Consider the following 98,801-nt stretch of genomic DNA (forward strand, 5'->3'; position numbering starts at 1 on the left):
TCTTTGTTTAACTCGGTACCATAAATCGCCACACCAGCTGCCTGCAGCTGCTTTAAAAATGGCGGGATCGCTCCTTCTACGATCGGCAGATGATAGTTGCTCCCTTGCATGCTGCGCAAGACTTTGGTGCTGTAGAGATCGGCTGTTCCTTCGCCGAGAAAAACCCCGCTGAATCCAGCGGCATCCGCTGTTCGAATCATGGTGCCAACGTTTCCAGGATCTTGCACATTATCTAAAATCAGCCAATTGCCCGTTAGTGTCTGTAAGTCTTGTTCTTGCTTTTCCACCACGGCAAAAATCCCTTGTGGTGTTGGCAAATCAGAAAGCATCTCTGCGATCTCCTCTGTGATCAAATAGCTTTCTTCCTGATAATCATCGAGTTGCCCGTTGGCTTCACTTAACCCTCGCGGGGTCACCAACAATGCTTTGATGGGTACTTGTGCATGCAATGCTTCTTGCACCAAATGCCAGCCATCGATCAAATAGGTATTGGTTTGTGTCCGATGTTTTTTTTGTGTTAGTTTTTTGATTTCCTTGATAAAGGTATTTTTTTTCGATTGAATTTCTTTCATCTTGTCACCTCGATTCATTATAGCATGAGTCAATCGATCTAACTTGTTCTTTTACTGAAAAAACGCTATCATATAAAGCAGAGGAGGGATTGTCCATGAAGAAACTACGAATCCATGTGCAAGGACGTGTCCAAGGCGTCGGCTTTCGTTATACCACAAAAATGCTTGCCGATCAGTTGGGCGTCACCGGATCTGTAAAAAACGAAGCGGATGGTTCTGTTTCGATTGAAGCAATTGGCGATGACAATGCCATCGATGCCTTTGTTGCTGGGGTTAAGGATTCTCCTTCACCCGCTGGGAAAGTAAATCAGATCGACATCCAACCAGACGATGCTATCAAAGAGCGTAGGAGTTTTGATGTAGTGTACTATTAACAATTGAATGTTTTCTAAGTCGAAAGATTGATTTTTCAATGAATTTCTCTTTGTACATTGAAATAGTCGGTCTTTTTTAGTATAGTTATTTTTGTCTAAATTTATTGTGAAGAGGAAGAATAGAATGTCTAAAATGAATAAATGGCTGCTTTCATCAGGATTATTTGGCCTGTTATTAGCATTATCAGGCTGTGTCAGTACCAATGCTGATGGTACGCCGAAAGAAACAGGAATGATTTATCGCTTTTTGGTGAAACCATTAGGGGATATGATCACGATGCTCGTAGAAAACTTCAACTGGTCTTACGGCTGGGCGATCATCGCGGTAACGATCGTTGTCCGTGTCATTATCTTACCATTAGGGATCCATCAGTCTCGAAAAACGATGGTTCAAAGTGAAAAAATGCAGTTTCTGAAACCTCAAGTGGATATTGCGCAAGCCAATTTGAAAAAAGCAACCACTCGGGAAGAACAAATGCAAGCGCAAGCGGAGATGCAAAAAATTTACTCTGAAAACAACGTCAGTATGTTTGGCGGTATCGGATGTCTCCCTTTGCTGATTCAGATGCCGATCTTCTCTGCTCTTTATTTCACCGCTCGTTACACACAAGGAATCCAAAACTCTGAATTCTTTGGCGTATCATTAGGCGACCCAAGTATCCTCTTTGTGGCGATTGCTGGTCTTTCCTACTTGGCACAAGGATATATCTCAACCATCGGGATTCCTGAAGAACAGAAAAAAACGATGAAAACCATGTTGATCGTTTCTCCATTGATGATCGTTTTCATGTCCATGAGTGCACCAGCTGGTGTGACACTTTACTGGGTAGTTGGTGGGGTCTTCAGTTGTATCCAAACGTTTATCACGAATGTCATCATGAAACCAAAAATTCGTGCCCAAGTCGAAGCGGAAATGAAAGCAAATCCGCCTAAAACGGTAGTTACGCCTCGTAAAGACGTAACGCCTGAAAAAACAGAAGCTGTCAAAAAAGCGTTGAACACGACAAAGCCTAACGGAAAAGGTCGTAACGCTGGCAAGCAGCAACGGAAGTAATTCTTGACCAAATCGCTCATTGAGCGGTTTGGTTTTTTGTTGTTTTCAAATGGGAATCAGTTGCTTCTTCTATTGCCTTTCGCTATAGTAAATGAGAGGTGAGCGCATGTTTCAAGCATATATCAATATTTTTGTCATTTTCAGTCTCATGTTTATCGGTTATTGGTTGTCTTACAAACAATGGTTTTCTAATCGAACCGCCGATACGTTTTCAAAACTGGTGTTAAATGTCTCATTACCCGCCAATATGTTTTTGACGATCATTAAAAACTTTACGAAAGACGAGTTTCTCTCATTAGTTTCCGGGATGATCATCCCTTTGCTTTCCATGATGATCACTTACTTCGCCGGTTATTTATGGCGCCGTTTCGCGCAAGTTGAAACCAAACACCAAGGGGCATTTTCCGCCATGTTTACCTTTTCCAATACGATCTTCATCGGCTTACCGATCAATTTAGCTATTTTTGGTGAAAAAGCCGTTCCCTATGTATTGTTGTACTACATCGTAAATACGACATTATTTTGGACCATCGGTATTTTTGAGTTAGCAAAAGATAACCCCGATTTCGGCGAAGCCCGCATTTCCTTTCATCCATTGGTCATGCTAAAAAAGATTTTTTCGCCAGCCTTGATTGGTTTCATTATCGGCTTGATCTGGATGCTGTTCACATTACCACTGCCCTCCTTTGTTGATGGGCTTGGAAGCTACCTAGCAGATTTAACGACGCCTCTATCAATGTTTATTATCGGGATCATCGTGTACTTTGGCGGGCTCAAGAACTTGCGAATGACCAAAGACATTGCTGGTGTCTTGTTTGGTCGCTTCATTCTTTCGCCCCTCGTTGTATGGCTATTAAGCAGAATCATCCCTGTTCCTGAATTGATGCTTTCTGTGTTTATTATTCAAGCCTCTATGCCCGTCCAAAACTCTGTCCCGATCCTTGTACGAAACTACCAAGGGGATGAAGAATTTGCAACTTCATGTCTAGGCTATTCCGTCTTACTGTACATGGTGTATCTGCCTGTTTTGCTTTTTTTCTTTTTTTAGCTAGTTAACGAACTTTGTCGAAAAATACTCGTTACCAAAGGCATTCGCTTCTTTCGGTAACGAGTATTTTTCTGATTTTCGCCAGATTGTGGCTGCTTGGGTCGATTTAACAAACAAGACAAAAAAGCCCATCATGCAGAAACTAGCTATACTAGATGCTGCAATGATGGGCTTATTTTTTTAAGTGAACAGCCGTTGGCTTACAACATATCGAACAACGACAACTGATTTTCATCTGGTAGATCTTTTAGAACACCGTTATCCGTCATGTATTCAATCAATGTCTTAGAAACTTTCCCGCGATTGGCGAGGTCTTCTTTCGATAAGAAGGGACCATCTTTTCGTGCTTCCACGATTTGTTTCGCTACGTTCAGCCCTAAACTCGGTACTGCTCGGAACGGTGCGATCAATTTTTTCCCGTCGATCACGAAGTTTTCCGCATCCGATTTATACAGATCGATCATCCCAAATTCATAACCGCGCTCTAACATTTCATTGGCTAACTCCAGAACCGTCAACAGATTCTTTTCTTTCGTTGACGCATCCAATCCTTTGTCAGTGATTTCTTGCATCCGTTCTTTTACGGCGTCTTTTCCTTTTGACATGGCAATCAAATCAAAATCGTCTGCTCGGACAGAGAAATAAGCACAGTAATAGAGAATTGGGAAGTACACTTTAAAGTAAGCCACCCGCAACGCCATCAAAACATACGCCGCCGCATGGGCTTTCGGGAACATGTACTTGATCTTCGAACAAGAATCGATATACCATTCAGGGACATTGTTCTCCCGCATCGCTTGCAAGTAATTGTCCCGCAAGTCATCAGGAATCTTGTTCCATTGTCCTTTACGGACCGTCTCCATGATTTTAAAGGCCATCCCGTCATCTAAGCCAGCATGGATCAAATACACCATGATATCATCCCGACAGCCGATTACTTCCGCTAGGCTGGCATCTCCGCGACGGATCAATTCTTCCGCATTGCCCAACCATACATCGGTACCATGGGAAAGACCAGAGATCTGCAGGAGTTCAGCAAAGGTCGATGGATGGGTTTGATCCAACATCCCCCGCACAAAGCGTGTACCAAATTCTGGGATGCCTAATGTACCTGTTTTTGAGTAGATCTGCTCTTCAGTCACACCTAGCACATCCGTACCACCAAAAATACGCATCACTTCCGGATCATCCGTGGGGATCGTTTTAGGATCGATTCCTGATAAATCCTGTAGCATCCGAATCACCGTCGGATCATCGTGTCCCAGGATATCCAGCTTCAAGATATTGTCATGAATCGAATGGAAATCAAAGTGGGTCGTTTTCCACTCTGCATTTTGATCATCCGCTGGGTATTGGATTGGGGTGAAATCATAGACATCCATATAGTCTGGAATAACGATGATCCCCCCCGGATGCTGACCAGTCGTCCGTTTGACGCCAGTGGCGCCTTTTGCCAGGCGATCGACTTCGGCTGCTCGATAATGAAGATTATGATCGCGCTCAAAGCCTTTTACGAAACCAAAGGCTGTTTTATCGGCTACGGTACCGATCGTTCCTGCACGATAGACGTATTCTTCACCGAAGAGTACTTTCGTATAGTTATGGGCTTCTGGCTGATATTCCCCTGAGAAGTTCAAATCGATATCGGGTACTTTGTCGCCATGGAAGCCAAGAAACGTTTCAAAAGGAATATCATGGCCATCTTTGTTCAGACGAGTGCCGCATTTTGGACACTTTTTCTCTGGCATATCATAACCAGAACCATACGAGCCGTCTTCATAAAACTCAGAATACTGGCAATCGGGACAATAATAATGAGGAGCTAATGGATTGACCTCAGTGATCCCCGTCATGGTTGCCACGAAACTAGAACCAACTGATCCCCGTGAGCCTACTAGATAGCCGTCTTCATTGCTTTTATGAACCAGTTTTTGTGAGATCAAATAGATCACGGAAAAGCCGTTCCCAATGATCGAATCAAGCTCTTTTTTCAAACGTTTTTCTACGATCTCTGGCAATGGATCGCCGTATAACTCTTTGGCACGGTTGTAACTTAAGTCGGTGATCTCTTGTTCAGATCCGGGAATCTTTGGTGTATACAGATCATCTTTTACCGGAATGACTTTTTCACAGAGATCAGCGATTTTATTCGGGTTCGTCACTACAATTTCTTTCGCTACTTCTGGACCTAAAAACTGAAAAGCGGTCAGCATCTCATCGGTTGTTCGGAAGTGTACATCCGGTAAACTATGTCGATTCAAGGGATTGGCGCCCCCCATCGAATTGATCAAGACCTTACGATAAATGGCATCTTCTTCGTTCAGGTAGTGGGCATTCCCAGTAGCCACAACGATTTTCCCTAACTCTTCCCCCATCTTTACCAGATTCCGAATGATGTCTTCTAGGTCTTTTTCGCTTTTCACGAGCTCCGTTTCCAGAAGATGGGCATAAACTGCTTTGGGCATGACTTCGATATAGTCATAAAACTTGGCAAGTTCCCGCGCTGCATCGACCCCTTTTTGCATCATTGCGACAAAGACTTCTCCTTTATCACAAGCGGTTCCGACTAACAATCCTTCCCGCAATTTCACCAATTCTGAACGTGGGATTCGTGGGACTTTATCATGGAAGTACTTCACATTCGACATCGAGATCAGCTTGAATAAATTTTTCAATCCTGCCTGTGTTCGAGCTAAGATCGTGGCATGGAAGGGTCGAGCTGCTTTGTAGGAGTTCTCGCCCCCCACGTGTCGGTTCAAATCTTCGTGAAGTAGCATGTCATGTTTTTCCATCGCTTCTTTGACAAAGATCCACGCTAAATGACCGGTTGCCTCGGCATCGTAGATCGCTCGGTGATGTTGCTCCAAACTAACGCCGAATTTTTTGGAAAGGACACCTAAACCGAATCGCTTAAACTCTGGATACAAATAACGAGCGAGTTCCAATGTATCAATGACGGGATTTTCCGCTTCTGGAATACCGTATTTTCGATAACTGGTATTTAAGAAGCCCATATCAAATGACGCATTGTGGGCAACTAAAATGGCTCCTTCAGAAAACTCACGGAACAAACGTAAGACTTCTTCTTCTGATTTTGATCCGCGAACCATTTCATCGGTGATTCCCGTCAGTTCTACGGTCGTTCGTGATAACGGATGACCTGGATCGATAAATTCATCAAAGGATGCCTCCACGTTGCCTTTATGCATCCGCACAGCAGCCAACTCAATGATGGTGTCGTATACTGCAGACAACCCAGTGGTCTCCACGTCAAACACGATATAAGTAGCATCGGTCAATGGAACAGGCTGAGGATTGTAGGCAACCGCTACGCCGTCATCCACGATATTGGCTTCCACACCGTAAAGAATTTTAACACCAGCCTTTTCTCCTGCATGATGGGCATCAGGGAACCCTTGTGCGCCACCATGATCGGTGATCGCAATCGCCTTATGGCCCCATTTGCCTGCTTGAGCGACAAAATCCGCCACGTTGTTGGTGGCATCCATCGTACTCATATTGGAATGCAGGTGGAGTTCGACCCGTTTCTCGCCTTCAGGTGCATAGTCTTTGCGGGCTTCGTGTTTGACTTCCAGCAAATCTTGCGCATTCATAACGAGATCTCGCATGAAGGTATCTTCTTGGACGCTACCGCGTACTTTGACCCAACTACCTTTGGCGATGGCATCAAAGACTTGTTCATCTTTTTCATTGTTGGAGAATTTTTTCACACTAAACGATGACGTATAGTCGGTGATTTTTAAGATCAAAATCTTCCGTTTTGAGCGCAGTTCGCGGACTTCTTTATCAAAGACATAGCCTTGGATCGTGACCCGACGTTCTTCCTCAATGATATTGATCATCGGTGTCACAGGTTCGTCTGCGGGAATATTACGTCCAAGCGCGATCGGTCCGTCAAATTCGACTGTTTTGACTTCTTTTTTGCGTTGCTCGTGCGCCATTAAGTTCTCAGCAGCTTGTTGTTGGAACGCTGCTGTTTGCTCTTCCTTGCGTGCTTCAAGTTCTTTTAAGGCCGCCTCCGCTTGCTCTTGATCTAGCTGCGGCAAGATCCGAAATTTTTGAAAGCCGAAGGTACTATAATTTTCCTCAATGATCGGCAAGTACTGCTGCTGCAAAATCGTGATGACCGCATCATTGTTGACTGGCAAAATCACTTTGTTCTCTTGCAGCACAGGCATTTGGTTTTTGATCACTTGATGAACCAATGGCCGATCACAATTTTGATTGGCTAACGCCAATGGCCAATATTCTTGAATGAATTGCTCATCAAAGGAACCATCTTGAGCTTCAATGATGATACGAACTTCCGCAATCTCTTTAAACGCCAATTCAATATGTTGTTTAAAGGACTGATACACCATCACCGGTACTAAACGTTCAAATTGGAAATAAAACGTCCACGCTTTTGATTGTCGATGCACGGTCACTTGTTTGATTTGGGCAGTCTGCATCAACGGATGCTGCCGAAGATTTGGGGCAGCTGCAATTTGGTCTAATAATATCTCAAAGGTCTCTCTTTCTTTTGACAATTGAAGATCCTCCTTTTCTCAGTACTCACTAGTATACCTCTTTTTGCCCTCATTTTCATTAAAAAATCGAGAAAGGATTTCCTCTCTCGATCTACTATTCATTCTTGTTCGTTCCTGTTTATTCCTGATTGGCTAACAAAATCGTCAGGGTCGAAGCGACTTCTTCTTTTCTCACTTCAACGGTCGCACCAGTATGCTTGATTTTGATCTCTACGATGCCTTCTACGGCTTTTTTACCGATAGTCAAGCGAATCGGACAGCCAATCAAATCGGCATCTGCAAATTTGACCCCTGCACGTTCATTGCGGTCATCTACCAGCACTTGATAGCCTACTTGGTTCATCATTTCTTCTACTTCTTCACTTAAGGCATTTTGATAGCTATCTTCAATCGACGTTTGAATGATATGCACATCAAATGGGGCAATTTCTTGGGGCCAATCGATCCCAAACTCATTGCCGTATTGTTCGACGATCGTTGAAAGCAGCCGAGAAACCCCCAGCCCATAACAGCCCATGATGATTGGTTGCTCATCGCCGTTTTCATCGACAACCGTCGCTTCTTGCGCCTCACTGTACTTGGTTCCTAACTTGAAGATATGCCCAACTTCGATTCCTCGCGTAAAGGTTAAGGTTCCTTTTCCATCTGGGGAAGGATCACCTTCTTGAACCAAGCGAAAATCGGCAAAGGCTAATGGTTGAAAATCACGCCCCACATTCGCATTGAGATAATAGCTTTGTTTTTCTGCCGCTGGAACGATCAGATTCGCCATATCTTGGACATGCTGATCGGCGTACAACTGGATCGAATCAGCAAGCGCAATGGGACTACGCAGCTGCGTCTCACTCGTCAGATAAGACTCCGCTTCCTCAACAGTCAGCACCTTCACTTGATCAGCAGCTAAATAATGCTTGACCTTTGTTTCATTGAGGCTGTGATCGCCTCGTAATAACACCATAATGACTTGCTCGTCAACGAGTAATAAAGAAACTTGAACGATTTTTTGCAAGTCTGTTTCGTATGCCTGCGCCAGCGCCTCTAACGTTAAAGGCTCATCCTGTACGACTTTTTGTAATTCTAAATAGGTCTCGTGAGATTTTTTGGCGATGTATTGACTGGTTGCTAATTTCCAATTGGCGACATAATCGCTTTCGGTCGAGTAGCAGATCAGCTCTTCGCCGATCCCCGACAATGCCAAAAATTCTTTCGAATCTCTGCCACCCATCAAGCCATTATCCCCAACCACTGCCCGATACTCGATCCCACAGCGTTTCAATATTGCATGATAAGCCATTTCGTAACGATTATAGGTTTGATCTAAGCTGGCTTCATCGGCATGAAAGGAATAGCCATCTTGCATGATAAATTCGCGGCTGCGGATCAATCCAAAGCGCGGCCGCTGTTCGTCCCGATATTTCGTTTGGATCTGATACAAGCTCAATGGCAGCCGTTTATAAGACGTGATCTCGTTTTTGATCAATGTCGTAAACGGCTCTTCATGAGTAGGTCCTAAAACGATCTCTCGTTCGTTTCGATCGGTTAATCGATACAAGGATTCACCATACAATGAGGCACGTCCTGACTCCTTCCATGGCTCATACGGAAGCAAAGAAGGCATCGCCATCTCTACGGCATCGATTTGTGCCAATTCTTCACGGATGACCCGCTTGATCTTTTCTAACACCCTTTGTGCTAGCGGCAAGTAAACATAAATGCCTGCCGCCACTTGTCGAATATACCCTGCCCTAACTAACAGTTGATGACTTAACGTCTCCGCATCGCTGGGGGTTTCCCGCAATGTCGGAATCAAACATTTTGACTGTTTCATTTTTTTCTCCTTTGCTACAAAAAATCATGTTCACCCGATCAACAATTGATTTGCTTGTGCGTCTTATTTTTAAAAGAAGAAACGTTGAATATCATTCCAGGTAACGAGAACCATCAGCAGCATCAAAAACCCAAACCCAATCAGAGTAATGATGCCTTCTTTTTCTTGGCTGATTGGCTTGCCTCGCAAACCTTCTAAAATATTTAAAACCAGCTTACCGCCATCCAATCCAGGAATCGGTAATAAATTAAAGATCCCCAAGTTGATAGAAATCATCGCCATCATCGCGATCACCGTTGTGACACCTTGCGATGCGGCTTGAGAAGACAGTTGGAAAATCGCAACCGGTCCACCCAATTTATTGATATCTGGTTGGGCAATCAAGTTGCCGACTGCTCTAAAAATCACCAGTGAATTGTCAATGGTCGTTTGCAAGCCACCCAGTAAGATATCTCCGATCCCAGTTTTTAAGGAAGCGGTGATCCCTAAGAAACCAATCGTGGTCTCCCCTGATTCTTGACTCGCAGGAGTTGCCGTCAAATCAAGTGTTTCTGATCCTCGTTTGACTGCTAGAGCAATCTGAGTATCTGGGTACTTTTGGATCTCAGTCGTTAATTCTGACCAGTTGGAAACATCGACACCTTCGACAGCTAAGATTTCATCGCCATTTTGCAGCCCTGCTTCAGCTGCCGGTGTTCCTGCTTCGATTCCTGTCACGATGGTTGCATCTTGATTCGCAACACCACCTTGTGCAAACACCAACCCAGTGAATAAGACCAAGGATAAAATAAAGTTGTTCATCGGTCCAGCAAAATTCGTCAACATTCGCTGCCAAAGCTTTGCGGACTGGAATTGAACGTCTTTAGGTGCGATCCGAACTTCAACGCCATCTTCATGAATGATCGTTGCATCATGATCCACAGCGTACGTAACCGCTTCTTGTTCATTGCCATTGATGAACCCTGTGATCGTCAACTTCTCCTCCAAGTCAAAGTCGGTCACTTCCATAGGGATCGCTTGCGGCAATTGGATCTTTTTGCTCGTATTGATTTTGATAACTTTGCCAGTTGCATCTTGAACCAAGGAGACTGGCATACCTGGTGTTAATTCTGTTTCATCTTCACCCCAGCCCGCCATTTGGACATACCCGCCTAATGGCAGCATCCGAATCGTGTAGGTCGTCCCATCTTTCGCTTGATGCGCGAACAATTTAGGCCCCATACCGATGGCAAACTCTCTTACTAAAATACCTGCCCGTTTTGCAAAGAAGTAGTGTCCAAACTCGTGAATCACTACCACTACGGAAAAGATAATGATAAATACAAGTATCGTTTTCATGCTCGTTCCTCTCTTTCACAGCATCCCTCTCATTCAGGGCAGCCTTTCCTTATTTTATCACACCGATTCCCGTTGAGGAACTCACATTCCCGTTGTAACAAGAATTTAAAAAAAGAAGCGCAAGCCAAGCCTGCACTTCTAAATAATTTCTAAAAAACACCGAATAAATACATGATTGGAAACACAAACAGCATGCTATCGAAGCGATCCAAGATCCCGCCATGTCCTGGCAAAAGATTGCCTGAATCCTTCACGCCATAATGACGTTTGATTGCCGATTCCACTAAATCCCCGAATTGACCAGCGATCGAAAAGAGGACAGTCAATAAGATCATGATGGCACTACCATGTCCAAAATAATCTTTCCCTGGAAATGCTAGCAGATACAGACCGGCTACGACCACCGCAGCAGCAATCCCGCCTAGGGCCCCTTCGATCGTTTTATTAGGGGAAATCTCTGGCCATAATTTTCGTTGTCCGTAACGCCGTCCCACCATGTAAGCCCCAATATCCGTTGCCCACACGATAAACAGACCGAAAACTAAAACGACTAAGCCATCCGTTGCTGAACGTGCCGTCAAGAAACGTTCAAACCCGACACCCGTATATAAGCTGACGATCACTGGAAAACCAGCTTCATCGATAGTATACGTATTTTTAGAAATAACCGCGATCCCTAGTAATAAAAGGACGATTACATAATACAGGGCACTTTTATCTGTGCCCTCTGGCAAAAAGAAAAACCAGCGTTCTTGAGGTAAAACTAAAATCACCGCACCGATGATTGAAAGAATTCCTTCAAAACTGAAAACAGCTAGTCCTTTCATCCGAAATAATTCATAAACACCAATCCCTGCCATCGCTGCTGCCAGCAATTCGACGGCAATGCCGCCAACGTAAATAATTGGCAGGAAAAAGGCTAATGCGACGACCGCAGTGATTACACGTTGTCTCACTCTTCTTCCTCCTTCGTTTTCAAACCGCCAAAACGCCGGTTTCGTTGTTGAAAGCTCCCGATCGCATCTTCTAGTAAAGCAGCATCGAAATCAGGCCAGAGCGCTTTCGTAAAGAATAATTCGCTGTAAGCAATCTGCCATAACAAGAAGTTGCTGATACGTTCTTCGCCACTCGTGCGAATCACCAATTCAGGATCACGTAACGCGTTTGGCAAAAAACCAGTCATCAAATGTGTCGCCAGCATGTCTTCCGTGAGCTTGGGCAGGGCTTCCTCCGAAGCTGCAAGCTCTTCATAAAGAGCTTGGACAGCAGTCAAAATTTCTGCGCGGCTGCCGTAATTTAAAGCAAAATTCAAGATCATCCCGGTATTATCTTTGGTTTGATCAATCGCTCGCTTGACCGCTTCTTGTGTATGCGCGGGTAAAGATTCCGTGAACCCCATCACTTTGACTTGAACATTTTCTTTGATCAGCTCAGGAACAAACGTGTCGAAAAAGTCGACGGGCAGTTGCATCAAAAAGTCCACTTCTTCGTTTGGCCGTTTCCAATTCTCTGTTGAAAACGCATAAAGAGTCAATACTTTCACACCAAGGTGTGAAGCATGTTTCGTGATCTTTTTTACCGTCTCCATGCCTTCTTTGTGACCAGCTACTCTTGGCAAGCGCCGGTTTTGCGCCCATCTGCCATTGCCATCCATAATGATCGCGATGTGTTGGGGAATCGGCAGTGATGGATCAAATTCATGTTCAGCCGCTTCTTTGATATATTTGTCTTTTTGTGGAAAAAAACGCAGCATCGTATTCGCTCCTCTTCCAATTCTTGAAATTCATCTTTTACATTATAACAATAATCAGATTTCTTGCCTATGAAAACCAAGAAAAGATTTCCATATTAAGAAAAAACAAAAAAACAGTCGTGATATTCAAGTACATAAGGCACTTTCGACCATAAAAAAAGAGCCGCTGAAGCGACTCTTCGTCATTCCTTTTAAACCTCAAGTAGCTCTTGCTCTTTTTCAGCTGCGATCGCATCGATTTCTTTGATGCTGTTATCTGTAGCAGTTTGCACTTCTTTTTCAGATTCACGCAAATCATCTTCTGTAATATCGCCAGCTTTTTCTTGTTTCTTGTAAGCTTCCATCGCATCACGGCGAATGTTACGGACCGCGATTTTCGCATTTTCAGCTTCTTTTTTCACGTCTTTGGCTAATTCTTTACGACGTTCTTCCGTTAATTGAGGAATCACCAAACGAATGACGGTTCCGTCATTGGCAGGCGTGATACCAATATCACTTTGCATGATAGCTTTTTCTACTTCTTGGATCATTGTTTTGTCAAAAGGTGTGATCATCAAAATTCTTGCTTCTGGAATCGTAATTGAAGCCATTTGGTTCAAGGGTGTTGGTACACCATAGTAAGTAACCATTACGCGGTCTAAGATGCTCGCGTTCGCGCGGCCAGCACGGATTTGTCCTAATTCCCGCTGCAAGTTTTCTGCTGCTTTTTTCATTTTGTCTTTTGCTTCTGTTAAAATTTTGTCAGCCATGTTATTTCCCCCTTACTGTCGTTCCAATATGTTCACCTAAAATGGCGCGGCGAATGTTTCCATGCTCATTCAAGTTGAATACGACTAATGGAATATCGTTGTCCATACTTAATGAACTTGCGGTTGAATCCATTACTTGCAATCCTTTAGAAATGACTTCTAAATGGGTCAATTCTTCAAATTTCACAGCACTTTGGTCCGTTTTAGGATCTGCTGAGTAGACGCCATCAACATTGTTTTTCGCCATCAAAATGACATCAGCGTTGATTTCAGCTGCCCGTAAGGCTGCGGTCGTATCAGTTGAGAAATAAGGGTTTCCGGTTCCGCCTGCAAAAATGACGACCCGCCCTTTTTCTAAGTGACGTTCTGCTCTGCGACGAATATAAGGCTCTGCGATTTGACGCATTTCGATCGAAGTTTGGACACGCGTTGGTACACCAGCATTTTCTAGCGTGTCTTGTAATGCTAAAGCATTCATCACAGTCGCTAACATGCCCATGTAATCAGCTTGTGCTCTTTCCATTCCCATTTGCGCGCCGATTTGTCCACGCCAAATGTTTCCGCCGCCGACCACGATCGCCATCTGTACGCCTAATTCGTGGACTTCCTTGATCTCTTTAACGATCTCTTGGATCGTCGGTGGTTTGATCCCAAAGCCTTCGTCACCCGCTAATGCTTCACCACTTAATTTTAATACAACACGTTGATATTTTGGTTTGCCCATCATGATTCCTCCGTACATTCTCCAATACTATTGTAGCATATTGGTGCTCTTTCGTTGAAAATTATCTACACTATTTCTTCAAAAACCGTTTTTGCTTAAAAAAAGGGAGCGCACTTCCATGCGTTCCCATCTGTTCGAGGAACAGAATTATTTTTTCACTTGGCTCATTACTTCTTCAACGAAGTTGTCTTCGCGTTTTTCGATACCTTCGCCGACTTCAAAGCGGACAAAAGATTTCACAGTTGCGCCTTTTGATGCAACGTATTTTTCAACCGTCATATCTGGGTCTTTAACGAATGGTTGGTCAACCAAAGCGATTTCTGCTTTAAATTTCTTCAAGCGTCCTTCAACCATTTTTTCAACGATGTTCGCTGGTTTGCCTTCGTTCAATGCTTGTTCTGTCAAGACTTGTTTTTCATGATCCAATTCTTCTTGAGAGATTTGTGCTTCGTTCACGTAGCGAGGGTTGATCGCTGCAACGTGCATTGCAACATCTTTCGCAACTGATTCGTCAGTTGTTCCTTCAAGAACAGTCAATACAGCAATACGTCCGCCCATGTGTAGGTAACCGCCGAATGCAGCATTGTCATCTTTTTCAACAACTTCAAAACGACGGAAGCTGATTTTTTCTCCGATTACTTGTGTTGCTTCGATCAACGCAGCATCCATTGTGCCTTTAGAAGTTTCTAATTTTAAAGCAGCATCCATATCAGCTGGTTTGTTTGCTGCGATTACTTCAGCGATTTCTTTTACTAAGTCTTGGAACATTTCGTTTTTAGAAACGAAGTCAGTTTCTGAGTTCACTTCAACGATTGCTGCTGTGTTGCCGTTGATCGCTACAGATGCTAAACCTTCAGCAGCAATACGGTCGTTTTTCTTCGCAGCTTTTGCCATACCTTTTTCACGTAATAAGTCTACGGCTTTTTCGATGTCGCCTTCTACTTCAACTAATGCACGTTTTGCGTCCATCATTCCTACACCAGTCATATCGCGTAATTCTTTTACTAATTTAGCTGTTACTTCTGCCATTTTTTGTTTCCTCCTAAATGTTTTTAAACAAGATTGCTTGTCTTTAAAAAAAGCTGTTTCAAAGGAGAGTGAGGCTTGGCGCCTAGCCTTTGAAACAGCTCCATCATTTATTATTCAGCTGATGCGTTGTCGCCTTCGACAACATCAACGATTTCTTCGATTGAAGTTGCGTTTTCTGTTGATTCAGCAGCAAAATCTTCTTCTGCTACTTGGTCTTCGCCTTGGTTACCTTCGATGAAAGCATCTGCCATTTTCGCAGTGATCAATTTAACGGCACGAATAGCGTCATCATTTGATGGGATAACAACATCGATTTCGTCTGGATCACAGTTTGTATCGACCATAGCTACGATCGGGATATTTAATTTGCGTGCTTCTTGGATCGCGATACGTTCTTTACGTGGGTCAACAACGTACATTACATCTGGAATTCTTGGCATATCAGCGATACCGCCTAAGAATTTTTCAAGACGTTCGCGCTCTTTGTTCAAGCCAACGACTTCTTTTTTAGGAAGAACAGCAAATGTGCCATCTTCTTCCATTTTGTTGATTTGTTTCAAACGAGCAACACGTTTTTGGATTGTTTCCCAGTTTGTCAAAGTTCCACCTAACCAACGATGGTTAACATAGTATTGACCTGAACGGATTGCTTCTTCTTTGATTGCTTCTTGTGCTTGTTTTTTAGTACCTACGAACAATGCAACGCCGCCTTCTTCAGCAACATTTTTCATGTAGTCGTAAGCTGCGTCTACTAATTTCACTGTTTTTTGCAAATCAATGATGTAGATGCCATTTCTTTCTGTGAAGATATATTTCTTCATTTTTGGGTTCCAGCGACGAGTTTGGTGACCAAAGTGTACGCCGGCTTCTAGTAATTGTTTCATTGAGATTACTGCCATGTTGTGTTTCCTCCAATTTGGTTTTTTTGTTTTCCTCTCTTGCTCTTTTACTCCTTGAAGAACTGAATCGATCAGCACCGCTTCGCAGATGGAACAAGATGTGGGATTGACGTGAAAAACTCACGCCTTAAACAGTATACAGTAGCTAAAAAAGAAATGCAACTGATTCAAATGAAAAAACTACGATACGTGCTCCAGCTTTTTTTTAACGTTCTAATTCTTTTCTTATTATATCTAGGTTTTTTCGGCTTTATCTGCTATGATAAGGCTGACTTAATCAATCATGCTTAAAGGAGTTTACCTATGCGAAAAGCTGATCGCCATTTACTTATTAGACAAATTATTACTGAACATACTGTACGCACGCAAGAAGAATTATTGCAGCAATTGGAAGCCCAAGGCGTCTCCGCCACGCAAGCGACCATCTCTCGCGATATTCGTGATTTGAAAATCGTGAAAGTGCCCGATGAAACAGGTCAGACGAAGTTTGTCATTTTTCAAGGAATGCAATCGTCAGAAGATGAAAAAGAAGAAGAGCAGCGTTTGATACAGATGATCGAAGACGTTGTCACTAAAGTAGATCGTGTGCAATTTATGACGTTGATCCATACCGTTGCGGACAATGCGCCTTTGCTTTCGGCTGCGATCGATGAAGTGACTATGCCAGAAAAAGTGTGCTCGTTGGCGGGCTTTGATACAGTAGCGGTGATTTCCCGCAGCGACGAAGATGCCGAAACTTTTTATCAATTTATCAGAAACCACGCGGTCTTATAAAACACCGGACAAATGTGACCTATCTGTATTTTTACTACAAAAAAGCTGTGCCCTTATCAAAACAAGGAGCACAGCTTTTTTTGTTACATTTTGTCGGGTGCGTGTAAACCAAGCAACCGTAAATCTTCTTTTAATAAGGTCGTTACTGCATAAACTAGAGCCAGACGTGCGTCTTTTTCCGCATCTTCAGCCAAGATTTTCACATTAGCGTAATACTTATTAAAGGCCTGTGCCAATTTGATGGCATGTTTGGCAATGACGGATGGTTCATATTTTTCCGCCGCTTGCATGACCGTTTCTGGATAGCGTTGAATCAATTTGATGACTTCCCAGCTCTCAGTATCTGCCAATGACAGACTGCTGACAGCAGCAGGATCAAAGTCGGCTTTTTCAAGAATGCTCATGGCACGGGCATGAGAATATTGCACATAGGGTCCGGTCTCTCCTTCAAAACGGACAACTTCTTCTAGCGTAAAGTCGAAATTATTCAAACGGTCATTTTTCAAGTCGTGGAAAACGACTGCCCCGACACCGACTTGTTTTGCAACTTCTTCTTTGTTTTCAAGGGTTGGGTTCTTTTCAGTGATTTGTTCTTTCGCTGAATCGATCGCTTCATTCAATACTTCTTCTAAAAGAACGATCTTCCCTTTTCTCGTAGATAATTTTTTCCCATCTTTGGTGATCAACCCAAATGGTACGTGGGTCATATCATCTGCCCACTCAAAGCCCATTTCCTTCAAAACAGCTTTTAACTGCTTGAAGTGATAACTTTGCTCATTTCCTACCACGTACAATGATTTAGCAAAATTGTAGGTCCGTTTGCGGTACAGCGCTGCAGCCATGTCCCGGGTGATGTAAAGAGTCGCACCATCGGATTTGCGGATCAAGGCTGGATTTAAGTCATACGCAGCCAAATCAACGATCTCTGCCCCTTGGTCTTCTTTCAGCAAGTGTTTTTCCTCTAATAATTCCACGACTTCTGTCATTTTATCATTATAGAAAGCTTCGCCATTCAATGAATCAAAGGAAACTTCCAACATATCATAGATTTTATTGAATTCTTTTAATGATTCATCACGGAACCATTGCCACAAATCCATTGCTTCTTGGTCACCATCTTCTAGTTTCTTGAACCAAGCTCTCGCATCATCTTCTAATTGTTTATCTGTCTCGGCAGCTTCATGAAAATCAACATACAAACGTAGCAGTTCGTTGATTGGTTCCGCTTTGACCGCTTCTTCTGACCCCCATTTTTTATAGGCAACGATCAATTTCCCAAATTGTGTGCCCCAGTCGCCTAAATGGTTGATGCGAATTGGCTGGTAACCGATTTTTTCTAAAATAAAGCCGATCGAGTTACCGATCACAGTGGAACGCAAATGCCCCATTGAGATGGGTTTGGCAATATTTGGTGAAGACATATCGATGGGTACTGCTTGCTGATTGCCGATGGTTTGATCGCCAAAATGATTTTTTTCTTTGAGAACCATCTCTAAGACATGGGCAGAGATTGCTTTTTTATCCATAAAGAAGTTTAAATATGGACCGACCACTTCAATTTTTTCAAAAGACGCTTGATCGATTTTTTCTGCTAAGTCTGCGGCAATTTGCTGCGGCGCTTTCCGATAGACTTTTGCTAGCGAGAAGGCTGGGAATGCCACATCCCCATGGTCGGCTGACTTTGGATTTTCCAGTAATTGCTGAACTTGTTCGATCGATAGATCTTCTTTTACTACTTGATGGATGGCTTGTGCGACGATTTCTTTGTTATTCATAGTATCCCTCCTATAATGACTGAGCCCATGTTTTGATGAAAAGTTGTTTGAAGCAAGCAAACAGCTGTATGTTTTTAACGCAAGAAATGATTGATAAAAACAAAAAAAGCCTCTAGCGCATAGCATGCACTAGAGACGAGATTTCCCGCGGTACCACTCTGATTGTCCTTTTCGGACCTACTTTTTTCTGATAACGGCAGAATTCCGTTTGCTTGGCAAATTCTCACAAGTGCGTTTCACAATCTGATCAATTCGGCTTCCACCACCCCGAACTCGCTAACTGATACTCGAATCGCTACTTCTCTTGTTTCATCAAATCAAGGCTATTTACTTCCCAGAAAGTATAGCAAAGAAATGTTTGTTTGGCTAGCGAGATTTTGGCATTTTCAAAAAAAATTATTTTATACTTTAGGAATAAATAGATCTCCAGCAGTCACTGCCATGATCGCTTTGATTGAGTGCAAACGATTTTCGGCTTGATCAAATTGACGGGCATACTTACTGCGAAAGACCTCATCAGTGACTTCCATCTCAGAAATTCCATACGCCTGCGCTGCTTTTTTGCCATACGTGGTCTGATCATCATGAAATGCTGGCAAACAATGCATAAAAATCACTTGATCGTTTTGTGTTTTTTTCATCAACGATTGGTTGACTTGATACGGCAGCAGCTGTTCAATCCGCTCTTGGAATTTTTCTTCTTCACCCATTGATACCCAAACATCGGTATATACGACATCAGCGCCTAGAACACCTTGATCCACATCATCAGTCACCAAAATCTTTGCGCCTGATTGCTTGGCATAGGCTTGTGCCTGTGCGATGATGGTTGCTTCTGGCTGTAAGGCTTTCGGAGTGACGACATGAATATTGACCCCTAAAATCGCACTGGTCACTAACAAAGAATTGGCGACATTGTTGCGCCCATCCCCACAGTATGCGATGGTCAAGCCAGTCAGCTCACCGAAGTTTTCTTGAATGGTTAAAAAGTCAGCGATCATTTGCGTTGGATGCCATTCATCCGTTAAGCCATTCCAAACAGGTACGCCTGAATAGTTGGCCAGATCTTCGACAACCTGCTGACTAAAGCCGCGAAACTCGATCCCGTCAAACATGCGGCCGAATACTTTGGCGGTATCTTCAACGGATTCTTTAGACCCCAACTGAATATCATTGGCCCCTAAAAATTCCGGATGTGCCCCCAGATCCACCGCTGCAACCGTAAAGGCTGCTCGCGTCCGTGTCGAATTCTTTTCAAACAAAAGTGCAATGTTTTTGCCATCTAAATAACGATGTGGTTGATTGTTGGCCTTCATCCCTTTCAAGTGCTGGGAAAAATCAATCAAATATTGTAGTTCTTCTTTTGTAAAATCCTTTTCTGCTAAAAAACTGCGTCCTTTAAAAACCGATGTCATTGCATACCCGCCCTTCGATTAACTAATAATTATACATTATAATATCAAATAATGAAATAAAATACAACGAAATCTTCTGTTTGCTCATATAGAAACCCAAAAAAAACACCTAAGAACGGATCTTAGGTGCAATCATCTTAAGAAATCGTATGGGCAAAGCTGACACTTGGATCAGCATTCAATGAAAGATCTGCTAAGCGCTGCTTTTTCAACGCAACATGGGCATAGGCACCAATCATGGCCGCATTATCTCCGCAAAGACGCAACGGTGGAATCAACAATTCCACTTCCGGCAATTCCTGCATCGCTTTTTGTAAAGCGTCACGCAAGCCTTGATTCGCCGCGACTCCCCCAGCAACGATCAGCTGGTTTACAGGATAAGCTTGGCACGCCCGCAACGTTTTGTGAACCAATACTTCGACAACGCTGGCTTGGAAACTAGCTGCTAGATTTTCTACTGACAAAGCTTCCTCTCTTTGCTGTGCATTATGCACAAAATTGATAAAGGAACTCTTTAAGCCGCTGAAACTAAAATCAAAATTATCTTCTTGTATCATTGCTCGAGGAAAGTGATACGTATCACTGCCTTGATGCGCAAGGCGATCAATTTCTTTCCCACTAGGATAAGGCAACCCCAGAACACGACCGACTTTGTCATAGGCTTCACCAGCGGCATCATCTCTCGTTTCACCGATGATCTCAAAAGAGCCATCTTCTGCCATATACACCAATTCGGTGTGGCCACCGCTGACCAATAATGCCATTAAAGGAAAAACCAATGGCTTCACTAGGCGAGCTGCATAAATATGTCCTGCCATGTGATTGACCGGAATCAACGGTAAGCTGTGGGCCCACGCAAAGGCTTTTGCTGCAGAAAGCCCAATCAACAGTGCCCCAACCAACCCTGGACCATAGGTAACAGCAACAGCTGACAACTCTTCAGGTTGGGTGTCGGCCTGTGTCAATGCTTCCTCGATGCATAAAGTAATCTGTTCGACATGGTGACGACTAGCGACTTCTGGTACGACACCGCCGAAGCGTTGGTGGCTCTTGATCTGCGAAGCAACAATGTTACTTAAAATGGTGTCGCCGTTTTTAATCACTGCCACACTGGTTTCATCACAACTGCTTTCAATGGCTAAAATCAATTCATTCATTTGATTTTTGTCCGCCTACTTTCTTTTCCATAATCAACGCATCCTCTTCTGGATGACTGTAATATTTTTTTCTACGACCGATGACTGTATAGCCCATACGTAAATAAAGAGCTTGTGCTTGCAAATTCGACACACGCACTTCAAGATAGATGCGCCGACCATCGGTTTGTTCCACGAGCGATTCCATTTGTTTCAACAATTCTTTCGCCAAACCACGACCTTGATACGCTGGTAAAACCGCTACATTAAACAGCTCTGCTTCATCCAGCACTTGCTGAAAACAGAGAAACCCAATCAGCTCTTGGTTGGTTTTTCCATAACGGAACAAATAGCGACTGTTGCTGTTTTGCAAATCTTGTTGAAATTGCTGCACATTCCAAGGTGAGCCAAATGGATAGCTCTGATCTGCCAATGACCAGAGCATTTGCGGTGTCGGGATCGTTTGCTCTACTTGTTCGTTAGTCATTTAAAAATTTCACCATATCCAATGCGTCTTCATTGCCTTCGGTGTAGTACGCCGTTTTGATCGCCTGTGAAACAAACCCGAGGGTCCGATACAAGCGTTGCGCATCACGATTGCCCAGGCGCACTTCTAATGTCAAACGGTCGCATTTGTTTTTCCTTGCATAACGTTCGATTTCTCCTAGCAAGAAAGAACCGATCCCTTTTCCTTGATAATCAGGAATGATCGCGATATTGGTGATATGGGCATCAGCGCCTAAAATCCGCACCCCGATAAACCCAATCATCCGCTCATTATGCAAGATGCCCAAATAAAGATGTTTGACCCGTGAATAAAGCTCTGACAAAAAGGCGCTCTTGGTCCAAGGCAGTTCCCCAGCATACACGAGACGCTCCACCTGCAGCAGCTCTTTAATGTCATCTCCGACTAATTCACGAACAACGTACGTTTCCCCTCGTATCTCTTTTTTACGCTCTGGGTATTGAATCTGACGGAAAAGAGCCAGCTTTCCCGTCATCGTTTTAAATTTTTTCAACATAGGCATCCACTCCCGGTTCATGCGAGGCTAACCATTTTTCTTCGGCTTCAACTAATTTTAAATAGTCTGGTACAAAATCATGGATCGAAGCGACCGGAGCTTCTTCTTTCGCAATAGCAGCTAAAACAACGCCATTCGGGTAATTCCATAACGACACTTGATTGATATGGGCTGTCGGCAGTTCCGCCTCGATCATGTCTTTAAATTTGATGGTATCGGCGCCGACAAATAGCACTTCTTGACCATCGACTGCTTTTAGCTGGGCCAATAACTCAGACAGTGAGATATGCTGGTCTTTGATCCTTGTTTGTAAGGTCCCATTATGCCATTGGTAGGCACCTGTGTAGACATTTTGACGGCGAGCGTCAAACAACGGGACGATCACTTGAGATACGCCCACGCAATTGGCAGCGACTGCTTTCAAACTGGAAACACCAATCAGCGGGATGTTCAATGTTTGCGCCAGCGTTTTTGCTGTTGTGACGCCGATTCGCAAACCCGTATACGAACCAGGACCTTTCGCAACAACGATTTGTTCCAGCTCTTTAGGTGCCATCCCCACCGCTTGCATCAATCCATCAATGGCAGGCATCAATGCTGTGCTGTGGTTTTTGATCGCCATCGTCTGGCTTTGTCCCAACACTTCTTGACCATCGACCACCGCAACCGCCAGTGTCTGGTTTGAGGTATCAATCGCTAATGTTTTCATCTATCTTCTCCCCATTCAAAAAACTCTCTCATATTCTACCATATTCTAATCAAATGCCCAACCAAGTCTCCCAAAAGATGCCTGCGTTTAGAAAAAAAGCAATAGGACAACAATACCCGAACCTTTGAAAAAAGCAAGCACGGCTGCAGCTGCAAACCGACGAGGCTGTTTAAAGGTTCGGGTAAGACGATAGTCATTTTTTTGTTATTCTATTAAAACTCAGTTGACGTGTGTAACGACATCCTTCGGTGATTCAACTGGTTGCTAGGAGGATTGGCGCGTGATCAGTTCCGTTGCGATTGTAACTTTGCGAGGAACGGGGGCTGCATTCGTAATGATATCCAGCAAGGTCGTCACTGCCAGCTCCCCCAGCCATTCCGTATGAACTTTGATGGTTGACAGAGTGGGAAAGACGTACTTTGCAACACTGACATCGTTGAAGCCGATAATTGCGATCTCCTCAGGAATCTTGATGTTTTTTTCTTGCAAAGCACGCATAGCGCCAATCGCTAAGGCATCACTGGAAGCAAATAAAGCACTTGGCAACTCTTTGTTTTGCTGCAAATACTCTTTCATCGCCTCATAACCGCCCTCTACTGTAAACGGTGCGCTGAGGTGATATTGCGGGTGGTGCAGCTTCAACCGACGGAGCCGTTCCTCAAAAATTCGGCGCCGAGGGTCTTCGATTTCTTGGTGATGATCCTTGGTAAACTCAACGCCTGATAACAAGCCGATCCTTTGGTGGCCTTTTGCAATAAAGTCATCGATCACTAAATCCACCGCTTGTTGAAAGTCCACCACCAGAGAATTGACGCCCTGAGCCAATGCGTCAAAATCGACCATCAACAAATTGGCTTGGCTTTTTTTCAATTGTCGAATCTGGTGATCATCAAATTTCCCTAGTGCAATCGTTCCATCGACTGCGGTATCAGTCAATCCTTCGTAGGGTTCTTTCAGCAAACGAATCCCTAATTCTTCGGTTTTGTTTTCAATCCCGATACGGATCGCTAAATAGTAAAGATCTGCTAATTCTTCCTCGGTATCAAACCATTGGATCAAGCGCATACTACTGGTTTCTGGCTGACTCTTTTTTTTATGTTTTGTGTAATTGAGTGCTTCTGCGGCTTTAAAAATTTTCTCTTTGGTTTCAGAACTGACCGATAATTCTGAATCGTAATTCAGCACCCGTGATACAGTGGCTGGCGAGACGCCAGCCTGTTGTGCAATATCTTTAATCGTTGCCATCTTCCAGCCTCCTTTTTTTGCGGGGAACTTTTTTATAAAGTAGCTATAAAGCGAGCAAAGGCCGCTTGCCCTGTCTGGTCTCGCTTGAAGACGCCTGCATGCGTCAATACTTGTGTAAAGACTTCCCCTAATGCATTACGTAAAATCTGCGACACGTTATCGGCATTGCATTCTGGGTGCTGGGCTTTGATCGCATCTGCCCAAGGAATATGGTATGCCGCGATCTGATTGGGCTGATCCAATAGATAAGCAGTCACTTCTTCAAGTTCCGGAGCTAAACGCGGCGGGAGAACTGCCAAGCCCATGACTTCAATCAATCCGATATTTTCTTTTTTGATATGCTGCACTTCTTGATGCGGATGAAAAATGCCGTCAGGATGTTCTTTGGAAACATTATTATCCCGCAAGACTAAGTCCATTTCAAACAGCTCTCCTTGCTTGCGTGCGATCGGTGTCACCGTATGATGAGGCGTTCCATCTTCTGAAAAGGCATTGATCGAAACACTTGGATCTGAGTACTGTTGCCATTGGGCTAACACATATTGGCAAGCAGCGGCTAATTTTTGTTTGTTTTTCGCTTGTAGTCGTATCACCGACATTGGCCACTTCACGATCCCCGCAGCGACATCAGGAAAACCAGTTAAAGAAAAGCGTTGCTCGATCGGCGCTTTTGCCATGGCAAACGTGTGCCGTCCTCCTTGATAATGGTCATGAGACAAGATCGAACCCCCAACGATCGGCAGATCGGCATTGGACCCGACAAAATAATGCGGCATCACTTCAATGATCTGCAACAAGCGAGCGAAGGTTTGCAAATTGATTTTCATAGGACGATGGTCTAAAGAGAGAAAAATCGAATGCTCATTGTAGTAGGCATAGGGCGAATATTGAAAGCCCCATGCTTCATTATCCAAATTCATACGGATGATCCGATGGTTGGTCCGTGCTGGATAATTGACTCGTCCTTGGTAGCCTTCATTTTCCAAACACAACATACATTTCGGATAATCTACAGAAGCAGCAGCTCCTTCTTTCGCTATTTGCTTGGGATCTTTTTCAGGTTTTGATAAATTGATCGTGATCTCGATCTCCCCATATTCGGTATCAACTGGGAACACGATATTCTTTGCGATGGCCCGAGTCTTGATGTAATCATTTTGACGGCACAGCTCAAAGAAATAATCCGTCGCTTCTTTAGGATCATTGGCATAATGCTGCGCAAAAAAAGCATTGACTACTGAAGGCGGTGGCGTCAAAAAGTCCATCAACTGTGCTTCAAAGATTTCTCTTTCTGCGTGAGAATCGCCAATTTGCTGATTGCTCAAAGCGCATGCCACCAGCTCGTCCATCAAATCAATGGAGGAACGAGCAACAGAACGAATTTCGCTGGGCTCAAAAACAGCTTCCCCGATCATGGCTAGTACCCGGTTTTGCAAATAAATACGATCCATTTCCATCCAGCCGCCAGCCTTGATTGCTAAAGTGACGAAATCGCTGATTGTTTGGCTGATCGTCATTGGTTATTCCTCCTGCCCTTGATACCCATTTGGATGGCTGACATGCCAATTCCAAGCAGTCTCGATGATTGCTTCGACGTCGGTATAGACTGGTTTCCAGCCTAAAACCTTTCGTGCTTTTTCACTCGATGCCACTAAGGTACTTGGATCACCGGCACGGCGAGGCGCCACTCTGGCTGGGATCTCTTTTTTCGTTACATTGCGAGCAGCTTCCACCATTTCTTTCACAGAGTACCCATGATTGCTGCCTAGATTGAAGACATTGCTCTCATTGCCTTTTTGTAAATATTCTAATGCCAACAGGTGAGCAGCGATCAGATCTTCAACATGGACATAATCGCGGACACAAGTACCATCTGGAGTATCGTAATCCTCCCCAAAAATCGCTACCTCTTTGCGTTGTCCTAAAGCAGCTTGCAAGATGATCGGTACTAAGTGTGTTTCTGGATCATGGTCTTCACCGATCGAAGCATCCGACTTCGCGCCAGCCACATTGAAATAACGCAATGCGACATACTTCATTCCATAAGCTTCATCGCACCAACGCATCATTTTTTCCATGATCAACTTGCTTTCGCCATATGGATTTTTAGGATTTGTTGGGGTTTCTTCCGTGATTGGACTATGGTCAGGTTCCCCATAAGTTGCTGCTGTAGAGGAAAAGACGATATGTTTCACTTGATGTTCCTTCATCACTTCTAAGAGGACCTGCATCCCATACACATTATTGTTGAAATACTTCAATGGTTTTTCCACAGATTCTCCCACCAAAGAGCTGGCAGCAAAGTGAATCACGCCATCGATCGTTTCTTTTTCAAATACCGATTGTAAAAATGCTTTGTCGCGAATATCTCCTTCATAAAAGGTTGCTGCTGGATGGATCGCTTGGCGATGTCCTGTCAGCAAATTGTCAACGGCAACCACTTGTTTTCCTTGTTCGATCAATTGATCGACTGCATGAGAACCGATATAGCCGGCTCCTCCTAATACTAAAATCGCCATATTTTCAGCCTTCTTTCTTCATTCCTTCATCGTTTCTTATTCTACAGTTTTCGTGCACCATCATCAATACTTGCTTGATAAATGTCGGTTGCGTAGCCGATTTCTGCTAAATAGGCTGCTTTGACTGACGCTTCGAAATCAGCCCATTCACTTGCTTTGACCAATGCGATCCCGCAACCGCCAAAGCCCGCACCCGTCATCCGCGCACCTAGAACAGCAGGGTGCGCTTGAGCGGCTGCGACTAGTGTATCTAGTTCATGCCCTGTCACTTCATAATCATCTCGCAATGAAGCATGGGAGGCATTTAATAACTGGCCGAATTCTTCAAGATCACCAGCAGTCAAAGCAGCTTTTGCTTTCAATGTCCGTTGGTTTTCCGTCACCGCATGTTTCGCCCGTTTGATCAAGCGTGGATCATCGATCAATGCTGTATTTGCAAAAAAGGTTGCTTCGTCTAATGCGCCCAATGAATCAATGGCTAATGATTTTTGCAAACGAGCCAATGCTTCTTCACATTCTGCACGTCGTTCATTGTATTTAGAATCAGCCAATTCGCGTCGCTTATTGGTATTCATGATCGCTACGACATAATCGCCAAATGCCGCTGGTACGACTTCATAATTTAACGTGTTCGTATCTAAAAGCAGTGCATGGTCTTTTTGACCCATTCCGATCGCAAATTGATCCATGATCCCTGAGTTAACGCCAATAAACTCATTTTCGACTTTTTTGCCAATTTTAACTAAGTCCAAGGTCGTCAGGGTTAAATCAAAGAGATCTTTTAGACAAACCCCCGTCAGCAATTCAATCGATGCCGAAGAAGAAAGACCTGCGCCATTCGGAATGTTGCCATAAAAAGCGATGTCAAAGCCTCGATCGATCACTTGCCCCGCTTCTTTTAGGAAACGAACGACTCCTTTCGGATAGTTTGTCCAATCATCTTCTTTTCGGTAATCCAGCTCATCTAACGAAAAGGAGATCACGCCTTTTTCTGGAAAGTTCTCTGAATAGAGTTGGATCAACTGGTCTTCACGTTTTCGCGCTACTGCATACGTCCCTAATGTGATCGCCGCCGGGAAAACATAACCGCCATTGTAATCCGTGTGTTCACCGATCAAGTTGATTCTCCCTGGTGCAAAATACATGCCTGTGCCTTCTGTTCCAAATTTATCAATAAATATCTGTTGCAATTGCTCCATTTCTCTCACTCCCACTTTCTTTTTAGTAAACTTATTGTAAAATATTTACTAAATTATTTCAAGCGTTTTCAATCCCAAAAGTGATTTTTTTTGATATTTTTTCCGTTTTCATTCATAATGAACCTATAACTAAAGGCGAGGTGTTTAATGATGAAACGATTTCTTTCAGGATTTTTAGTAGGAACAGTCGCAACGGTTGCTGCAGCTGCAAGTGTTGTTATGACGGTCAAGAAACAAGTGATTGATCCAATTGATGAACAACAAGCGGATCATGATGAAAAACGGAAACGTGCGATGCGTAAAAGCGTTGCCCGTTAATCATTTGCTACAAAAGAGCCGTCAGCCTTCAATAGGCTGGCGGCTCTTTTAGGTAATCATTCTTCCTTCTCCAGTAAGTCCTGCAAAATCACGGCTTGATTTTGTTCTTCATTTTTCGCTCCGTATAGTAAGGTAACGGTCTCTTGTTCAGCAACCAACGCGTTTAACTGTGCCAAGGCATCTTTAGCGGGCGCTTTCTCTAATTCTTGTAGATAGCGGTCTTTAAACGCATCAAAACGTTCAGGATCATGCCCAAACCATTTGCGCAATTCAGTACTTGGTGCGACTGCTTTGAGCCATAGATCGATCTGAGCTGTTTCCTTTTTCATCCCTCTAGGCCAGATGCGATCCACCAATACCCGATAGCCATCTGTCGTTTCCGCCGCTTCATAAATTCTTTTTCGCTTGATCAACGCACACTCTCCTTATTGATAGACCTAAGTTCAAATAAAGGCAAAAGCCCACAATGTAAATTGAACAATGACTTACTTGAAACACTCCGTTTGGTGTTTCGTCACTCATTCAAATTTGCTTGTGTTCTTTTGCCTTGAGTTCTCTGTTTTATAAACTATTTTTCTTTTTCGTCTTGCCGCTCCAGCCTTCATATCCTTCTTTTAGGATATAGACATTGGTAAAGCCTTCTTTACGTAATTTATTCGCTGCGCGAATACTCAACGATTTACGCGTGTCATATAAGTAGATCGGTTGATCTTTACGAAATGCGCTGAAGGAATTGGTTAAAACAGTAAAGGGAATATTACGCGCCCCTAAAATATGTCCACTGTCAAACTCATTTTTTTCCCGAACATCGATCACTTGGGCTTTCTTCATTCCTGCTTTGAATTCATCTTCTGAGATGATCGTTGCTGAACGGCGTCCCATGATTTGAAAATACGCCCAGTTCAAAGCGATTGCTAAGATGATTAATCCCAAAACCAAGTTTAGCCACATAATTGGTGTCATTTCTTCTATTCCTCTCTATTGTAACAATCATTCTTTTTTTGATTTATGCTGCTTGAATGTATCATTGCCTAGCAGCTTGGCATCTAAGCTTTTGCTGCAAATTGCAAAGCTAATGATGCTGCCCCGATCACACCGGCATCATTCCCAAGTTCTGCCAATTTGATTTCGGTACTTTCCGTTACCTGTGGGAAGGTAAACTGAGCAAAGTAGGCAGCAACCCGTTCACGTAAAAATTCACCGGCTGCTGATACGCCTCCACCTAAAACGATACTTGATGGATTTAATGTGTTTCCTAAATTTCCGCATGCCAACCCAAGGTAGAAGCACACTTTATCAACGACCATCAAGCCAAATGGATCGTTTGCTTGAGCCGCTTCAAAAATATCTTTACTTGAAACATCTTCCCCATTGTCCAGCTGCTGTTTCAATGCCGAATCGCCAGCATATTCTTCTGCCAACTGTCGAGCAACTCGCACAACACCCGTCGCACTAGAAACCGTTTCTAAACAACCACGTTTGCCGCAAGTACATTCAAACCCTTCAGGATCAACAGTGATATGACCGATTTCTCCAGCACAACCCGCAACCCCATGAAGCAATTGCCCTTCCATGATGATACCACCGCCAACACCTGTACCTAGTGTGATAAAGATGACATCAGGATTGTTATCCCCTGCCCCTTTCCAGCGCTCACCTAAAGCTGCTACATTGGCATCGTTATCGATGGCAAAGGGGATTTTTGTGCCTTTTTCAATCAGTTCTTTGACTGGCTGAAGTGTTTTCCAGTTCAGATTGTAGGCACCGATGACGGTTCCTTTGTCACGATCGACACTTCCTGGTGTCCCCATACCAATACCGATAAATGCTTCTGGCTGTAAGCCATATAATTCTAGGCGATGATTGATCGATGCCACGATTTCTGGCACAATATGTGAGCCTTCATCAAGAATATTGGTGTCAATACTCCATTTTTGCTGAATCTCGCCTTCGCTCGTTAAAATAGCGAATTTCACCGTTGTTCCGCCTAAATCAATTCCGATGATTTTTTTGTCCATCACTTGTTTTCCTCCCGGCTTTCTTCAATTCGATGCTCCCGCGTAAGAATTCGCCGGGCAGTCAGATATACATCCCGATCTATCAAGCGACTGTCATAAAAGTTTTTCAGCTCGATTTGCATCAGTTCTATATCGTAGATCCGCTTGCCGACATATACGTAAACACCAAATTGTTTCAGTAATTGTTGTACGTCATATAACGTTTCCATTTAACCACTTCCTGCTTATTATACAAGTAATTAATATTTTTTAAAACCATATATCACAAAAATAGCCAATAAGAAAACAAAGAGTACGCCAGAGAGGATTCTGGTGTGTATCGAATATTTTCCATAGTTCTTTGGCAATGCCAAAAGATTCCCTAACAATAACCCGCCGAGGATCCCCCCAATGTGTCCCCACATATCGATCGTTTGATCAAACACCCCAAAAACCAGATTCAATCCAACGAATAGGGCAAATTGCCGTACCATTGCTTGGATGCGGTAATCATTTCTAAAATGCCAACCTAAAATCAAAAATGCCCCGAAAAGTCCGAATAAAGAAGTACTCGCGCCTGCTGATTGAACCCCTATTTGGTTGAAGGCAAAACTCATGGTATTGCCCATGATGCCGCTTAGCAAATACAAGGCAAAAAAACGGCTATGACCATAGATGGCTTCTACTTGCTGCCCCATATAATACAGAATCACAGAATTGATCGCAAAATGAGCCAAACCGAAATGTAGAAAGATCGGGGTAACGAAACGCCAATATTCATTTAAATAAACGACAAACGGACCAAACATCACCCCGCCTGATTGAATAGAGGGACTAAAATAACCTAAGATAAACACAATTGTTTGGATAGCTAAAAACAGATACGTGAAGACCGGCTGATTCAGCCATCTTTTCATTTGAGAATTCATTGACGTGCTCCTTTACGTGCGAATAAGAGAATCCGTATAGATTTTATCGATTGGGATGTCGAATACATCTGGTGTCCATTGATCGTTGAATTGCTCTCCGAAGACCAAAGAAACGGTCTTGCCATCGAAAGCTGACAAGAAACGATCATAATAGCCACCGCCAAAGCCGATGCGATAGCCGTTTTTAGAAAACGCCAAACCGGGAACAATCAGCAAATCCAAGTGATGGGCTTCTTGCTCACTGATCGGCTCTTCAACTCCAAATGCCGACGCTTCATAACGTGTTGTCGGCTCCACATGATAAAACTGCAATTTTTTCTGTTGTGCTTTCGGCACTGCGATTCGTTTGTTTTGTTCAAATCCTTTAGCAAAAATAGCCGCTGTATCAAATTCAAATGGCAACGAACGGATCACACCTACTGACTCAGCTGTTTGCCAAATCTGAGAAGAAAACAGCAACTGCAAAATCAGCGTTTCTTTCTGCTGCTTTTGTTTGATTGGCATTTGTTTTAATGTTTGGATCATGTGCTCTCTAATGACTGGTTTTTCCATTGGATCACTCCTCTCAGAAATAGTACCAAAAACTGTGTCCAAATAGCAAACTAGAATCGCAGATTTCTTGACAAGATCATGACTAGTTGCTCATCCTTCTTTACGTCGGATCAGCAAAAAGACAAAGTACGGTGCCCCCACGATAGAAATGATGATACCAGCTGGGATCTCGCCGCTTGTCAATAGCAAACGACCGATCGTATCACTGACTAAGACTAGCAGACTGCCAATCATTCCCGCTAAGAAAAAGGCACTGCGAGATTCTCTGCCGATGAGTCCCTTAGCGATATGAGGCGCCAATAAGCCCACAAAGGCTAAGTTACCAGTATAGCCAACCGTACTGGCAGCTAAACCAACCGCGATCACTAAAAACCACGTCCGCAAACGGGTCAAAGAAACCCCTAAGCTAATTGCCTGCTCCTCGCCAAAGCCAAGTAAGTTAAGCCTTGGTACGGTCCAGAAAGCTGCGGCAGACAATACGATGACCCAAGGAAGCAGACTGGTGATTTGCTGCCAAGAAGTTCCCCAAATCGAACCAGAAAGCCACGCTGTTACAAAGCGATAGCGGTCTTTTGATAATTCCACCGTAAAGAGTAAGGTAGCCGCCGCCAGCCCTGCATTGACGGCGATTCCCGCCAGCAGTACTCGCTCCATCGATAACAATTGGCGGTGCTTATAGGCAATCAAATAGACCAGTACAGCAGCTAATAAACCACCGATGATCCCAACGACAGGTAAAAGCTGCGATCCTTGGGTATAAAAACCTAAGTAGATCATCACAAAGAGCCCTGCCCCATTGTTGATTCCTACGATACTTGCATCAGCCAACTCATTTCTCGTCACTCCTTGCAAGACAAACCCAGAAAAACCAAAGGCACCACCAGCGATCAGCGCTAGACAAGCCCGTGGTAGTCGAAACTCAGTAAAAGTCAGTACTTGGCTCGAAGATGCCGTTCCTTGAAAGATTTCCCCTAATGCCTGAAAGGATAAAATTGTTTTTCCCACCATGACACTTCCTAAAAAAGCGACCATCAGCAGTAGGAAAAAAACAGAGAGTGTTTTTTTCATCAGCCTTCCCTCCGTATCTTGATCAATAGAAAAGGCACACCAATCAATGCCATCAGTATCCCAAAGGGTGTCTCAAAGGGCGGATTGATCAGGCGGCCAGCCAGATCAGCGGCCATCACCAGTGTTCCCCCTCCAAGAATCGTCAAAGGTAAAATCAGTTGATAGTTTTTGCCCACCATTCCCCGCACGACATGAGGAACTATTAAGCCGACAAAACTGACCGGTCCAACAAGCGAAACCGCCATTCCCGCCAAAACTACGACTAACAGTAAGGCAGATGCCCGAATCAGATGCGGGTGCTTGCCTAATGAAATGACGGTGTCATCTCCTAGCGCTAACAGATTCAACGCTTTTCCTAGACGTAGCACAAAAACGATGGCAATCAGATAGATGGGGCCCACAAAACGCAGTTGCTGCCAAGTCACATTTGCGGCACCACCGATAAACCAAAAGGCTAACTCTTGATTTAAATCAAATTGCAGTGACAGGGTCTGACTGATGGCTGAGAAAAAAGAACTTAGTGCCACACCAGCCAAAATCAAACCTGTAGGTGACATACCCAATTTGGCATAGCGAGTCAATAAAAAAAGCAGCGCAGTTGCCGCAAAGGCACCAAAAAACGAAAATAGCGCCGCTTGACTCGGTTGAATACTAGGAAATAGGATAAATGCGATCGCTAATCCCATCGCAGCCCCACTGTTGACACCTAAAAGACCGCCATCTGCCAGAGCGTTTTTCGTAATTCCCTGCATGATAGCTCCCGTAACAGCAAAACAACTTCCTACTAGAAAAGCAGCCAACACACGGGGCAATCGGATATTGCGCAAGACTTGATGCAGCTGATTCTCATAGTCAAAAGCAAAAATAGCATCCCAGATCGTTTCAAAGGAAAGGTCGGCCGCTCCTTGGGTGATCGCCAAAAAGAAACAGATAATAAAGCAGCCGCTAAAAAGCAGCAGCAACCAAGAAAACTTTTTCATGCTTGGGCTCCTAACTCATAGGTCAAGACCAATGGCTTTGTGCTATTAGGAAAGGTTCCTAACATGGCGTCGATCTCAAACAAACGCTGCAGCCACTCTTTGGTCAGCACTGTTTCTGGTGTACCAGAGACCAACAGTTCTCCACCTTTTAATGCATAAATATAATCAGAAAAACGTGAGGCATGATTCAGGTCATGAATCGACATAATGATCGTTTTTCCGTAGGTTTTATTGATTTGCTGTAATAAGAGCAAAATTTCTAATTGATGCGCTGGATCTAAAAAGGTCGTTGGTTCATCTAAAATCACGATATCCGTATCTTGCGCAAGTGCCATGGCGATCCAAACGCGCTGTTTTTGTCCCCCTGACAGCGTGCTGATCGTTTCATCTGCTAGTGCTGTCAAACCCGTTGCCTGCAAGGACCAGTCGATCGCCGCAAGATCTTGTTCCGATAAACTATTTAGTCCTTTTTGATAGGGAAAACGACCATAAGAAACAATTTCGCGAATCGTCAAGCCAATCGATGAATCGCTAACTTGTGAGAGCAGCGCAATCTTTTTCGCTACTTCTTTGGTTTTGATGTTTTGCAGATTTTGTGCATCTAAGAGGACCTCACCAGACAATGGCTGTAAAATTCGGGCAAGTGCCTTTAAAAACGTCGATTTCCCACTGCCGTTCGGACCAATCAAGCCGATGATTTTCCCTTCTGGCATCTCAATTGTTAGATTTTGCACAATTTTTTGTTTTTGATAGCCGACACTCAAGTCAACTGTTCGTAATTTCGCCATATTCGTCCCCAAAATAAATGATTGATAATGCTTATCAATTATGAATGTAATCCTACTATTCGTCAATAGTTCTAAAAAAAGGAAATAAAAAAATAAGATTGACAAAGGCGCGTTTCTTCGTGATAATAGCTATCAGCAAATGAGAACTATTCTCAATTAAAATAATAAGTGCTCAACATGTAACAAAGGAGGAAGTGTTTCTATGAAACAATGGTCAAAAAGAAGTACTTGGCTTACCCTGCTAGCTGCCTGCTCCCTTACCCTACTGGGTGCTTGCAGCACGAATAATGACTCAACGGATAGCAGTGGATCAGCCACTACTTCTTCAGAAATAGCAACAACCTTTACCGATGCGATGGGAAATGAAGTCACTGTTCCCGAAAACCCACAGCGGGTGATTGGTAGTTATTTGGAAGATTATTTGGTCGCTTTAGGGGTAACACCGGTTGCTCAATGGACCGTCGGCAATGACAGTGATCAAGCATACTTGCAAGACAAACTGGCGGAGGTTCCAAGGATCAACTACGATCTGCCCTTTGAAGATGTCTTGAGCTTTGAGCCAGACCTGCTGCTGATGGATAGCAATTCCATGGTGGAAGGCGACAAATATGATCAATACAGTAAAATCGCGCCGACCTATGTGGTCACAAATGGCGAGGACGTGACTTGGCGGGAACGTCTGACAGATATTGCAAAGGTGTTACACAAAGAAGAGCAAGCTGCCCAAGTAGAAGCTGATTATGATGACTTAGTCGCTGCTACCAAGGAAACGTACGCTGATCAAATCCAAGGCAAGTCGATCGCTGTTTTATGGGTGGTCAATAACTCTGTCTTCATGGTTTCAGAAACAAAATCAAGCGGTCAACTGCTGTATCACGAACTCGGGTTTGAAGTTCCCTCCCTTGTTTCAGAAATCAGTGAAAGTGCCACTGCTGACTGGTCTGCCGTTTCTCTGGAAAAATTGGCAGAATTGGATGCCGATTACTTGATTTTAGTGAATAGTGATAAAGGCGCTGATTTTTTCAGCGAACAAGTCTGGCAAAATCTTGATGCAGTCAAAAACAATCATTTATGGGAATTCAGTCCCGAATCAAGCTGGCTCTACAACGGTCCGATCGCCTATACCAAAATGATCGAAGATATCCAGAGCAAATTGGACTAATGCGTTTCAAGTAATTCGTCAAGTAAAACTACTTAACGAATTTCAGGAAAAAGCTAGCATTCCCGCACAAAACATGCTATTATATTTTAGTCTGAGAGATTTCTTAGAGGATTCTTGTATCGTTAGGGGGGAAAATCATGCGCGTAAACATCACATTAGAGTGCACTTCTTGTAAAGAACGCAACTACTTATCAAACAAAAACAAACGTAACAATCCTGATCGTTTGGAAAAGAAAAAATATTGCCCACGTGAAAGAAAAGTTACTTTACACCGCGAAACAAAATAATGCTATTTAAGAAGTTCGCAAACGCTGATAACCAAGGCGTTTGCGAACTTCTTTTTTTTGTAAAAACTAGCTTTGAGGTGATAGTTTTGAATCGAACTCCCCTTCTATTAGCCCTTGTTCTTTCAAACTTAGATAGTAATTGCACCGTCTCCTTGATTGCTCTTTGTTTTAGCTGCTTCTTCACTTCTCTTCTTTGGACTTTTAGGCCATTTCTTTGTAAAGTCACAAAAATAAATTTTAATGTATAATGTATAGAAAAAAGGAGAAATTAAATGTTTAACAAAGAAGAAAAAGAGTTTCGTTGCAACCATTGCAAAAAAGTGATCGACACAGGGGAAGTCGTTTGGACAAAATGGCCGTTTCCGCCGAAAGCTTCTGCTTACCAACTAAAACCCAGAAAAGAATTAGCACTGATAAACGCGCCGATCCTTTGCCTAAATTGCTCAGAAAAGCTTCTCCTGGAACACCTCGAATAACTATTCTTTTCATCGTTTTATTGTCTCTCTTTGTCCATCATAAAAAAAGCAGGCAGTAGCCAAATTCACTTAGTGAATGCACTGCTGCTTTTTTTCTGGCGGAAGAATAAGGCGAACCCATGAGCAACCACAAAAGTTTCAGGGGCGATTAGCGGCAGCTTTATTTTCCGAAATTTTTTGCAGTATCTCTCCCGCGATTATGCGCGAGATGATTTTGGCAATAACCATAATATGAAGCCGCTCTCTCCCGTTGCCGCCTTTTCTGTATACTTTGATCTCCGATCGACCCTTTCATGCTATACTGCCTATAGGAGGTGAACCCATGCTTGGCAATTTTACGTATCTACCTAGTAACTATCGTCTGTTTTATGGCGCTTTTCTTTTTGCACTTATTGGAAATATGATTTTCATTTTCATCAAACACCCTGCTTGGACCTTTAGCCTACCGACGGTGATTGTCCTCTTCTTAATAAATGTCTTCTTTTGGACAAAATACAAGAAGAAACTTATTCCTTGCGCAACAGATGCACTGTTTTATGTTCTGCTCTTCCTCTTGGTATTTCACAATCACTAATATAATGCTTATTTTGATACTGATTGTTTCTCTTTCCCCTATTTCGTCATAACAAAGGAGTGTTGATGCGATGGAGATTTCCCATATCACGTTGCTCGTACAGAATTTAGCAAAGACGACAACGATGCTGGAAACATTGTTTGAAGCAGAGGAAATTTATGATAGCCGAGACCAGCCCCATTCTTACTTCCCAGAAAAATTCTTTTTGATCGATGGCTTATGGCTTGCTGTTATGGAGGATGCCTCCCAAAAGCTGCCGAAAACGTATAACCATATTGCCTTTAAAATCGATCAATCTCAAATCGATTCCTTGATTACGCGCATCCAAGGACTAGGATTGAAGATCGAAAAAGATCGTTCTCGCATCAAAGGCGAAGGTGCTTCTATTTATTTTTATGACGATGACAACCATTTGTTTGAACTACACACTGGTACGTTGGCTGAACGGTTGCACCATTACCGTCTGACAGAAACAAGGTGATCATCATTACTAGCAACTGCATTGACTGTTATGCAAAGAACACCCACATGAAAGGAAGAAAACAATGAAACTAGATATGGTCGGTATTATCACAAAAAACATGGAACAGGCACTGGCTTTTTATCAAGTACTTGGCTTCACGCCATTAGGTCAGCACTCAGAAGATTATATGGAATTAGCAAACGACGGGGTTCGCATCTCCTTGAATAGCCGCAAGATGGTTGCTGGGATCTACGGACATGCACCAATGACTGTGGGTGATACGATTGAATTAGCCTTTTTATGTGATTCTCCTGAAGAAGTTGATGCCCTTCATGCAAAAGTCGTTGCTGCCGGGTATCAGTCTTTCATAGAACCTTGGTCTGCCTTTTGGGGGCAACGCTATGCCATTGTCAAAGACATAGACGGCAATCTCTTAAGTTTGTTTGCAACCCTACCTGCCGAAAATTGATTTAAGCTACGACAGTCGGTCCAATGGAGCGGCTGTTTTTTTATCCGTTTTTCGGGTAAAAAGACAAAATCCCGTATTTATGTCCAATCGAATTCTGATAATCTGAAATGAATGTATTCCTTATAAACCAACATTTCCCATCATTATAAAATAAAAATAATCTCTCTATAAAAAAACAAATCCCCCTCATCCACTCCTGTTCGCTTGACAAAAAAGAACAAACGTTCGTATAATCTCGGTAAGGAGTGATAAAAATGGGTGGTTTTAATTATGCGCTCGAGCCAAAACGCGATATCTTATTTATAGATGTCAAAAGTTTTTATGCTTCTGTCGAATGCATCTCTCGCGGGTTAGATCCTATCCAAGCGATGCTGGTCGTCATGTCACATTCTGACAATACTGGTAACGGCTTAGTCTTAGCAGCTTCCCCAAAGGCAAAATCGGTATTGGGGATTTCAAATGTGACTCGCAATGACAACCTGCCGACACATCCCGATTTGTACAAAGCATCGCCGCGTATGAGTTTTTATATCAAAGAAAACACCAAAGTCAATAATGTCTTTCGCAAATATGTTGGACAAGACGACTTGCTGCTCTATTCGATCGACGAAACGATGATGGATCTGACCCGTACACTGGATCTTTTCATTCCCGATAAAACGATCTCTCGCGAAGAAAAACGTTGGTTGATTGCCCAGCAAATTCAAAAAGACATTTACGAAACAACGAAATTGTATGTCACCATCGGCATTGGCGATAATCCATTGTTAGCAAAACTAGCTTTAGATAACGAATCCAAACACAATCGTTCCTTGATCGCTGAATGGACCTATGACGATGTACCGACAAAAGTTTGGCAGATCGCCCCTATGACAGAGTTCTGGGGGATCGGTCGGCGCACAGAAAAACGACTTCACTTGATGGGGATTGAAACGATCGAACAATTGGCTCACGCCAGTCCTGATCTTTTACGCAGTCGCATGGGGATCATTGGCGAGCAGCTCTATCATCACGCCCACGGCATTGATCGCACGATTTTATCTGAACCGACACCACAAGTGATGGAAAAAAGCTACGGCAATAGCCAAGTTCTACATCGCAATTATTATTTACAAGAAGAAATCGAGATCGTCATCAAGGAAATGGCGGAGCAAGTTGCCGCTCGAATTCGCCGCCATCATTGTCAGACCGCTTGTATCAATGTTTACATCGGCGTAGCCTTTGGTGAAACTGCTTCTGGTTTTTCCCGGCAAATGAAAATCCCGCCAACTGACAATACCCGTAAACTTGTCGCTCATTGCCTATTTCTCTTTCGAAAATTTTATACCGGGCAAGTCGTTCGCCACATCGGTATTACCTATTCAAAATTGGTTTATACAGAAAATGTCCAGCTGGATCTTTTTGAGCAAGCAGAAGCGCAGTTGCGCCAGCGTAAATTAGATTTGATCATCGATAAGATTCGTGAGAAATATGGCTTCACTTCGATCGTTCACGCCACAAGCCGAATGGAAGGCGCTCGCGCCATTGCTCGCAGCAAATTAGTCGGCGGACATGCCGGTGGTCTAGATGGGATCGCTAATATAGGACCCGTCCATCAGAAAAAGGAAAAAGAACCGTTTGCTGATGGTTCGAAAAATACTGGCACTTGATTCGTTTTTCTTTCCTTTTTGCTGACAAATCTTAAGATAACATTAACAAACGGTCCATTTTTTAAAGATTTATGTAATTTCGATTCGCCCACCTCCCCCTTTGTTCTTTTCTAAGGTACTTTAATAGCAAGGAGTGTGAGCAGATGAAAATTGACAAAATCGAATACAAACGAGTCATCAACGGTGCGGGACACCTTGAGTACGATTTGCTGCAATATTTAGAAAAGAATCGGGCGACTGCTGCACAAAACCTGAAACAGTCTGAGATCGATTACCTTTTAGAAAAAGATATTCAGCATCGTATCATCCAACATGCACGTAAGAGTTTCTTTGGCGATACGATCGTTTTAAAAGATGAATATGCCGAAGATTATTTTTTATTAAAAAAGTATACGGATATGTTCCAAGAATCATTCTAAAAAAAACGCAGAACCAACTGGTTCTGCGTTTTTCTTATTCTTCGAAATGTTCTTTATAAACATCATCGACTGTCTGGTTCGGGTCGATCACGATATAAAGGCTCTTCGTTTTCTCACTGATTTTTGTTGATTGGTATACGTTATCCAATCCTTCCGTATCTTTGTCCTTATATGGGAAATACACAAGATCCGGTGTACCGTTACGGTAAAGAATTTCCATCCGTTCGATATCTTCATATTTCAACGCACGGGCAAACATCCCTAATTCAAGCCCACCTAAGTTGATGTCATGCGTTGCCACATGATCGCCTTCTTGGAATATTTCAATTTTGAACCCAGCACATGGATGAATCTCAACAAATTCGCTTCCGTGGATGCGGCCAAAACTGGTCGTGATTTGTTTGATCCACAAGTCACCGATGTAACGGCGCTCAATCGTCCATGTTTCTCCATTACGGAAATAAAATTTTAAAGCTTTCATTTCTCTAGCCATGACAAAACGCTCCTTTTTATTAGTAATACACTTTAATTCTAACACATAGTCGCCATCGGGACACAAATTAACTTTGTTTTTCGTTGACTTTTTTCATGAACCGAGAGATTTCCACTGCCGCTCGTTGATGCGTCCCATTGGCAATGATCTGTTGTTTTTCGTCTATTACCTGATAATGAAATTGGAGCCCCTGTTCTTTTTCCCACTGTACAAGAACTGTGATCGTCGCTCCAACTGGTGAAGGCTTCAAATGATTGATCGAAAACTTTGTACCGACGGTAGTAAACCCTTTATCTAAAGTAGGCTCAAGGGCTTCCCAACAGGTGTTTTCCACCATTGCTACCAATCGTGGGGTTGCTAAAACGTCTAATCCCCCAGAACCCAAAACAGCCGCAGTGTCTTGCTGTCCCACGATAAATTCTTTTTTGCTTTCCATTTTTCAGTTATCCCTCCTTTGCTAAATACGCTTGGACAAACGCTAATAGTGCTTCTTTTTCATTAGGGATTTTTCGTGTGATGACTGCAGCTTCGGCAGCGGTCAAGACTTCTTTGAGCCACGGACCAGAAGAACGATCGATCGTTTGTAGTAAATCACGTCCATTGATCGCCAACTCCTTCAGTGAATGGATCGGCAGCTGCTGATAGCGCTGACTGATTTTTGCTGGATCGTTGGGCTGATTGTCATAACGCAATAATCCTTCGGCTAAACAGGTTGCTTCTAGACCGAACTGATACAACACTAGGTCATTCCATTCGCCGTTTCGACGCGCGAGCAGTGCTTGATAAGCCGTGTGTACTTGGCGGATGCAGTCATTGGAACATTTCCAAGCTTTTAAAAAGCTGCGGACTGCCTCTGGCGCTAAACCCATTTGGTCAATGAGCAAAACCCAGGCCGCCGTTTCGTTTTCTAATGGGATCGCTGGCAGGTCTGCCATCCGCAGTAACGCCTCACCGTATTCCCGCAAGCCTGGGCAATAGATATAGCATTCGGTTTCTACTAGCGCCCGTAGTGCTTGGTTCCGATGATTGCCTAACAGCAATTTCACGAATTCAATCATGATCCGTTCAACAGAGATTTTTCCCAACAAGGCATGATTCGCATGGATAGCAGCCAATGTTTCTGTTTCTAAAACAAAGCCCAATTGACTGACAAAACGCAGCCCCCGCATCATTCGTAGGGCGTCCTCATGGAAACGTTCCTGGGGGTGACCCACTGCTCGTAAGATTTGATTATCGATATCTGCCAGACCATCGAAAAGATCAATGATGACACCATCTTCTTGAAGTGCCAACGCATTGATGGTAAAGTCCCGCCGTTTTAGATCTTCTTTCAGGGAACGGACAAAATCCACTTTGTCGGGTCTGCGGTAATCTTGATAGGCTGCTTCCGTTCGAAACGTAGTGATCTCATACTGCGCCTGCTCCCACAAAACCAACACCGTCCCATGCTCGATGCCAATGTCAATGGTTCGAGGAAAAAGCGCCTTGATTTCGGCTGGAAATGCACTGGTAGCAATATCGACATCATGAATCGGCTGGCCTAAGATCGTGTCTCGCACGCTGCCGCCGACAAAGTATGCTTCATATCCTGCGGCTTCGATTTTTTTTAAAAGCGGTGCAGCTTCTGCAAATTCTTTTGGTAGTTTAGTCAGTTTCATTTACTTTTCCATCTTTTCTTTCAAAACGATACGCATCCCGCTGATTGAATTTTGCCATATTTTCCTCAAACACTTCAGTCAGGTCGATGTCTAGTGAATTGGCCATGATCATCGTCACAAAGAGTACATCACCGAGCTCTTCTGCCACTGTTTTTTCAACTTCATCGCTTTTTTTATTTTTTTCCCCGTAATAGTGATTCACTTCTCGCGCCAATTCGCCGACTTCTTCGGTCAAACGAGCCATTTGGGCGAGGGGGCTGAAATAGCCAGTTTTGAATTGCTGAATATACGCATCGACTTCTTCTTGCATCGATGCCAAAGAACGTTTTTCTGTCATTTTCTCCACCCTTTCTCGTTTATCTTACCAAAAGAATGGCTGCCTGCCTAGATAGAGCCCCCTTCAGGATTTGTTGTGCATTCAATGATTTCGTGCTACATTGATACTTGTGGAAGTTGAATAACGGAGGAAACAGGATGCGGGCATTTTTTTCATGGCGAACGATTCGCGATATTGTTTTGATTATTTTTGGTACAAGTATCTATGGCTTCGGTCTAGTCTATCTAAATATCCCAAATGACTTAGCAGAAGGCGGTGTGACGGGGATCACCTTGATCCTGCGAGCCTTATGGGGAATCAATCCTGCCATCAGTACACTGATCTTAAATATTCCGATCATTTTGATCGGTGGCAAAATTCTTGGTCGACGCTCATTAGTGTATACGATTTTAGGAACTTTTGGTTTGTCTTTTTGGTTGGCATTTTGGCAGAGTGTTCCCCTGTTGATCGATCTGCAGCACGATCTGCTGATCGTTGCGCTCTTGGCTGGTTTGATTGCAGGGATCGGTAGTGGGATCGTCTACAAAGTCGGGGGAACGACTGGTGGAGTCGATGTATTGGCACGTATTTTAGAGAAAAACTTTGGTGTGACGATCGGTCGTTCGCTTTTGATCTTTGATGTGTTCGTCCTGTTGCTTTCTTTGACTTATATAGATTTGAACCGCATGATGTATACCTTGATTTTTTCTTATGTCTTCACGCGCGTGATCGATTCGATCCTAGATGGCGGCTATTCAGCCAAAGGGATCTTAGTGATCAGCAATCACAGCGAAGAGATGGCTCCTGTTTTAATGGATGAATTAGAACGAGGCGTCACGTTTTTACAGGGCGAAGGGGCTTACTCAAGAGTGTCGAAACAAATCATTTATATGGTGGTCAGCGGGCGGGAGATTTCTGAAGTCAAGCGCATCGTTCATGACTTTGATCCGCAAGCGTTTGTTTCTGTCATTAATGTCCATGAAGTCGAAGGTGAAGGCTTTACCTACTTAAGACCTAAGTCGCGGTTCTTACAGCGCAAAACCGCTGTTTCTAAAACAAAATAGAGACTGAAAAAAGCAGCCCCGGTTAAAGGGCTGCTTTTTGCTTGTTACCGGCTTTCTTCTTTTTGCTGGAGCAAGTGTCGATTTACTTCATCGGAAAGTTCTAAGAAGGCATCACGATCCCCATTTTCCAAGGCTAGATCGATTTGCCGATACAAGGTATCGATTTTGGTTTTTGTTTCTTCTTTTTCAAGATACTGGGTAACATGTTGGGTCATTTCTTGATCCAAGTGGTCGTTCCAACGTTCATAAGGATTGTCTTCTAAAACTGCTAAATAAAAGGATTGCGACCAAGAATCTGGGAAGAGACATTCAAGATACAAGGGTTGTTTCCAATTCATGCGAATCTCATGAAAAATCTGATCAATGTCATAAAAGGTCTGCCCTTCGATGCTCAAGACAAACGGTTCGCCCCCAATTTCTGTACTGCGGACACTCAAGCCCCGTTTGGCTGCGGCTGCCCCTTCTACAAAATGAACATTGGTCAAGATCGCTTCATGGTTCGCCAGATAGTTTAACACCCAAGAGACTTCTCGGCGGCTGAAGGAAACGGTCGAAACTAACCAATTAAGAAACTTTTTCTTTTCTTGTACATTGATGTTCATTTCTCTCACCTATCTTTCTAATAAGTCCTCCACGATCGACTGTACTTCTAAATCACCTGGCTCATGCGCCAAATAATGTTGCAGCAAATGAAGTGCTTCAGGTAAACGCCCTTCTTCACGTAAGAAAATGCCATATTCTTTCATAAATGCTGGCTCATGGTGCAAATCAGCATTGGCTTCTTCGTAATAGTTTGCTGCTTTGTCAAAATCTTCCAGCGCATTATACGCTTGCGCCAAATTCCAAAGGGCATGCGGCTGTTCATTGTCTTCCATTCGTTCGATGGTCAAGATCGCTTCTTGCCAACGCTCTTCATTCAAGTATAAATTACTTAAGGTCAGTAACGTATCATCTTCTTTGTCACCAGTCTCCAATGCTTTTAGTAAAAATGATTCTGCTGCTTCACTGTCATGAAGTCGGTAAGCATTCTCGGCAGCAAAATGATAGAAATCCACTTGATATGGATCTTCATGAATCCCTTCTTCGATCACACGCTGCGCTTCTTCCAGCTGCTCTTCTTCTTGCAATGCTTCTGCAAGATAAAGATACAAGGCACGGTATTGCGGATTCATGACCCGCAACTGCTGCAAGTAGCGAATCGCTTGTTCATTTTCTTTTAGCTGCAAATAGACTAAAGCTGTTTGAAAAAGACGCTCATCGGTCTGTTCGTCTTCTAGGCTTGCTTCAAAATATTCCAATGCCTCTTCAAACTTGCCCGCCATACTCAATGATGTACCAGTCCGTTCAACGATCGAGATCCCCGAAATATCCGTGATTTCTTCTTCCAGCAATCCTTGATAAAGGTCAACGGCTTCTTGATAGCGATCAGTCGAAAAGGCTAACTCAGCTAAGGCAAACCGTATCAAAGGTTCATCTGGCACAATGCTTTGCGCTTCTTTTAGTTTGGCTTCACTAACTTCAGGGATACCGATCAATTGGTAAAGATCCGCACTCAATAGCAAGGCTTGCAAATACGCTTCACTGGTCGGTGGTATTTGATCAATATAGGCAAAAGCCGTCTCGATCTGGTCTTCTTCCATCGCAATTTCTGCTAAAGGAAGCAGCAAAGCTTCATTATCAGGATGTCGTTGCTGCAAGGTTTCAAATAACGTTTTCGCCTCTTCCAAAAAGCCGATCTGCAATAGTTCATCACCTAAAGCGCCTAATGTCTCATCATCATCTTTTTGCAGAGCTTCGGTAAAATTTAATTGTGCTTCAGCCAGTTCTTCCGCGGCTAATGCTTTTAACATTTTTTCACTATATGTTTCCATTTAAACCCCTCGAATCTCATTGATTAATCGCTGATAAGTCTCCATCGTCTGGACGAGATCTTTTTCCTCGATTTTCGTTCTGCCCCCTATTGTACCAACTTTTGCCAAAAATAACAGTTTTTTTTCTTTTTGCTGCAATTCTAGTACATGACTGAAATATTCGCTTAATGAAAAAGACTCGGGCAATTCGATGGGAAAGCCTAATCGGGCAAGCCATTGGCAGAACACGGGCAGATCGACAGTCAATTGCTGCTGCTGGACGGTCCACATAAAATGAAACAAAAAGCCAAAGAATAATTTCATCGCATCAGACAGCAAGTGCCCATTTTCCGTTCGATAAGCAGCATCAGCAAAGAGTTGGCCAAACTCCTCCAATTCGCTGCCTGATTGCTGGTATAGTTGGATCAACCGATCGGTATACGCAGCCAACGAATGTCTCATCAACGCCTGATGACTGGGATAGGTTCGATAAAGCTCTTTTAAAAACTCACTATCGGCAAGCACGCCACAACGAATCAGAGTCAAAAAATCGACCAATTTCCCATCGATCTGTTTTTCTGCGATCGTCTGATCGTAAATAACAAATTCGGGTGTATTAGGATTTTCCAGCATCGGGATATCTGGCTTTTTCACAACGATCGCTATTTCTTTCACACTTTTAGCTAAGGCCCGCAAGGAAACGGGAATCAGCCAAAGCTGTGTCGTCAGAACCGACGTCGCGTGGATAAAACTGCTCAATGCCAACACGCCTTCATTCCCAAAGCCGACGATCAACAGCGGCTCTTGTTTTGAAAAGCGACCGAAGAAATCCATTGCAGCTTTAAACTCGCTAAAGTTGTTGCAATACATTTGATTGGTACAAATATACCAATTGACCTCTCGTGGCAAAAACAGGCGGGTCAATTTTTCTGAAAAGCGGTCATAATAGCGCTGATTCGTCAAAATGATCACCTGCTGCGGCTCGATCGACTGTTCTCTCATGACCGATGCTAGTGTTTCACCATAAGAAATTTGGGTTTCTTGTTCATTTCGGAAAAAAACAGCTTCCATCGGCTCACTCCTTTGCTACTACTTTCTATTATAACAAGAAGCCGCTTAAACACCTACTAAATCGCTAATGATTAGGAAGTATTTTCCTGTGATTGGTTCAATGATCCGATAAAAAGCAAAAAACATGATTTCCTCTTCTTCCAAAGGAAAATCATGTTTTTTCTTAAACCAAAAGTGAGTAGAGTGATTGATTTTGCTGAAGGTTGATATAGTTTTGGTCAAACTGTTCAATTCGTGACAGTAATGCGGGGAGATCTTTTTTGTGTTTCAACAAGATCCCCAGCATTACTGGTCCTGTTCCACGATTGATTTTTTTTGTATATTCAAACCTAGTGATATCATCATCAGGCCCTAATACATGGCTAACAAATTCCTTCAACGCACCGGGACGTTGCGGGAAGTTGACGATAAAATAATGTTTCAATCCTTGATAAATCAGTGATTTCTCTTCGATCTCAGCCATGCGGGAACTATCATTGTTGCCGCCACTCACAATACAGACGACTGTTTTGCCTTTGATTTGCTCTTTGATCAGATCCAAAGCTGCCACACTCAAGGCACCAGCTGGTTCAGCGACGATCGCTTGCTTGCTGTACAATTCCAGAATCGTTTGACAGATTGCGCCTTCTTCCACAGCTACCAATTGATCCACGTAGCGTTTGGCATGGGCATAGGTTTGAGCTCCGACTTGTTTGACCGCTGCACCATCCACAAAGGTTTCAATATGCTCCAGTGCCACTGGTCCTTGATGATCAAAGGCGGCTTGCATCGAGGCTGCCCCTACAGGTTCTGCTCCAACAACTTTTATCTTCGGTTGCTTTTCTTTCAAATAGGCTGCGGTTCCACTGATCAAGCCGCCCCCGCCAATCGCTGCCACGACCAGATCGATCGTTACTTGTTTTTTTTCAGCATCCGCCAGCATCTCCACAGCAACGGTTCCTTGTCCTGCAATAATATTAGGATCGTCAAAGGGAGCAATGAAGGCCATTTGCTGTTCTTTTGCAAAGTGTTTAGCCGCTTGGGCTGCCGCATCAAACGTATCTCCCACCAATTCGATTTTGACATAATCTCCACCGAAAAAGAGGACTTGCGCGATTTTTTGCTGTGGCGTCGTTGTCGGCATGAAAATAACCGCTCGGATCTGCTGTTCTTGACAGGTATAAGCAACACCTTGCGCATGGTTCCCGGCACTGGCACAGACGACGCCACGACGAGTCAGTTCAGGATCTGCCTGGGTGATCGCATAGTAGGCACCGCGTAATTTGAAGGAGCGGACTTTTTGCAAGTCCTCTCGCTTCAACAAGACCGTCGCTTGATACTTCTCAGATAAAAAGCGATCATACTGCAGCGGCGTATGACTAACTGCTCCCCGCAGTCGCTCGTAGGCTTGTTCGATTGCAGAAACTGTCACCAACAAACGCGTCCCTCCTAATCTTTCGCAACAAACGGCATCATTTTCCGTAACTCGCTGCCGACTTTTTCAATTTGATGATTGCCGTTTTCCTCACGCATTTTATGGAATTCAGGGAAGCCGTTTTGATTGTCTTCAATGAATCCTTTCGCAAATTGGCCGTTTTGGATGTCTGTCAATACGGCTTTCATGTTTTCTTTGGCTTGTGCAGTGATCACCCGAGCACCAGAAACGTAGTCACCATACTCAGCCGTATTCGAGATCGAATGGCGCATTTTTTTGAAGCCTCCTTCATAAATCAAGTCAACGATCAGTTTCAATTCATGACAAACTTCAAAATAAGCCAATTCCGGTTGGTACCCCGCTTCTACCAATGTTTCAAAGCCCGCTTCGATCATACTGGTCAAACCGCCACAAAGTACGGCTTGCTCACCGAAAAGATCGGTTTCGGTCTCTTCTTTAAAGGTCGTTTCCAAAACGCCGACCCTTGTGGCACCAATGCCTTTTGCATAGGATAAAGCCGTTGCTTGTGCGTTACCAGTCGCATCTTGATAAACTGCAAACAAGGCTGGTACCGCAAACCCTTCGGTAAAGGTTCGACGCACCAAATGACCTGGTCCTTTTGGCGCAACTAGAAAAACATCCACCTCTTTTGGTGGCGCGATCACATCAAAATGAATATTGAAACCATGAGCAAATGCTAATGCATTGCCCGCAGAAAGATTCGGTTCGATCTCATTTTTATACAACGATCCTTGGATCTCATCGGGTGCCAAGATCATGACTACATCCGCTTTTTGAACGGCTTCGGCTACTGGGAAAACCTCAAATCCATCGTTTCTTGCGGCTTCCGCTGATTTTCCTTCACGAATGCCGATAAAGACTTCATGACCTGTGTCCCGTAAATTTTGAGCATGAGCGTGCCCTTGAGAGCCGTAGCCGACGATCGCAATCTTCTTGTCTCCTAAATTATCTGTAACTTCCTCGTTGTAATATACTTTTACCATACTTGTTTCCTCCGAATTCTTTCTTTATTTTAAGCAATTCAAAATTGCACTTACCCTCTTGTAAAGCCAGTGACACCAGTCCGTGCCAATTGTTTGATGCCGTATGGACGTAAAACTTCGATGCACGCTTCTACCTTTTTCGTATCGCCAGCAACTTGCACAACGATTGTTTTTAGTGCCACATCGACAATGTGTGCTCGAAATGGATCGATCACTGCTTGGATCTCCGAACGACTTGTGGTTGGCGCATTGACTTTGATCAGCACCAGCTCCCGTTCGATATGAGGAACTTCTGTAATATCAGAAACCTTCAAGACATCGATCTGCTTGTTCAGATGCTTAGTCACTTGTTCTGTTTCTGCCAAATCGTTCACGTTGACAATGATCGTCATACGTGAAAACTCTGGTCGTTCTGTCGTACCGACAGAGATACTCTCGATATTGACTTGACGACGGTTCAAGACACTCGTGATACGGCTCAAAACACCTGCTTCATTATGGACGATTGCTGCTAATACCCGTTTCATCCCCTTAGACCCCCATCATTTCATGATTGGCTTTCCCCGGTGGGATCATCGGCAGCACATGCTCAGATGGCGAGACCATTACTTCGATCAGCTGCGGCCCTGCTTGAGAAAAAGCTGCTGCCAATTGATCAACCAGTTGCTCTGGGGCATCGATCCGACAGCCTTCAATGCCATAAGCCTGTGCCAGTTTGACAAAATCAGGCTGCTGCGCAAAAACGGAGGCAGAGCGCCGCTTGCCATGGAATGTTTCTTGCCATTGGCGAACCATTCCTAAAGAGCAGTTGTTCAATAACACAAATTTGACATTCAAGCCATACTCATTCAAAATCGCAAATTCTTGGTTCGTCATTTGAAATCCACCATCGCCAACGAACACCACGACCATTTTTTCTGGATGAGCAAATTGAACGCCGATTCCTGCAGGGATGCCATAGCCCATCGTCCCTAGTCCGCCACTGGTGATCAATTGTTTGGGAAAGCGAAAAGGATAATACTGCGCGACCCACATTTGATGCTGACCAACATCGGTGATGACGTAAGCCTCTCCTTTGGTCAAACGCCCTACTTCTTCGATGACTTTTTGTGGTTTGATCTCTTGTGTCTGAGTGCGATCATAGCGATAAGGTTTTTCCTTTTTCCGTTTTTGGCATAGATCCAACCAAGTCGTCCAGGTTCCTCTTGTTGGTGGGTACCGCAGCATTTGCTGCAAAGCAGCCTTGGCATCGCCGACGATTGGGATCTTTGTTTCTACGATCTTGCCGATCTCCACTGGGTCAATATCGATATGAGCAACGATGGCCTGCTTGCCGAACTGACTGCCGGCCGTTGCTAAGCGATCATCGAAGCGAGAGCCGATATTGATAATCAAATCGGCTTCTGATAAAGCCATGTTCGCCGCATAGGTGCCATGCATACCGCCCATGCCTAAGAAAAATTGATGATCACTTGGCAGTAAGCCTAAGCCAAGCAACGTTGTCACTGTCGGTAACTTGTACTTGGCAATAAATGCATTTAGTTCAGCTGCAGCTTCGGCAGCGATCACGCCTGCACCCGCCAGTACCACTGGTCGCTGAGCTTTTTCCAAGACTTGCATCAGTTTTTCGATTTGCAGACGGGATGGCTCTGCCGTCGGCTGATAACTTTTCCTTGTGATCGGCAATGAGCAGGTTTCAGCGGTTTCTTGTAAGGTAATATCTTTCGGAAGGTCGATGACAACCGGTCCTTTTCGCCCTGTGGAAGCGATATGGAAGGCTTCAGCGATCACTTTTGGGAGCTCATCGACACAGCGGACTTGGTAGTTGTGCTTCGTGATCGGCAACGTGATACCCAGAATATCCGCCTCTTGGAAGGCATCTTTGCCAATTCCTGGTACCGCCACTTGTCCCGTGATAACTACCAATGGTACGGAATCACTCATAGCATCGGCAATGCCCGTGACGACATTTGTAGCACCTGGTCCGCTCGTCACTAAAACGACCCCAACATTGCCAGTAGCTTTGGCATAGCCTTCAGCGGCGTGGATCGCGCCTTGCTCGTGACGCGTCAAAATATTCGGAATCGCTGCATCATATAATTGATCATATAACGGCAGGACGGCGCCGCCCGGATAGCCAAAGATCATTTCGACGCCTTGCTCTTGTAAGCTGTCCACTAATACTTGTGCGCCAGTCCTTAGATGCGATGCTTGATACTCGATATTTTCCATTGCTACTCCTCCTCATCAGGTACTCGCATAATCCCGCCCGTATTGGCAGAGGTCACTAAAGCGGTATAACGTGCAAGCCATCCTTTTTTCACTTTTGAACGAAAATTCGGTCGTTCTTGCGCACGCTGGGCAAGCTCTTCATCGGATACTTGCAGATTCAGCGTTCGATTTGGTAAATCAATAATGATTTCATCGCCATCGTTGACAAGGCCTAAGGGACCCCCTGCAGCGGCTTCTGGCGAAATATGGCCAACGGCGATTCCTCGGGTCGCTCCTGAAAAGCGACCATCGGTGATCAAGGCGACATCTTTGCCTAACCCACGTCCAACGATGCTTGAGGTAGGCGCCAACATTTCTGGCATACCTGGTCCTCCTTTTGGTCCCTCATAGCGGATCACTACAACATGTCCTTTTTGTACGGTATGATTGTCGATCGCAGCAACTGCTTCATCATGTGAATCAAAACAGATCGCTTTGCCTTTGAACACTTGGACACTTGGATCGACCCCACCGACCTTGATGACACTGCCTTCTGGGGCGATATTACCATACAAGATCGATAGCCCCCCCACAGGACTATACGGGTTTTCTTTGGGATGAATAACTTCTTCGTTGTGGATCTTCGCTTCAGCGACATTTTCTCGTAATGTCTTGCCTGTGACAGTCGGTCGATCAGGATGAATCGCTCCCTCGATATCACAAAGCTCCCTTATGATTGCCGAAACGCCGCCAGCTTCATGAACATCGTGCATCGAATAGGCTGATGATGGCGCGATTTTTGAGAGATAAGGCACTCTTTTAGCGATTTCATTGACCCGTCTTAAGTCATAGTCGATCTCAGCTTCATTGGCGATCGCTAAGGTATGCAGCACTGTGTTGGTGGAACCCCCCATCGCCATGTCTAAAGCGAAGGCATCATCAATAGCTTCTTTGGTCACGATGTCTCGAGGTTTCACTTGTTTTTCAACAAGATCCATCAACTTAAAGGCGGCTTGTCTAACTAGTTCTCGTCGTTCTTCAGACACGGCGAGGATCGTACCATTGCCTGGCATTGCCAATCCTAAGATCTCTAAGAGACAGTTCATTGAATTGGCAGTAAACATCCCTGCACAGGAACCGCAAGTCGGACAGGCATTTTGCTCCATAAATTCAAAGTCTTCTTTCGTCATGTTGCCAGTCTTGTAAGTCCCCACGGCTTCAAACATGGAAGACAAGGTTATCTGGTGGCCCCGTGGATCAATACCGGCTTTCATCGGACCGCCAGAACAAAAGATCCCCGGTACGTTCGTCCGCATCGCTGCTAAAATCATGCCAGGAGTGATCTTGTCGCAATTCGGGATATAAAATACGCCGTCAAACCAGTGAGCATTGATCACGGTTTCTGCGGAATCAGCGATCAATTCTCGGCTGGGTAGCGAATAACGCATGCCAATATGGCCCATCGCAATGCCATCATCCACACCGATCGTATTGAACTCAAAAGGGATGCCGCCAGCTTCACGAATCGCTTCCTTAGCGATATCTGCTAACTCCCGTAAATGCACATGTCCAGGCACAATATCGATATAGGAATTACATATCGCAATAAATGGCTTGTTCATGTCATGGATATTTTTTACTTGTCCTGTGGCATAGAGCAGACTCCTAGCTGGCGCTGCATCGATCCCTTTTTTAATCTGATCACTTCTCACACTCATCATCTCCTGCATTTTGGAATAAAAAAAAGCATCCCGGTTATAAAAAACTGGGATGCTTTGCCAGAATCCCATTTTACTTACGCAAATAGGACTCAAACAAACGGATAATTTTTGCTTCCGTGTTCTAAGTCCTGGTATCAATAATAATGACTAATAAATATTGATTAAAATTGCGCATAGAAAATGGCTCCTTCATTAGAAATAGTAACGTTCTTGTAATTGTTTACCAATATACCCTTTGCAAAATCACTTGTCAACGAATTTTCTGAATTTTTTTTCAATAATGACAATTCCCAGGACCCTTTCCTCACATCAGATGTCATTTAATCGCTTGCTTCTTTTGATAAAAATGACTTTTAAATCACCTTTAATCTTGCCTGAAAAATAAGGTGTGTCAGCAACCCATGTTTTTTTTTGATCAAAAGAAAAACAAAAAATATTTTTGAATTTTCTGACAATAATAACCGTTTCTTTTCCCATTCGCTCCGCCTGCATGGTGGCAGTTCCTAGTTAGACAAAAGAAAAAACCCTTGATTACTCAAGGGTTTCTACAAGACTCAATTATTTCACTGCGTCTTTAAGAGCTTTACCTGGTTTGAATGCAGGTACTTTGCTAGCAGGGATCTTGATTTCTTCACCAGTTTGTGGGTTGCGTCCTTTGCGTTCTGCACGAGAACGAACTTCAAAGTTACCAAAGCCGATCAATTGAACTTTTTCACCGTTAGCTAAAGCGTCTTGAATTGTTGAGAATACAGCGTCTACTGCTGCAGTTGCGTCTTTCTTAGTTAAGTCAGTAGCTGCTGCAACTTTTTCGATTAATTCTGCTTTATTTGCCATGGATGGTTTCACCTCCTGATATTTTTTTTGATGTCATGCATCAACAAAAATCTTGAGTGGTCCAAGGTTTTTGTCAAATATTGATTACCATCAATATTCTGATATAACGTTATCATAAGAACCTTGTAATATCAAGGATTTTAACGTTTTTAGGGGGTTTTTTTTTGGTTTTTTCCCATTTTTCTAGAAAAGGACAGATTTCTTTGTAAAAAGAAACAAAGTATGATAAAATCTCTATTTTCTTCTGCGAGGAATGATTCGAATCGGCGTTCCTTCAAAAGTGAATGCCTTGCGGATTTGATTTTCTAAGAAACGTGCATAAGAGAAATGCATCAGTTCTTCTTCGTTGACAAAAATAACAAAAGTTGGCGGTTTGACAGCTACTTGCGTCGCATAAAAAATCTTCAAACGTTTGCCTTTGTCTGTTGGTGTTGGGTTGATCGCCACAGCGTCCATAATGACGTCATTCAGCAACGCAGATGGAATACGCATGTTTTGATTCATGCTGACTTCTTCAATCAATTGCGGCAGCTTATTCAAGCGCTGTTTCGTCACTGCGGAAACAAAAATGATTGGCGCGTAATCCAAATATTGGAATTCGTCTCTGATTTCTTCTTCAAAATCACGCATCGTATTCGTTTCTTTTTTCAATGTATCCCATTTATTGACAACAATAATGATTCCACGGCCTGCTTCATGGGCATAGCCAGCGATCCGTTTGTCTTGCTCGCGAATCCCTTCTTCGGCGTTCAAGACCATCAAGACGACGTCTGAGCGTTCAATGGCCCGCATCGCCCGCATGACACTGTATTTTTCAGTAGACTCGTAGACCTTCCCTTTTTTACGCATGCCGGCGGTATCGATCATGGTAAATTCTTGACCGCTTTCGCTGGTAAAATGGGTATCGATCGCATCACGAGTCGTTCCTTCGATATCAGAAACGATCACTCGCTCTTCCCCTAGAATTGCATTGATCAAAGAGGATTTACCGACATTTGGTCGACCGATCAAACTAAACTTGATGATGGAATCATCTTCTTCTTCTGCTTCATTGGTGAAGTGTTTGACAGCTTCATCAAGAACATCCCCGATCCCTAATCCATGACTTCCTGAGATTGGGTATGGATCGCCTAGACCCAAACCATAAAATTCATAGATGTCGGTACGCATCTCGGGATTATCAACTTTGTTGACGGCTAAAATCACGGGTTTGTTGCTTTTGTACAGCAAACGAGCCACAAGCTCATCAGCATCGGTTACTCCTTCACGAGCACTCGTAATAAAAACAATGACATCTGCTTCATCAATGGCGATTTCTGCTTGATGCTTGATTTGATCCATAAACGGCTCATCACTTAAATCGATCCCACCTGTATCGATTACGCTAAACTCACGGCCTAGCCATTCACCGGTGGCATAAATACGATCTCTGGTCACTCCTGGAGTATCCTCAACGATCGAAATTCGTTCTCCAGCTATCCGGTTGAAAATGGTCGATTTCCCCACATTCGGACGTCCAACGATCGCTATTGTTGGATTTGACATTTTTTACCCTCCATTTAAAAAAGCAGTCCTTGTACGCTGCTTCTTGTATTCAATCTTACTTAGTTTACCTAAAGCCATGGAAAGTTGCAAGCTTTCCTGGCAAACAAAAAACCAGCTTATAACAAATTCAAACATCGAATCGTTATAAGCTGATGGCATACAATTACTCTTCGTCGCTGTCTTTTAAGGCATCGCCTAAGATATCACCCATGGTAAACCCAGTTGATTCTTCTGGCAATTGATAGTCGTCCTCTGAAACCTCTTGTGTTTCATTGGTATTTTCGGCTTTTTCTAATGCTTTGATACTTAATGCGATTCGGTGTTCTGAAGGGTTCACTTCAAGCACTTTCACTTGCACTTCATCGCCTTCTTGTAAGACTTCATGTGGTGTCGCAATGTGTTTATGGGAGATTTGTGAAATATGGATCAGCCCTTCAACACCTGGGAAGACTTCCACAAACGCACCGAAGCTTGTCAAGCGTTTAACAGTCCCTGTCAAGACACTGCCAACAGCCGCTTGCTCTTCAATATTGGTCCAAGGTCCAGGCAATGTGTCTTTGATTGAAAGTGACACACGTTCTTTGTCTGCATCAACAGATAAGATCCGGACATTGACGGTATCGCCAACAGATAAAACGTCACTCGGTTTGCCAACATGCCCATGTGAAATTTCAGAGACATGGACAAGTCCATCGATGCCGCCTAGGTCTACGAAGGCACCAAAATCGGTCAAACGAGCTACTTTTCCTTCTACTTCTTGTCCTTCATATAAATCAGCTAATAAAGCTTCTTTTTGTTTTGCTTTTTCTGCTTCGACAACTGCTTTATGAGAAAGGATCAAACGGTTTTCTGAAGGCTCAATCTCAACGATTTTGAAGGTCAATGTTTTCCCTTTGTAATCTTCGAAATCCGCAACAAAATGGTCTTCGACCATTGATGCTGGGACAAATCCACGAACACCTACATCAACCACTAACCCGCCCTTAACGACGTTGGTGACTGGTGCTTCAATGATTTTTCCTTCTTGGAAATCTTTTTCGATATCTTCCCAAACTTTTTTCGCGTCTAAGCGACGTTTAGAAAGGAGATAGCTGCCGTTTTCTTTGTCTTTACCAATTGCTGAAATCACAACCAATTCTAAGACATCCCCAACTTTGACTGCTTCGTTGATGTCTTCAACAGGTAAAGTTGATAATTCTTTTGCAGGAACAACGCCTTCAACGCCGGCGCCTTCGATCCCTACGATCGCTTGTTTATCCTCAATGGCCAATACCTCACCTTTAACGATATCTCCAACTTTTACTTCTTGGAAATTGTCTAAAGCGGCTTCCATTGATTCATTTCCACTCTCAACCTGATTATTTTCAAATTCTGTCATCTCTCATGTCCTCCTAACCAACAATTCTGCAATAATTGCACTACATCTTTTAGTTTAAAATAGAATGAAAAAAAAATAAAGCGATTTCTCTTATTTTCCTAAAAAACTACGGTTTTTTCGTTAAGAAAGTCTTTTCACCTCTGTTTTCTTACTCACTTTCATCTTTTGGTTTCAAAAAATAAAAAAACAATGGGGAACACCCATTGTATTTGTTAATCAATTTTTTCTTTGATGGTTTTTTTGATTGCTTCGACGACTTGCTCGATCGTTAAACCAGACGTATCGATTCGAACCGCATCCTCCGCTTGTTTCAAAGGGGAGACTTCTCTGTGAGAATCCAGATAATCTCTTTGCTGGATCTCTTCTTTCAACGTCTCATAATCGGTTTTGATCCCTTTTTGCTGATTTTCTTTAAAACGGCGCTGTGCGCGTTCTTCCACACTTGCTACCAGAAAAATTTTGACTTCTGCTTGTGGTAAAACCGCCGTACCAATATCGCGGCCATCCATCACGACACCGCCATCTTTAGCGATCATCTGCTGTTGTTGGACGAGTTTTTCGCGGATCGCAGGGTATGCCGACACCTTCGAAACTGCGTTGGTTACTTCTGGCTGACGGATCGCTTCTGTGACTTGCTCTCCTCCCGCAAAGACCTCTTGACCGTGTTCAGTCGGTTCAAAAGTGATGGGGTATTGATCGATCAAAGCAGCGATCGCCGCTTCATCTTCAAGTGAACAGCCCGTTTTTAAAGCTAAATACGTGATGCTTCGATACATGGCACCGGTATCCGTATAAATAAATCCCAGGTCATTCGCGATGATTTTTGCCACTGTGCTTTTCCCAGATGACGCAGGACCATCAATAGCGATGTTGATTTTTTTCATTTTTCTTACTCCTCGTTTCCCAACGATGTGTATTCCTTCATCGTTTCTGCTTATCGTCCACCTTGGCTTCTCTCTTTCAAGAAAAAAAACCGCCAAAGCGGTTTTTTATTTAACTCTTAACGTGTCGCCAGGGTAAAGCATGTAGTTGTTCGGATCAATCCCATTTAATTGATATAGGGTTTCAACTGAGATACCTGTACGAGCTGCCACTTGTTCAGGACCTTCACCTGCTTGCACAGTGGTATACTGTTCATTACCAGCAGCGCCTTGCCCTTGGTTATTTTGGGTAGTATCTTGTCCAGCATTGTTTTGTTCTTGTGCCGGCTCACTGCTTGAAGGTGTTGATGAAGCTGGCGCAGAAAAACTGCTAGAAGAACTTGATTCACTTGTTGACGAACTCGTTTCACTTGTCGATTCCGTAGTGGATGATTCCGTCGTTGATGATTCGGTTGTTGAAGACTCTGTCGTACTTTCTACAGTACTGCTCGAACTTGCTGTGGTTGGGGCATCATTGTTATGGTTCAATACCCAAATACCGGCACCAACCGGAATTGCCACGATCAAGAAAAGCAAAACTAAAACGATCGTCAAAAAGAGTGAATTCCCACGCTTTTGTTTTCTTTGTTGGGATCTTGATGCAGAATCATCGTATTCTGTATCATAGATTGGTTGTTCCCACGGTTCTTGATTTTCTGAATTGTAGTCATTGTCTTTCTTGCTCACTCGTATTCCCTCCTAGTTTCCTTCCGATGTATTATACCATAGGTAAATAAAAACTGTCCTACAAAATACGATTCAATTTATATCTTTAAAAATTTTTATTAAACGTTCCTGCCAATGATGGGCTTCCTTTTTCTCGGGCAGCTGTTCTTCACCCGCTATTTCGATCCCGTCATTGTCGCAACAATAAGGATTCTCCTGGGCTTCCTCTCCGAAATGCGCCAGTAAAAATTGTCGGCGACAACCTGTAAAATGAATATAAGCCAACATTTTCTGTAATTGTTCTTGTTTTTGCTGTTCATTGCGTTTTAATGTTTCCAGCCAAAAGGAAGTTCCCAACTCTTTCATTTTTTGCTGCCACTTTTCTTGCAACGGTGTCAAGGGTTCTTTCCTCTTCTCCTGAACCATTCGTTCTAAAGCAAGGCGTTCTTCTTTGTTTTCTCGCTGAAAGAAGTAATGGATCTGCTCATCATGTTCCTGATAAAGCAAAATCGCATTGCTTTGTTTGCCGTCACGACCAGCTCGCCCGATTTCTTGACTGTAATTCTCTAATGAATCAGGTAGATCATAATGGATCACAAAGCGAATATCTTCCTTATTGATCCCCATCCCAAACGCATTGGTAGCAACGAGTAATTTTAATTTATTCTGAGAAAACTGCTGCTGCAACGTTTTTCTTTGATCACTCGCGAGACCACCATGATAATAGCCTACCAAATAGCGCTGACGCAGTTTGTTATAGACTTCTTCGACTTTGCTTCTTGTGGAACAGTAGATGATCCCAGCCCCGCCTAAGCGGCTGAGATAGTCTGCTAATGCCGCATCTTTGTCTGTCGTTTGCTCTACGAACAAGCCGATATTGCTGCGGTTCATCGAATAACGGTAGACATTGGCGTTCTTTGCTAATAATACTTGCCGTATGTCTGCTTCCACTTGTGCTGTTGCTGTAGCCGTCAAGGCTAACGTAACGGGTGCCTTCAAGCGTTTCTTTACTTCACCAAGCTGCAAGTACTCTGGTCGAAAATCAATGCCCCATTGCGAAACACAATGGGCTTCATCCACCACGAGCATGGCGATCTTAACCTGTTCCAATTGATGCAAAACAGCTTCTTGTACGATCATTTCTGGACTTAAAAACAAAAACTTGTACTTCTGCAAATGCTGCATCACATACTGGCGATCAGCAAGGTCCAATTGACTATTAAACGCAATCGCGCGTTTTTCCCCTTGCTTTTGTAAGCCGTAGACTTGATCTTCCATCAAAGAGACTAACGGCGAGATAATGATCACGATCCCGTCTACTAGGTACCCTGGCAGCTGATAGCACAGACTTTTGCCATTCCCAGTAGGCAGAATCGCTAACGTATCTTGCTGTGCTAAAACACTTTCGATGACTTCTTTTTGTCCTTGGCGGAATGTTTTGAAACCAAAATACTGATTCAGTGCATCTTCTAACATCGAATCCCCCGCTTCTGAGCAATCTGTAACAAACGAATCGTCAAAAAATCAGTCGTAAGAAGCGCCTGTAATTCTTGATAGCTATTTTTCCAAGAAGCTTCTGGCAGCTTTTTCAACAACGCTGTATCAAAGCGCTGAAAAGGAAACGTTGGATCAAGCAATGCCCACTCAATCAAATGATCATTAACAGTTCCTCGTTTGATCCTTCTTTTTTCCATAATCTGCTCGACAGAATCGCCTCGCAAAAACAATGCTCGGCTTTCCACCATGCTTTGGTTTAAATTTCTCTTTAGAAAAGGCGACAATCCTCGAAACAGGATCGTCAGGGGCGTTTTTTCGATCAAGGTTAAAAATTGATGGATCGAAGCTCCTACATAAAGAGTGTCCCAAGGCTTACTTTGAACATTTTCTGGTAAAAGCTGAAAAAACGCCTGCCCTAGAATATCTGGACCCGATAAGGTGCCCGCTAAAAAATCTGCCACTTCTGCGGGAAGCTGGTCAAAAATTGCTGATAGCTCTTGATACAGGCACTTTTTGATGTCAGGATTGTGACGGATCAGCTGACGGACAGGTTCTGTATAGAGTGGCGTGTTTTCAACGGGAATATACTGATTGGTCACACCTTGATACGCAGCTGCTTGAACCAGCAGCCGAACAAAACGCCAAGCCTCCTCCGTCGTTCGTCCATAACGAAAGTAATTCGCATACCGCAACAATCGTTCACCTGGCTGCTGGCTGTTTATAGCGGTCGTTTTGAGCAGCAGACCATCTGAATCTCGACTTAGAGCCCCTCGTTGGATCAAGTCAGCGAGCGTCTGTTGATACGCTTTCTCATTCAACTGGGGCAACGATTGAAAGAGACCTAAGCGATCATAAAAAAAGGCATAACTCAAGACAGAGCTAGTACGCTTACCAATAAGAATTTGATAAAGTGTCGATGGGCGCAGCTTGTCAGTATCAGAAAACAGCGCTAAAATAAAAGAATCCATATTTCCCCTCCAGAAAGGACTAAAAAATGTCACAACGCTGTAAAATTATTCCTGAGCGCTGCATTGCTTGTGGCCTATGTGCGATCTATGCCCCCGAGATCTTCGATTATGATGAAGACGGGATCGTTTTATTTGCCCAAGAACCGAATGCTCGGCAACAGTTTATCATAGAAGACCAACAAGAAAAAGTCAAAACTGCTTATCGCAAATGCCCTACCCGTGCGATTATCATGGAAAAATAAAAAAAGCCGACCTGCCATTGACAGACCTTTCGTCTGCAACAGCAAGTCGGCTCATTTTTTTATTTTCCTATAGCAGAATGATGGGGCTGCTTACGAGCCAACCATGGCAGCAGTTTGGCGTGAAGTGCTAAAAAGACGGCACTGACGATTGCGCCTTTGACCAAATTGAAAGGTAAGATCCCGATCGCCACATATTGCGGCAAAGACATTCCTAAAAATTGATCGGCTGTGACCCCGAAAAAGCGCAGGTAAAGCGGTGTGATCACAAATAGGTTCGCCACACTCATAAAAATCGTTACCGACAAGATACCGCTGATGACACCAACCATTTTGTTTTTGGTGTGAATACCTTTGCGGAAAAAGTAGTACATTGGCAAAGTAAAGGCACATGATGCTAAAAAGCTTGCCGTATCCCCCACCATATCAGCAGGTGAAAAACCAGATAAGAACAAATGCAGCACCGAACGAATGAAAGCAGTCAATACCCCGCTCCAAGGACCAAATAAAAACATCATGATCATCACGGGAATATCACTAAAATCGATCTTTAAAAAGCTGAATGCTGGGAAAATCGGAAAAGCGATAAATTGCAAAATTGTTCCCATAGCAGCACACATGGCGATCGTCACCATTTTTCTTGTTTTGTTGTTCATCAGTATAAATCCTCCTAAGTTCAGGATTCCTCTTCAAACGAACCTATTAAATTTCCTCGGCTTTCTTGTCGGCGCCAGACAAAAAATGCCCTCTTTTTTCCACAGGGAAAAAAGAGGGCATTCGAAATAGCCATAAGCAAATCAAATACGCTCTATCTTCTTTATCCAGACTGTACTGTCGGTATCGGAATTTCACCGATTCAGCTATTTCCGAAGAAATAGGTCGTGGACTATAACCACCGGTCGGGAATTGCACCCTGCCCCTGAAGACGAACCTTTATTCTATTTATTACATGTTCTATTATACACAAAATCTAAAAATTAACAATAGTTACGTTTTCAGATACTTTTCAACTATTTTGCACTATTTTTCAGCTGACTGACTTCCTTCTTCGACAATTCTCGGTATTCCCCTGGACGAAGACCTTTCAAATCTAACGGACCATAATTTTCCCGTTTTAATTTTTGCACAGGCAAACCAACTGCTTTTAACATATTTTTGACTTGATGGTTGCGTCCTTCGTGGATCGTCAATTGCACAATACTAGATTGCGCTGTTTGGTCTGTCGACAAGATCTCAAAGCGAGCAGGTGACGTCTTACGGCCTTCGATCCGAATCCCTTTTGTCAATGGGAGCAGCTGCTTTTTATCCGCAATCCCTTTGACTTTGGCAACGTACACTTTGTCGACTTCGTGTTTGGGATGCATCAGTGTCTGTGACAATTCCCCATCATTTGTCAGCAATAACAAACCAGAGGTATCATAGTCCAAGCGCCCGACGGGATACACCCGTTCAGGAACTTCAGCAAAATAATCCAAAACGACTTTGCGCTTTTTATCATCCGTTACAGCTGAGATCACACCACGAGGTTTGTAGAATAGATAATAGACGTGTTGTTCTTGTTCGATTGGTACACCATCGACTTCAACGACATCTTTTGAGCTAACTTGGACCCCTAATTCTTTGATCACTTGCCCGTTGACGCGCACTCGGCCTTCGGTTATCAATCCTTCAGCTTTTCTTCTTGAGGTGATGCCAGCATGGGCAATCACTTTTTGCAAACGTTCCATCTTCATTCTCCTTCTGTTTCTGCTTGTTTGTAGCGGTCGTAAAAAAGATCAAACGGTGCATCTTCTTCAAGTTCATCTTCCATGGATTGGATGTCAGGCAATTCAGCCAAACTTTTTAAGCCAAAATAATCCATAAAGTATTCCGTCGTACCATATAGGATCGCTCGTCCTGGTCCGTCAACGCGGCCTTTTTCTTCAATCAGTCGTTTTGCCACCAATTTTTGAACCGAACCGCTGGATTGGACGCCGCGGATCTCTTCTACTTCCATCCGAGTGATCGGCTGCTTGTAAGCAATGATCGACAACGTTTCTAAAGCGGCCTGCGACAACGAGCTGCCCATCGGTGATTCAGCATATTTCTTCAATAAAGGGGCAAATTGTTTCTTGGTGGTCAAAATAAAATGATTGCCCACTTCAAGAATATGCAACGCAGTATGTTCATTTTCTTCATATTGCTGATTTAGTTCCTGCAAATGCTGATAGACACTAGCAGTATTACTTTTGACTAAGTAACTCAATTCTTCAAGTCCGATCCCCTCATCACCGACGACGAATAAGATCGCTTCTAATTCACTATATTTACTCATCTTCTTTACCTGTTGGATAGAGCAGAATCGACGCATAATTGTCTGTTTGCTCTACTCGAATCGTTCCTTTTTTCATTAATTCTAACAGTGCCATAAAGGTCACCACAACTTCTGTTTTATTGTAGGTCGTAAAAAACGAATCAAAGCTGCGACCTTTTTGGGCACTGACATGCTGCATCTCCAGCTGGATCGCCGCCATCTTTTCATCGATGGTGCTTTCATCAGGAGAAATTTTGGTTTCTAGTACTTGGCGATTTTTCTTTTTCTCAATCATTTTTTGAAAAGCCAAAAAGAGATCGATCGTGTTAAATTGATTGGCTCTTAACTGATCTTCTTCCTCTTTGTATTCATCGACATCCATCGGATCTTTCGTGTAATACAAACTGCGCTCTTCCGCTTTTTCGGAAAGCTGCTCGGCTGCATACTTAAATTTGCGGTATTCTAGCAGCTGTGCCACCAGCATATCCCGTGGATCTTCTTCGTACTCTTCCACTTCAGCAATCAGCTCTTGTTTCGGTAACAGCATCTGGCTTTTGATCGCCATCAGAGTCGCCGCCATAACTAAATACTCTCCAGCGACTTCTAATTCTAAAATTTTCATGGCATGGATATACTGCATGTATTGTTCGGTGATGGTTGCAACTGGAATGTCATAAACATCGATTTCCAGTTTTTTGATCAAATGAAGCAGCAAATCCAACGGTCCTTCAAAGACAGCTAATTTTATTTTGATTTCTTCCATTCCATCCTCGATTTCTAGGCGCGCGGAAAGTGCTGCTTGTACACTTCCGTCATCCGTTTCTTCGTTATATGCGTGTAAATCTGAGTGGTCGAGATATCTGCGTGTCCTAACAGCTCTTGAACCGTTCGCAGATCTGCGCCGTTTTCTAATAGATGAGTCGCAAAACTATGGCGCAACGTATGGGGAGTCACATTTTTGGTGATCCCAGCTTGTCGAACCAAGGCTTTTAAATTTTTCCAGATTCCTTGACGAGACAGCTGTGTGCCATGGTTGTTTACAAACAGGTGGCTTTCATCCGGTGTTTTTCTCGTCAAATACGGACGTGCATCGCTGAGATACGTTTCGATCCATTGAATCGCTAGATCCCCTAATGGGACGATCCGTTCTTTGTCGCCTTTCCCGGTTGTTTGCAACAAGCCCATACTTAAATGCAAATCATTCAATTTCAAACCGATCAACTCGCTGACGCGCAAACCTGTCGCATACATCACTTCCAAAATCGCTCGATCGCGAATGCCCAACACCGCTCGAGTATCTGGTGTTTCGATCAAGCGCTCCACTTCCTGCAAACTCAAAGTGTCAGGTAGCTTCTGCTGTTTTTTCGGCGAATCAATATGCTGCATCGGATCATGATCTGTCAACCGTTCTTGACGCAAATATTGATGGAATCTTCGCAAACTGGAAACCATCCGAATCACGGTTGCCGAGGATTTTCCCGCCTCTTGCAAACTTTGCAAAAAAGACAAAACGATCACTCGGTCGATCTGTTGCCACTGCGTCACTTGTTTTTTTTGTAAAAACGCAAGATACTGTTGCAGATCCCGCTGGTAGCTGGCACGGGTATTTTGGGATAGCCCGCGCTCAATGGTCAAATAATGAAGATAATCAATAATTTGTTCGTTCATGGGGCTTCCTCTACTTTCAGCTTTTTTATCATATCAAATTCTGGCTCGTTTAGATAGTAGCTTGCCAACAAAAAAGAGGCATCTACCCGAATCTTTTGCCCAAGGAAACACCCGAATCATAGCAGATTTTTTGGTTTCTTTCAAATTGGAAAAAAGAGCACTCTTCCTATCGAAACCATCTGACTATCATTCGGGTGATAACAAATATTTTTCAAATTACCCAGCTACAGACACTAGGCTTTGTTTTGGCATTTTTGGCAGACACCATGAAATGTCAACCGATGATCCTTTACTAAAAAATGGTACTTTTGTTCGACGATCTCTTCGACTGTGCCCAACAGATCCTCTTCAACCTCTTCGATATTGCCGCATTCCAAACACAACAAGTGATGATGGAAATGTTTGGCGCCTTCTTTACGTAGGTCATAACGAGCGACACCGTCATTAAAACTGACTTTATCGACGATTTTCAAATCCGTCAAAATCTCCAATGTTCGATAGACGGTTGCTAAGCCAATCTCAGAATTTTTTTTGCGCACAAAGAAGAAAATCTCTTCGGCGGATAAATGATCTTTCTCATTTTCTAATAAGACCAACAACGTCGCTTCTCGCTGAGGAGTTAATTTGAACCCCGACTCGTGCAATTGTTTCTTGGTCTTTTTTAACGCTGCTGTTGTGTTCATAGTTGCCTCCGTATGCCGCTAATTTATAACGATTCTAATTTGAGTGAGAATCACTCAAGACAAACATTGTAATCATTATAAATTAGAACAGCAAAAGAAACAAGTATTCTCAATTAGGTTTTTTAACAAGAATCGTAAAGCCGTCTTTTTGCTCAATTAAACGCTGTTTCATCAAGGTTCCTAACGCCCGTTTAAATTGGCCTTTACTAATACCAAACGTTTGTAAAATCTCTTCTGGTGCTGATTTATCGGTAAAAGGAATTTTATTTTCTGGCGCTCGTTCTAAAAAGGTTAGGACCATGGCGGCATCATTTGAAATCGCCTCGTGGGCTCTTGGTTTCAATGAAAGGTTCAAGACGCCATCTGGACGAACCCCGATCACTCGTCCTTTGACAGCTTCCCCAAGACGCGGCTCTTGGTAGCGCTCTGATGGGTGGACGAAGCCAATATAAAAATCATCCGTCAATAAGTAGGTTCCCGCTAGTTTTAAGCGATACACGGTACCTGTAACATCTTGATTCTTCATCTGTTCCGTACCATTCTTACTCAGTGCCTTGAAGATTTTCTCATCTGCTAACGAAGCCCATATACGCTCTTTGTCATCGACGCGCAAGCTGACCATCAAACGGTCGCCTTTTTTGGGCCAAAGTTCCCGCATTGTTGGCAATTCATCTAATGAAACCACCATATCCTTGTCTTTTAAACCGATATCGACGAAAACGCCTAAGTCGCGACGGCTTCCTGTGACTGTACCAAAGGCATAATGCCCTTTGCGGCTTTTCGGAATATTCGTAGTGAGCACATTTTCTTGCTTTTGGTTTTGATAGCCAAACCCTTCGACGGCTTCACCTAAATGATGTTCGCCTTCTTCCTTGGCTAGTCGGAAGGTAACCCCGCCTTTTTGAACAAAATAATTCTGTTCATTTTCATCAATGATCAATCCGCTAAATACGGATGCTAATAAGTCTTTCATCTATTCTCTCCTTCTTCATAAAAACTGCCCGTTGCTAAAAAAAGAAACGCAGCAGTGCCATAGCAATAACGCCTGTGATAACGATCTTCATCAAATCTTTTGTATAATACCCCACCAACAATGCTGGGATACAGGCAACAGTTTCTTTGACTTTCAAGATGGGAAACTGCCCTTCTCGAAAGATCAGCAAATTTTGAACCAACAATGCCGCCAAAATACACAACGGCAAGTAACTCAAAAAGATGGTGAAAGGTTTTGGAAATACGAGCTTTTTAGAAAATAAAAAAGGAACGATCCGCGGAATCCAAGTAACCAACCCACATGCTAGCATTAGTATAACAAAATTAGTCATGATGTGTCACCGTCCCAACCAAACATCCTGCCAAGGTCGCAGCAATTACCGCGATCTCAGCAGTCGAAAAACGCATAAATAAAATCAATGTCCCCACAACTGCCCCGAGTACTAAGAGCGTTTGCTGGGTTTTCTTCTTGAGGGGTCGCTCTACTTGAAATAAAAAAAGACCAACAAACATGGCTACCAAGGCAAAATCTAAGCCTAACGCTTCTGGATCTGGAATAAACGAGCCTAATAGTCCGCCCAAAAAGGTTGCGAAGATCCAACTCAAATACGCCATCACGTTCAACCCATGGGTCCATTTCGCTGTGACTGGTTTGTCTTGTTGCAGTGCCGTCGTCAAAACGCCATAGGACTCATCAGTCAAAAGCGTCCCAATCCCAATAGCAGAAAGCAAAGGAGTCTTTTTAAAATAGGAAGCCACTGATAAGCTCATTAAGAAATGTCGTAAATTCACTAAAAAGACGGTTGCGACGATCGTCGTGAAAGGTGCTTGAATCGCGAGTAATGCACAAATAATAAATTGAGCACTACCTGCATAGACAATAATAGACATTAAAATAATTTCAAGAATCGACAACCCAACACCTTTTCCTACGACCCCCATCGCAAAACCAATCCCTAAGTACCCAAGAATCGTTGGTACACAAGCAATGACCCCATCTTCAAAGCGATCATATCTTTCTATTTTCTGCACAAAAAACCCTCCCTGTTTGAACGATTATCTTTCATCATATCGAAAACAGGGAGGGGAAACAAGTATTTTTCACATGTGCATGTAATAACTCTGAAAGTTTTCTAGTGACTCAGGAGACTTAGCGAACGGTGTGATCGTTCCCATTGCCTCTGAAATAGCCAGTTTTGGCGTTTACCGTAAATAAGTATAGCGGGAACGCTGAATCATCCGTTCCTTTAAGCAAGCTGCCTTGGGCATTTGTCGCATAAAAATTGTAATAGCCTTCGCCGTTGACGATCCGCACGCGTTCAAAAGTATAACCACCATCAACCACGTAACCACGGGCAATCGCTGTGGCAATGATTTTTTCTTGGACACCATCTGCCCACACCCAAGCGCTATTGTTTACATCATTCAAATCACTTTGACGGGCTGGAATAATTGGCTGATTATTGGTATTTGTTGGCGTATTTGGCGAAAGCACATACTCTTCTTCAGACGTGCTTTGTGCGGGCGTCGCAGCGCTTGTAGAACCGCCGCTTGAAGCGGAAGCGTTGTTCTCGGAAGCCGCCGCTTGTGCTGCTTCTTGGGCCGCTTGTTGTTGTGCCGCTGCTTCTTGCGTAGCGGTTTCACGCTTCGTCAACGCAGTATCGACTTTGCGCAGATCAGCAGTGAGACTTTCCACCAATGAATCGATCGGTAAAGCTTGGACTTTTTTCATCAAGGCATTGTAGTTCTCACGGGTGACACTTGCAGGTGCTTCACCATCACCACTTAAAGCCACCATGCTCTTCACCGCATTTTGAACTTCCTCGATCGCACTGAACTCTTTTTGTCCCATGTCGATGGCTTGATTGATCAACTCATCAAAGGCATCCCCGTTCTCACGCTTCGCCATTGTGACGGCAGCCGCTTCTTTCAATGAGACTTCTTCCAATTGATCTTCCACAACGGCAGGACTGCTAAAATAGCTGTTGATCTCGGTCAAAGTTGCTAGTTTGTCAGCGATCGTCGCAGCTTCTTGTGACAAGGCATCGTACCGTTCATGGTCTTGAAACTCTGCCAACTGATTCGTCACAGCCGTCAGCTGTTCTGATGTTTTGTCGTTTTTAATGAACACTCGTTCATCATTTGTATAAAAATCATTCAGCTCATTTTCAATTTGATCGAGTGTACGGTTTTCCTGCGCCAGTTGCGTTTCTCGGGCAGTTTCTTGTTGCTGCTGTTGATAGTAATACGCCCAACCGCCACCAGCTGCCACTAATAAACAAGCCGCTGTAATATAGAGTGCTTTGCGAGGACGCTTCTTTTTTTCGCTAGGCGTCGACGTTTTTTCTTCAGTAGTCGCCTTTTTCGGTGCTTCATCCGCTGCGGTGATCGGCTCAGGAATTGGATCGATCACTGGTTCTGGCTGCTTCTTCGCTTCTTCAATGACTGGATCCGTCACTGGTTCATCTTCGCTTATCAGTAGAGGTTCCTCACTGGCTTGTTCCTGACTTTCTTCTTCAGTAGCAGACAAATCATCAGTGGCGGCTTCTGCTTCTAGAGCAGCGGCTTTTTCTTCTTCATCAAGTTTGTGTTGGCGGATATAAGCAGCCAAAATATCAGCGTCATGCTGTTCCTCCGTACTTAATGCATCGGTTTCACTTGCTTCCTCACTGGCTGATGTCGCATGCTCTTGCGTTGCGCTAGAACTTTCTACTTCCGTTTTTTCCTCAGCTTCTTTCTTAGAGGCTGATGTGGAGGTTACATGTTGCTCATCGGAAAAAGTCCCTTGCTGCGCGAGGTCGATCGTTTCTTCATTTGAGGATGGCCGATCACCTAAGTGCTCCTCCATTTTTCCGATCGGGACGTTTTTAAAGTCTGACCAGCGAATATCATCATTTTTATTCTGTGGCTCTTCTGGCGTAACGGAAGAGTCAGATGTTGGTTCCAGTTCATTCTCCTTTGCCTGGTTCCATTGGAACCCGCAATTGGGACAAACGGGTGTTTCTTCTATTGCTTGAAATCCACATTCAGGACATGTCTTCTTCATTGATTCAAACTGACTCCTTTTGTTTTTTGCATTTCCTTTTATGAAGCAGTCGCCTCTTTCATCAGACGCTTGCTGTACCTACTGCTTCTTTTTTTAGACCAGCAAATAATGGGTCTTTTTTGACACTTCGTTGTTTGTTACGTTTTGATGCAGATGCACAAAATTAAATTTATCACATTCTTGGCAATTAGCCAACACTTGCTTGGTTACGTTTTTATTAAGTTCTTTACCAATCTTGTGTCGAGAGGACAGAATCTGAATAAAAAAGACTTTCCAAAGGGTTCCTTTGGAAAGTCGATAAACCTTGATTATTCTAAGAAATCTTTCAATTGTTTTGAACGAGATGGATGGCGTAGTTTCCGTAATGCTTTTGCTTCGATCTGACGAATCCGTTCTCTCGTTACCCCAAAGACTTTGCCGACTTCTTCTAATGTCCGAGTACGACCATCATCGATTCCGAAACGCAAGCGCAGCACGTTTTCTTCACGGTCAGTCAACGTATCCAGTACATCTTCTAGCTGCTCTTTCAACAGCTCATAAGCCGCATGCTCTGCTGGACTTGTGGCATCTTGGTCTTCAATAAAATCACCTAGATGAGAATCGTCTTCTTCACCGATCGGTGTTTCTAATGAAACAGGTTCTTGAGCGATCTTCAAGATTTCACGAACTTTTTCCGTCGGCAGATCCATTTCTGCGCCGATTTCTTCTGGTGTCGGTTCGCGCCCTAAGTCTTGCAGCAATTGCCGTTGAATACGGATCAATTTGTTGATGGTTTCCACCATATGCACAGGAATACGAATGGTTCGCGCTTGGTCAGCGATCGCACGGGTGATCGCTTGACGGATCCACCAGGTCGCATACGTCGAAAATTTGAACCCTTTGCGGTAGTCGAATTTCTCAACGGCTTTCATCAAGCCCATGTTTCCTTCTTGGATCAAATCAAGGAATTGCATTCCTCGACCCACATAACGTTTGGCAATACTAACGACCAAACGCAGGTTGGCTTCTGCCAAACGCTGTTTTGCCTCTTGATCGCCTTCTTCGATTTTCAGTGCGAGCGCCACTTCTTCTTCTGCGGTCAATAACGGCACACGACCGATTTCTTTCAAGTACATCCGAACGGGGTCATTGATTTTCACACCAGTTGGTGCAGACAGATCTTCTTGAGGTTGTGTTTCTTGTCGTTTTTCATTGCTCTTTAGACTATGGACTGAAGGCTCTCCATTTTCATCCACGACACTGATGCCTGAATCCTCCAGTTTTTGAATTAATTTGTCCATTGCATCAGCATCCAAAGTATACGGCGTTGCTAAACGATTCGTAATGTCATCGTAAACAACTTGCCCCTTTGTTTTGTTTTCTCGGATGTATTCGGCAACTGCTTTGTCATACGTTTTTTTTGTTTCTTCTGCCATGAAAGAAAGCCCCTTTCAGTTCGCTATTTAGCTTGTTTCAACCGTTTGGTCAAATCAATGATTTCGATCGCAAGTTCAAGTTCTAATTGCTGGTTTCCTTTTTGTCTTGCTTCTTGCTGCTGGATTCGTTTTTGATTGATTTCTTCAGCAATGCCCGACTTTTGAAATACCTGCAGAATGTCCTGAAATTCTTGTTCAGTCCCTTCCTCAGAAGCTTTAAGATCTGCAATATCGATCACCATTTTTTTCATTGAATCTTCTTTTAAAAAATCTAAGAACTTTGCTAAAACAAAGTGTTCTTCTGTTTCCATATACGCATCAAACAGCAGATAAAGCTGTTGGTAACGATCATGGATAAAGGATATGCCACTCGCTCGAAAGCGATGGTTTAACGTACTGTCATGAAACAAACGGTACAATAATAATTCTTGTGCTTTTTCTACCTGTGTTTTGGGCTGCTGCCGCGTTGGCGGCGTGAAGACCACAGGATTGGTTGTTGGCGCAGGCGGCGGTGCATCTTGCCGCGGCTGCTGCTCTTGCCGGTTTTGCTTGAGCTGCTGCTGCAAGGTCTCACGGCTCAAGTTGAACTCTGTGGACAACTGAGTCAAATAACGGTCTTGCTCCAGCAAAGAATCCACCCGCTGTAATTCTTTTAATACTACTTGGACATAATCTAGCTGCTCTTTCTCATTGGCCAAATTTCGATTCGCTCGATGGTAATCCATTTTGAAAGCAAAGACGGTTTCTTTCCCATGTACAGCTAATTTATAAAAAGCTTCTGTCCCATATTTGCGCAAATAGTCATCTGGGTCCATCCGTTCCGGCACTCGAACCACAGATAATTTCAAGCGGCTATTGTTTTGCAAAAGATCGATCCCACGGTTCGTGGCTTCAACCCCTGCACTATCTCCATCGTAACAAAGAATCACTTCTTGTGCCACTCGCTCGATGTGAGCGATCTGCTGATTGGTCAGGCTGGTCCCCATCGAGGCGATCCCATTTTCGATCCCTGCTTGCCAAGCGGCGATCACGTCCATAAATCCTTCAAATAAATACACTTGGCCATCTTTACGCATCGCTCGTCGCGCTTTGTCAAAGTTGAAAAGAACCTCGCGTTTATTGAAAAGAATCGTTTCAGGACTATTTAAATATTTTGGTTGGTCTTGATCACCGACTTTTTCGCTTGCTAACCAACGACCAGAAAAACCAATCGTTTTTCCCTGAGGATTGCGGATCGGAAACATGATTCGCTGGTAAAAGCGATCCGCCAGTGAGCCATCGTTGCGCTGAACAAAGAGTCCTGTATCAGGAAAAAACTCTGCTTTGGCTTTTTCATTCAAAAAAACTTTCTCCAAAAACGAGCGTTCATTCGGTGCAAAGCCAATATTGAACTCTTCGATCAGTGCCATCGTCAAGCCACGATCTAATAAATAATCAAGCGCTTCTTGTCCAGCAGCCGTATTCACCAACATGTGATGATAGACTTCGGCGGCTTTTTCATGTAACGCAATCAATTGACTCGTTTGTGAGGTCGCTTCATTGATGCCTTCAGACTGCTGATATTGCGGATCAAGAGGAATATCGTTCATTTCTGCTACTTTGACGACTGCTTCTGGAAAACTGATCCCTTCAAGCTCCTGTAAGAAACCATACACATTTCCACCACGACCACAACCAAAGCAATGAAAAATTTGTTTGTCCTCTGCAACGGAAAAAGAAGGTGATTTTTCATTATGGAACGGACACAAACCAAAATAATTTTTTCCAGACTTCTTTAACTGGACATACTGTCCCACGATATCGACGATATTGCTACGTTCGCGAATGTCGTCAATGACCGTTTGAGGAATTCGTACCATCCACTCACCTCCATTTGGTAAGTATTCATCGGTTTACTAGGTAAAAAAACGCACTAATAGATATCAGTGCGAAGAATAATTAGACAGAATCACTCATAATGATTTTACCATATTTTATTTGTATTTCAAGCTTTTTTGTTTCACTTATTTTACAACGCTTATGAAAAGAAACGCGCCGTAACATTGATCTTCCATTGATTCATTTTTATTAAATCAGCGTAGAATAAATTGCCGCCGTTATGATACAAGTGACCACCATTATAAAAAACGGATTGGATGCCCCAATAACGATAGGTTTGTTCTGTATCATTGCCTAACAACGGGGATAAAACCTCTCTGGAATATGTTTCTGCTAATTCTAAGGTGTTCATGCCACCCCGTTCAGCGACATAATCAATATAATCTGTCCCAAAATTATAAGCCTGGACTGCGGTCCAAAGATCACAGTTCATTTGCTCGGCTTTTTCGATCAACTCGGCTAAATAAGAAACCCCTTGTTCGATGCTTTGTTCTGGCGTATCAAATTGATTTTGTTTTCCATATACACTTTCAGAACTTTGCATCGGGTCATTGCCTTGTCCTTTTGACTCCGTCAGCATGATGCTCATGGCTAATGACTGATATTCAGAGATGTCGTGGGCTTGCGTCTGTTGCGCGATTGCTTCTTCATACGCATAGACAGCTTTCAATGCCGTGTAGTTTCGATAGACCCAAACCCCTGCCCCGATCAGCAGCAACACGAGGGCCAGCTTCAGTATAAATCCTAGGAAACGTCGAATTTTTCTCATCAAATACATCCCATCTTTTCTAAGTCAGAATCTATCGTACTATGAAATGAACGGGCTGACTAGAATTTTTTCTCTCCTAAAAAATCCTTAATAAAATCACAAGATTATTTAGAAAAAAACAAGCAATCCTAAGCTGACTGAGGGATTGGCGATCTTTTGACAAGAAAAAGGAAACAGCGCTTCTTCAAAAGGAAGCACTGTTTCACTCATCATTATTTTTCGATCGTGGTGACAATACCAGAACCGACTGTTCGTCCACCTTCACGAATCGAGAAGGTCGTTCCATTTTCTACAGCGATCGGATGGATCAATTCCACATCGATCGTTACGTTGTCACCAGGCATCACCATTTCCGTTCCTTCTGGTAAAACGATATTCCCAGTTACGTCCGTTGTACGGAAGTAAAATTGTGGGCGATAATTATTAAAGAATGGGGTATGGCGACCGCCTTCTTCTTTTGTCAACACATAGACTTCCGCTTGGAATTTCGTATGCGGTGTGATAGAACCTGGTTTTGCTAACACTTGGCCACGTTCAATTTCATCACGGGTGATGCCCCGTAACAATACCCCTACGTTATCGCCAGCTTCTCCGAAGTCCATCGTTTTGCGGAACATTTCTACCCCTGTCACGACTGCTTTTTGTGTTTCAGGTTTGATTCCGACGATTTCTACTTCATCCCCGACTTTTACCATGCCGCGATCGATCCGACCAGAAGCAACGGTCCCCCGTCCTGTGATCGAAAAGACATCTTCGATCGGTAACAACAATGGTTTGTCAGTATCACGTTCTGGCGTTGGGATATATTCATCTACTGTATCCATCAGCGTTAAGATCGCTGCTTCAGCATCTGGGTCCCCTTCCAAGGCTTTTAACGCAGAGCCCTTGATCACAGGAATGTCGTCGCCAGGAAAATCATATTCAGTCAGCAATTCTCTGACTTCCATTTCAACTAAATCGATCAACTCGTCATCATCGACAAGGTCCGTCTTATTCAAAAAGACGATCAAATATTTCACACCCACTTGACGAGAAAGCAAAATATGCTCCCGTGTTTGTGGCATTGGGCCATCTGTCGCTGATACGACCAAGATTGCGCCGTCCATTTGAGCAGCCCCTGTAATCATATTTTTCACATAATCCGCGTGTCCCGGTGCATCGATATGGGCATAGTGCCGTTTTTCCGTTTCATATTCCACATGAGCAGTATTGATTGTGATACCACGTTCGCGTTCCTCAGGAGCCGCGTCGATACTTGCGTAATCTTGCGGATTGGCAAGCCCTTTTTTCCCAAGAACTGTGGTAATTGCAGCAGTCAAGGTGGTTTTCCCATGGTCGACGTGTCCAATCGTTCCGATGTTGACATGGGGTTTGCTACGATCATAATGTTGTTTTGCCATATTGTTTCCCTCCTAGAGAAAGTTGAGTCGTTGGTTGACTCGAATCATATTTTTGCGATTTACGCTTCCAAAGAGATAAGGATTAACTTATTTTTTGTAAGTTTAAATCTACCCTTATTATAGGTCAAAATTAGTCAAAGTCAAGCAAGAGGTCTCGGCAGCTAATCCCTAAGAATTTCTTTGCTTTTTGTGATCCATTGGACGCAAGCCTGGTTTTTATGAATAATAGAAGATGAGGTGAGAAATGTGAAGAAAATCATTGCAGCGCTGGTTTTTACAGCAATTTTTCTTGGCGGCTGCTTCCTTACTTATGACTATTACTATGGTGGAAGTGACTACTATACAGTTATCAACGATGCGGGGGAACACGATACCGAAGTCAGTGACGAGGGGGTCGTTGAAAACATCTATCGTTATACACAAACAGCCTACAGCGCCTCTGGTGACGTCAAAACGGTCAAAATGAATGAACACCGTTCCGCTCCTTTGAAAGAAGGCGCCTATTTGAAACTATTGGTCAATCCAAACAAAGGCGTTATAAGCTGGGAAGAAGTTTCTGAAGAAGACGTTCCTCAAGCGGCTCTTGAAAAGTTGACCCCTCAATAATTGCTGCTATCAAGCAAGCGTCTGTAAAAAAGCAGGCCGTCCTCTTTCTAAATGAGGACGCCCTGCTTTTTGTACTTGTTCTGCCATCGTCTGCTTAGAAACAGCTCTTGTTACATCCGATTAATCACTTCTTCTACATTTTTGATCGTTACGGAAATCGTGCCATCGGGGTTATTGATAAATTCGATCAAATTCGGATCTCGGTAAACATCCAAAGGAACGATCAATTCGATTCCATTCGATAATTTTAGTTTTTGCTTACCAAATTTTTTCTCCGAGATCTCACGAACATCCCGCATCATCGGTGCTTGATTGACGAATCCTTTTTCAACCACTTCTTCTTGAAATGAAAGCTGAGCAGTAATATTGTCTTTAAAGACTTTTTGCGCCACTTCACTCACATCGATATGACCAGACTCTTCGATCGTATCGTAGACCGCTTCTTTCAAATCGGCAACAACGTTATAGGTGGGTGTTTCAAATTTCTGACCAATTTTTTCGGCTACTTTTTTGATGACTTTGACATTTTCTTCTAAAGATGGGATCGGTTCGGCATCAATGACTTTTGTTGAAAAGTAGGCGTATTTTTCACCTGAAAAGCTATATTTCTTTTCAATCAGTTCAAAGTCTAAGCTCTCCACATCGATCGTGATTCCTTCATCTGCCTTTTGGGTTTTACCAGCTAGTAAGGCACGATGCAAAATCAAATTATTTTCGATCCCAGCCTCCCCATTATCAATAAAATGCGTATAGCCATCTTGATAATTGACCTTCAAAAAAGCCAGCTGCATTCTTGTATCTAATTCATATAAGACGACAAACGCATCCGCACTTGGCGCATCTTCACTTTCCTTGTACGCTTCATACCAGCGTTGCACGATCGCTTCACTGGCTGCGATAAAGTCGTCTGGTGCTTGTTTGACCAATTGAGCGATCGTTGAAGTTTCGAGTAAACGACCTGTTTTGGTTTGCGGTGTAGCAAGTTTCTGTATTTTCTTCGTCAAATAATCACGAATGTATTCCGTTGTTAAATCAAGTTCAACTTGAGAAAAAACTGGATCGCCTGTTTGACGGTCCACAATGTGTAAAATCGCATGTTTCAAATAAATATCCATTGGTTACGCTCCTTATCCATTTGTCTAGTGTACAAAATAAATAGGCGAACTGACAAGAGCGAATCGGCATTTTCCTTCAACATTCGCTTTCTTTTTAAAAGGTGCAATCATTGGAAATTCCTGCCTCGTCTGCTAAACTAGAAGTATCACAGAAAACGGAGGAATGAACATGAACAGCTATACGTTATCAAACAATGTGGCCATCCCTGAGCTAGGCTTTGGCACATGGCAAACACCAGACGGCGACGTTGCCGTAGCATCAGTCAAAAAAGCACTAGAAGTAGGTTACCGCCATATTGATACAGCACAAGGCTATAAAAACGAAGCCAGTGTTGGTCAAGCGATCAAAGAAAGCGGCATTCCCCGCGAAGAGCTTTTCTTGACTACAAAATTATGGAATGCGAACCATTCTTATGATCTTGTGATGTCCTCTTTTGAAGAATCTTTAGAAAAATTACAAACAGACTATATCGATCTTTTCTTGATCCATTGGCCAAATCCAGTGGCTTTTCGCGACAATTGGCAAACAGCGAACGCAGAAACATGGCGTGCTTTTGAAGAGTTGTATCAAGCAGGCAAAATCAAAGCGATCGGCGTCAGCAACTTCTTACCACATCATTTTGAAGAATTGAAAAAAACAGCGACTATCTTCCCAATGGTCAATCAAATTTTCCTTGCACCTGGCGAGTTACAAGAAGAAGTCGTGACTTATTGCCAAGAACACGATGTATTGCTTGAAGCATACAGCCCATTAGGTACTGGGAAGATCTTTGATGTACCAGAAATGAAAGCATTAGCTGAAAAGCATCAAAAATCAATCGCTCAAGTTGCATTACGCTGGTCTTTACAACATGGTTTCTTGCCATTACCAAAATCAGTCACACCAAGTCGGATCGAAGAAAACATTCACGTCTTTGATTTTGAGCTATCTGAAGAGGACATGAAAACGATCGATCAATTAGATGGTGTGGTTGGGAAAGCGACCAATCCAGATACGACAGGGTTTTAATTTCACTCTCTATAAAGGAGAAGCCTATGAAAAAAACTGATTTGAATCATCTCTCCCCTGCTGTTCAAAAAGCCTTACATGCTGATTTTGTTTTTCTCGTTTGGCCAGACAAAGTCCAACACTTTCCAGCACGTCAATGGACGACCAGCGACTATCAGCAGATGCTGACCGAGAAACTTACTGGGGAACCACGCTTTTTTCTTTGGGAAAACTACTTAGTCGCCACTGGAGAAAATGACCTTTTGGTCCTGATGCCTAAGTACCATCAAATCAATGATCTAGTAGAAACACCAGCGCCGCTTTTTTAGCAGCGTTGGTGTTTTTTCAGGAAGTATATAAATTTTTTTGTATTTTTTCATGAGAATCACTGTTCTTTTCTGCAAATTTTCCTTATAATCGATAGTGATCGAGAGGAGAAGATTATGAAAAAGAAACAATTAGCAAAATTGAAACAACAATTCCGCCCGTCTTATGAAACAGCTCGCCAACAGTTGTTTACAGCGATCGAGCGCAAAACAGCAGATAAGTTTGACCTTCCGACGACAGTGTATATCAATCCTAAAAACCAAGAGGAATTATTGATTGAATTGTTGAAGGAAACGCCAAAAGAACAAAAAATCGCTGTTCCTTTAGATGAGAACTTCAAGATCGTCGTGAAACGAATCCAACGCTTAGAAGCTGGTTTGCTTGATCGTTTCAGCGATAACTTAGTTGATGAGATCGCTGCTTACTGGTTGCCGACCAACCCGCAAGAAAGTACGGCACCCGCTCCTGCAAAAGAACCAGCGAAAGTGAAGGAAGAATCAGCACCAGCTGAAGCGGCTGCACCGACTACCTCTGCATCAACTAAAGAAGTAGAAAAAGCAACTGAAACAATGGCTGATACTGCTGACAACACAATGACTTTTTCAGCATTTGCTGAAAAAATCGCAGCATTCCCTAAATTTTCTGCCAAACAATCTTCAGGAGAAACGATCGTGATCGAAGCTTCCCCGAAAGAAGATCGTGTTCTAGCAACGATTTCTGAAACAGAAAGTGATACTTTTACCATCGAAACTGCGCTAGAGCGCAAATACAAAGTAAAATTAGAAGTCATTCCATTGATCGAGGCGTATGCCCACACGGCGATTTCGAAACGATAAACAAAAGGTTCTCTAGACAAATGCCTAGAGAACCTTTTTTAATTGCGTATTTCGGTTAAAAATTTACGGGCTTGCTCTTGGTTCATTTGAGTCGCAGCTCGCAGCTTAGCTGCCAGCTGTTCAATCTCGTTTCCTTTTGCTCCAACTGAAATAGCTAATGAACGGGCTTGCATGCTCATATGGCCTTGCTGGATACCTTCTGAAACCAATGCTCGCAACGCGGCCAGATTCTGAACCAACCCGACACTTGCCGCCAGCGAAGCTAACTCACTCGCCGTTTCAACACCAGTCAATGCCAACGCAGCTTGGGCTTTTGGCAATATTTTTGTGGCACCCCCGACTGTGGCGATCGCCAACGGCAGTGTGATACTACCAATCAAACGGTCTTCGATGATGGTCCAGGAAGTCAACCCTTGCATGCGGCCATTACGGGCAGCATAGCCATGACAAGCGGCAGAAACGGCGCGAGTATCGTTTCCGGTAGCCAAAATCAGCGCTTCAACCCCATTCATGATCCCTTTGTTATGGGTAGCGGCACGATATGGATCGATCTTGGCAAAATCAGCTGCATGAACAATTTTTTCGGCAACTTGTCTGCCATTTCCGGTCTTGCTCAATTTGTCAAAAGGCACCGAGCAAGTGGCTGTTACTAACGATTCCGTAGCGAGATTGCTTAAAATACTAAAGAGAATTTCTTCTTCTGGGAACCATTTGCGAAAAAGCTCTGCCACTCCTTCTAAAATTGAATTGATGATATTGGCGCCCATCGCATCTTTGACATCAACCATTAAATCGATCGACACATAAGCGGTTGCTAAGTCAGATTCTGCTGGCGAGAAGTTCCGACCGATCACTCTTCGCAATCCACCGCCGCGTTTCACAATGGAAGGATACGTCTCATTCGCCACTGCAAAGATCGTTGCTTGCTCGGATTCAACTTTTGCCAAAATCGCTTCCGGATCCTGAACATCCATAAAGACGATCTGGCCTCGAAGCAAACGTTCTTGACTGGTCGTCGTAATGGGCCCAGCCATTTTTGCTCCATTGCTCATCGCTGCGATCACCGAGGGTTCTTCTGTGGCTAACGGGACATTGTATGCTTTGCCATTCACCTGCAGGTTCAGCCCTACGCCTAACGGGATCTCTACTTCACTGATCTGGTTTTCGATCAAGTGATTAGCCGTTTCCTTGTTTAGTGTCATTTCTTGAAAAACTAAGGATTCTGCTGCTGTGATCGCTCCTTGTGCTTCAAGAAAGGCTAATCGTTCATTAGGCGCGAGGGCGTAGAACTTTTTTTTTTCTGTTTTTTCTGATGCCGACTCTTCATCAAAATTCGTTTGACTTACTGTCGCCGAAGGATTTTCTAACAGCATCGCTAGCCCTAATCCGCCACCGACACACAAAGAGGCGATTCCATAGCGCTCTTGGGTGTCTTTTAGCTGATAAGCGACGGTCGTTGCGATCCGCGCGCCAGTCGCTCCAATGGCATGTCCCAGTGAAATGCCCCCGCCGTAACGGTTGACTTTCTTCGGATCCAAACCAAGTTCACGTTCTACTACGATCGAAGAAGCTGCAAAGGCTTCATTGATCTCAAAAATACCGATATCTTCAATCGTCAGTGCTTGGTTTTTCAGTAACGTATCGATTGCTTTGATTGGTGAGATTCCCATGATCTCTGGGGCGAAACCGACTTCGACGATCTCTTTGATCACTGCCAGATAAGGAATCTGATGCTCTTCACAATAGCTTTTTGACGCGATCAAGACCATGGCCGCCCCATCATTGATGGTTGAGGCGTTCCCAGCAGTCACCGTACCGTCTTTTTTGAAAACTGTTTTTAATTCAGCTAATTTTTCGACTGTCGTAGCGGCGCGAATGCCTTCGTCCTGTAAAACGGTTCCTGATTTTTCAGTCAACGGCACGATCTCTTGATCAAATTTCTTTGCTGCTTGCGCTTTGGCAGCTTTCATTTGTGAGTGGTAGGCAAACTCATCTTGCTCTTTGCGAGTGATCCCGTATCTTTCTGCTACCGTCTCAGCCGTCAGTCCCATTGGCTTGCTACTGAATGCATCTGTTAATCCGTCATGCATCATTGTTGACACCGGAGCTGAATACTGATCTTCCGCCTTGTTATAATAACTAAAGAGCGGCGCATTCGTCATACTTTCAATCCCACCAGTCAATACGACGGATGCCTTGTTCAATTGAATTTGCTCCATCCCCATTAGAATCGCTTTCATTCCCGAACCACATACTTCGTTGATCGTTGAGGCTGGTATATCTGAGGAAAGCCCACTTTGCAAGGAAACTTGGCGTCCTGGATTTTGACCACTGCCTGCTTGTAGCACATTTCCGATAATCACTTGTGCGATATGTTCTTTTGCTTGTTGGTTTCTTGCCAACAAGGCTTTTGCAGCGACTGTTCCTAATTCTACCGCTGTATATTCTTTTAATGACCCATGGTATTTGCCAATTGGCGTTCTTAGTGCGTCGATAATGACAACTTCTTCCACGTACGTCACCTCCTCTTGAAATATATCATTAAATCCTCCAAAAAAGAATACCCCACATTCGGTTGTCGCACCCTTTTCTACTTTCTTTAATAAAGTTTAAATTCTAATCAATTCTTTTTCATTTTTTTCAAAAAATATGATACCTTAGAACGTGTAGCCTACTAAGTATGTAGAACATAAAGGAGCGACGGAATGAACGTTGGTATTGATAAAATAAATTTTTTTGTCCCCCCCTATTTTATAGATATGGTTGATCTAGCTCACGCCCGAGAGGTAGACCCGAATAAATTTACGATCGGGATCGGTCAAGATCAAATGGCGGTCAATAAAAAAACACAAGATATCGTCACCTTTGCCATGCACGCGGCAAAAGATATCCTTACGAAAGAAGATTTACAAGCAATTGATATGGTGATCGTCGGAACAGAATCTGGCATCGATGAATCAAAAGCTTCGGCAGTGGTTTTGCATCGCCTATTAGGTATCCAGCCATTTGCACGGTCCTTTGAAATCAAAGAGGCGTGTTACGGCGCAACGGCGGGCTTACAATTTGCCAAAGCCCATGTACAAGCCAATCCACAAAGCAAAGTTTTGGTCGTGGCTTCAGATATCGCCCGTTATGGCTTAGCTTCTGGTGGCGAGCCCACTCAAGGTGTGGGCGCTGTTGCTATGTTGATCTCGGCGGATCCAGCAATTTTGCAGCTTGAAAATGATAATTTGATGTTGACGCAAGATATTTATGATTTTTGGCGTCCAGTAGGACATCAATATCCAATGGTAGATGGTCATTTGTCAAATGCCGTTTATATCGATTCATTCAAACAAGTTTGGCAAGCCCATTGCGAAAAAAATCAGCGGACAGCAAAAGATTATGCGGCTTTGAGCTTCCATATCCCTTATACAAAAATGGGTAAAAAAGCCTTGTTGGCTGTTTTTGCCGAAGAAGATGAAACAGAACAAAAACGCCTGATGGCTCGCTATGAAGAATCGATCGTTTACAGCCGTCGTACCGGCAACTTGTATACTGGTTCACTGTATCTGGGCTTGATCTCTTTATTGGAAAATTCCTCTAGCCTGCAAGCAAATGATCGAATCGGATTATTTAGCTACGGATCAGGAGCGGTTGCTGAATTTTTCAGCGGCTTGTTGGTACCTGGCTATGAAAAACAGTTGGCGCAAGCGGCACACCAAGCGTTGCTCGATGACCGTCAAAAGCTAACGATCGCTGAATACGAAGCGATGTTCAATGAGACGATCGATATCGATCAAGATCAATCCTTCGAAGATGATCTGCTTTATAGTATTCGTGAAATCAAAAATACCATTCGTTATTATAAAGAAGAAAACGAATGACCCTGAAAAAAACTTTGCTTCTTTTTTAGCTAAAAAGCTTGAAGGAACAAAGTTTTTTTCTTTCTTTGAAAATGATTGAAACGAAACTTGTTTTCCAAACATTTTCTGCATGTTATTCAAAAATTTTCAGATAATTCAGGAAAAACATTTGACAGTCCGCTTTTTTTTGTCTATACTAAAATCAATTCAAGTTTGGAGGAACTTTTTATGTTAAACACGACCGTATCCCCACAACTGAATACCTTTTACTTTAGCTACTTTAGATAGTTTGTATTCATATCACATTATGGATGCAAACCAAAAACGAGTTTTGTTTGTATCTATGATGGCTAAAGCATTTTAACTTGAACTTGCAGCCATGTAGAAAATCTTCTAAATGGTTGCCAATAGACGTTTACGCTTGGTATAGGATCGAATCCATTTAGACGATTGTCTGAATGGATTTTTTTGTTCAGGTAAACCCCCATAAAAAAAGAGACGATCATAGGAGGAATTACAATGAAAATGAAAAAATGGATCACGACTGGGTTACTGACAGCTTCCCTACTGGCATTGGCAGCTTGCGGAGAATCAAGCAACACTTCGGAAGAAAACGACGGAACAAAAACAGTCGGTGTCTTACAATTGGTCGAACATGGCTCCTTGAATGCAGCCTATGAAGGGTTCAAAGAAGGCTTAGCAGAAGCGGGCTACACGGAAGGTGAAAACCTAACGATCGAATACCAAAATGCGCAAAACAGTCAAGACAATTTAAAAAGTATGAGCGAACGCCTAGTGAATGCCTCACCAGATCTTTTATTGGGCATTGCCACTCCTGCTGCTGTATCTTTAGCAAATGAAACCAACGACACCCCAATCGTAGTTACCGCAGTCACTGACTTAGTTGGAGCGAAATTGGCCGATTCAAATGAAGAACCTGGTCGCAACATCACCGGTACTTCAGACATGGTGCCGATTGAGCAACAGATCAACTTGCTGTTAAGCATCGTGCCTGATGCCAAAACGATCGGCATTATGTATAACGCAGGTGAAGCCAATTCAAAAATCCAAGCTGACTTGGCAGAAGAAGCCTTAAAAGCTGCGGGCGTTGATGTAAAAGTATTGACCGCCAATACAACCAATGATGTGCAACAAGTAACCACCAGCCTTGCAAAAGATGTTGACGGCATTTATGTTCCAACAGATAATACCTTTGCCTCTGCTGCTGCAATCGTCGGCGAAGTGGCCAAAGAAACCAAAACACCGATCGTCGCTGGTTCCGTAGAACAAGTCGATGATGGTGCCCTAGCAACTTACGGTATTGATTATAAATCCCTTGGCATTCAAACAGGGAAACTAGCAGCGAAAATTTTGGATGGCGATGCAGAGCCAGCAACGACGCCCGTTGAAACAGCGGATAATTTAGAGTTAGTCGTCAATGAAGAGATGGCTGCTGCTTTAGGGATTGATCCTGCCAGCATCACTGCACCAGAATAACCATACTAACTTAGATTTGAGGAAATCATATGAATTTAGTCGACACATTCTTGCTCTTACTACAATCTGCCACCTCTCAAGGGATCCTTTGGGCATTGCTGGCGATTGGTGTATTTTTAACCTTTCGTATTTTAGATATCGCTGATTTAACTGCAGAAGGGAGTTTCCCCTTAGGCGCTGGGATCGCAGCAATCAGTATTACGAATGGTCTCTCGCCTATTTTAGCGAGTCTGATGGGCTTTGGCGGCGGCATGGTAGCCGGCTTAGTATCTGGTCTGCTGCACACAAAACTAAAAATCCCTGCCTTATTGGCGGGGATCATCACGATGACTGGACTGTATTCCATCACAAATCGTGTGATGGGTGCTCCCAACATCGCCTTGCTGGGGCAAGACACGGTCTTCACCCAATTTCAAGCCATGGGACTGACCAAAAACAATGCCGTGATTCTTGCAGGCTTTCTCTTCGCGGCAATCGTCATTTTGTGCTTGTTCCTCTTTTTCCGTACAGAGATCGGCTTAGCATTGCGAGCGACGGGCGACAATTTAGCTATGAGCGAGGCCAACGGTATCAACACTGATAACATGAAGATTATCGGCTATATGATCTCTAATGGCTGTATCGCCCTCTCTGGTGCCCTCTTAGCCCAAAACAATGGCTTCGCTGATTTGAACTCAGGGATCGGTACGATCGTGATCGGTTTAGCATCGATCATTATTGCAGAAGTTTTATTTGCCAATAAATCTTTGCTTTTGCGATTGATCACCATCGTGATCGGGGCAATCGTTTATCGCTTTATCTTGGCCGTCGTATTCGAATTCAATGTCGAGGCCAACGATATCAAATTGGCATCTGCAATCGTCTTAGTCATCTGCCTCTCCTTACCGCAGCTTCGTTCAAAACTAGGACTCAAAAAGATGCTGCCAAAAACCAAAGGAGGCCAATCCTAATGACTTCAGTCTTAACAATCGAGAATCTACACCAAACCTTTGAAAAAGGAACGATCAATGAAAACCATGTCTTGCGAGGCATTGACCTGACGATGAATGCCGGTGATTTTATTACGATCATCGGTGGGAATGGTGCTGGAAAATCGACCCTCTTAAACAGTATCGCAGGAACGATCCCAACAGAACAAGGAAAAATCACCTTAGATGGGAAAGACATTACCCGTTTATCCGTGACCAAACGGTCAAAAGATATTAGTCGGGTCTTTCAAGATCCACGTATGGGGACCGCGGTTCGTTTGACCGTTGAAGAAAATTTAGCATTGGCTTATAAACGCGGCCAAGTCCGCGGATTTGCAACAGGCGTCAAAGCGAAAAACCGCGCGTTTTTCCAAGAGAAGTTAGCCAGCCTAAACTTAGGCTTAGAAAATCGCCTTTCTGCTGAGATCGGGTTGCTATCAGGCGGACAGCGGCAAGCCATCACCCTCTTGATGGCAACGTTGCAGCAGCCTAAATTGATTTTATTAGATGAACATACCGCGGCCCTTGATCCTAAAACCTCATTGACGGTCATGGCATTGACCGATCAGTTGATTCGGTCCCAACAGTTGACGGCTTTCATGGTCACTCATGACATGGAAGATGCCATTCGTTACGGAAATCGCCTGATCATGCTTCATCAAGGCAAGATCGTCGTAGACATTGCCGGTGAGCAAAAGCAGCATTTGACGGTCCCTGAATTGATGGAAATGTTCCATCAAAATAGTGGTGCTGAGTTGAAAGATGACCAACTGCTCTTACGCTCTTAACAAGCAAAAAAGGCACGTAGAAAGAATCCTCCTTTCTACGTGCCTTTTGCTGTAATCACACTGCTTGCAAAAGCCTTACTTCGCTTCATTTTCTGCAATGATGTCCGTTACCTTCATCAAGCGAGTCAATGTTGCTCGTTCGTCTTCTGCCAGATTGCTTTCGATGTATTGAATGGTTTCTGTCAGCTTGGGAATCGTCATATACTCTAACGCATTGACTCTTCGTCTCGTCCGTTCGATCTCATTGGCCATCAGTTGACAGGTTTTCTCGATCTCGGCCAACTGCAGCATCACTGGCAGCATTTGATCCAGATGGGACAACGAGAGATCCAGCTCACTGGTGGTACTCACAAAACCGTAGGAAAAATCATCATCCGAGCTTTCTTCTTCGTAAACAGGGTTCAACACTGGCACATCCATATTCATGATGGTTCGGCTTTGCACATCTAAGGTCACTTTATTCAAAGGGATCATAAAGGCTTCTTGCAAAACGACATCGGGAATACTACTAGAAGCCAGCACATACTCTTCCATTCCTGCTTGCAATGCGGTCTCCATCTTTTTACGAAGTTCCTGGTTTTTCTTTACTAGCTGAATGAACTGACGTACTAGCTCATCTTGCTTGTCTTTCAATAATTTGTGACCACGGGTTGCCGTCGTCAGCCGCTTTTTCAAACGACTTAGTTCCATCCGTGTCGGATTGACATTTAAGATCGCCATTAAGAACTCACATCCTCGTCCGTTGGGTAATAGGCGTCGATAAATTCTTCTTTGATACGGCTCAACTCTTGTTTTGGCAAGGTAGCTAATAGCTTCCAGCCTAAATCTAACGTTTCTTCAATCGTCCGATTGGTTTCAAATCCTTGATTGACGTACTCTTTTTCAAAAAGATCAGCAAAGCGCGCGTACTTTTTATCAAGGTCAGATAAGGCAGACTCCCCTAAAACGATCGATAGCTCTTTGGCAGCTTTCCCATCGGAATAGGCGGCATAGATTTGATTCATCGTTGCCGCATGATCGGCACGGGTCTTACCTTCTCCCGTTCCTTTGTCCTTCAACCGTGAAAGACTTGGTAAAATATCCACTGGCGGGTTGATATTGCGCTTGTAAAGGTCCCGCGACAAAATAATTTGTCCTTCTGTGATATAGCCGGTCAAATCAGGAATCGGGTGGGTTTTATCGCCATCTGGCATCGTTAAGATCGGTATTTGTGTGACCGATCCTTCTTTGCCCATCAAACGTCCTGCCCGTTCATACAGCGTCGCTAAATTGGTGTATAGATACCCTGGATAGCCGCGACGTCCCGGAACTTCTCGGCGGGCAGCGGAGATTTCTCGCAACGCTTCACAGTAATTCGTCATATCAGTCATGATCACTAAGACGTGCATGCCTTTTTCAAAAGCCAAATACTCTGCTGCGGTCAATGCCATCTTAGGTGTAGCGATCCGTTCGATTGCTGGATCATTGGCAAGGTTCATAAACAAAACAGAACGATCTAACGCACCGGTTTTGCGGAATTCATCCACGAAAAATTCAGCTTCTTCAAAAGGGATCCCAATTGCTGCGAAGACGATCGCGAAATTGCCTTCTTGGCTAGGTACTGTTGCTTGTCGTGCGATTTGAGCAGCGATCTCTTTATGAGGCAAACCAGACGCAGAAAAGATTGGTAGTTTTTGTCCTCGAACTAATGTATTTAAATGATCGATCGTTGAGATCCCCGTTTGGATAAATTCATCTGGGAAGTCCCGCGCCATCGGATTGATGGCTTCACCGTTTACATCGATGCGTTTTTCTGGCAAGATTCTCGGGCCATTATCTTTTGGTTTTCCTAAACCGTCAAACACCCGACCCATCATATCTAGAGAAACTCCTAGAGTCAAACCAGTACCTAGAAACCTTGCTTTGCTTTCTTCTGCACTCAAATTACTGGTACCTTCAAAGACTTGGACAACAGCATTGTCATCACTGACTTCCAGTACTTGTCCTTGACGGATCTCGCCTGTGTCCATGCGGACCTCAACGAGTTCGTCGAATTTCACGCCTCGAACATTTTCGACCACCATTAAGGGGCCAGCAATTTCGGAAACTGTACGATATTCTTTTAACATCAATGAACACCTCCAGTTTCAATGATTCGTTGTAACATTTCTTTGATGTCATGCTTGATCGTATCCAAGCGAGTCAATTCTTCTTCAGGAATGTATTTGCTGCGGGCGATGCGCTCACGCAGATCGACCGTTCCTTTAGTGATCTCATCTAAGTAAGCACCTAGCTGCAATGCACGCTGTGCTTGTTCATTAAAGTAGAGAATATTTTCCAGCATTTTGAACTGCTTGTTGCGGGAAGTGTACGTATCAACGTCATCGAAGGCGTTTTGCTGCAAGTAGTCTTGTCTTAAAGAACGAGCAGTCATCATCGTCAAGCGGTCTTTCTGGGAAAGAGAGTCCATCCCTACTAGCTGAACGATTTCTTCTAATCGGCTTTCCTCTTGGAGAATCGCCATTGATTCATTGACTAGCTCCGACCAGCGATCACCTAATAATTGATCCAAATAAGAATTGATTTGATCCTCATAAAGGGAATAGGAATTCATCCAGTTGATGGATGGAAAATGCCGCTTTTGCGCCAACATACTATCCAATGCCCAAAAGACTTTCACGATTCGCAAGGTATTTTGAGTGACCGGTTCTGAGATGTCTCCTCCAGCAGGTGAAACCGCACCAATTGCGGTAATGCTTCCTTCCCGAGGTTGCGTGCCTAATGAATGGAAACGCCCTGCTCGCTCATAGTATTCCGCAATTCGACTTCCAAGGTAAGCCGGATAGCCTTCATCTCCTGGGATCTCTTGCAAGCGTCCACTCATTTCCCGCAGTGCTTCTGCCCAACGAGAAGTTGAATCTGCCATGATGGCAACACTATAGCCCATGTCACGGTAATATTCCGCGATCGTGATTCCTGTATAGATCGAGGCTTCCCGAGCAGCAACTGGCATATTCGACGTATTGGCGATCAATACCGTTCGTTCCATGATCGACTTGCCGGTATTCGGATCGATCAACTCAGGAAATTCGTTCATGACATCCCGCATTTCGTTGCCCCGCTCACCGCAACCGACATAGACCACGATATCCACATCTGACCATTTAGCGATCTGATGCTGAACGACTGTTTTTCCAGCACCAAAAGGTCCAGGAACAGCAGCTGATCCGCCTTTTGCCACTGGAAAATAGGTGTCGATGACTCGCTGTCCAGTGACTAGCGGTTCGCCTGGATTTAATTTAGCAGTAACTGGCCGCGGTTGACGCACTGGCCATTTCTGAACCATCGTCAAGGTTTTTTCACCATCGATGGTTTCTAAAACACAGATCACTTCAGTAATCGCAAAATTTCCCACCATGATTTCTTTGACGGTTCCTTCATAGTTTGGTGGCACCATGATCTTATGCTCGATCACCGAAGTTTCTTGTACTGAACCTAAAATATCACCGGCTTGTACAGTATCGCCGACTTGTACTTGTGGGACGAAGGTCCATTTCTTTTGGCGATTCAGTGGATCGATGGTGACCCCCCGCTCCAAAAAATCACTCTCTGTTTGCGACATAAATGTATCTAATGGTCGTTGGATCCCATCAAACATCTGAGTCAACAAACCTGGTGCTAGTTCGACAGACAATGGTGCGCCTGTCGTTTCTACGGGCTCGCCTGGTCCGATCCCCGCTGTTTCTTCATATACTTGGATCGAAACCAGCCCTTTTTTGATCTCAATGATCTCACCGATAAGGCCCTTGTCACTGACTTTGCAGATTTCGTGGATTTTTGCGCCACTTAATCCTGAGGCGGTGACCAGTGGTCCCGATACTTTTTCAATTGTGCCAAATGCCACATTTATTCCTCCTAGCTGGCTGACTTGTCTGTTATGAATCTAATATATTCATTCCTACCGCTTTTTCCACATTTTGCTGAATGCGTGCCATGCCGATCCCTAAACTACCCGTACTACTTGGAATCGGAATGATCGCTGGTGTCGGTACTTCTTCGTAACGACGAACGATCGGTTCTAATTGCTCGATCAACCGCTCGGTCAAAAAGATCACACCATACGCTTCAGCCATCTCTTCTAATTGTTGGGCGGCTTCATCCAAATCGCTGACTGGAAAGATATCGATCCCCAGCCCTTTGAAAGGCAAGATCGAGTTCTTACCACCCATCATTGCTATTTTTTTATGCATAACTATCACGCACCCGACTTCTTAAAATCTCTTCTGGCACCTTATTGATTTTACCAATCAAGAGAATACGCAAATTCTTGCTTTCAATTTCCTTGGCATACAGATACCCTGCCAATGCTGACGGCCCAAAAGGCACGATTTTTTGTTCTTTGAGCTTCGCCATTAGAAAATTGTCTTTGCGTATATCAAAGGTATTCAAGGTCTTCTTTTCTACCAATTCTTCATAACTATGATTGATCAGCTCTTTATAAGGGGTTCCTTGCAAGTATCCCACAAACGCCTCAAGAGAAGTCGTGATTTCTGCTAACAACTCACTTGCAGGTAAATTCCCATGGTCGGCTAAAACTGCGCTGATAAAGCCGCGCTTGCGTTTCATCGCGTAACTGCGCAACGTTGTTGAAATATTGAAGATATCGATTTGACGGCGAATCAAGCTTTGCAGCAACTCGTCTTGGTATTCTTTACCGATCGTCCATAATTGCTCCCAATAATGGTTGTCAAAGATGATATCGATGGACTGGACTTCATGATAGTTCTCAATATAAGAAAAGACTTCTTCCACACAGGCAACCATTTCTTGCGCGACCTGAGTACTTTTTCTGGTCTTGACCAGATCTTTAAGGACGGAAAGTGGCTGGGTGCCGATTGGGACGAGATACGCCGAAAAATCTTCTTGCATATACGCCGCTTTTACTAAAACTTTCAGATTTTGATAGTCATATTTCAAAGCAAAGAAATCAACGATCGCTTTTTCTGGTGTCAACTGATACATCGTTTCGTATACCCGTTTCAACTCAGCCATCAGGACTTGTTCAAAATCGTGTACACGATCATCTTCATTGATGAAGTCACCATAAACCGTTTCTTGCAGCATCCCATAGATTTCCTCTGCGCTGGCAGCTGAGAGCATTCGCTCATAGCGACTACGATCGAATAATTGCGATTCATACGTCCGAATTCTCGTATTCAACGTATTATATTTGATGTCATTCATCTGTTTGCACCTGCTTACTGTTCAAAAATCAATTGCAGTAACGTATTGCTTAACTCTTCTTTGTTGGCTTCTAGTAGCGCATCAAAGGTAAAATTCAACTCAATTGCTTCTTGTCGCAACAAAAAGCCACCCTTGCGAGGAATCGTCTTATTTACCAGTTTCAGCTGAACCTCAGGGACCGATGCTTGCAACTTAGTAAGGAATTCCTCATCTACAAAATGACGGGACTTCTCACCTAAAAGCAACTCGACCTCACCAGTTAACCGTGCATTCGCCAAGCCTTTCGCGATAAACGTATAAAATGCTGCCTGATCCATCGTGTTCAAACGGGTCAGAGCCTCAGAAAACAGCTCATCTAAGACGGACTGCTTTGCTGCCAAGACCTTGTTTCTTGATTGGATATGCACATCTGAGATTTCCAAATACATCGCAGCACGTTTTTCTTTTTCATAAAAAGCTAACCGTTCATTAAGCTCTTTTTCTAACTGTGCTCGTTTTAAATTTTCTTGGTTTTCACTTTCTTTTTGTGCTTCTTTGATTTGAAGCTGGTATTTCTTTTCCGCATCAGCGGTTATTTTGTCGGTTAAACGTGTAATATCAGACATTCACTTTTCCCTCCTCTTAATTCAAGACAAGCAAGAAGGAAATCACGAACCCTAAAATACAATACGTTTCCATCATCGCTACCAAGATAATTCCTTTGGTCACATGTTCTGGTTTTTTTGCTAAAATCTGCATCGCAGCACTTGCGGCACGTCCTTGCCATTTACCGGCGATAATTGCTGTTAACGCGATCGGTAATGAAGCGATAAACAAATACAACCCGCGATCGAATGAGATCGAACCACTGATCTGACCAAAAATCATAAAGGAGATTACAAAGCCGTATAGCCCCTGGGTACTAGAAAGCAATTCCAAAATCAACGCTTGCCCGAATTTCTCTGGCTGCTCTGAGATCAAGCCTGATGCTGCTTCACTGGTCATCCCCACACCGATCGTTGATCCGATACCACCACAAATCGTTGCGGTCGCTACACCTAAAGCTGCAAAAACAATTCCACCATTTTCGTAAAAGAAACTAATCCAATTTTCCATTATTATCCTCCTGTAACTTTTCTTCTGAGATGATCTCTACATAATTTTCATTTGATTTGAACGGGTCAAAGGCACGTCCGCCCCCCGTAAAGAATTTTCCGAAATACTCTAAATACTGCAAGCGGATACCATGAACATACGCACTAAGGTAACTTAAGAAAATATTCAGGCCATGTAGCGCCACAAATAATAAGATACCGACGGTAAACCGGGCTGCTGGCGGCAAGTAGCTAATGATCAAGTTGAAGGCTGAGGCGATACTTCCGCCGGCAACCCCTAACGCCATCAGACGGGTGTAACTGATCAAGTCACCAACATAGTTGGTCACATCCATCAATCCGTACAATCCAGAACCGATTTTTCCTGCCAACGTTTTTCCTTCTAAACTGCCTCCGATTGCCACTGCTAAAAGACTGGCAGCGATCATTACGATCCCAATCGTTTGTAACGGGGTGTCAGGGAAAAGCAGCATTCCTGCGGCGACAAAAACGACACTGATCAAAAAGACGATCCACGAACCGGCTTGGAACATCGCAGCCAGTTTCTGGTCTTTTTTCTTCCATAAAATATAGAATTTCAGCGCCAAGCCAAACATGATCTGAATGTACCCAAAGATCACGGATAAGACTAAGATCTGATTGACATCATCCTGGGCAGACAACAGTTGGAATGAGAATTCAAATCCAAAGAAGTTGCCATAGATCAAGCCCCAAATAATCGTAGGGATTGAGCACAACTGAAAGAGGGTCAAATTTTGTTCCAGCCCTTTGCTGAGGTGGAACAGCTTTTTCCCCAGGAATGTCGCCAGAAACAAGAGCAACCCATAGCCAAAATCGGCAACCATCATCCCGAATGCCACCATGTAAAAAGGCGCCATAAATGGTGTCGGATCTAACTCGTCATATTGCGGCAAGCTGTACATCCGAACAAGTCCTTCAAAAGGTTTGATCCAACGTGCGTTTTCTAATAAAATCGGCACATCAGCCAGCTCTTTTTCCGTCACTTCTTGGTATTCGAGGTAATAGTTATCCGTGGTCCCTTTTTTGATACGTTTTTCTAATTCGGCCGCCCCATCAACAGGAACCCAGCCAGAAATCGATACCGCATGAGTCGAACGCAAAAGCATTTTACTGCTTTTTAAGCGGGTGATCGCTCCATCTAAATACTCGGCAACGATCCGCAAGGTTTCTTGCTCTTTTGTCATCGCACCAAGAGAAGCTTTGATTTCTTTTTCTTCATCAATTAGACGTTGGGATTTTTCTTTCATCGTTTGCAGATCTTCTTCTGGAATCCCCTCATAAGGGTAGATGTATTGCTCGAAGGCTGCTTTCTTTAGAAGAGTAGTTACTTTTTCTTTTACATCTTTATGGAAAAGTACCAATAAGTAAGTTGTCGTTTGTGATTGATAAATGGTTTCGACATAGACAAGCGGCAGCTTTTCACTGTTGGTCGTAAAGTCAGCCATTTCAGAAGTAGGAATCGATCCTAACAAGCCACCTGATTTTTTTAATTCTTTTAAAACAGCTGGTCGTTCTTTGAAATACTTCCAGATCGACAGTTCTGCTTCTTGTGCTAATACATCGCGTTTTTCTTGATCAATCAAGCGAAGACGTTTGTCTTGTTTACGAAGGGTTTGGCATAATTCTTGCCAAGGATAGGTGTGGGCTGTTTCAGCCAATTCTTGAAGGGTATATTTTTTGATTGGTTGCCGCAGTTGTGCCAGCATTCCTTTTTTGGGTACATATTCTTCTAAAAAATTTAAGCTCCAGTTGACTTGACCAAACTGGTTCTCCATTTCTTCTTCAGACTGTTCCTCGCGAACCGGTGTCAAAACACCCGTCGTTTCTTCAGAATCATAATATTTTTCCGAAGAAAGCAGTTCTACGCCTTGAAAGTCTTGCAGCTGCTCTAAAACAGCTTCTTTCTGATCGTAAAAGGTCAACAGACTGAACTTTTGCATTTTTGCAATTGCCATTTATGTCACAACCTTATTTATTATTATTGCTAATGCTTCTTCTTTCAATTCATTAGGGATCGTTCGCAGTGTTTCCACTTCTGCTTGGGTCTTAGCCAAGAGCGGTTCCTTAGACTGTACCAACTCAGCTGCAATTTTTTGGTTGATTGCTTCTTTTTGTTGGGCTTCTTTTTCTGCCAACTCTTTTTTAAACGCCTTCAACCGTTCTTCTCTTGCTTGTGCCAATTGTTTTTTTTCTGCTTCTGCTTCTTTATTTTTATTTTCCGCAAATTGCTCTGCTTCTTGTAATAATCGAATGGCATCTACTGTCATTTTCTCACCTGCTTTCACTTTTTTTCCGCAAAAAAAACCACTACAAATCAAGCATATGGCATTCGCTGATCGTAGGGTGTCAAAAATCAATAAGTGGCAAATACCTTCACCTATTTCCGTTTTCTAATATAACCGTAACATAAATTTTGCGATAGAACAAGGTTCCTAGCGTTTTTTTATAGTCTTTACATATAAAAGTCACAAAAATTACACATTTTCACAAAAAGAAATCCTTTTCATTTTATTGGGGGTTAAATGATGACAAAAAAGAAAGATTAGAAACAAAATGATGTTTCAAATCTTTCTTTTAGATTTTTCTCGTCTTTTTCTTAACTTAAATACTCCTAAAGAAAAGGCAAGTATTTAAAATAACAAATAATTGTCCTACTCACGTATAAACGGCATACTCATACAGCGGGGGCCCCCGCGTCCGCGAACCAATTCGCTGCCCGAGATTTCATTCAAAATGACTCCTGCCTCTTTTAACAGCCCATTGGTAATGGTGTTGCGGTCATAGACCACGACTTCTCCAGGTGCAATCGCCAAGGTATTAGACCCATCATTCCATTGCTCTCTAGCTGCCGCTGCTAAATCGTCGCCACCACAGCGGATCAAGTGGACTTCAGGCAAATCTAAATAACGGCAAAGAATGTTTTCCAATGTATCTTTTTCCTCATATACTCGCACACCGTCCTTGTGTTTAGTGATTGAATACAGCGAAAGTTCTCCCTCGATTTCTGGATGGATCGTGAACTTATCATGATCCACCATCGTGAAAACCGTATCTAAATGCATAAATTTTCGTTCCTCGCCGATATTAAATGCCAAGATATGTTCGAAACTCGGTTCTGTGGCAAAAATCGTTTCGGCAATTTTTTCAATTGAGGCAACTTCTGTTCGTTGAGAGATCCCGATCGCCACGATTTTATCTGATAAAATCAGCTGATCCCCGCCTTCCATCCGCGTCGTTTCGTCCCGATGATACAAAAAGTTCGTCTCATTGCGGGCAAACATCGGATGGTGCGTAAAAATTTGTTTTCCGTAGAGGGTTTCCCGTCTTCTCGTTGCAGAATACATTCGATTCAAGGAAACACTGTGACCAATCGTAGCAAACGGATCTCGCGTGAAATACAAGTTTGGCATTGGATCGATCAAGAAAGGATATTCTGTTTCAACAATTGCCGTTAAGTTACTGGCTTTTGAAATTTCTACCTCACTTTTTTTCAAGCCCGCCATCGTATGATCGATAAAGGCGCGATTGTCTTTAATCGACAGGAAAAAGTTGCGCACTTCGTTGCGAATCTCTTCATCAAGGATCGTTGTTTCATTTAAATAGTCTTCTAAAAAGGCCTCTTTGGCACCAGTTGTTGTCAATGTTTCAGCAGCTAGATCCTCCAAATAAAGGACTTCCACCCCTTTGCTTCTTAACGTATCCGCAAAAAAATCATGTTCTTTTTGCGCTTGGGTTAAAAAAGGAATATCATCAAACAACAATCGATCAAGATAATCCGGCATCAAGTTTTCTAATTCTGCGCCTGGACGATGCAGCAGCACCCGTTTTAAAGGGGCAATCTCAGAAAAAATCTGTATTGGCTGGTTCATGAACTTGTCTCTCCTTCTTGGCAATTTTGTTGAATAACTTATGTCATTCATTTTTTTGATTCCTCATCACATAATTATTCATTTCTTTGACTCATCGTGTTTTTTCTACTCGTGATTCAAAGTTTTTTTGGATCCTATAGTTATAAACATGCATTTTAGCAAAAAGAAACCCCCGATAAAAAAACAACTATCTGAGAATATAGATTCTAGATACTTTAATTTACCGCCTTTTTCAATTGTATATTTTTGTTAAAAAAACAGCAAGGCAAAAGAACTGATGGACGATAGTCCTAGCTGCGAAACAAGATTGAATTATTTTTGTTTTTTTGGATCATTTCATGATTTTCAAATGATACCGCTATCAAACAGATAAATATTTGCTATGATTCAAGTATCTTGATGCTAAAGAAACGTCTATAAAGGAGCGATTTGATGAAAACGCAACGTCAACTTTACTATGGTGCCGACTACAATCCTGAACAATGGTCTAAAGAAGTCATTCTTGAAGATATGCGCTTAATGAAAGAAGCAGGTGTGAACTATGTAAGTATCAATATTTTTGGCTGGGTCAATCTGCAGCCAGATGAATCCACCTATGATTTTGATTTTCTGGACTGGTTGATGGATCTTTTATATGAAAACAATATCATGATCGACCTAGCCAATGGAACGGCTTCGCCTCCCGCTTGGCTTGTTCAAAAACATCCTGAGATGCTGCCTGTGACCATTCATGGCAATCGACTGGTTCATGGGGCGCGCCAGCACTACTGTCCGACTTCCCCTATCTATCGTCAATATGCCACCGATTTGTCAGAAGCAGTCGCAAACCGTTATGCCAATCATCCAGGGCTAGTCATGTGGCATATCAATAATGAATATACCTGTCACATCCACGAGTGTTATTGCGATCATTGTCGGAAAAGATTTCAGACATGGTTAGCAGAGAAATATCAGACCATCGCTGGATTGAATGATGCGTGGTCAACCAAGTTTTGGAGTCAATCCTATGGCAGCTGGGACGAAATTTTTCTACCTGAAGCGATGCCGACCTTCAAAAATCCTGCGCAGCAGTTAGACTATCGCCGTTTTCTTTCCGACATGAATCTGGAGCTCTATCAACTCGAAAAGGCGGCGATCGCAAAATATTCACAAGGCATCCCTTACATGACCAATCTTATGGGCTTGCACAAATACGTGGATGGGTTTAAATGGGCACCCGAAATGGATGTAGTCAGCTGGAATTCGTACCCGAATCCCTTTGAAAAGATCCCTTACCCGCAATTTCTTGCTAACGATCTAACTCGTAGTTTAAAGAAAAAGCCTTTTTTGATCATGGAACAAGCCACCAGCGCCGTTAATTGGCGGCAAATCAATGGTGCCAAGATACCCAACCAGCTGCGTCTTTGGAGTTATGAAGCGCTCGCTCATGGCGCTGATGGCATAATGTTCTTCCAATGGCGGCAGTCTCGTGGCGGTGCGGAAAAATTTCATAGTGCGATGGTGCCTCACGGAGATCCTCATTCAAGCCGTATCTTTCGTGAATGTGCGCAATTAGGTAACGAATTTTCGCAACTGTCGGATATTGTTGGGACGCGCTTTTTGGCTGATGTCGCGGTTGTCTTTGACTGGGAAAATTGGTGGGCGCTGGAATTGGATGCCAAACCAAGCACCTTAAAGTACATTCATCAGTTACGCAGCCTGTATGCCGCGCTAAGGGCGTTAAATTTGAGCGTAGACTTTGTCCATCCTTCCGAATCCCTAGACGGCTATCCTTTAGTGATCGCTCCGAATCTCTATTCAGCACCAGAAGCCTTCGGTAAGAAAATCAATGATTACGTGCGACAAGGCGGCATCTTCTTGACGAATTTTTTTAGTGGGATCGTCAATGAATATGACCAAGTCTATCTTGGGGGCTATCCAGGACTGTTTAGGGACACCTTAGGGATCATTGTAGAAGAGTTTTACCCAATGAAAGCAGCTATCCATCACCAAATTGACTTCCAAGGTCGTCGGTACGACAATTCTCTATGGGAGGAAGTCATTCATCTAAATGGTGCGAAAGCTTTGGCAACCTTCCAATCCGGTTATTTGTCCGATAAGCCAGCCATTACTATGAATCAGATCGACGATGGGTATGCGTATTACGTGGGAACAGAATTGTCTCTTGAAGGGCTAACTACATTTTTAGCGACCATTCTGGAAAATCATAAATTAGCGACTCATGCCCAGCACTTCTTGGCTGCTCCTACTGAAGTCTCCGTTACCTGTCGCAAAGGTGCTGGCTATACACTCGTCTTTCTCTTAAACCATACGGAGCAGACAACCAAAGTGAAGCTGAAAGCCCCTGGAGCAGACCTTCTAACCAAAGAAACCAGACAGTTGGTAGTTCTGAAACCAAAAGAAGTCGCAGTTCTTAAGTATGTTGATTGATCTAAGGAAAAAGAACCTCCATGAAGCGATCGCTTCATGGAGGTTCTTTAATAGACGTTACTAGATTCAGGGAGAGTCATTAGACTAGCGATAGGCATTTTCTAAATAAGAGGCTATCTTTTGTCTTCGCTCTCCATCTCTTTTTTCTGAATAGTGATACTCTGGATTAGTCCAATGGGATTTGTCGTACAACCAAACAGGCATTTTTTTCGCTTCGTCGGTTTCCCATTCATAACGGGGAAACAAATGTGCATGAAGAAAGTTATCGGTATTTCCCAATAGTTCATAATTGATTCTCAATGGAGAACAAGCTTGTATTATAGCATCTCCTAAAAGAGTCATATCAGTTAAGAAAAT

Annotated in this window: 100 protein-coding genes, 1 riboswitch and 1 other annotated feature (2 of these 102 cut by a window edge); of the genes, 24 read left to right on the top strand and 76 right to left on the bottom strand. The window is 43.4% G+C overall.

Going from position 1 to position 98,801, the window contains the following annotated elements; translation table 11 throughout:
• Nucleotides 1-572, bottom strand: the 5' portion of a protein-coding gene (locus IGJ44_RS10995) for a TrmH family RNA methyltransferase (RefSeq protein ID WP_430605707.1). It extends 190 nt beyond the left edge of the window; only the first 572 of its 762 coding nucleotides appear in the window; it begins with the start codon at nucleotides 570-572; its stop codon lies beyond the left edge, outside the window.
• Nucleotides 573-667: 95 nt separating this feature from the next.
• Between IGJ44_RS10995 and IGJ44_RS11000 the strand changes: the two genes are divergently transcribed.
• The 3 genes from IGJ44_RS11000 (at nucleotide 668) to IGJ44_RS11010 (ending at nucleotide 3,048) form a co-directional block, all read left to right on the top strand.
• Nucleotides 668-946: an acylphosphatase gene (locus tag IGJ44_RS11000; RefSeq protein ID WP_074536770.1), complete on the top strand. Its 279-nt coding sequence runs from the start codon at nucleotides 668-670 to the stop codon at nucleotides 944-946.
• 124 nt (nucleotides 947-1,070) lie between these two features.
• On the top strand, nucleotides 1,071-2,000 hold the full coding sequence (gene yidC, locus IGJ44_RS11005; RefSeq protein WP_010749323.1) for a membrane protein insertase YidC: 930 nt from the start codon (nucleotides 1,071-1,073) through the stop codon (nucleotides 1,998-2,000).
• A gap of 106 nt (nucleotides 2,001-2,106) precedes the next feature.
• Nucleotides 2,107-3,048 carry an AEC family transporter gene (locus IGJ44_RS11010; RefSeq protein WP_010749322.1) on the top strand — a complete coding sequence of 314 codons (942 nt, stop codon included), beginning with the start codon at nucleotides 2,107-2,109 and terminating at the stop codon, nucleotides 3,046-3,048.
• Between the two features lie 200 nt (nucleotides 3,049-3,248).
• On the opposite strand, the gene IGJ44_RS11015 is transcribed toward IGJ44_RS11010, so the two are convergent.
• The 9 genes from IGJ44_RS11015 to rpsB all read right to left on the bottom strand — a co-directional run bounded on the left by IGJ44_RS11015 (nucleotide 3,249) and on the right by rpsB (nucleotide 15,918).
• Nucleotides 3,249-7,598 carry a PolC-type DNA polymerase III gene (locus IGJ44_RS11015; RefSeq protein WP_167827106.1) on the bottom strand — a complete coding sequence of 1,450 codons (4,350 nt, stop codon included), beginning with the start codon at nucleotides 7,596-7,598 and terminating at the stop codon, nucleotides 3,249-3,251.
• Nucleotides 7,599-7,716: 118 nt separating this feature from the next.
• Nucleotides 7,717-9,426: a proline--tRNA ligase gene (locus tag IGJ44_RS11020; RefSeq protein ID WP_074536772.1), complete on the bottom strand. Its 1,710-nt coding sequence runs from the start codon at nucleotides 9,424-9,426 to the stop codon at nucleotides 7,717-7,719.
• Between the two features lie 69 nt (nucleotides 9,427-9,495).
• Entirely contained in the window at nucleotides 9,496-10,764 is a 1,269-nt protein-coding gene (rseP, locus tag IGJ44_RS11025; RefSeq protein ID WP_074536773.1) for an RIP metalloprotease RseP, read from the bottom strand.
• Between the two features lie 149 nt (nucleotides 10,765-10,913).
• A complete protein-coding gene (locus tag IGJ44_RS11030) occupies nucleotides 10,914-11,720 on the bottom strand; it encodes a phosphatidate cytidylyltransferase (protein ID WP_010749318.1) in 807 nt (268 codons plus the stop codon).
• The gene (locus IGJ44_RS11035) at nucleotides 11,717-12,517 is read right to left on the bottom strand and encodes an isoprenyl transferase (RefSeq protein WP_010749317.1); all 801 of its coding nucleotides are present in this window, start codon (nucleotides 12,515-12,517) and stop codon (nucleotides 11,717-11,719) included. Before IGJ44_RS11035 ends, IGJ44_RS11030 begins: the two co-directional genes overlap by 4 nt.
• A gap of 191 nt (nucleotides 12,518-12,708) precedes the next feature.
• Nucleotides 12,709-13,266, bottom strand: a complete 558-nt coding sequence (frr, locus tag IGJ44_RS11040; RefSeq protein ID WP_005229434.1) for a ribosome recycling factor — start codon at nucleotides 13,264-13,266, stop codon at nucleotides 12,709-12,711.
• A 1-nt stretch (nucleotide 13,267) separates the two neighbouring features.
• The gene (gene pyrH, locus IGJ44_RS11045) at nucleotides 13,268-13,990 is read right to left on the bottom strand and encodes a UMP kinase (RefSeq protein WP_005229433.1); all 723 of its coding nucleotides are present in this window, start codon (nucleotides 13,988-13,990) and stop codon (nucleotides 13,268-13,270) included.
• 147 nt (nucleotides 13,991-14,137) lie between these two features.
• Nucleotides 14,138-15,019: a translation elongation factor Ts gene (gene tsf, locus IGJ44_RS11050; protein ID WP_005229432.1), complete on the bottom strand. Its 882-nt coding sequence runs from the start codon at nucleotides 15,017-15,019 to the stop codon at nucleotides 14,138-14,140.
• Nucleotides 15,020-15,129: 110 nt separating this feature from the next.
• The gene (gene rpsB, locus IGJ44_RS11055) at nucleotides 15,130-15,918 is read right to left on the bottom strand and encodes a 30S ribosomal protein S2 (protein ID WP_005229426.1); all 789 of its coding nucleotides are present in this window, start codon (nucleotides 15,916-15,918) and stop codon (nucleotides 15,130-15,132) included.
• Nucleotides 15,919-16,221: 303 nt separating this feature from the next.
• Here rpsB and IGJ44_RS11060 point away from each other — a divergent pair, with 303 nt between their 5' ends.
• Nucleotides 16,222-16,692: an arginine repressor gene (locus tag IGJ44_RS11060; protein WP_005229424.1), complete on the top strand. Its 471-nt coding sequence runs from the start codon at nucleotides 16,222-16,224 to the stop codon at nucleotides 16,690-16,692.
• An 83-nt stretch (nucleotides 16,693-16,775) separates the two neighbouring features.
• On the opposite strand, the gene argS is transcribed toward IGJ44_RS11060, so the two are convergent.
• The 10 genes from argS to IGJ44_RS11110 all read right to left on the bottom strand — a co-directional run bounded on the left by argS (nucleotide 16,776) and on the right by IGJ44_RS11110 (nucleotide 27,712).
• Complete coding sequence (argS, locus tag IGJ44_RS11065; RefSeq protein WP_074536774.1) at nucleotides 16,776-18,467, bottom strand: arginine--tRNA ligase; 1,692 nt, start codon at nucleotides 18,465-18,467, stop codon at nucleotides 16,776-16,778.
• Between the two features lie 128 nt (nucleotides 18,468-18,595).
• Nucleotides 18,596-18,789 (bottom strand) — a binding site (T-box leader).
• A gap of 79 nt (nucleotides 18,790-18,868) precedes the next feature.
• On the bottom strand, nucleotides 18,869-19,882 hold the full coding sequence (gene argF / locus IGJ44_RS11070; RefSeq protein WP_005229421.1) for an ornithine carbamoyltransferase: 1,014 nt from the start codon (nucleotides 19,880-19,882) through the stop codon (nucleotides 18,869-18,871).
• Between the two features lie 137 nt (nucleotides 19,883-20,019).
• A complete protein-coding gene (gene tsaD, locus IGJ44_RS11075) occupies nucleotides 20,020-21,039 on the bottom strand; it encodes a tRNA (adenosine(37)-N6)-threonylcarbamoyltransferase complex transferase subunit TsaD (RefSeq protein ID WP_074536775.1) in 1,020 nt (339 codons plus the stop codon).
• A complete protein-coding gene (gene rimI / locus IGJ44_RS11080; RefSeq protein ID WP_074536776.1) occupies nucleotides 21,032-21,505 on the bottom strand; it encodes a ribosomal protein S18-alanine N-acetyltransferase in 474 nt (157 codons plus the stop codon). The genes tsaD and rimI (IGJ44_RS11080) overlap by 8 nt, the downstream gene beginning before the upstream one ends.
• Entirely contained in the window at nucleotides 21,498-22,040 is a 543-nt protein-coding gene (gene rimI, locus IGJ44_RS11085) for a ribosomal protein S18-alanine N-acetyltransferase (protein ID WP_005237007.1), read from the bottom strand. Before rimI (IGJ44_RS11085) ends, rimI (IGJ44_RS11080) begins: the two co-directional genes overlap by 8 nt.
• Nucleotides 22,024-22,749 (bottom strand): tRNA (adenosine(37)-N6)-threonylcarbamoyltransferase complex dimerization subunit type 1 TsaB, encoded by a 726-nt coding sequence (tsaB, locus tag IGJ44_RS11090; RefSeq protein ID WP_074536777.1) that lies wholly within the window; start codon nucleotides 22,747-22,749, stop codon nucleotides 22,024-22,026. The genes rimI (IGJ44_RS11085) and tsaB overlap by 17 nt, the downstream gene beginning before the upstream one ends.
• Nucleotides 22,750-23,013: 264 nt before the next feature.
• Nucleotides 23,014-23,994, bottom strand: coding sequence for a LacI family DNA-binding transcriptional regulator (locus tag IGJ44_RS11095; protein WP_005229404.1), 981 nt, complete (start codon nucleotides 23,992-23,994; stop codon nucleotides 23,014-23,016).
• A 32-nt stretch (nucleotides 23,995-24,026) separates the two neighbouring features.
• Nucleotides 24,027-25,511, bottom strand: a complete 1,485-nt coding sequence (gene galT / locus IGJ44_RS11100; protein WP_074536663.1) for a UDP-glucose--hexose-1-phosphate uridylyltransferase — start codon at nucleotides 25,509-25,511, stop codon at nucleotides 24,027-24,029.
• 3 nt (nucleotides 25,512-25,514) lie between these two features.
• A complete protein-coding gene (gene galE, locus IGJ44_RS11105) occupies nucleotides 25,515-26,513 on the bottom strand; it encodes a UDP-glucose 4-epimerase GalE (protein WP_074536664.1) in 999 nt (332 codons plus the stop codon).
• 41 nt (nucleotides 26,514-26,554) lie between these two features.
• The gene (locus IGJ44_RS11110; protein WP_010749309.1) at nucleotides 26,555-27,712 is read right to left on the bottom strand and encodes a galactokinase; all 1,158 of its coding nucleotides are present in this window, start codon (nucleotides 27,710-27,712) and stop codon (nucleotides 26,555-26,557) included.
• Between the two features lie 150 nt (nucleotides 27,713-27,862).
• Between IGJ44_RS11110 and IGJ44_RS11115 the strand changes: the two genes are divergently transcribed.
• Complete coding sequence (locus tag IGJ44_RS11115; protein ID WP_017144401.1) at nucleotides 27,863-28,030, top strand: DUF3042 family protein; 168 nt, start codon at nucleotides 27,863-27,865, stop codon at nucleotides 28,028-28,030.
• A 56-nt stretch (nucleotides 28,031-28,086) separates the two neighbouring features.
• Here IGJ44_RS11115 and IGJ44_RS11120 read toward each other — a convergent pair whose 3' ends face one another.
• The 9 genes from IGJ44_RS11120 to IGJ44_RS11160 all read right to left on the bottom strand — a co-directional run bounded on the left by IGJ44_RS11120 (nucleotide 28,087) and on the right by IGJ44_RS11160 (nucleotide 34,344).
• Nucleotides 28,087-28,443: a DUF488 domain-containing protein gene (locus tag IGJ44_RS11120; protein WP_010749308.1), complete on the bottom strand. Its 357-nt coding sequence runs from the start codon at nucleotides 28,441-28,443 to the stop codon at nucleotides 28,087-28,089.
• Between the two features lie 148 nt (nucleotides 28,444-28,591).
• Nucleotides 28,592-28,993 carry a rhodanese-like domain-containing protein gene (locus tag IGJ44_RS11125; protein ID WP_005229396.1) on the bottom strand — a complete coding sequence of 134 codons (402 nt, stop codon included), beginning with the start codon at nucleotides 28,991-28,993 and terminating at the stop codon, nucleotides 28,592-28,594.
• A gap of 83 nt (nucleotides 28,994-29,076) precedes the next feature.
• On the bottom strand, nucleotides 29,077-30,048 hold the full coding sequence (locus IGJ44_RS11130; protein WP_005229395.1) for an ROK family glucokinase: 972 nt from the start codon (nucleotides 30,046-30,048) through the stop codon (nucleotides 29,077-29,079).
• Nucleotides 30,048-30,257 (bottom strand): YqgQ family protein, encoded by a 210-nt coding sequence (locus IGJ44_RS11135; protein ID WP_005229394.1) that lies wholly within the window; start codon nucleotides 30,255-30,257, stop codon nucleotides 30,048-30,050. The genes IGJ44_RS11130 and IGJ44_RS11135 overlap by 1 nt, the downstream gene beginning before the upstream one ends.
• 30 nt (nucleotides 30,258-30,287) lie before the next feature.
• A complete protein-coding gene (locus IGJ44_RS11140; protein WP_005229393.1) occupies nucleotides 30,288-30,956 on the bottom strand; it encodes a rhomboid family intramembrane serine protease in 669 nt (222 codons plus the stop codon).
• A gap of 12 nt (nucleotides 30,957-30,968) precedes the next feature.
• Nucleotides 30,969-31,508, bottom strand: a complete 540-nt coding sequence (locus IGJ44_RS11145; RefSeq protein ID WP_010749307.1) for a 5-formyltetrahydrofolate cyclo-ligase — start codon at nucleotides 31,506-31,508, stop codon at nucleotides 30,969-30,971.
• 90 nt (nucleotides 31,509-31,598) lie between these two features.
• A complete protein-coding gene (locus IGJ44_RS11150; RefSeq protein ID WP_074536665.1) occupies nucleotides 31,599-32,576 on the bottom strand; it encodes a FecCD family ABC transporter permease in 978 nt (325 codons plus the stop codon).
• Entirely contained in the window at nucleotides 32,576-33,556 is a 981-nt protein-coding gene (locus IGJ44_RS11155; protein WP_074536666.1) for a FecCD family ABC transporter permease, read from the bottom strand. The genes IGJ44_RS11150 and IGJ44_RS11155 overlap by 1 nt, the downstream gene beginning before the upstream one ends.
• Nucleotides 33,553-34,344 (bottom strand): ABC transporter ATP-binding protein, encoded by a 792-nt coding sequence (locus tag IGJ44_RS11160; protein ID WP_015510060.1) that lies wholly within the window; start codon nucleotides 34,342-34,344, stop codon nucleotides 33,553-33,555. Before IGJ44_RS11160 ends, IGJ44_RS11155 begins: the two co-directional genes overlap by 4 nt.
• Nucleotides 34,345-34,546: 202 nt before the next feature.
• On the opposite strand from IGJ44_RS11160, the gene IGJ44_RS11165 reads away from it, so the two are divergent.
• The 8 genes from IGJ44_RS11165 to IGJ44_RS11200 all read left to right on the top strand — a co-directional run bounded on the left by IGJ44_RS11165 (nucleotide 34,547) and on the right by IGJ44_RS11200 (nucleotide 39,843).
• On the top strand, nucleotides 34,547-35,506 hold the full coding sequence (locus IGJ44_RS11165) for an ABC transporter substrate-binding protein (RefSeq protein WP_074536667.1): 960 nt from the start codon (nucleotides 34,547-34,549) through the stop codon (nucleotides 35,504-35,506).
• 137 nt (nucleotides 35,507-35,643) lie between these two features.
• Nucleotides 35,644-35,793: a 50S ribosomal protein L33 gene (gene rpmG, locus IGJ44_RS11170; RefSeq protein WP_005229384.1), complete on the top strand. Its 150-nt coding sequence runs from the start codon at nucleotides 35,644-35,646 to the stop codon at nucleotides 35,791-35,793.
• A gap of 272 nt (nucleotides 35,794-36,065) precedes the next feature.
• A complete protein-coding gene (locus IGJ44_RS11175) occupies nucleotides 36,066-36,269 on the top strand; it encodes a hypothetical protein (RefSeq protein ID WP_074536668.1) in 204 nt (67 codons plus the stop codon).
• Between the two features lie 322 nt (nucleotides 36,270-36,591).
• The gene (locus IGJ44_RS11180; protein WP_074536669.1) at nucleotides 36,592-36,843 is read left to right on the top strand and encodes a hypothetical protein; all 252 of its coding nucleotides are present in this window, start codon (nucleotides 36,592-36,594) and stop codon (nucleotides 36,841-36,843) included.
• A gap of 70 nt (nucleotides 36,844-36,913) precedes the next feature.
• Complete coding sequence (fosX, locus tag IGJ44_RS11185) at nucleotides 36,914-37,324, top strand: FosX/FosE/FosI family fosfomycin resistance hydrolase (protein WP_074536670.1); 411 nt, start codon at nucleotides 36,914-36,916, stop codon at nucleotides 37,322-37,324.
• A gap of 64 nt (nucleotides 37,325-37,388) precedes the next feature.
• A complete protein-coding gene (locus IGJ44_RS11190; RefSeq protein ID WP_074536671.1) occupies nucleotides 37,389-37,775 on the top strand; it encodes a VOC family protein in 387 nt (128 codons plus the stop codon).
• Nucleotides 37,776-38,029: 254 nt separating this feature from the next.
• On the top strand, nucleotides 38,030-39,424 hold the full coding sequence (locus tag IGJ44_RS11195) for a Y-family DNA polymerase (protein ID WP_074536672.1): 1,395 nt from the start codon (nucleotides 38,030-38,032) through the stop codon (nucleotides 39,422-39,424).
• 143 nt (nucleotides 39,425-39,567) lie between these two features.
• Nucleotides 39,568-39,843: a hypothetical protein gene (locus IGJ44_RS11200; protein ID WP_074536673.1), complete on the top strand. Its 276-nt coding sequence runs from the start codon at nucleotides 39,568-39,570 to the stop codon at nucleotides 39,841-39,843.
• 34 nt (nucleotides 39,844-39,877) lie between these two features.
• On the opposite strand, the gene IGJ44_RS11205 is transcribed toward IGJ44_RS11200, so the two are convergent.
• The 4 genes from IGJ44_RS11205 to IGJ44_RS11220 all read right to left on the bottom strand — a co-directional run bounded on the left by IGJ44_RS11205 (nucleotide 39,878) and on the right by IGJ44_RS11220 (nucleotide 42,331).
• Nucleotides 39,878-40,336 carry a hypothetical protein gene (locus IGJ44_RS11205; protein WP_005229368.1) on the bottom strand — a complete coding sequence of 153 codons (459 nt, stop codon included), beginning with the start codon at nucleotides 40,334-40,336 and terminating at the stop codon, nucleotides 39,878-39,880.
• 67 nt (nucleotides 40,337-40,403) lie between these two features.
• On the bottom strand, nucleotides 40,404-40,772 hold the full coding sequence (locus IGJ44_RS11210; protein ID WP_074536674.1) for a thioesterase family protein: 369 nt from the start codon (nucleotides 40,770-40,772) through the stop codon (nucleotides 40,404-40,406).
• Between the two features lie 7 nt (nucleotides 40,773-40,779).
• Nucleotides 40,780-41,994: a CCA tRNA nucleotidyltransferase gene (locus tag IGJ44_RS11215; RefSeq protein WP_005229364.1), complete on the bottom strand. Its 1,215-nt coding sequence runs from the start codon at nucleotides 41,992-41,994 to the stop codon at nucleotides 40,780-40,782.
• Nucleotides 41,981-42,331, bottom strand: a complete 351-nt coding sequence (locus IGJ44_RS11220) for a nucleotide pyrophosphohydrolase (protein WP_005231912.1) — start codon at nucleotides 42,329-42,331, stop codon at nucleotides 41,981-41,983. Before IGJ44_RS11220 ends, IGJ44_RS11215 begins: the two co-directional genes overlap by 14 nt.
• Nucleotides 42,332-42,468: 137 nt before the next feature.
• Here IGJ44_RS11220 and IGJ44_RS11225 point away from each other — a divergent pair, with 137 nt between their 5' ends.
• Nucleotides 42,469-43,374, top strand: coding sequence for a YitT family protein (locus IGJ44_RS11225; protein ID WP_010749295.1), 906 nt, complete (start codon nucleotides 42,469-42,471; stop codon nucleotides 43,372-43,374).
• Nucleotides 43,375-43,418: 44 nt separating this feature from the next.
• On the opposite strand, the gene IGJ44_RS11230 is transcribed toward IGJ44_RS11225, so the two are convergent.
• The 16 genes from IGJ44_RS11230 to IGJ44_RS11305 form a co-directional block, all read right to left on the bottom strand.
• The gene (locus tag IGJ44_RS11230) at nucleotides 43,419-43,976 is read right to left on the bottom strand and encodes a YpiB family protein (protein WP_005229358.1); all 558 of its coding nucleotides are present in this window, start codon (nucleotides 43,974-43,976) and stop codon (nucleotides 43,419-43,421) included.
• Nucleotides 43,977-43,985: 9 nt separating this feature from the next.
• Nucleotides 43,986-45,245, bottom strand: a complete 1,260-nt coding sequence (locus IGJ44_RS11235) for a tetratricopeptide repeat protein (RefSeq protein ID WP_005229356.1) — start codon at nucleotides 45,243-45,245, stop codon at nucleotides 43,986-43,988.
• Nucleotides 45,246-46,295 (bottom strand): hypothetical protein, encoded by a 1,050-nt coding sequence (locus tag IGJ44_RS11240; RefSeq protein WP_074536675.1) that lies wholly within the window; start codon nucleotides 46,293-46,295, stop codon nucleotides 45,246-45,248. It lies immediately after the preceding gene.
• 163 nt (nucleotides 46,296-46,458) lie between these two features.
• Nucleotides 46,459-47,712, bottom strand: a complete 1,254-nt coding sequence (gene ilvA, locus IGJ44_RS11245; RefSeq protein WP_034695989.1) for a threonine ammonia-lyase IlvA — start codon at nucleotides 47,710-47,712, stop codon at nucleotides 46,459-46,461.
• A gap of 11 nt (nucleotides 47,713-47,723) precedes the next feature.
• On the bottom strand, nucleotides 47,724-48,713 hold the full coding sequence (gene ilvC / locus IGJ44_RS11250) for a ketol-acid reductoisomerase (RefSeq protein WP_005229350.1): 990 nt from the start codon (nucleotides 48,711-48,713) through the stop codon (nucleotides 47,724-47,726).
• Between the two features lie 50 nt (nucleotides 48,714-48,763).
• Complete coding sequence (ilvN, locus tag IGJ44_RS11255) at nucleotides 48,764-49,240, bottom strand: acetolactate synthase small subunit (protein WP_005229349.1); 477 nt, start codon at nucleotides 49,238-49,240, stop codon at nucleotides 48,764-48,766.
• A 4-nt stretch (nucleotides 49,241-49,244) separates the two neighbouring features.
• The gene (ilvB, locus tag IGJ44_RS11260; protein WP_074536676.1) at nucleotides 49,245-50,945 is read right to left on the bottom strand and encodes a biosynthetic-type acetolactate synthase large subunit; all 1,701 of its coding nucleotides are present in this window, start codon (nucleotides 50,943-50,945) and stop codon (nucleotides 49,245-49,247) included.
• A gap of 2 nt (nucleotides 50,946-50,947) precedes the next feature.
• Nucleotides 50,948-52,636, bottom strand: coding sequence for a dihydroxy-acid dehydratase (gene ilvD / locus IGJ44_RS11265; RefSeq protein WP_074536677.1), 1,689 nt, complete (start codon nucleotides 52,634-52,636; stop codon nucleotides 50,948-50,950).
• Nucleotides 52,637-52,954: 318 nt separating this feature from the next.
• On the bottom strand, nucleotides 52,955-53,122 hold the full coding sequence (locus IGJ44_RS11270; RefSeq protein ID WP_167827107.1) for a hypothetical protein: 168 nt from the start codon (nucleotides 53,120-53,122) through the stop codon (nucleotides 52,955-52,957).
• Between the two features lie 81 nt (nucleotides 53,123-53,203).
• A complete protein-coding gene (locus IGJ44_RS11275; RefSeq protein ID WP_003126821.1) occupies nucleotides 53,204-53,479 on the bottom strand; it encodes an HU family DNA-binding protein in 276 nt (91 codons plus the stop codon).
• A gap of 234 nt (nucleotides 53,480-53,713) precedes the next feature.
• Entirely contained in the window at nucleotides 53,714-55,024 is a 1,311-nt protein-coding gene (gene der / locus IGJ44_RS11280; protein WP_005231911.1) for a ribosome biogenesis GTPase Der, read from the bottom strand.
• Between the two features lie 163 nt (nucleotides 55,025-55,187).
• Nucleotides 55,188-56,402: a 30S ribosomal protein S1 gene (gene rpsA, locus IGJ44_RS11285; RefSeq protein WP_005229333.1), complete on the bottom strand. Its 1,215-nt coding sequence runs from the start codon at nucleotides 56,400-56,402 to the stop codon at nucleotides 55,188-55,190.
• A gap of 212 nt (nucleotides 56,403-56,614) precedes the next feature.
• Entirely contained in the window at nucleotides 56,615-57,286 is a 672-nt protein-coding gene (gene cmk, locus IGJ44_RS11290) for a (d)CMP kinase (protein WP_010749236.1), read from the bottom strand.
• A gap of 105 nt (nucleotides 57,287-57,391) precedes the next feature.
• Nucleotides 57,392-58,009 (bottom strand): LysM peptidoglycan-binding domain-containing protein, encoded by a 618-nt coding sequence (locus IGJ44_RS11295; RefSeq protein ID WP_010749235.1) that lies wholly within the window; start codon nucleotides 58,007-58,009, stop codon nucleotides 57,392-57,394.
• A gap of 72 nt (nucleotides 58,010-58,081) precedes the next feature.
• Nucleotides 58,082-59,464, bottom strand: coding sequence for a RecQ family ATP-dependent DNA helicase (locus tag IGJ44_RS11300; protein ID WP_010749234.1), 1,383 nt, complete (start codon nucleotides 59,462-59,464; stop codon nucleotides 58,082-58,084).
• A complete protein-coding gene (locus IGJ44_RS11305) occupies nucleotides 59,458-60,453 on the bottom strand; it encodes a helix-turn-helix domain-containing protein (protein WP_074536679.1) in 996 nt (331 codons plus the stop codon). The genes IGJ44_RS11300 and IGJ44_RS11305 overlap by 7 nt, the downstream gene beginning before the upstream one ends.
• A gap of 26 nt (nucleotides 60,454-60,479) precedes the next feature.
• Here IGJ44_RS11305 and IGJ44_RS11310 point away from each other — a divergent pair, with 26 nt between their 5' ends.
• Nucleotides 60,480-60,695, top strand: coding sequence for a ferredoxin (locus IGJ44_RS11310; protein WP_005229322.1), 216 nt, complete (start codon nucleotides 60,480-60,482; stop codon nucleotides 60,693-60,695).
• A 59-nt stretch (nucleotides 60,696-60,754) separates the two neighbouring features.
• Here the strand turns inward: IGJ44_RS11310 and IGJ44_RS11315 are convergent, their stop codons facing one another.
• From IGJ44_RS11315 to tuf, 14 genes are all read right to left on the bottom strand, one after another.
• A complete protein-coding gene (locus IGJ44_RS11315; protein WP_010749232.1) occupies nucleotides 60,755-61,348 on the bottom strand; it encodes an ECF transporter S component in 594 nt (197 codons plus the stop codon).
• 150 nt (nucleotides 61,349-61,498) lie between these two features.
• Nucleotides 61,499-61,623: riboswitch (FMN riboswitch) on the bottom strand.
• 79 nt (nucleotides 61,624-61,702) lie between these two features.
• Nucleotides 61,703-62,419, bottom strand: coding sequence for a pseudouridine synthase (locus IGJ44_RS11320; RefSeq protein WP_167827108.1), 717 nt, complete (start codon nucleotides 62,417-62,419; stop codon nucleotides 61,703-61,705).
• A 2-nt stretch (nucleotides 62,420-62,421) separates the two neighbouring features.
• Nucleotides 62,422-63,006 (bottom strand): SMC-Scp complex subunit ScpB, encoded by a 585-nt coding sequence (gene scpB / locus IGJ44_RS11325; RefSeq protein WP_005229316.1) that lies wholly within the window; start codon nucleotides 63,004-63,006, stop codon nucleotides 62,422-62,424.
• The gene (locus IGJ44_RS11330) at nucleotides 62,999-63,748 is read right to left on the bottom strand and encodes a segregation/condensation protein A (RefSeq protein WP_167827109.1); all 750 of its coding nucleotides are present in this window, start codon (nucleotides 63,746-63,748) and stop codon (nucleotides 62,999-63,001) included. The genes scpB and IGJ44_RS11330 overlap by 8 nt, the downstream gene beginning before the upstream one ends.
• A gap of 14 nt (nucleotides 63,749-63,762) precedes the next feature.
• Nucleotides 63,763-64,653 (bottom strand): site-specific tyrosine recombinase XerD, encoded by an 891-nt coding sequence (gene xerD / locus IGJ44_RS11335; protein ID WP_015510075.1) that lies wholly within the window; start codon nucleotides 64,651-64,653, stop codon nucleotides 63,763-63,765.
• 233 nt (nucleotides 64,654-64,886) lie between these two features.
• Complete coding sequence (locus tag IGJ44_RS11340) at nucleotides 64,887-65,336, bottom strand: Fur family transcriptional regulator (RefSeq protein WP_015510076.1); 450 nt, start codon at nucleotides 65,334-65,336, stop codon at nucleotides 64,887-64,889.
• Between the two features lie 109 nt (nucleotides 65,337-65,445).
• Nucleotides 65,446-66,309, bottom strand: coding sequence for a CvfB family protein (locus tag IGJ44_RS11345; RefSeq protein ID WP_010749226.1), 864 nt, complete (start codon nucleotides 66,307-66,309; stop codon nucleotides 65,446-65,448).
• A 34-nt stretch (nucleotides 66,310-66,343) separates the two neighbouring features.
• On the bottom strand, nucleotides 66,344-66,661 hold the full coding sequence (locus IGJ44_RS11350) for an AzlD domain-containing protein (protein WP_010749225.1): 318 nt from the start codon (nucleotides 66,659-66,661) through the stop codon (nucleotides 66,344-66,346).
• Nucleotides 66,654-67,361, bottom strand: coding sequence for an AzlC family ABC transporter permease (locus tag IGJ44_RS11355; protein WP_010749224.1), 708 nt, complete (start codon nucleotides 67,359-67,361; stop codon nucleotides 66,654-66,656). The genes IGJ44_RS11350 and IGJ44_RS11355 overlap by 8 nt, the downstream gene beginning before the upstream one ends.
• Before the next feature lie 118 nt (nucleotides 67,362-67,479).
• Nucleotides 67,480-69,375, bottom strand: coding sequence for a cell division site-positioning protein MapZ family protein (locus IGJ44_RS11360; RefSeq protein ID WP_074536682.1), 1,896 nt, complete (start codon nucleotides 69,373-69,375; stop codon nucleotides 67,480-67,482).
• Nucleotides 69,376-69,683: 308 nt separating this feature from the next.
• Nucleotides 69,684-70,790, bottom strand: a complete 1,107-nt coding sequence (gene rpoD / locus IGJ44_RS11365; protein ID WP_005229298.1) for an RNA polymerase sigma factor RpoD — start codon at nucleotides 70,788-70,790, stop codon at nucleotides 69,684-69,686.
• Between the two features lie 23 nt (nucleotides 70,791-70,813).
• Entirely contained in the window at nucleotides 70,814-72,649 is a 1,836-nt protein-coding gene (dnaG, locus tag IGJ44_RS11370; RefSeq protein ID WP_074536683.1) for a DNA primase, read from the bottom strand.
• 158 nt (nucleotides 72,650-72,807) lie between these two features.
• On the bottom strand, nucleotides 72,808-73,437 hold the full coding sequence (locus IGJ44_RS11375; RefSeq protein ID WP_074536692.1) for a lysozyme family protein: 630 nt from the start codon (nucleotides 73,435-73,437) through the stop codon (nucleotides 72,808-72,810).
• Between the two features lie 212 nt (nucleotides 73,438-73,649).
• Nucleotides 73,650-74,837, bottom strand: a complete 1,188-nt coding sequence (tuf, locus tag IGJ44_RS11380) for an elongation factor Tu (protein ID WP_074536684.1) — start codon at nucleotides 74,835-74,837, stop codon at nucleotides 73,650-73,652.
• Nucleotides 74,838-75,083: 246 nt separating this feature from the next.
• Between tuf and IGJ44_RS11385 the strand changes: the two genes are divergently transcribed.
• The gene (locus IGJ44_RS11385; RefSeq protein ID WP_015510082.1) at nucleotides 75,084-75,443 is read left to right on the top strand and encodes a YxeA family protein; all 360 of its coding nucleotides are present in this window, start codon (nucleotides 75,084-75,086) and stop codon (nucleotides 75,441-75,443) included.
• Between the two features lie 110 nt (nucleotides 75,444-75,553).
• Here IGJ44_RS11385 and IGJ44_RS11390 read toward each other — a convergent pair whose 3' ends face one another.
• Entirely contained in the window at nucleotides 75,554-76,558 is a 1,005-nt protein-coding gene (locus IGJ44_RS11390; protein WP_005229284.1) for a nucleoid-associated protein, read from the bottom strand.
• A gap of 163 nt (nucleotides 76,559-76,721) precedes the next feature.
• On the opposite strand from IGJ44_RS11390, the gene IGJ44_RS11395 reads away from it, so the two are divergent.
• The 3 genes from IGJ44_RS11395 (at nucleotide 76,722) to IGJ44_RS11405 (ending at nucleotide 78,709) form a co-directional block, all read left to right on the top strand.
• Complete coding sequence (locus IGJ44_RS11395) at nucleotides 76,722-77,567, top strand: aldo/keto reductase (RefSeq protein ID WP_416242385.1); 846 nt, start codon at nucleotides 76,722-76,724, stop codon at nucleotides 77,565-77,567.
• Between the two features lie 26 nt (nucleotides 77,568-77,593).
• Nucleotides 77,594-77,875, top strand: coding sequence for a hypothetical protein (locus IGJ44_RS11400; protein WP_015510084.1), 282 nt, complete (start codon nucleotides 77,594-77,596; stop codon nucleotides 77,873-77,875).
• Between the two features lie 114 nt (nucleotides 77,876-77,989).
• A complete protein-coding gene (locus IGJ44_RS11405; RefSeq protein ID WP_010749217.1) occupies nucleotides 77,990-78,709 on the top strand; it encodes a hypothetical protein in 720 nt (239 codons plus the stop codon).
• Nucleotides 78,710-78,747: 38 nt separating this feature from the next.
• On the opposite strand, the gene IGJ44_RS11410 is transcribed toward IGJ44_RS11405, so the two are convergent.
• Nucleotides 78,748-81,222 (bottom strand): hydroxymethylglutaryl-CoA reductase, degradative, encoded by a 2,475-nt coding sequence (locus IGJ44_RS11410; protein ID WP_167827112.1) that lies wholly within the window; start codon nucleotides 81,220-81,222, stop codon nucleotides 78,748-78,750.
• Between the two features lie 192 nt (nucleotides 81,223-81,414).
• Between IGJ44_RS11410 and IGJ44_RS11415 the strand changes: the two genes are divergently transcribed.
• The 4 genes from IGJ44_RS11415 to IGJ44_RS11430 all read left to right on the top strand — a co-directional run bounded on the left by IGJ44_RS11415 (nucleotide 81,415) and on the right by IGJ44_RS11430 (nucleotide 85,807).
• Nucleotides 81,415-82,575: a hydroxymethylglutaryl-CoA synthase gene (locus IGJ44_RS11415; RefSeq protein WP_074536687.1), complete on the top strand. Its 1,161-nt coding sequence runs from the start codon at nucleotides 81,415-81,417 to the stop codon at nucleotides 82,573-82,575.
• A 498-nt stretch (nucleotides 82,576-83,073) separates the two neighbouring features.
• Nucleotides 83,074-84,051 (top strand): ABC transporter substrate-binding protein, encoded by a 978-nt coding sequence (locus IGJ44_RS11420; RefSeq protein ID WP_074536688.1) that lies wholly within the window; start codon nucleotides 83,074-83,076, stop codon nucleotides 84,049-84,051.
• A 29-nt stretch (nucleotides 84,052-84,080) separates the two neighbouring features.
• Nucleotides 84,081-85,001 (top strand): ABC transporter permease, encoded by a 921-nt coding sequence (locus tag IGJ44_RS11425; RefSeq protein WP_005229245.1) that lies wholly within the window; start codon nucleotides 84,081-84,083, stop codon nucleotides 84,999-85,001.
• On the top strand, nucleotides 85,001-85,807 hold the full coding sequence (locus IGJ44_RS11430; protein WP_005237149.1) for an ABC transporter ATP-binding protein: 807 nt from the start codon (nucleotides 85,001-85,003) through the stop codon (nucleotides 85,805-85,807). The genes IGJ44_RS11425 and IGJ44_RS11430 overlap by 1 nt, the downstream gene beginning before the upstream one ends.
• Nucleotides 85,808-85,882: 75 nt before the next feature.
• Here IGJ44_RS11430 and IGJ44_RS11435 read toward each other — a convergent pair whose 3' ends face one another.
• The 10 genes from IGJ44_RS11435 to arcA all read right to left on the bottom strand — a co-directional run bounded on the left by IGJ44_RS11435 (nucleotide 85,883) and on the right by arcA (nucleotide 96,014).
• Nucleotides 85,883-86,527: a V-type ATP synthase subunit D gene (locus IGJ44_RS11435; RefSeq protein WP_005229243.1), complete on the bottom strand. Its 645-nt coding sequence runs from the start codon at nucleotides 86,525-86,527 to the stop codon at nucleotides 85,883-85,885.
• A complete protein-coding gene (locus IGJ44_RS11440; protein ID WP_005237151.1) occupies nucleotides 86,527-87,915 on the bottom strand; it encodes a V-type ATP synthase subunit B in 1,389 nt (462 codons plus the stop codon). The genes IGJ44_RS11435 and IGJ44_RS11440 overlap by 1 nt, the downstream gene beginning before the upstream one ends.
• On the bottom strand, nucleotides 87,915-89,690 hold the full coding sequence (locus IGJ44_RS11445; RefSeq protein WP_074536689.1) for a V-type ATP synthase subunit A: 1,776 nt from the start codon (nucleotides 89,688-89,690) through the stop codon (nucleotides 87,915-87,917). Before IGJ44_RS11445 ends, IGJ44_RS11440 begins: the two co-directional genes overlap by 1 nt.
• Before the next feature lie 31 nt (nucleotides 89,691-89,721).
• Nucleotides 89,722-90,036 carry a V-type ATP synthase subunit F gene (locus IGJ44_RS11450; protein WP_005229240.1) on the bottom strand — a complete coding sequence of 105 codons (315 nt, stop codon included), beginning with the start codon at nucleotides 90,034-90,036 and terminating at the stop codon, nucleotides 89,722-89,724.
• Nucleotides 90,029-91,030 (bottom strand): V-type ATP synthase subunit C, encoded by a 1,002-nt coding sequence (locus IGJ44_RS11455; RefSeq protein ID WP_005229238.1) that lies wholly within the window; start codon nucleotides 91,028-91,030, stop codon nucleotides 90,029-90,031. The genes IGJ44_RS11450 and IGJ44_RS11455 overlap by 8 nt, the downstream gene beginning before the upstream one ends.
• Nucleotides 91,031-91,044: 14 nt before the next feature.
• Complete coding sequence (locus IGJ44_RS11460) at nucleotides 91,045-91,635, bottom strand: V-type ATP synthase subunit E (RefSeq protein WP_005229237.1); 591 nt, start codon at nucleotides 91,633-91,635, stop codon at nucleotides 91,045-91,047.
• Between the two features lie 16 nt (nucleotides 91,636-91,651).
• On the bottom strand, nucleotides 91,652-92,125 hold the full coding sequence (locus IGJ44_RS11465; RefSeq protein ID WP_005229236.1) for a V-type ATP synthase subunit K: 474 nt from the start codon (nucleotides 92,123-92,125) through the stop codon (nucleotides 91,652-91,654).
• Complete coding sequence (locus IGJ44_RS11470; protein WP_015510091.1) at nucleotides 92,109-94,100, bottom strand: V-type ATP synthase subunit I; 1,992 nt, start codon at nucleotides 94,098-94,100, stop codon at nucleotides 92,109-92,111. Before IGJ44_RS11470 ends, IGJ44_RS11465 begins: the two co-directional genes overlap by 17 nt.
• Nucleotides 94,101-94,412: a hypothetical protein gene (locus IGJ44_RS11475; RefSeq protein WP_015510092.1), complete on the bottom strand. Its 312-nt coding sequence runs from the start codon at nucleotides 94,410-94,412 to the stop codon at nucleotides 94,101-94,103.
• 384 nt (nucleotides 94,413-94,796) lie between these two features.
• The gene (gene arcA, locus IGJ44_RS11480; RefSeq protein WP_010749205.1) at nucleotides 94,797-96,014 is read right to left on the bottom strand and encodes an arginine deiminase; all 1,218 of its coding nucleotides are present in this window, start codon (nucleotides 96,012-96,014) and stop codon (nucleotides 94,797-94,799) included.
• A gap of 432 nt (nucleotides 96,015-96,446) precedes the next feature.
• Here arcA and IGJ44_RS11485 point away from each other — a divergent pair, with 432 nt between their 5' ends.
• Nucleotides 96,447-98,444: a beta-galactosidase gene (locus IGJ44_RS11485; RefSeq protein ID WP_270266871.1), complete on the top strand. Its 1,998-nt coding sequence runs from the start codon at nucleotides 96,447-96,449 to the stop codon at nucleotides 98,442-98,444.
• 84 nt (nucleotides 98,445-98,528) lie between these two features.
• On the opposite strand, the gene IGJ44_RS11490 is transcribed toward IGJ44_RS11485, so the two are convergent.
• Nucleotides 98,529-98,801, bottom strand: partial view of an HIT family protein gene (locus tag IGJ44_RS11490; protein WP_205821324.1) — the 3' portion only. 180 nt of this gene lie beyond the right edge of the window; the window shows 273 of its 453 coding nt (coding positions 181-453); the start codon falls outside the window, past its right edge — the gene reads right to left on this strand; its stop codon occupies nucleotides 98,529-98,531.

This window comes from Enterococcus sp. DIV1368d, from assembly GCF_050542975.1.
Lineage (GTDB): Bacteria > Bacillota > Bacilli > Lactobacillales > Enterococcaceae > Enterococcus_D > Enterococcus_D casseliflavus.

Excerpts from the sequence above, each read along its gene's own strand:
- IGJ44_RS11205 (WP_005229368.1), bottom strand. The coding sequence starts at position 40,336 with ATGGCTAGAGAAATGAAAGCTTTAAAATTTTATTTCCGTAATGGAGAA.
- rpmG (WP_005229384.1), top strand. The coding sequence starts at position 35,644 with ATGCGCGTAAACATCACATTAGAGTGCACTTCTTGTAAAGAACGCAAC.
- IGJ44_RS11010 (WP_010749322.1), top strand. The coding sequence starts at position 2,107 with ATGTTTCAAGCATATATCAATATTTTTGTCATTTTCAGTCTCATGTTT.
- yidC (WP_010749323.1), top strand. The coding sequence starts at position 1,071 with ATGTCTAAAATGAATAAATGGCTGCTTTCATCAGGATTATTTGGCCTG.
- rimI (WP_074536776.1), bottom strand. The coding sequence starts at position 21,505 with ATGACTAACGAACAAGTAGAGCAAACGATCCCGACACCGCAAATGCTC.
- IGJ44_RS11425 (WP_005229245.1), top strand. The coding sequence starts at position 84,081 with ATGAATTTAGTCGACACATTCTTGCTCTTACTACAATCTGCCACCTCT.
- argS (WP_074536774.1), bottom strand. The coding sequence starts at position 18,467 with ATGAATAACAAAGAAATCGTCGCACAAGCCATCCATCAAGTAGTAAAA.
- IGJ44_RS11175 (WP_074536668.1), top strand. The coding sequence starts at position 36,066 with ATGTTTAACAAAGAAGAAAAAGAGTTTCGTTGCAACCATTGCAAAAAA.
- IGJ44_RS11165 (WP_074536667.1), top strand. The coding sequence starts at position 34,547 with ATGAAACAATGGTCAAAAAGAAGTACTTGGCTTACCCTGCTAGCTGCC.
- IGJ44_RS11210 (WP_074536674.1), bottom strand. The coding sequence starts at position 40,772 with ATGGAAAGCAAAAAAGAATTTATCGTGGGACAGCAAGACACTGCGGCT.
- IGJ44_RS11345 (WP_010749226.1), bottom strand. The coding sequence starts at position 66,309 with ATGAAAGACTTATTAGCATCCGTATTTAGCGGATTGATCATTGATGAA.
- pyrH (WP_005229433.1), bottom strand. The coding sequence starts at position 13,990 with ATGGGCAAACCAAAATATCAACGTGTTGTATTAAAATTAAGTGGTGAA.
- xerD (WP_015510075.1), bottom strand. The coding sequence starts at position 64,653 with ATGAACGAACAAATTATTGATTATCTTCATTATTTGACCATTGAGCGC.
- IGJ44_RS11375 (WP_074536692.1), bottom strand. The coding sequence starts at position 73,437 with ATGAGAAAAATTCGACGTTTCCTAGGATTTATACTGAAGCTGGCCCTC.
- IGJ44_RS11200 (WP_074536673.1), top strand. The coding sequence starts at position 39,568 with ATGAAAATTGACAAAATCGAATACAAACGAGTCATCAACGGTGCGGGA.
- IGJ44_RS11415 (WP_074536687.1), top strand. The coding sequence starts at position 81,415 with ATGAACGTTGGTATTGATAAAATAAATTTTTTTGTCCCCCCCTATTTT.
- IGJ44_RS11395 (WP_416242385.1), top strand. The coding sequence starts at position 76,722 with ATGAACATGAACAGCTATACGTTATCAAACAATGTGGCCATCCCTGAG.
- IGJ44_RS11405 (WP_010749217.1), top strand. The coding sequence starts at position 77,990 with ATGAAAAAGAAACAATTAGCAAAATTGAAACAACAATTCCGCCCGTCT.
- IGJ44_RS11315 (WP_010749232.1), bottom strand. The coding sequence starts at position 61,348 with ATGAACAACAAAACAAGAAAAATGGTGACGATCGCCATGTGTGCTGCT.
- ilvC (WP_005229350.1), bottom strand. The coding sequence starts at position 48,713 with ATGGTAAAAGTATATTACAACGAGGAAGTTACAGATAATTTAGGAGAC.
- IGJ44_RS11115 (WP_017144401.1), top strand. The coding sequence starts at position 27,863 with ATGAAACGATTTCTTTCAGGATTTTTAGTAGGAACAGTCGCAACGGTT.
- IGJ44_RS11095 (WP_005229404.1), bottom strand. The coding sequence starts at position 23,994 with ATGGCAACGATTAAAGATATTGCACAACAGGCTGGCGTCTCGCCAGCC.
- ilvB (WP_074536676.1), bottom strand. The coding sequence starts at position 50,945 with ATGGAAAATATCGAGTATCAAGCATCGCATCTAAGGACTGGCGCACAA.
- IGJ44_RS11470 (WP_015510091.1), bottom strand. The coding sequence starts at position 94,100 with ATGGCAATTGCAAAAATGCAAAAGTTCAGTCTGTTGACCTTTTACGAT.
- cmk (WP_010749236.1), bottom strand. The coding sequence starts at position 57,286 with ATGAAAAAAATCAACATCGCTATTGATGGTCCTGCGTCATCTGGGAAA.
- IGJ44_RS11125 (WP_005229396.1), bottom strand. The coding sequence starts at position 28,993 with ATGACACCAATTATGTGGCTAAACTTGGTTTTGGGATTAATCATCTTA.
- galE (WP_074536664.1), bottom strand. The coding sequence starts at position 26,513 with ATGGCGATTTTAGTATTAGGAGGAGCCGGCTATATCGGTTCTCATGCA.
- IGJ44_RS11400 (WP_015510084.1), top strand. The coding sequence starts at position 77,594 with ATGAAAAAAACTGATTTGAATCATCTCTCCCCTGCTGTTCAAAAAGCC.
- der (WP_005231911.1), bottom strand. The coding sequence starts at position 55,024 with ATGTCAAATCCAACAATAGCGATCGTTGGACGTCCGAATGTGGGGAAA.
- IGJ44_RS11220 (WP_005231912.1), bottom strand. The coding sequence starts at position 42,331 with ATGACAGAAAAACGTTCTTTGGCATCGATGCAAGAAGAAGTCGATGCG.
- rimI (WP_005237007.1), bottom strand. The coding sequence starts at position 22,040 with ATGTTGAAAAAATTTAAAACGATGACGGGAAAGCTGGCTCTTTTCCGT.
- IGJ44_RS11350 (WP_010749225.1), bottom strand. The coding sequence starts at position 66,661 with ATGACTAATTTTGTTATACTAATGCTAGCATGTGGGTTGGTTACTTGG.
- argF (WP_005229421.1), bottom strand. The coding sequence starts at position 19,882 with ATGACATCGGTTTTTAAAGGACGCAGTTTTTTAGCAGAAAAGGATTTT.
- IGJ44_RS11465 (WP_005229236.1), bottom strand. The coding sequence starts at position 92,125 with ATGGAAAATTGGATTAGTTTCTTTTACGAAAATGGTGGAATTGTTTTT.
- rpsB (WP_005229426.1), bottom strand. The coding sequence starts at position 15,918 with ATGGCAGTAATCTCAATGAAACAATTACTAGAAGCCGGCGTACACTTT.
- dnaG (WP_074536683.1), bottom strand. The coding sequence starts at position 72,649 with ATGGTACGAATTCCTCAAACGGTCATTGACGACATTCGCGAACGTAGC.
- IGJ44_RS11430 (WP_005237149.1), top strand. The coding sequence starts at position 85,001 with ATGACTTCAGTCTTAACAATCGAGAATCTACACCAAACCTTTGAAAAA.
- IGJ44_RS11435 (WP_005229243.1), bottom strand. The coding sequence starts at position 86,527 with ATGGCGATCTTAAATGTCAATCCGACACGGATGGAACTAAGTCGTTTG.
- IGJ44_RS11240 (WP_074536675.1), bottom strand. The coding sequence starts at position 46,295 with ATGGAAGCTGTTTTTTTCCGAAATGAACAAGAAACCCAAATTTCTTAT.
- IGJ44_RS11230 (WP_005229358.1), bottom strand. The coding sequence starts at position 43,976 with ATGAACATCAATGTACAAGAAAAGAAAAAGTTTCTTAATTGGTTAGTT.
- galT (WP_074536663.1), bottom strand. The coding sequence starts at position 25,511 with ATGACGATCAGCCAAACAATCAGCGATTTCGTCACTTTAGCAATCAAG.
- IGJ44_RS11155 (WP_074536666.1), bottom strand. The coding sequence starts at position 33,556 with ATGAAAAAGTTTTCTTGGTTGCTGCTGCTTTTTAGCGGCTGCTTTATT.
- IGJ44_RS11180 (WP_074536669.1), top strand. The coding sequence starts at position 36,592 with ATGCTTGGCAATTTTACGTATCTACCTAGTAACTATCGTCTGTTTTAT.
- IGJ44_RS11130 (WP_005229395.1), bottom strand. The coding sequence starts at position 30,048 with ATGGACAAAAAAATCATCGGAATTGATTTAGGCGGAACAACGGTGAAA.
- IGJ44_RS11235 (WP_005229356.1), bottom strand. The coding sequence starts at position 45,245 with ATGGAAACATATAGTGAAAAAATGTTAAAAGCATTAGCCGCGGAAGAA.
- IGJ44_RS11310 (WP_005229322.1), top strand. The coding sequence starts at position 60,480 with ATGTCACAACGCTGTAAAATTATTCCTGAGCGCTGCATTGCTTGTGGC.
- IGJ44_RS11110 (WP_010749309.1), bottom strand. The coding sequence starts at position 27,712 with ATGGAGCAATTGCAACAGATATTTATTGATAAATTTGGAACAGAAGGC.
- IGJ44_RS11275 (WP_003126821.1), bottom strand. The coding sequence starts at position 53,479 with ATGGCAAATAAAGCAGAATTAATCGAAAAAGTTGCAGCAGCTACTGAC.
- IGJ44_RS11390 (WP_005229284.1), bottom strand. The coding sequence starts at position 76,558 with ATGGATATTTATTTGAAACATGCGATTTTACACATTGTGGACCGTCAA.
- IGJ44_RS11420 (WP_074536688.1), top strand. The coding sequence starts at position 83,074 with ATGAAAATGAAAAAATGGATCACGACTGGGTTACTGACAGCTTCCCTA.
- tsf (WP_005229432.1), bottom strand. The coding sequence starts at position 15,019 with ATGGCAGAAGTAACAGCTAAATTAGTAAAAGAATTACGCGATATGACT.
- IGJ44_RS11135 (WP_005229394.1), bottom strand. The coding sequence starts at position 30,257 with ATGGAAACGTTATATGACGTACAACAATTACTGAAACAATTTGGTGTT.
- IGJ44_RS11060 (WP_005229424.1), top strand. The coding sequence starts at position 16,222 with ATGCGAAAAGCTGATCGCCATTTACTTATTAGACAAATTATTACTGAA.
- tuf (WP_074536684.1), bottom strand. The coding sequence starts at position 74,837 with ATGGCAAAACAACATTATGATCGTAGCAAACCCCATGTCAACATCGGA.
- IGJ44_RS11140 (WP_005229393.1), bottom strand. The coding sequence starts at position 30,956 with ATGAATTCTCAAATGAAAAGATGGCTGAATCAGCCGGTCTTCACGTAT.
- IGJ44_RS11360 (WP_074536682.1), bottom strand. The coding sequence starts at position 69,375 with ATGAAGAAGACATGTCCTGAATGTGGATTTCAAGCAATAGAAGAAACA.
- rpoD (WP_005229298.1), bottom strand. The coding sequence starts at position 70,790 with ATGGCAGAAGAAACAAAAAAAACGTATGACAAAGCAGTTGCCGAATAC.
- IGJ44_RS11455 (WP_005229238.1), bottom strand. The coding sequence starts at position 91,030 with ATGAATGACATCAAATATAATACGTTGAATACGAGAATTCGGACGTAT.
- IGJ44_RS11320 (WP_167827108.1), bottom strand. The coding sequence starts at position 62,419 with ATGGAACGTTTGCAAAAAGTGATTGCCCATGCTGGCATCACCTCAAGA.
- IGJ44_RS11000 (WP_074536770.1), top strand. The coding sequence starts at position 668 with ATGAAGAAACTACGAATCCATGTGCAAGGACGTGTCCAAGGCGTCGGC.
- rseP (WP_074536773.1), bottom strand. The coding sequence starts at position 10,764 with ATGAAAACGATACTTGTATTTATCATTATCTTTTCCGTAGTGGTAGTG.
- IGJ44_RS11270 (WP_167827107.1), bottom strand. The coding sequence starts at position 53,122 with ATGGGAAAAGAAACGGTTATTATTGTCAGAAAATTCAAAAATATTTTT.
- IGJ44_RS11460 (WP_005229237.1), bottom strand. The coding sequence starts at position 91,635 with ATGTCTGATATTACACGTTTAACCGACAAAATAACCGCTGATGCGGAA.
- IGJ44_RS11485 (WP_270266871.1), top strand. The coding sequence starts at position 96,447 with ATGAAAACGCAACGTCAACTTTACTATGGTGCCGACTACAATCCTGAA.
- IGJ44_RS11475 (WP_015510092.1), bottom strand. The coding sequence starts at position 94,412 with ATGACAGTAGATGCCATTCGATTATTACAAGAAGCAGAGCAATTTGCG.
- tsaB (WP_074536777.1), bottom strand. The coding sequence starts at position 22,749 with ATGAAAACATTAGCGATTGATACCTCAAACCAGACACTGGCGGTTGCG.
- scpB (WP_005229316.1), bottom strand. The coding sequence starts at position 63,006 with ATGAGTAAATATAGTGAATTAGAAGCGATCTTATTCGTCGTCGGTGAT.
- IGJ44_RS11305 (WP_074536679.1), bottom strand. The coding sequence starts at position 60,453 with ATGGATTCTTTTATTTTAGCGCTGTTTTCTGATACTGACAAGCTGCGC.
- ilvN (WP_005229349.1), bottom strand. The coding sequence starts at position 49,240 with ATGAAACGGGTATTAGCAGCAATCGTCCATAATGAAGCAGGTGTTTTG.
- IGJ44_RS11020 (WP_074536772.1), bottom strand. The coding sequence starts at position 9,426 with ATGAAACAGTCAAAATGTTTGATTCCGACATTGCGGGAAACCCCCAGC.
- IGJ44_RS11145 (WP_010749307.1), bottom strand. The coding sequence starts at position 31,508 with ATGGAAAAACCAGTCATTAGAGAGCACATGATCCAAACATTAAAACAA.
- IGJ44_RS11190 (WP_074536671.1), top strand. The coding sequence starts at position 37,389 with ATGAAACTAGATATGGTCGGTATTATCACAAAAAACATGGAACAGGCA.
- frr (WP_005229434.1), bottom strand. The coding sequence starts at position 13,266 with ATGGCTGACAAAATTTTAACAGAAGCAAAAGACAAAATGAAAAAAGCA.
- IGJ44_RS11215 (WP_005229364.1), bottom strand. The coding sequence starts at position 41,994 with ATGAAACTGACTAAACTACCAAAAGAATTTGCAGAAGCTGCACCGCTT.
- arcA (WP_010749205.1), bottom strand. The coding sequence starts at position 96,014 with ATGAACCAGCCAATACAGATTTTTTCTGAGATTGCCCCTTTAAAACGG.
- tsaD (WP_074536775.1), bottom strand. The coding sequence starts at position 21,039 with ATGAATGAATTGATTTTAGCCATTGAAAGCAGTTGTGATGAAACCAGT.
- IGJ44_RS11330 (WP_167827109.1), bottom strand. The coding sequence starts at position 63,748 with ATGGAAGAAATCAAAATAAAATTAGCTGTCTTTGAAGGACCGTTGGAT.
- IGJ44_RS11340 (WP_015510076.1), bottom strand. The coding sequence starts at position 65,336 with ATGAACACAACAGCAGCGTTAAAAAAGACCAAGAAACAATTGCACGAG.
- IGJ44_RS11225 (WP_010749295.1), top strand. The coding sequence starts at position 42,469 with ATGCGGGCATTTTTTTCATGGCGAACGATTCGCGATATTGTTTTGATT.
- IGJ44_RS11035 (WP_010749317.1), bottom strand. The coding sequence starts at position 12,517 with ATGCTGCGTTTTTTTCCACAAAAAGACAAATATATCAAAGAAGCGGCT.
- IGJ44_RS11160 (WP_015510060.1), bottom strand. The coding sequence starts at position 34,344 with ATGGCGAAATTACGAACAGTTGACTTGAGTGTCGGCTATCAAAAACAA.
- IGJ44_RS11440 (WP_005237151.1), bottom strand. The coding sequence starts at position 87,915 with ATGTTAAAAGAATATCGTACAGTTTCCGAAATTGCTGGCCCCTTAATG.
- IGJ44_RS11150 (WP_074536665.1), bottom strand. The coding sequence starts at position 32,576 with ATGAAAAAAACACTCTCTGTTTTTTTCCTACTGCTGATGGTCGCTTTT.
- IGJ44_RS11300 (WP_010749234.1), bottom strand. The coding sequence starts at position 59,464 with ATGTTAGAAGATGCACTGAATCAGTATTTTGGTTTCAAAACATTCCGC.
- IGJ44_RS11450 (WP_005229240.1), bottom strand. The coding sequence starts at position 90,036 with ATGCATAAAAAAATAGCAATGATGGGTGGTAAGAACTCGATCTTGCCT.
- IGJ44_RS11195 (WP_074536672.1), top strand. The coding sequence starts at position 38,030 with ATGGGTGGTTTTAATTATGCGCTCGAGCCAAAACGCGATATCTTATTT.
- fosX (WP_074536670.1), top strand. The coding sequence starts at position 36,914 with ATGGAGATTTCCCATATCACGTTGCTCGTACAGAATTTAGCAAAGACG.
- rpsA (WP_005229333.1), bottom strand. The coding sequence starts at position 56,402 with ATGACAGAATTTGAAAATAATCAGGTTGAGAGTGGAAATGAATCAATG.